This is a genomic window from Neolewinella persica DSM 23188, from assembly GCF_000373105.1.
Lineage (GTDB): Bacteria > Bacteroidota > Bacteroidia > Chitinophagales > Saprospiraceae > Neolewinella > Neolewinella persica.
In genome coordinates, this window is sequence record NZ_KB890428.1 from 1 (window position 1) to 112,727 (window position 112,727).

The 112,727-nt window shown below is 50.8% G+C and carries 65 protein-coding genes; 25 read left to right on the forward strand and 40 right to left on the reverse strand.

All coding sequences use genetic code 11. From position 1 onward, the window contains the following. Positions 1-261 precede the first annotated feature (261 nt). The 4 genes from B036_RS0111335 to B036_RS0111350 are packed head-to-tail and all read right to left on the reverse strand — an operon-like array spanning position 262 to position 3,186. Positions 262-588, reverse strand: a complete 327-nt coding sequence (locus B036_RS0111335; protein ID WP_020568837.1) for a hypothetical protein — start codon at positions 586-588, stop codon at positions 262-264. Further along, entirely contained in the window at positions 585-1,499 is a 915-nt protein-coding gene (locus B036_RS0111340; protein ID WP_020568838.1) for a mechanosensitive ion channel family protein, read from the reverse strand. The genes B036_RS0111335 and B036_RS0111340 overlap by 4 nt, the downstream gene beginning before the upstream one ends. 24 nt (positions 1,500-1,523) lie before the next feature. Beyond that, the gene (locus tag B036_RS0111345; RefSeq protein WP_020568839.1) at positions 1,524-2,294 is read right to left on the reverse strand and encodes an N-acetyltransferase; all 771 of its coding nucleotides are present in this window, start codon (positions 2,292-2,294) and stop codon (positions 1,524-1,526) included. 31 nt (positions 2,295-2,325) lie between these two features. Continuing rightward, complete coding sequence (locus B036_RS0111350) at positions 2,326-3,186, reverse strand: universal stress protein (RefSeq protein ID WP_020568840.1); 861 nt, start codon at positions 3,184-3,186, stop codon at positions 2,326-2,328. A gap of 293 nt (positions 3,187-3,479) precedes the next feature. Here B036_RS0111350 and B036_RS0111360 point away from each other — a divergent pair, with 293 nt between their 5' ends. Next, positions 3,480-4,373, forward strand: coding sequence for a universal stress protein (locus tag B036_RS0111360; protein WP_169435056.1), 894 nt, complete (start codon positions 3,480-3,482; stop codon positions 4,371-4,373). Positions 4,374-4,556: 183 nt separating this feature from the next. Next, positions 4,557-6,914: a phosphoketolase family protein gene (locus B036_RS0111365; protein ID WP_020568843.1), complete on the forward strand. Its 2,358-nt coding sequence runs from the start codon at positions 4,557-4,559 to the stop codon at positions 6,912-6,914. 42 nt (positions 6,915-6,956) lie between these two features. Here B036_RS0111365 and B036_RS0111370 read toward each other — a convergent pair whose 3' ends face one another. Further along, entirely contained in the window at positions 6,957-7,466 is a 510-nt protein-coding gene (locus B036_RS0111370) for an RNA polymerase sigma factor (protein ID WP_020568844.1), read from the reverse strand. A 520-nt stretch (positions 7,467-7,986) separates the two neighbouring features. On the opposite strand from B036_RS0111370, the gene B036_RS31990 reads away from it, so the two are divergent. From B036_RS31990 to B036_RS0111385, 3 genes are all read left to right on the forward strand, one after another. Next, positions 7,987-8,391, forward strand: a complete 405-nt coding sequence (locus B036_RS31990; RefSeq protein ID WP_157472128.1) for a CBS domain-containing protein — start codon at positions 7,987-7,989, stop codon at positions 8,389-8,391. A gap of 78 nt (positions 8,392-8,469) precedes the next feature. Further along, positions 8,470-9,384 (forward strand): OmpA/MotB family protein, encoded by a 915-nt coding sequence (locus B036_RS0111380; RefSeq protein WP_044102509.1) that lies wholly within the window; start codon positions 8,470-8,472, stop codon positions 9,382-9,384. Positions 9,385-9,606: 222 nt separating this feature from the next. Continuing rightward, the gene (locus B036_RS0111385; protein ID WP_020568847.1) at positions 9,607-10,809 is read left to right on the forward strand and encodes a PAS domain-containing sensor histidine kinase; all 1,203 of its coding nucleotides are present in this window, start codon (positions 9,607-9,609) and stop codon (positions 10,807-10,809) included. A 140-nt stretch (positions 10,810-10,949) separates the two neighbouring features. Here the strand turns inward: B036_RS0111385 and B036_RS0111390 are convergent, their stop codons facing one another. The 7 genes from B036_RS0111390 to B036_RS0111420 form a co-directional block, all read right to left on the reverse strand. Next, the gene (locus B036_RS0111390; protein WP_020568848.1) at positions 10,950-11,744 is read right to left on the reverse strand and encodes a universal stress protein; all 795 of its coding nucleotides are present in this window, start codon (positions 11,742-11,744) and stop codon (positions 10,950-10,952) included. Positions 11,745-11,801: 57 nt separating this feature from the next. Then, complete coding sequence (locus B036_RS0111395; RefSeq protein WP_020568849.1) at positions 11,802-12,671, reverse strand: universal stress protein; 870 nt, start codon at positions 12,669-12,671, stop codon at positions 11,802-11,804. A gap of 151 nt (positions 12,672-12,822) precedes the next feature. Next, positions 12,823-13,920, reverse strand: a complete 1,098-nt coding sequence (locus B036_RS0111400; RefSeq protein WP_026231895.1) for a DUF6920 family protein — start codon at positions 13,918-13,920, stop codon at positions 12,823-12,825. A gap of 208 nt (positions 13,921-14,128) precedes the next feature. Continuing rightward, complete coding sequence (locus B036_RS0111405; protein WP_020568851.1) at positions 14,129-14,812, reverse strand: ABC transporter ATP-binding protein; 684 nt, start codon at positions 14,810-14,812, stop codon at positions 14,129-14,131. A gap of 2 nt (positions 14,813-14,814) precedes the next feature. Further along, positions 14,815-16,074 (reverse strand): ABC transporter permease, encoded by a 1,260-nt coding sequence (locus B036_RS0111410; RefSeq protein ID WP_020568852.1) that lies wholly within the window; start codon positions 16,072-16,074, stop codon positions 14,815-14,817. 1 nt (position 16,075) lies between these two features. Next, positions 16,076-17,155 carry an efflux RND transporter periplasmic adaptor subunit gene (locus B036_RS0111415; protein WP_020568853.1) on the reverse strand — a complete coding sequence of 360 codons (1,080 nt, stop codon included), beginning with the start codon at positions 17,153-17,155 and terminating at the stop codon, positions 16,076-16,078. Positions 17,156-17,169: 14 nt separating this feature from the next. Next, positions 17,170-17,931 carry an SDR family NAD(P)-dependent oxidoreductase gene (locus B036_RS0111420; RefSeq protein WP_020568854.1) on the reverse strand — a complete coding sequence of 254 codons (762 nt, stop codon included), beginning with the start codon at positions 17,929-17,931 and terminating at the stop codon, positions 17,170-17,172. A 146-nt stretch (positions 17,932-18,077) separates the two neighbouring features. On the opposite strand from B036_RS0111420, the gene B036_RS33535 reads away from it, so the two are divergent. Then, the gene (locus tag B036_RS33535; protein ID WP_157472129.1) at positions 18,078-18,401 is read left to right on the forward strand and encodes a hypothetical protein; all 324 of its coding nucleotides are present in this window, start codon (positions 18,078-18,080) and stop codon (positions 18,399-18,401) included. Between the two features lie 22 nt (positions 18,402-18,423). Here the strand turns inward: B036_RS33535 and B036_RS31995 are convergent, their stop codons facing one another. The 3 genes from B036_RS31995 to B036_RS0111440 form a co-directional block, all read right to left on the reverse strand. Beyond that, complete coding sequence (locus tag B036_RS31995) at positions 18,424-19,110, reverse strand: KilA-N domain-containing protein (RefSeq protein ID WP_020568856.1); 687 nt, start codon at positions 19,108-19,110, stop codon at positions 18,424-18,426. Between the two features lie 141 nt (positions 19,111-19,251). Then, complete coding sequence (locus tag B036_RS29030) at positions 19,252-20,280, reverse strand: hypothetical protein (protein WP_020568857.1); 1,029 nt, start codon at positions 20,278-20,280, stop codon at positions 19,252-19,254. Then, positions 20,261-20,779 carry an AAA family ATPase gene (locus tag B036_RS0111440; protein ID WP_044102498.1) on the reverse strand — a complete coding sequence of 173 codons (519 nt, stop codon included), beginning with the start codon at positions 20,777-20,779 and terminating at the stop codon, positions 20,261-20,263. The genes B036_RS29030 and B036_RS0111440 overlap by 20 nt, the downstream gene beginning before the upstream one ends. Positions 20,780-21,008: 229 nt before the next feature. Between B036_RS0111440 and B036_RS0111445 the strand changes: the two genes are divergently transcribed. The 3 genes from B036_RS0111445 (at position 21,009) to B036_RS0111455 (ending at position 25,245) form a co-directional block, all read left to right on the forward strand. Beyond that, positions 21,009-21,878, forward strand: a complete 870-nt coding sequence (locus B036_RS0111445) for a universal stress protein (RefSeq protein WP_020568859.1) — start codon at positions 21,009-21,011, stop codon at positions 21,876-21,878. A gap of 51 nt (positions 21,879-21,929) precedes the next feature. Next, positions 21,930-22,328, forward strand: coding sequence for an OsmC family protein (locus B036_RS0111450; protein ID WP_020568860.1), 399 nt, complete (start codon positions 21,930-21,932; stop codon positions 22,326-22,328). Positions 22,329-22,518: 190 nt separating this feature from the next. Then, positions 22,519-25,245, forward strand: a complete 2,727-nt coding sequence (locus B036_RS0111455) for a hypothetical protein (protein ID WP_020568861.1) — start codon at positions 22,519-22,521, stop codon at positions 25,243-25,245. A gap of 167 nt (positions 25,246-25,412) precedes the next feature. Here the strand turns inward: B036_RS0111455 and B036_RS0111460 are convergent, their stop codons facing one another. Genes B036_RS0111460 through B036_RS0111470 form a run of 3 tightly spaced genes read right to left on the reverse strand, consistent with a single transcriptional unit; the run spans position 25,413 to position 27,816 of the window. Then, positions 25,413-26,018 carry a hypothetical protein gene (locus tag B036_RS0111460; RefSeq protein WP_020568862.1) on the reverse strand — a complete coding sequence of 202 codons (606 nt, stop codon included), beginning with the start codon at positions 26,016-26,018 and terminating at the stop codon, positions 25,413-25,415. 44 nt (positions 26,019-26,062) lie between these two features. Further along, positions 26,063-26,929, reverse strand: coding sequence for a universal stress protein (locus tag B036_RS0111465; protein ID WP_020568863.1), 867 nt, complete (start codon positions 26,927-26,929; stop codon positions 26,063-26,065). Positions 26,930-26,952: 23 nt separating this feature from the next. Continuing rightward, entirely contained in the window at positions 26,953-27,816 is an 864-nt protein-coding gene (locus tag B036_RS0111470; RefSeq protein WP_169435057.1) for a universal stress protein, read from the reverse strand. 152 nt (positions 27,817-27,968) lie between these two features. On the opposite strand from B036_RS0111470, the gene B036_RS0111475 reads away from it, so the two are divergent. Next, positions 27,969-30,164: a heavy metal translocating P-type ATPase gene (locus B036_RS0111475; RefSeq protein ID WP_020568865.1), complete on the forward strand. Its 2,196-nt coding sequence runs from the start codon at positions 27,969-27,971 to the stop codon at positions 30,162-30,164. 283 nt (positions 30,165-30,447) lie between these two features. On the opposite strand, the gene B036_RS0111480 is transcribed toward B036_RS0111475, so the two are convergent. After that, on the reverse strand, positions 30,448-34,371 hold the full coding sequence (locus B036_RS0111480; protein WP_020568866.1) for a P-loop NTPase family protein: 3,924 nt from the start codon (positions 34,369-34,371) through the stop codon (positions 30,448-30,450). A 337-nt stretch (positions 34,372-34,708) separates the two neighbouring features. Here B036_RS0111480 and B036_RS0111485 point away from each other — a divergent pair, with 337 nt between their 5' ends. From B036_RS0111485 to B036_RS0111500, 4 genes are all read left to right on the forward strand, one after another. Next, positions 34,709-35,335: a MarC family protein gene (locus B036_RS0111485; protein ID WP_026231897.1), complete on the forward strand. Its 627-nt coding sequence runs from the start codon at positions 34,709-34,711 to the stop codon at positions 35,333-35,335. Between the two features lie 298 nt (positions 35,336-35,633). Then, positions 35,634-36,779, forward strand: coding sequence for a lactonase family protein (locus tag B036_RS29035; protein WP_020568868.1), 1,146 nt, complete (start codon positions 35,634-35,636; stop codon positions 36,777-36,779). A gap of 125 nt (positions 36,780-36,904) precedes the next feature. Continuing rightward, entirely contained in the window at positions 36,905-38,305 is a 1,401-nt protein-coding gene (locus B036_RS0111495) for an RtcB family protein (RefSeq protein ID WP_020568869.1), read from the forward strand. 390 nt (positions 38,306-38,695) lie between these two features. Then, entirely contained in the window at positions 38,696-41,233 is a 2,538-nt protein-coding gene (locus B036_RS0111500) for a T9SS type A sorting domain-containing protein (RefSeq protein WP_026231898.1), read from the forward strand. A 158-nt stretch (positions 41,234-41,391) separates the two neighbouring features. On the opposite strand, the gene B036_RS0111505 is transcribed toward B036_RS0111500, so the two are convergent. Next, positions 41,392-42,663, reverse strand: a complete 1,272-nt coding sequence (locus B036_RS0111505; RefSeq protein ID WP_020568871.1) for an HlyD family secretion protein — start codon at positions 42,661-42,663, stop codon at positions 41,392-41,394. Between the two features lie 252 nt (positions 42,664-42,915). Beyond that, a complete protein-coding gene (locus B036_RS0111510) occupies positions 42,916-45,111 on the reverse strand; it encodes a peptidase domain-containing ABC transporter (RefSeq protein WP_020568872.1) in 2,196 nt (731 codons plus the stop codon). 412 nt (positions 45,112-45,523) lie between these two features. On the opposite strand from B036_RS0111510, the gene B036_RS0111515 reads away from it, so the two are divergent. Both B036_RS0111515 and B036_RS0111520 read left to right on the forward strand, forming a co-directional pair. Continuing rightward, positions 45,524-45,892: a TfoX/Sxy family protein gene (locus B036_RS0111515; protein WP_020568873.1), complete on the forward strand. Its 369-nt coding sequence runs from the start codon at positions 45,524-45,526 to the stop codon at positions 45,890-45,892. Positions 45,893-45,913: 21 nt separating this feature from the next. After that, the gene (locus B036_RS0111520; protein WP_020568874.1) at positions 45,914-48,607 is read left to right on the forward strand and encodes a lamin tail domain-containing protein; all 2,694 of its coding nucleotides are present in this window, start codon (positions 45,914-45,916) and stop codon (positions 48,605-48,607) included. An 82-nt stretch (positions 48,608-48,689) separates the two neighbouring features. On the opposite strand, the gene B036_RS0111525 is transcribed toward B036_RS0111520, so the two are convergent. From B036_RS0111525 to B036_RS0111540, 4 genes are all read right to left on the reverse strand, one after another. Beyond that, positions 48,690-49,922 (reverse strand): M14 family metallopeptidase, encoded by a 1,233-nt coding sequence (locus B036_RS0111525; protein ID WP_020568875.1) that lies wholly within the window; start codon positions 49,920-49,922, stop codon positions 48,690-48,692. Positions 49,923-49,978: 56 nt separating this feature from the next. Next, positions 49,979-50,719, reverse strand: coding sequence for a hypothetical protein (locus B036_RS29040; protein WP_020568876.1), 741 nt, complete (start codon positions 50,717-50,719; stop codon positions 49,979-49,981). A gap of 104 nt (positions 50,720-50,823) precedes the next feature. After that, a complete protein-coding gene (locus B036_RS0111535) occupies positions 50,824-52,152 on the reverse strand; it encodes a SusD/RagB family nutrient-binding outer membrane lipoprotein (protein ID WP_020568877.1) in 1,329 nt (442 codons plus the stop codon). A 123-nt stretch (positions 52,153-52,275) separates the two neighbouring features. Continuing rightward, positions 52,276-55,494, reverse strand: coding sequence for a SusC/RagA family TonB-linked outer membrane protein (locus B036_RS0111540; protein ID WP_026231900.1), 3,219 nt, complete (start codon positions 55,492-55,494; stop codon positions 52,276-52,278). Between the two features lie 556 nt (positions 55,495-56,050). Between B036_RS0111540 and B036_RS0111545 the strand changes: the two genes are divergently transcribed. Next, positions 56,051-56,821, forward strand: coding sequence for an exodeoxyribonuclease III (locus B036_RS0111545; protein ID WP_020568879.1), 771 nt, complete (start codon positions 56,051-56,053; stop codon positions 56,819-56,821). Positions 56,822-57,109: 288 nt separating this feature from the next. Then, positions 57,110-58,234, forward strand: a complete 1,125-nt coding sequence (locus tag B036_RS0111550) for a cysteine desulfurase family protein (protein ID WP_020568880.1) — start codon at positions 57,110-57,112, stop codon at positions 58,232-58,234. A 115-nt stretch (positions 58,235-58,349) separates the two neighbouring features. Here the strand turns inward: B036_RS0111550 and B036_RS0111555 are convergent, their stop codons facing one another. The 7 genes from B036_RS0111555 to B036_RS0111585 all read right to left on the reverse strand — a co-directional run bounded on the left by B036_RS0111555 (position 58,350) and on the right by B036_RS0111585 (position 64,245). Next, entirely contained in the window at positions 58,350-58,871 is a 522-nt protein-coding gene (locus B036_RS0111555; protein ID WP_026231901.1) for an acyl-CoA thioesterase, read from the reverse strand. A 223-nt stretch (positions 58,872-59,094) separates the two neighbouring features. After that, positions 59,095-59,499 carry a hypothetical protein gene (locus B036_RS0111560; RefSeq protein ID WP_020568882.1) on the reverse strand — a complete coding sequence of 135 codons (405 nt, stop codon included), beginning with the start codon at positions 59,497-59,499 and terminating at the stop codon, positions 59,095-59,097. A 296-nt stretch (positions 59,500-59,795) separates the two neighbouring features. Next, a complete protein-coding gene (locus tag B036_RS0111565) occupies positions 59,796-60,740 on the reverse strand; it encodes a sugar phosphate isomerase/epimerase family protein (protein WP_020568883.1) in 945 nt (314 codons plus the stop codon). Between the two features lie 156 nt (positions 60,741-60,896). Further along, positions 60,897-61,580 (reverse strand): futalosine hydrolase, encoded by a 684-nt coding sequence (gene mqnB / locus B036_RS0111570; protein ID WP_020568884.1) that lies wholly within the window; start codon positions 61,578-61,580, stop codon positions 60,897-60,899. A 9-nt stretch (positions 61,581-61,589) separates the two neighbouring features. Beyond that, the gene (locus tag B036_RS33255) at positions 61,590-61,940 is read right to left on the reverse strand and encodes a hypothetical protein (protein WP_020568885.1); all 351 of its coding nucleotides are present in this window, start codon (positions 61,938-61,940) and stop codon (positions 61,590-61,592) included. Between the two features lie 3 nt (positions 61,941-61,943). After that, positions 61,944-63,299, reverse strand: a complete 1,356-nt coding sequence (locus B036_RS0111580; protein ID WP_020568886.1) for a DUF2254 domain-containing protein — start codon at positions 63,297-63,299, stop codon at positions 61,944-61,946. Positions 63,300-63,390: 91 nt separating this feature from the next. After that, on the reverse strand, positions 63,391-64,245 hold the full coding sequence (locus tag B036_RS0111585) for a hypothetical protein (RefSeq protein WP_020568887.1): 855 nt from the start codon (positions 64,243-64,245) through the stop codon (positions 63,391-63,393). Positions 64,246-64,447: 202 nt separating this feature from the next. Between B036_RS0111585 and B036_RS0111590 the strand changes: the two genes are divergently transcribed. From B036_RS0111590 to B036_RS0111615, 6 genes are all read left to right on the forward strand, one after another. Continuing rightward, positions 64,448-65,365, forward strand: coding sequence for a hypothetical protein (locus B036_RS0111590; protein ID WP_020568888.1), 918 nt, complete (start codon positions 64,448-64,450; stop codon positions 65,363-65,365). 21 nt (positions 65,366-65,386) lie between these two features. Then, positions 65,387-66,067 carry an ABC transporter ATP-binding protein gene (locus B036_RS0111595; RefSeq protein WP_020568889.1) on the forward strand — a complete coding sequence of 227 codons (681 nt, stop codon included), beginning with the start codon at positions 65,387-65,389 and terminating at the stop codon, positions 66,065-66,067. Between the two features lie 321 nt (positions 66,068-66,388). After that, entirely contained in the window at positions 66,389-67,492 is a 1,104-nt protein-coding gene (gene mnmA / locus B036_RS0111600) for a tRNA 2-thiouridine(34) synthase MnmA (protein WP_020568890.1), read from the forward strand. A gap of 113 nt (positions 67,493-67,605) precedes the next feature. Continuing rightward, positions 67,606-68,304 (forward strand): Crp/Fnr family transcriptional regulator, encoded by a 699-nt coding sequence (locus B036_RS32000; RefSeq protein ID WP_245557463.1) that lies wholly within the window; start codon positions 67,606-67,608, stop codon positions 68,302-68,304. Further along, positions 68,297-68,920: a Pycsar system effector family protein gene (locus tag B036_RS29055; protein WP_020568892.1), complete on the forward strand. Its 624-nt coding sequence runs from the start codon at positions 68,297-68,299 to the stop codon at positions 68,918-68,920. The genes B036_RS32000 and B036_RS29055 overlap by 8 nt, the downstream gene beginning before the upstream one ends. Positions 68,921-68,959: 39 nt before the next feature. Beyond that, on the forward strand, positions 68,960-72,706 hold the full coding sequence (locus tag B036_RS0111615; RefSeq protein WP_020568893.1) for a metallophosphoesterase: 3,747 nt from the start codon (positions 68,960-68,962) through the stop codon (positions 72,704-72,706). Between the two features lie 93 nt (positions 72,707-72,799). Here the strand turns inward: B036_RS0111615 and B036_RS0111620 are convergent, their stop codons facing one another. From B036_RS0111620 to B036_RS0111650, 7 genes are all read right to left on the reverse strand, one after another. Beyond that, positions 72,800-73,564, reverse strand: a complete 765-nt coding sequence (locus tag B036_RS0111620) for an HpcH/HpaI aldolase family protein (protein WP_020568894.1) — start codon at positions 73,562-73,564, stop codon at positions 72,800-72,802. 132 nt (positions 73,565-73,696) lie between these two features. Continuing rightward, positions 73,697-74,857: a homogentisate 1,2-dioxygenase gene (locus tag B036_RS0111625; protein WP_020568895.1), complete on the reverse strand. Its 1,161-nt coding sequence runs from the start codon at positions 74,855-74,857 to the stop codon at positions 73,697-73,699. A 64-nt stretch (positions 74,858-74,921) separates the two neighbouring features. Next, positions 74,922-75,770 carry a patatin-like phospholipase family protein gene (locus tag B036_RS0111630; protein WP_020568896.1) on the reverse strand — a complete coding sequence of 283 codons (849 nt, stop codon included), beginning with the start codon at positions 75,768-75,770 and terminating at the stop codon, positions 74,922-74,924. 260 nt (positions 75,771-76,030) lie between these two features. Further along, the gene (locus B036_RS0111635) at positions 76,031-76,483 is read right to left on the reverse strand and encodes a hypothetical protein (RefSeq protein ID WP_020568897.1); all 453 of its coding nucleotides are present in this window, start codon (positions 76,481-76,483) and stop codon (positions 76,031-76,033) included. After that, positions 76,480-81,381, reverse strand: a complete 4,902-nt coding sequence (locus tag B036_RS0111640; protein WP_169435058.1) for an SdrD B-like domain-containing protein — start codon at positions 81,379-81,381, stop codon at positions 76,480-76,482. Before B036_RS0111640 ends, B036_RS0111635 begins: the two co-directional genes overlap by 4 nt. Before the next feature lie 78 nt (positions 81,382-81,459). Further along, positions 81,460-92,775, reverse strand: a complete 11,316-nt coding sequence (locus B036_RS0111645; protein ID WP_169435059.1) for a DUF11 domain-containing protein — start codon at positions 92,773-92,775, stop codon at positions 81,460-81,462. A gap of 729 nt (positions 92,776-93,504) precedes the next feature. Beyond that, positions 93,505-95,109 carry a tetratricopeptide repeat protein gene (locus B036_RS0111650; RefSeq protein WP_169435060.1) on the reverse strand — a complete coding sequence of 535 codons (1,605 nt, stop codon included), beginning with the start codon at positions 95,107-95,109 and terminating at the stop codon, positions 93,505-93,507. 729 nt (positions 95,110-95,838) lie between these two features. On the opposite strand from B036_RS0111650, the gene B036_RS0111655 reads away from it, so the two are divergent. Further along, positions 95,839-100,182 carry a LamG-like jellyroll fold domain-containing protein gene (locus B036_RS0111655; RefSeq protein WP_020568901.1) on the forward strand — a complete coding sequence of 1,448 codons (4,344 nt, stop codon included), beginning with the start codon at positions 95,839-95,841 and terminating at the stop codon, positions 100,180-100,182. A gap of 536 nt (positions 100,183-100,718) precedes the next feature. Here B036_RS0111655 and B036_RS0111660 read toward each other — a convergent pair. Next, positions 100,719-111,881, reverse strand: a complete 11,163-nt coding sequence (locus tag B036_RS0111660) for an SdrD B-like domain-containing protein (RefSeq protein WP_083926191.1) — start codon at positions 111,879-111,881, stop codon at positions 100,719-100,721. Positions 111,882-112,727: the final 846 nt, after the last annotated feature.

Sequence of the window (112,727 nt, forward strand, 5' to 3'; positions counted from 1 at the left end):
CTCATTGGTGGTGATCTCATTGATGTCCCGATCAATGTATGCCTGCAGGTCACGAATGGCACGACAGTAAGATTGGGTAGTACTTTCTGACCTTCCTTTCAGCCAAAGGTGCTGTCTTTGGCGATCAATCGAGGATTGACAACTGGGATGATGGGCCAGGAACGCCAGGCTGCGGCGGAGCTTTTTTTAGCCATTGTAAAAGGAGTTTGATTTACTCCTAAGTTAGGGGTATTTTGCGGTAGCGGTTGGCGCGATAGCGGCTTAGTTCAACATAATACCACCATCACCTGCTTTACAGGTGTTTAATGTCAACTCGATGGTGTCTTTAATAATTCGATTATCCTGGCTGATATTCAAATTCCGAAGGTCCAGCAAAGTGTAATGAGAAGACGTCCACTTAGGCTGATAGAAAGCTACGCCCCAATGCCCGTTTTCTTTTCGTTTAGATAGAAATTGTTGCCCCCAACCTTCACTTGATATCCTTTTTTGTAGTCCTGGGTTGTTGATGTTCAACAAGTCTCTGTTCGTTTGATATTGTATCGAGACATCCCCGTCTAATAGCCAGCCGATCAATTCTTGTTCGCTCATTTTTCTTCTTGTGATGCTAACTTAACGGTCGGAATCTGCACAATCTCCAGCGTAACCGAGGCCAAACTGACCTTCCCCTCCGTCTCCCTAATCGCCTTTCCAATGGCATCGTTCAGCAGGTGCTTGGTGTATCTTCTCTTTTTGTAGTCCACGATGTACCGAAGATTGAACTGGGCCCAATTGTCCGTCATGGTGATCGCAAGACTGGGCGCTACCTGCGCATCCTCGATGTAATATTTATTCACGACCTCCTTCCATTTCGAAATGGATTCTTCGACGTAGGCGGATAGGGTTTTAGAGGCAATGTCGACCACAATTGACTTGGCTAACTCCAGATCAGACCCGTACTTGATCGGCAGGTTGAATTCATCCCAAACGAAGGGAAAATCCTGGGAATAATTATAGATTGGTCCCTTGAATACAAAGGCGTTGCTGATCTTCACAATCCGGCCACTGTAGTTGTCACTCGACACCCATTCGCCGATTTCCATCAAGGTGGTGTATATGCTGTCTATGTCAATTACGTCTCCCTTGATTCCGTTCAGCTCAATCCGATCTCCAGGCTTATAGACCTTTATAAAAAAGATGTAGAAAGATCCGGCGACGCTCAGAATCAACTCCTGCAGCGTAATGGTTATTCCCGCCGTCAGCAAGCCAATAGCGAGGGTGAAATCCTTTATGTTGCCGGTGAAATAGGAGATGCTGAGCAGGATGATCAATAAGTAGCCCAGCACCTCAACACCTTTTTGTGTTTTATACCGGACGTTGGCGTCTGGTAGGCGCTTTTTGATTACCCTTCGCAGGAAAGAGATAACGATGATGACGGCAATTATCCATAGTGAATATTCCAGTATACTGGTGGCTACCGGGTGTTCGTTCAACCAGGACTGTATGTATTCAAGTATCTCCATTATTCTTTTAGCTAATCTCTTTTTTTAGAAAGCTTTTCCAAGGGCCTTGTCTAACCTGCTGTCCATACAAGCGCTAATGTCTGTTGTAACAAATTTTCCTTTGTAAAACAGGCTGAATATTGTTGCCGGGGTGGGAGCGGCCTGGGCCTCCTCCATGGTCTCCAACTTGATCAGTGTAACGGTTAGCCCCCTCTTTTCCGCTGCTTCGAGTAAGGAGTTTTTGGCGTGGAATTCAGCATAGGGACACCGATTGGAATAATAAACGACCAGCCCCTCTTTTATCGGGCATTCGCCACTGCGAACGCTTGGGTTGAATACGGGATCCTTTGCTTCCGGGTGCAGTTTTATGGCCAGCAGGCTGAACCCACTGGAAGTCCTGTCCACCTCTGAAAACCCTTGCCGCAACAGCCATTTGGTATCACTCATGAAGTGAAACTTCTTGGTCCCAACCACCGTAACCAGACCGTCTTTACCCTGTTTTCTGGCATCGTCGAGGGCAGATTGGAGCAACTTTTTCCCATACCCCTGTTTTTTGTATCTCCCGGAAACCCAAAAGCAGTTTAAATTCAGATAGTTATCGGCGGTGATGGGAATCCACGCCACCTCCGCCGGCCCGTATTCGAGAAAGACCTTTGCCCGGGCGTCAATTCTTTTGAATACGTAACCATTGTTGAATTCTCTGCGAAGCCAATCTTTTTTAGCCTGGTAACTATCCGCACACTTCTTGTCGGAGATGGCACAGCAAATGTGTTCCCCCGATAGATTTTCTTTGTTGAGGTTGAATAATGGTTCCATAGCCTCTTTCGCTTGCTGATGTTATATAAGGTTAATAATTACTGATTGGAACGACAAGTATTGGAATGGGAGAAATGTCCAGCACCGGAGCAACGCCGGACCTTAAGAAAAGGCGGCTAAATAATCCCCGTTTGCGGTGCCCCATAACCAACAGGTCCAGGTCGAATTCGGCAATGTAAGCTAATAATGATTCCGCGAGGTTAGCGGGTGGGAGTACGTCGAGATCAACGGAATAATCAGGAAAACCTGTTTTCAGGGAGGCTTTGAGAAGGTTCATTTTTTTAAGTGATTCTCTGTCGTCGTCGTGATGCTCAACGTGGACCAAACGCATCTTAGGCTTAAAAGCATCGATCAGGAAATCGGCCTTGTCACTTGTTTCCTGAAGTGGCTTAAAATCGTTGAAAGTTATGGATACTTTTTCAAGTGATGGCTGGTCGTGTCCTTGTGGGATGAGGAGGACTGGAACCTTTGCGTTGAGCGCAATAGATTTAGCAACACTGCCAAACATTGGCGTATTCGAACTCACCTTCCCGGATCCAACACCACCCATTACAATCAAGGCGGTATCGCCGTCATCACTCAGCTTGAGGATGGTGTCTACCGGCGAGCCGGTAACTTCCCTTGTTTTGATCTTTAGGAGCGGTTCGGTTTTCGTAGCCTTGTTTGCTGTAGCCTGGGTGGAGTTAAGGCGCAAGAACTCGTCCAGCTGGTGCTGAACGTTCATCTTAGTGGTCAGGTCTCCTTTTCTGACGGTGGGGTCTTCGCTGTGGCCATAGCCATCGTGTGCGTGAACGACTTCCAGTTCAAAGTCTAATCGCTTCGCCAGAAATTCGCCGTAGCGAAGCGCGCTGGCAGCAGTGTCTGAGAAGTCTGTAGGCAGGAGGATTTTCATCTTTGATTTTTTTATAAGGCATTTAAATACTTCTACTTCTTAACGCCCGCCGGAACTCATGCCAACGAAACCTGTCGGCCGGAACACTTCTGAACCAGTCCACCATCAGCGGAAACAAACTATGCTTTGACCGGAAGCGGAATGATCAATTGGCTTCACGTGCGTTATTACCTCAAATATCGGTACGGTAAACAGCGATTCAGCTGTTATAAATCAGTGGTTCTCCTGATTAACATCATGGAATCTTGTCAGCTGTTTTCGCAACTTTGGTGCATCACCAAATGATCGTTACCATGCATTCCATCAATTCCATTCTAGTCCCGGTAGACTTCTCTAAAGTTTCCGCAAATGCCTTTCGTTACGCCCTCCGGCTGGCCGATTCCTTAGACGCCAGTATCGACCTACTGCACGCCGTTCCGTCGGACGACGGCAGCCTGATTTCTATGTCGCTGGCCGTTCAGCAGGTCGATCTCGCCAAAGAAAAATTGGAGAAGTTCTTTACGGAAGGAGTAACGGCAGTATCCGGACACCTGAAACATGTGCCGGCCATCAGCCCATACGTTAAAATCGGCGGAATCCGTGCCGCTATTCGTAAGCACGTTGAAGCTGAAGACAATAACCTCATCGTAATGGGTACCCACAGTGAAACCAAGGACCTGGAGGGATTCTTCGGCACCAATACTTCGCAACTGGTCAATAAGGCCCCTTGCCCCGTCCTCGTCGTTCCGGAAGGTTTTGCCTTCCAGCCGCTACAATCGGTTTGCTATGCCACCGACCTGTCCCACCTCGATGCCTTCCAGGCCGGCCACCTGCTCAGGACCCTGCGGGTCTTCGAGCCACGTCTGGATTTCGTCCACGTCAAGACGGGGAAAGGACAAAAAACGAATTTCAATATGGACTTGCTGCGGGAGGTATTTGATCGCCCTAACACGGGGCTGGATACCCGCTTTCACGTCCTTGAAGACGACGATGTAGCGGAAGAAATATTTGAATTTGCCGAAGAAACCAAGGCCGATCTCGTAGTTATGCACCGCCCGCGCCACTCCTGGATGAGTCGCTTGTTTGGCAAAAGCAACACGCGTGATGCCGTGCTGGAAGCAACCGTGCCCCTCCTGATTCTGCCGCTGGAAAAGAAGGATGAGGAAAAAGCTTTGGCGGACGTGGTTGCTCAACAATACTCAAAGTAGTCCAGGTTTTCTGATCAGGTGCTTGTGTTGGATCTAGGTTCCTATGCAAGCGCCTGACGTTTTTAGGCGGGGTCGCAGGTGCAAAGGAGGGTGAAGAACGGTTAGTGCTCTTTTACCTTCTCCTTGCACCCGCGGCCCCGCCCACCTGATCAAGTTAATTGAACAAGAAACTATCGCCTGATTATGAACCTGACGAAAGCACAACTCAATAGAATTAACGCTTATTGGCGTGCCGCCAATTACCTGTCAGTTGGGCAGATGTATTTGCGGGATAATCCCCTTCTACGTAGTCCCTTGCAACGCAAACACCTCAAATCCGTACTGTTAGGGCACTGGGGAACTGCGCCGGGGCAGAATTTTATCTACGTTCACCTGAACCAGGTGATTAAACGACACGAACTGGAGATGATCTACCTCTCCGGCCCGGGTCACGCAGGGCAAGCCATGATCAGTTGCGCGTACCTGGAAGGGACGTACTCGGAAGTCTACCCGGATTGTTCGCAGGACGAGGCGGGCATGAAGCAACTCTGCGCCCAGTTTTCCTTTCCCGGAGGGGTGTCGAGCCACGTATCTCCGGAATGCCCTGGCTCCATCCACGAAGGTGGGGAACTCGGCTATTCCCTGAGCCATGCTTTTGGTGCTGCTTTTGACAATCCCAACCTGATTGTCGCCTGTGTGATTGGCGATGGGGAAGCCGAAACCGGACCATTAGCCACCGCCTGGCACGGAAATAAATTTCTTAATCCGCAGACCGACGGCGTGGTCCTGCCCATTTTGCACCTGAACGGTTATAAAATTGCTAATCCCACGATACTCGCACGCATGGAAAGCGAGGAACTGCACCAGTTGCTGGAAGGTTATGGCTGGAAACCCTATTTCGTGGAGGGCCACGAGCCTGAAGCGATGCACCGGCTCATGGCGGAAACACTCGAAACGGTCGTTGAGGAAATTAACGCCATCAAGGACCTGACTTATGATGAAGCCCCACCGAGAAGGCCCCATTGGCCAATGATCGTATTACGGTCACCTAAAGGCTGGACGGGCCCGGTCGAAGTCGAGGGCGTACCCCTCGAAGGTACTTTTCGTGCCCACCAGGTCCCCATCAAGGTAGAGGATGACAACGAAGAGGCCGCGCTGCACCAACTCGAAACCTGGATGAAGAGCTACCGCCCCGAAGAACTGTTCGACGAGCGGGGGACTCTGCTTCCAGAATTAGCCGCACTTGCACCTACCGGGAAATTCCGGATGTCGGCCAGCCCGCACGCCAACGGCGGGTTGCTCCTTAAGGAGTTGGTACTGCCCGACTTCCGGGATTACGGCATTGCTGTACCTGCTCCCGGCAGTATCCGGGCCGCAGACACGGAAGTTTTAGGCGGCTTTCTGCGGGACATCATTGTCCTGAATGAAGCGGAACGTAACTTCCGCATCTTTGGCCCGGACGAAACGCTCTCCAACCGCCTCAAGGCCGTTTTCGAAGTCACGAACCGGCAATGGATGCTGCCCATCGAGGCAAACGATGAGTTTCTGGCCCCGGAGGGCAGGGTAGTGGAGATGCTCAGCGAGCACCAGTGCCAGGGCTGGCTGGAAGGCTACCTGCTAACTGGGCGCCACGGACTATTCAACAGCTACGAAGCCTTTATCCACGTGGTGGATTCTATGTTCAACCAGCACGCCAAGTGGCTCAAGATCACGGCGGAGTTGCCCTGGCGTAAGCCGATTGCTTCGCTCAATTACCTATTGGTGTCCCACGTCTGGCAGCAGGCGCACAACGGCTTCACCCACCAGGACCCGGGTTTTATTGACCACGTCGTCAACAAAAAAGCTTCCGTCGTACGGGTGTACCTGCCGCCCGACGCTAATTGCCTGCTTTCCGTCTGGGATCATTGTCAGCGCAGCAAAGACTACGTCAACGTAGTCGTTGCCAGTAAGTACCAGGCGCTGCAGTGGCTTCCGATGGAAGCCGCGGCGGAGCATTGTACCCGCGGCATCGGTATTTGGGAATGGGCCAGCGGTTCACCGGACCGCGCACCGGACGTTGTTATGGCCTGCTGCGGTGACGCGCCTACGCTGGAAACCCTGGCGGCCGTCTCGATCTTGCGTCAACGGTTGCCCGAACTGAACGTCCGGGTAATCAACGTCGTAGATCTGATGAAGCTTCAATCCGCCTCGACCCACCCCCATGGCCTTCCCGCTGAGGAGTTTGACGCCCTCTTTACGTTAGACAAGCCCATTATTTTTGCTTTCCACGGTTACCCGTGGCTCATTCACCGACTGCTGTATCGGCGCAGTAATCATAATAACCTGCACGTCCATGGCTATCAGGAAGAAGGGACCATTACGACTTATTTTGACATGAAGGTGCTCAACGAACTAGATCGTTTTCACCTTGTGCTGGCGGTGCTGAAGCGGTTGCCCGCACTTGGAAAAGAGGGAACGGCCCTGGCTAAGGAGATGGAGGGTAAGCTGACCGAGCATCATCGGTACATTCGGGAGCATGGGGTGGATATGCCGGAGGTTTTGGGATGGAAGTGGTCTGACTAAATCTACTCCCTTTCGGTCAGGAACTTAATTCTCCAACAAGCTCTAAGCCCGAATGTCTCGTTGCCGAAGTTTCTTTTTCAGCAGGGTTCTGGCCGCAAATATCCGGCTCTTAACGGTGCCTGTCGGTACCTGAATCCTTAAGGCTATTTCCCGGTAGCTCATTCCCTGGAAGTGTAACAGAAATGCACGACGATGAATTTTGGGTAATTGGCTAATAAGCGCATAAGCGTCCTCCTGCTCAAGAATGCGCTCTGCCGTGTTTGGAACCGAAGCTTCGAGCAGCCAACCATCCGGCACCTGATTTTTGGCAATGATTCTTTCTCGCCGCTTCTTACGGCGGTAATCTGAGATAAAAGTGTTGCGGATGATCCGCTTCACCCATGCCTTGAAATTCGTACCATGTTGGAAACTATCTCGATTTTTAAACACCTGGTAACTGACTTCCTGAAGTAAGTCCTGTGCACGATCTACATCTCGGGTAAGCGAGAGGGCGAACGATTGAAAATCTGAATAGTAGATTCGATTAAGCGAGCTGATTTCTTCGATAGTCATGGCGTGTTGTTGAGATAATGCTACAGAAAATGTGGTTGGTTTTAATTGTTTATCAAAATTGAGGTACAATTTTATTATTGGTACTGACCAAATTCAATTTTAAGCATGATTTATATCAATTTTTCTGGTCAGGTACTCAAAAATATAGGAAGTACTAATCTTGACCAGAATCACCATTCTCACTGATCCATGTCACCAACGGGCAATGTCCTAAACGTCCATATTTGCCCATGACGATCCTTTACTTTTTTTGTCTAAAATTCTCATTTCTTCATGAATAAGAGGCAGGTTTTTCCGGAAATCCTGTCGTGATATCGAGGCGTATACCAATTATGAAGTGGTTTGGCAAATTGCACGGCGCTAAGCGCCTGCATAGCCTGCCGACCGAGAGCCAACCGTACCCCAAACCTTTACGGTGTGGGTGTAACCACCAGTATTTCTGCAATGAAAACAGTCTCTGGTGCTGGGTCATGTCAATCGTTATCCCTCCATCTTACTTTTCCAATTATAATTCAGTTCCATGAATTTACTAGCTAAAATATCAACCCTGATGAGTACGGAACTCGTCACCGTGACCATTGATACACCCGTAGCCGTCGCATTGGGCTTGTTAAACAAGCATAATATCCACCACTTGCCCGTCCTTGACCCGGAACGCAGATTAGTTGGCATGCTGAGTCACTCGGACTTTCTAAAATTGAATGACCGGGGGACGGGCCTGCACACGGTCAAAGAGATCATGACGCCTCACATTGCCAGCCTGGAACCGACAGACACGATCCGAACGGCTGCAAATCTATTCATGCTCAATAAATTTCACGCCCTACCGGTACAGGAGGGAGAAAAGTTAATCGGAATGCTGACAACACTGGATCTGATCCGGCTGATTGATGAAGAGGAGATCCGATTGGAGGACTATGTGTGATAAAGATCAATTGTTTTGATGACCAATGCTATTGACAAGAAGGCAGCTCCCGCCGTAGTTTGTAATACAAAACCACCTATGATTATGCATAAATTTATTATTATCAGTTTCACCATTTTGGTGAGTCTTACCTCGTGTGTCAGCAAAAAGCAATACGATGAGTTACAGGCCAGCACTACGGCACGTCTTGCTCAGCAAGAGGAAACCATAGTGAGGCACAACCAGGAAATTAATCGTTACGCTCAGCGCCTCGCCGATTGCGAGCGGCGTGAAGCCGTGGTACAAACCCAGGTGGAGAATGCCAATTCTCAGGTCCGGATTCGGGAGGAACAAATCGCCGATCTGAAAAAACAGCGCGATCAGCAGCTTACCCAGGTGGGTGACCTTACGGTATTAAGCCAAGGCGCTAACCAGAATATTAACAATACGCTTAAGCAGTTGGAGACTAAGGACAAGTATATCCGCCTGCTCCAAAATGCCAAGTCCAAGGCGGATTCCATTAACCTTGCCCTGGCCATTAACCTCAAGAGTGTCCTCCGTGAAGGCATAGAGGACCAGGATGTTGAGATCAAGGTAGATAAGACTGTGGTCTACATCAACTTGTCCGACAAGATGCTCTACAAAAGTGGGAGTTACGAAATCACCGAACGCGCCGGTGAAGTTCTGCAGAAAATTGCTACTATCGCTAAAAGCCGTCCTAGTCTGGACTTGATGGTGGAAGGTTACACGGATAACGTTAGAATTTCCAACAGCTGTATCAAGGACAATTGGGACCTCTCGGTTTTTCGTTCCACCTCTGTAGTCAAAGCCTTGCAAAATAACTACGGCATTGACCCCAACCGCCTTATTGCCTCCGGCCGTGGAGAGTATAACACCCTGGCCACCAATGATACGGCGGAGGGGCGTAGCATCAACCGCCGTACGCGCATCATTCTATTACCTAAGCTGAATCAGTTCTATGACCTGCTTGATCCGACAAAGTTGCCGGAATAGAGCGCTTAATAGCGCTGACGAAAGAGTTTATATAGAGAACGCAAATCAAGCGCTAAAAAAGTACTTATCTGTTGAAACAGCTACGAAGTTCACCGTTGCGAAGTGAGTGATACTTGAGGTAGCCGATTACTCATTCAATTATTCTTTGAATTCCAAGCTACATGTGAAGTAGACAGGCTCACTTTAGCGCTTGATTCGCGTAGATAATACTAAAAGTGTTCCATGCGTAGTACGCCAAAAAAAATGAGTGAGGAAGACAACCGCTGGCTAAAGGCTCTTTTTGAAATGGCCACGGATGGGATTGTGACGATTAGCCTGCAGGGTATCATTGAAAACGTTAACCTGGCCGTCTGTGAGCTATTCGGGTATAAAAGGGAAGAGTTGTGTGGTCAGAAGGTGAAAATGTTAATGGGGAACCATGACCGAATGTACCACGATGAATACCTCGAACGGTACCAGCGTACCCGGGAACCTCACATCATTGGCATTGGCCGGGAAGTTACTGGCCGTCGAAAGAATGGGGAAGAATTCCCCTTGCGCCTGGCGATAAGCGAGGTTAAACTCGACGACCAGATCATTTATCTTGGTATGTTGCACGACCTGACCGATTATAAACGAGCTCAGGAAAGGGTGGCGCAGCTCAACAGTGAACTGGAAACAAAGGTGCAAGACAGGACGGCCACGCTGCGCCGCAGAGAAAAGGAACTGCAACAAGCACTCGGTAAGGAGCGAGAACTAAATGAGCTCAAGAGCCGCTTTCTGAGTATGGCCAGCCATGAGTTTAAAACTCCGTTGAGTACCATCCTCAGCTCGGTTGAGCTTATTGAGCATTACCGGGAAGCGCAACAGGAACGGAAGCGTGAAAAGCATATTGGTCGGATTAAGGATGCGGTAAACCAACTCATCGATGTACTGAATGATTTTTTGTCTTTATCAAAGCTGGAACAAGGGAAGGTAGAAGTATCGCCCCGGGTGACCGACCTGCGGTCGATCATCTCAACCAGTGTGGAAAGCAGCGAGGGGCAGCTAAAGGAAGGCCAGCATGTGGTGCTTGATTTGGCCCCGGAACCTGGTCTTATTATGACGGACGCCAAGCTGTTGCGGCACGTGCTGGTCAACCTGATCTCGAACGCCGCTAAATATTCTTCGCCGGGAATGGGGATCACCATCGCCAGCGGGCGACGCGGGAAAGATTTTTTTATCAGTATTATTGATCAAGGTATCGGTATTCCCGCAGAAGATCAGGCTTATCTTTTTGATCGGTTTTTTCGCGCCCGTAACGTTGAAAACGTAAAAGGGACTGGACTGGGACTCAATATTGTTAGCCATTATGTCCAGTTACTAGGGGGGAAGATCGAGTTTACGAGTGAGGTCGATTCGGGGTCGACTTTCACCATCGTGCTACCGGCAATAATTGATAAATAAGGCTATTGGCAATACAACAATTCCCGTCATCTAAGATCAGGTGTAATGGATGGTCTTTCCCTGCTCCCTGATTCCTTTCCCTGCACCCGCGACCTCGCCACCTTATTTCACTAACTTCTGACACAGGTCGGCCCGGTAGGTTAATAACTATCCTGTAAAATAAGTATAGGGATCGTGGCTGACCCGGTAACTCTGCGGGCTACCGAACCCGTTGCCTTGTTGCCCAGTAAATGTTCTGCGCGGTGGGTGACGACGACGATATCTGCAGCTGTCAGGTCCGCAAATCCTACTACGGCATTCCCGACGGGGTGATGTTCATCGACCTGGTAATAGAAGCGATATTCGACCCCCGTCAATAACCTCGCATATGCCTTGTCGGGCATCGCCCGCTCGGTAGACTGCAAATAATGAAACAGCAGTAATTGGGTCCGCTCAGAATCCAGTAATTGGAGTAGAGGGGACAGTTGACGTAAATTTCTGGGACATTCCTTGTCGGCGGCCAGCATAAAACGGCGTGGATATTTTACCGGAGCATAACTGGGAACCGCCAATATCGGGATCCGGGTATCTTCCATCAGGGAAGTTGTGGTGCTTCCCCAGGGATCGTCGGGTTGGAAGTGTTCGCCCTGACACCCCATTACAACCAGGTCACAGTCTCCGTCGTCAATAACTCGTCTTAAGGTAGGAACAATGGCTCCTTCATAGAGGTACGCAGCAGTCGTGATCCCCCGTTGCCCGATGCTTTCGGCCAGTTCAGTTAGCTGCTTTTCCAATTCGGCAGCAGACGCTGTGTTATCCTTTGAACCTGACTTTGATGGGTCGAGAACGTACACCAGGCTGATTTTCGAATTCATTACTAACGCGATTTCTTCGGCATAGGCCAGGGCGCGGTCAGCTGGTTTACTGAAATCGATGCCTACTAATATATGTTTCATTTGTTGCTATTATTTTGTATGAAGTTGCCCGAAAATCAGATTACCACTTATTGGTTATCAATCATCGTTGGCAGAAAAAGGGATGACCATCATCGGCACCTTCCCAACCTGAATAATTGATTTTAGATTTTTTTTGTCTAATAGGCGACTCCAAAATCCCTGACGTTTGCCCCCGAGGACCAGCAGGTCAATCTGTTTGTCGTCCACGTATTGGGAAAGCTGATCGACAACATTCCCGGTGGGCAGCAGGTCGAATTCATAACTAAAAGACGGAGCCTCTTTACCCGAGGTCAGCTCCATAAAGTCGTCTTCATTCTCCATTTCCTGCCGCCAGTCGGCTTTTTTGACGTGTACGAAGCGGACCTCGGGCTTCAATCTTTCGATGATACTCTTGGAAAACTGTCCGATACGGATGATCTCCTCCGCATCGTCAAAAGCGATCGCTATACGTTTGACTACAATCTGGCTGTACCCTTTTGGAATCAGCATCACCGGACAGCCCCCTCGTAGGGCAACCGGTGTTGCCACGCTGCCGTATAAGCCTGGAGGATGTATGCCGGCTCCCGCACCAACTCCGCCCATGACAATAAAGGCGGTGGTGGCTTCCTTGCTTAATGACTTGATTTTGGTAGAGGCCATGCCTGAAAGGACGGACAGCCGTACTTCCGGAACAAAAGAGTTGGAGCCATGATTAGCTGAAAGTCCTGGATTTACGTTGGTCCTGGCAAACTGTGCAAGCCGATGGACAAGTTTCTCCTCGTCGCGCTTTTGTTCGGGGGTAGTTAAGCTATGCGCACCGCTTAAGACCAGGTCGGAAACGTGAACAATGCGGAGGTTGTAATTCATCATCTCCGCCAAATAGGTGCCGAATTTAGTGGCAATGGCAGCGGTTTCCGAAAAATCAACGGGTATAACGACATTTTTCATCAGGGACAAATTTATGTAGTGAAATATCTCCACTAGCTTCTCCAAAGATCAATACCAAAATGTAATGGACTTATGACTTAGATCAGTATCTTCCTTGATCTTAGTCATGCTCTTTTGTTTTCCCCCACTGCCAGGTAATAGTATGCGCTATTTATCCTTGCTCCTGACCGGATTGATAATTTAAGTCATTTACCCGAACCTCCAGCCATCTCCACGGACCTTCCGGTAAGATCCAGGAGACCCGTACAACGACGGGTACCTCAACTCCGTCTAACGTGCCATGTTCAATCGCCTCGATGACCCACGGTATCCGTTTGGCATCGCTGTCCGATTCATAGTAGCGTTGCGCCGTAAATTTTTGAAATACCCCCGCTTCCGTGAAATGAAAGGTGCCACTTCCCTGGAGTCCATTTACCAGGATGGTGGCTTTGGCCGAAAGGTGATCTATCGGTTCCCAGGTAACGGAGGGGCCACGGGCGGCCATGGGGTACCACGCCATTTCGGCAAGGAATCGTTGTAGGGCTGCTTCATCCGTCTTGGGGTTGTTTTCCGCACGGGCTACTGGGAACAGGGACCATAATTTCATCAGCGTTGAGCCGCTTCCCTCCGTAAACCTGTCTGTGCCGGAGATGTAAGTGAATGCATTCATCCGCATATTTACGGTCCATTGGAAAGCTGGCGGATTTAGCGTTACTACTTGCTCAGCCGTAGCTGAATACCAGTTCTCTTGCGCTGGAGTTAGCTTCATCATTAGTTCCTGGCTCATCGATACCCAGGTTGGATAGCCGCGATCGAGTGCTCCACTGTTATTCAACCATTTTTTGACCGGAGCCGGTAGCTTATTGGTTGAGTTGTGCTGAAGCGGCGCCGCTCTGACTGCTGCGAGCATATCGTTTCGCAGGTGTGTATTTTTAGCGGTGAAGTTATTATGGGCAAATCCCAGAATGATGGCTACCAGTAAAATCAAATTTGGCAGTGTTCCAAATTTAGCTTCCGCCCAGGAATCAATTATCAGGAATTGAGAAAATAGAACCGCTATACCGCCCACAATCCACCAAAAGGGAAATTGCGCCATCCATAGCACTACGGCAAGGAATAATAAAATGCTGGCGACTAGCCATAATGTTCCGGCGAGTGCTGACGGGGGTGTACTCAGAGGAGTTGATTTGGTTAGGGAGAATGCCTGCAGGAAACCCATGGAGTGGATGAGTGCATGGAGTAGAAGTATGATTGCTATGACGTTTTTCATGTCAAAGTACTTTAGACTGATTTTTTAGGTGTTAAAATTAATCTAACTGGTGGTGAGTGGCCCTGGTTTCTTTATGAGAGCTTATGCTGGCGCAAAGGAAAGTTTTAAGCAACTAAGCCTGCGTTGGCATCATTGCTCTTGAAAACTATCTCTTGCACCCGCGACCGCGCCCTGAAAACACTATCCTGACTAAATTCACTCATTCATCTCATGAGGGCAAAATCCGTCCATCCTCCATCGTAATCACCCGATCCGTCCGGTCAGCAAAGTCCTGATCGTGGGTAACAATAAGTAGCGTAAGTCCCCGGGAAGTAGACAGGTTCCTAAAGATGGAGAGCACATTCTCTGCATTCTTACTGTCCAGATTCCCCGTAGGCTCGTCGCCCATGATGATACTCGGGGAGTTGATCAGCGCACGGGCGATGGCTACCCGTTGCTTTTCACCACCCGAAATTCGGGACGCCCGTTTTTCTGCCAGTTGCCCGATATCCAGCAGCTTCAATAAATCCATGGCCTCTTCCCGAATTTCTTCCTGGCTTTTTCGTGCGAGCTTGCGGGCAGGCAGCATTACGTTATCGAGTACCGAGAACTCATCGAGCAGGTAGTGAAATTGAAAGACAAAGCCGATATGCTCGTTGCGGACGGCAGAGAGCTCAACCGCAGGCAGCCCCGTCACCTTTCTGTCGTTAATGAAAAGCTCGCCGGTGTAGTCGGTATCCATCGTCGAGAGAATGTAGAGTAGGGTAGACTTACCACTGCCAGATTTTCCCATAACGGAAACGAACTCCCCCCGCGTCACTTCGAAGGACACGTCCTTGATTACGTGAAATTCCGTTGGGTCATGAAAGTACTTGTTAATACCAGTAGCTCGAATAACGGATTGGTTTTCCATATTTATTTTCCTCTTAGGACGTCTACAGGATCCATTTTCATTGCTTTGTTTGCCGGTAAATAGCCAGCGAAGAAAGAGGCTACCAGCGCGAAAACGAACCCGATGATGAAGTAGGCCGGATCGAAGTTTACCGGGTAGGTAGTTATGGTTGGCAGCTGCTCGATCTCAAAGGGGGTATGGTCGATGAGGACGGATAAACCCCACCCCAGTAATACGCCCGATATTCCACCAAAAACCCCGATGGTCATGGCCTGTATCATAAATATCGTTTTTACTTCGCGGCCCGAAAACCCGGTGGCCTTAAGAATGGCAATGTCGTTCATCTTCTCCCGGATAAACATATTGAGGATATTGTAGATGCCAAATCCAGCTACCAGGAGGAGGGTCACAGAGACTACGTAGGTAATAAGATTGCGGATGCTCGTTCCGGTATCGAACGAGGCGTTGGCCGTACCAATGTCAACTGCTTTGATGTTGAAAAGCTCCGCAAAACGCTTTGCAAGCGGTAAGGCTTTTTCAATGTCGTACAGTTTGACGTTCATGGAGGTGACGTAACTACTGCTTTCTCCCAATAATCGCCGCGCCGTACCGATGTTTACGAAACTTTGGGTGTCGTCTATCTCCGAAAGGCCGCTCAGGTAAAGCCCTACGACTTTCAGCGAAAGCCTATTACCGGTGGGGCTGACCAGTTGTACCCGGCCATTGATGCCTGTACTTAGCTTTCGGGCAACGCCGTAGCCCAGGATGATGGCGTTGTCATCCCGCTCCAGCGCGTTAGTACTCCCTTCCACTATGTAGTCTTGCAGCGGGAAAAGCCTGGTTTCCTCCGCAACGTCAATACCAGCAACTACGCCGTTGAGGTCGAGAGCTCCCGCGCTGTAAAATACCTGGGAGCTCACCTGTGGGCTAACGCCCCGCACCTCGGGGTATGCACGAATACTCCTGATCATGGAAGGCGCGGCGGCAATGCGGATTTGCTGTTGTTTAGGCTTAATTGAGTGCACTACGAGTAGGTCGTTTTCGTACGCGGTGCTAAAACTCATTGGTTGTCTGGCCGAGGGGCCAACCTCTTTGTACAGGCGTATGTGGGGCGTTCGGTTAAGGGTTAAATCGTCGAGCAGCGTATTCAGCCCCGTCATGAAGGTACTCATGGTGATGAACATCCCAACGCCAAAGGTGACACCCAGGGCCGCAATGATGGACTGCTTAAGCCGGCTGAAGATGTGCTTACCCGCAATGTAAAATAATAGCTTTAAGTCCATCTTATTTCGTTTGGTAGACGACGGTGCTGGTGTCGAGCCCACTAATGATCTCCGTAAAGCGAAGGTCCGAGATGCCGGTCTCGACCCGACGGTTGCCATCCGGGGTGCTCACGAGCTTGTCTGGCCCGATAAGTTCCGTTGGCAGCGTCAGCACATTTTCCCGCCGCGAAATAATGATGTTGGCCTCGCCACTGAGCCCGTCGTAGAGGCGAGCGGGCGGAGAGGTGAAAACAGCTTCGGCGGTGAAGGTCTGCGACCGGCTGTCTTTGTGGGGAAGGATGCGGGTGACTTTGGCGTCGAAGGGCTGATCCCGGTAAGCATCGAGAATTACGACCACCTTTTGTCCTTCATGCACGCGCGCGATGTCTACTTCGTCGATAAGCAATTCGATAACGAATTCATTTGTGCTGCCAATTCGAGCGACGGCTGTTTGCGTGGTGACGGACTCTCCCACTTCTTTCAGCACCTCGTAAATGGTGCCGGCGATCTCCGCTCGGGTAACGTACTCGCCAGCCCGCTGTCCGCTGATTTCTAATGCCGTACTGGCCAGGTCAACCTGATTCGCCAGCTCCCGACGGGTCCGGGCGTAAGCCCGTTGTAGTTCTCTGACCGTATTTTTGGCGGTGCGGAACTTCAACTCCATTGTTTCGAAGGCCTGCTTCGAGCCGATGTTCTGACGCCAAAGGCGGGACTGCCGCTCATAATTAATGGAGTCATTCACCAGGCCCAGTTTAGCGGTCATCAGGCGTTCTTCCATCTCTTGCAAAATGGCAGCCTCCCCCTGGTAACTATCCAGGGCGCTGATGTACAGTTGCCGGGCCTTCTTCCTTTCCAATTCCGCCTGCTGACTGCCGATGCGGAAAAGCTCGTCGCCCATATCAACAACGGCACCCTCTTCAAGGTGGCTACGGTCAATAATACCGTTTACGGGGGAGTAAACCGTGTACGATTCCTTCGGCACAACCGTCGCGGTACCGTACACCGCTTCGGTGATGGTGGTGAGGCTGGGCCTGATGCCGGGCTCCGTTTTTGTGCAACTGCCAAGGGAAATAATTAGTAGCAGTAAAGGGAATAGCTTCATTGGTTGGTGGAGGTTTATCCTACGATCATCCCCCCGTCAATAACGTGGGTATTACCGGTAATGTACTTGCTTTCATCGCAACTCAGAAACAGGACCAAGTCAGCTACTTCTTCGGCGAGCGCATAGCGACCAAAGGGGATTTGTGCCAGGAAGCCATCCTTGGCCTGGTCCGGCGCTTCCGCGCTGAGTTGCCGTTCGATGTGTCGCATCATCTGGGTTTCCACCGGACCGGGATGGACGCTGTTCACCCGGATCTTTCGGTCGGAATTCTCCAGCGCGGCTACGCGCATGATACCTACTTCAGCGTGTTTGCTGGCGACGTAGGCGCCAAGACCAGCAAATCCCTGCAGGCCGGCGACCGAGGAGGTGATAACCATGCTTCCGCCGTCCCGCATTTTGGGCAGGACGTACTGGCAGCCCAGCCATACTCCTTTGATGTTGACGGCCATAATGCGGTCGAATTCGTCTTCCGGGTAGGTGGCTATCGGGCTCACCGTACCTTCGATTCCCGCATTGTTGAAGAAAACATCGATACCGCCAAAAGCGGACAGCGTGGCAGCGACGTACTTTTCTACTTCAGTCCTTTGAGAAACATCCGCCTGGCAATGTTGCAGGTTTGCCGTAGCCATTTCTGCCACTGCTTGTTTAAGCGCAGATGCGTCTTTATCGACGATCATGACTTTAGCCCCTTCTCGAAGAAACAACTTCGCAGTGGCAAGTCCAATACCATTTGCCCCTCCGGTTATGATGGCGACTTTATCCTTTAGTCGTTGCATGGCTATAAATTTTAAGGTTATTTAGCAAGACAAAATTATCCCTGGTCGCTACTTCCGGTATTGATAAAAGTCAGTGGGAGGATTGATTGCAATCAGTTGAAATCAGCCCTTGAAGCGCTAATTTCAAGCCAGAAAACAATCTTGAAATGGACAATCAATCAGCTTATCCCACGGGCACTATTAAAAGCGTATTGCGGAAAATGAAGCAATCTTCAGGCCCCGTAACCGAAGAATTGCATGCCGTCGACGGTCTTTCTGTCATGGTGATTGGCCTTAACAGAGGGGAGCTTCTTGCTGATCACACAACCGACGTAAAAACCAGATTGATTGTACTTGACGGCTGTGTGCTCTACAATGATCCCATAGATACGTTTCCGCTTTTTGATTATGATGAACATGAAATCCCCATCGGGGTAGTTCATTCTCTAACGGCTAATCGAAAAAGTATTTGTTTGCTGATCAAGGGATAGACGATGAGTTCGCCGGACTTCGTCATCCCTCTCCAAGAATAGTATGCCTAAGGATATCTTTATGGTAGCTATTTATTTTACCGTACCGGGCATCATGCACTGTCCCTACAGCCATCCCCCGTTGATTACTTTCCCGTTTAGCTGCAATACCCCATTTTTTTGCTGATTCCAGTGGACAATCTACCTGATGTAAATGGCAGAATCCGGCAACGGTAAAGTAATCTTCTCCTGCACTAACCTGCTTTGCCTCGAGCTTCCGTAACCGCTCGTTTATCTGCTCCTTCTCCATCTCCGTAGCCGCTAATCTATCCTCCAACTGGCGAAGATGGTAATGATAGTCATCTTGTTGCCCAGAAAGCTCCGTTTGCCCTTTGGTCAGAAGTTCATGTATTCGCTCATATATCCATACTTCAAAATCGGGAGCCAACCATGCGGCAAATTTCAGCGCAAGTGGTTCGTTTACCCAGGTTCCTCTAAGCGCGGTATCTCCATGCCGTACTATTCGTAACACCTCCTTGCTATTCCCTTTGGTTTCTTGACTATGGCGGAGAGCAAAGAGAAATTCCTGAGTTCCTTTGTTGCGTAAAAAGTCCGCTGGGCGTTTTCCGAAGGGCTTGGCCATCTCGGTTGCGTTAACCATCTTTTGCCCATCGATTAATTCGATTGTCACGATCTTTCCATCGTAATTGAATTTTCTAATGTCCTTCATGGCTGATTTTTGTTTAGCGTTAATAATTTTTATTATTCTATTCTCGCGCGGAGTGGCCGAGAAGCGGAGTGGCGCAGAAAAAACAGTGGCTTCATGAAAATGTCCAGTAGTATGGGATTGGGTATAGTTTTACCCCTTTTATTAATTTGATGTTTCTTGATCGTATTCTTTTAATATTTCAACGTATTTATGGTATAATTCATAGTGACGATTAAGCTGGTCTAGCAGAGTATCCGCGTGCGCTTCAATAGGTAAATTATCTATTTTGATCGCCGTTACTTTCAGACGGACGTTTGCACGATAGCACTTGTAAAAATTGAATAGCCGCTCGTCCTCTTTCGTTACCATCGTGCGGTTTCCAGCCTGATAGCTGGTCGCGAAGCGTTGCGCCAGATCAGGTCGTCCGAAGGCTTCCAGGTCAACGCACAGAAAAGCAACCTCATCCAATACGTCAACTTTTCGAAAATCATCGTTGAATTCGATACAATCAAAAATAATCGGTTTGTCGTTTTCCAGAAAAATATTGCCTGCGTGCAGGTCTCCGTGTCCATCTACAGTAAAACCTAATATTCGCCGATAGTGGAATCTTTGATGGTGCCGACGCAGGAAGGACCTGGCTACTTTCAGGCTGTCCATAATTTCATCCATTTTACTTGTCCCAATGTGCCGCGTTAGTTCCTCCGAATAGTTGGCGATGTCACTAAAATCGTCCAGTGCTTTTATCGGGTTGAACAACGCTTTATCTGGTATAGAATCTTGATGAAATGCGGACAGTTTGTCAGCAATTGAGTCCATATGTTCTGGTTGGACCCTTTCATCTTTTAGCATCCTGGTCATTTCCCAATTGTGGGCAACTCGCTTCATTTTGATGGCAAAATCGATGGAGTCGAACTGGTAGGCCCCAAATTCAAGCCCGCCTTCAGTTGCGTTTATAGCCACTACATCCTCGTATAGATCAGGGGCTAGCCGACGGTTAAGCATTAGCTCCCGTTCACAATAGAATTTTCGTTTAGCCAGCGTGGAAAAATCCAGAAAAGAGAAGAGTACGTCTTTCTTCATTTTATACACATTACCCGACGTCAAAAGCAGCCAGGAAATATGCGTTTCAATGAGCTCGGCGTCCTGCAGCAACGGATTATTCAGCAGTAATTCAATTTGTTGTTGGTTCATGATTGATGAATTTTGCAGCCGTATCCACCAACGTTTCGAGCGAAGCCGTGTCGGTTTTTAAGTTCAGGTGATCCCCGCTTAAAGGCTCATAAAGCTTTTTGATCTTATTATACACGGACATATCGGCTTCACTATATTGACGTTGTTTAGAAACTCGTTCTTTTATGGTTGCTTCCCCGGTTTGTAGTTCAATCCATTTGATGGGGCACTCCAGTCGTTGGGCTAAATCGGTATAAGCCTGGCGTAAATCTTTCAGATAGAGGGTTGCGTCTACGATTACGGTCGAACCGGCCTTCAGGAAGCCTTCGGTGCGTTCTTCCAGTTTTCTGTAGACCTTCGCTTTGTCTTCTGGTGAATACTTACCACGTAGCCCTATTTCCGCGCGGATAACGTCACTGTTCAAATGTTTTGCTCCCAGGTGAAGGGCCAATGCACGCGAAAAAGTAGATTTCCCCGTTCCCGGTAATCCGACTACCATAACTAATGCAGGAGCGACCATAATCAGGTGTTTTAAGGGTAAGGTAATGAGCTGTTTTTCCTTCTTAAAGATCGGAGGCTGTGGCTCATCAACGGCTGATGTAAATCAACTTTGGGGTTAATCTTTATCATTGATAAGTAGGGCGGGGCCGCAGGTGCAATACTGAGTTAACTCATCACTGGCATTGATAACAATCATGGGAATGGTCCTGTATTTTCCGCACCTTGTTCCCGGTTAAAATCCTTTGTCTATGAATGCCGTAAAAAAAATCCTCGTCCCCGTGGACTTCAGTGACTTGGCCGCAGCGTCCTACCACTACGCGCTCCATCTCGCTGATGAACTCTCCGCTGCCATTCATCTTCTATACAGCAAGCCTTCCGTAAGGGGAGCAACCACTCATCCTGAAATATTTCAAGAGATGAATGGGGAATTATTTCGGAGGGCAGAAGAAAGGCTGGAATTGTTTCGGGAGGAGGGGATAGCAGTTACAAGAGCTGATCTGAAGAATTTGCCCACCGTTACGCGGGCAGTTAGTATTTTAAACTTCAAGGACAGCATCAGGCAAGAAAGCGAGGAACACAAGGTTGATCTTATCCTGATCGGTACTCACGGTATACATGATAATTGGGACCGACTGTTCGGGACGAACGCGGCGTCTTTAGTTGGGAAAATTGAGACACCGATACTGATAATTCCAAATGGGGCGGAATTCCAGCCGTTCAAATCAATCTGCTTCGCCACCGATTTTGGCGACCACGACATTAAGAAAGCAACGTACCTGCATAAGGTGTTCTATCCTTTTTTGCCCCGGATGTATTTTCTACACGTGCAAAACCCGGGAGCGCCCGAACCACCGGAAGGCATCGATTTTTTTCGGCATGCGTATGAGCGACCCCGGCAAGTTATGGAAGCAACCTTCACTGTAGTCAATAACGAGGACGTTACTGACGGAATATTCGGGTATCTTCAAACCCAACCCCACGACTTACTGGTCATGGTAAAGCCCAATAGAGGATGGTGGAGCCGTCTTTTGTCCCACAGTGAAACCAGGGAGACTGCTGGCATAACTAATATCCCGTTGTTAATTCTGGGAGAGCGTGACTGGGAGATTCAGGATTAGCGGTCTGCCTCAGCTCAATTTTCATCCAAGTCCGAAGCAAAAAATAGATTTATGCAGTACCTCCTTTCGGGAAACATCAACCCAAACCGGGAAGCAACTTTTACCATTAAGAAGAGAGAAATAGTGTTTGGTGTCCGTAGTGACCAGGACGAGCTTCCAAATCCCGCTGAACTTTTACTAGGTGCTTTCGCGGCCTGTTGCCTGAAGAATGTCCAGCGTTTTTCTGAGCTTCTTGGCTTTGATTATACCGACGCAAGCATTGAAGTTATCGGTGAGCGACAGGAAAAGCCGACAAAAATAGTGGCCATTCGATACGTTATTAAGCTCAACAGTGTGGACGAAAAGCTGAACCTGAAGCTACTGCACAAAAACCTGCAAAAATTCGGAACGATCTATAATACGCTCAAAGATGTCTGTGATGTTTCCGGAGAACTTGTGTTATCGTCATGAGGACTGCTCTAAAATCGTTTTATTGCACCTGCGGCCCCGCCCATTTTCTCTTCCTTTGAGTTCCGAACAATAAACAGACATCAAAAAAGTACTTAAAATCATTGGCGAAGTTCTTCGTATTCGAAAAGGAGAATGGCTGGTCGTGGGGCTATTGCAGTTGCAGATATTTCTGACAATTACGGTGCTTCTCATGGCTAAACCGGCAGCGACGGGTATTTTTTTGGCCTATTTCAGTGCAGACCAACTCCCATGGATGTACCTGCTGACCGCCGGAACGGCAGGCATTGTTTCCTTTCTCTATTCCCGGGCAATGGGACGTTACACTTTCCTCCGGGTGAATTTATGGACACTGGTTATTTGTCTGCTGAGTTTACTCGGCTTCGCGGTCATCGAACCCCAGTCCGTTGGCCGCCAGGTAGTTGCCATTGGCTTATACACCTGGGTGGGCGTTTTTGGCGTTTTGGCCGCTTCTCAGTTCTGGATGATGGCCAACCTGGTCTTTGACGTACGGCAAGCAAAACGCCTGTTTGGATTGATCGGTGCGGGAGCAATTACCGGAGGCATCGCCGGTGGTTATTTAGCCTCCCTTTTGGCGGAAAACTACGGGATGAACGGATTGCTCTATGGGGCAACCCTCTTGCTCTTTCCCTGCTTGCCCATTAGCTGGTACCTGTGGAAACGCTTTGTGCCGGATATCGAGAAACGTCGCCCTCAGCGCATACATCAGAAGGAAGAGGTATCTCCCGCCCGGCTGATCATGGAGTCCCGGCACCTGCAACTACTGTCTGGCATCATCGCCCTGAGCGTCATAACGGCAAAATTGGTCGAGTTTCAATTCAGCTCCTTCGCTGCTATGCACCTGGAAGGTGCGGCGGAATTGACCTCATTTTTCGGTTTCTGGTTCTCTACTTTCAACGTTATTGGGCTTACCCTTCAACTATTTTTTACCCATCGGCTTTTTCAACGCTTTGGGGTTGGGAATTCTCTGTCTTTATTGCCCGCCGGGCTCACCCTCGGTGCCGTGTTAATGTTCTTCTTTCCAGGCTTAAATATGGCAACGTTGAGCCGGTTGGTCGACGGCGGATTGAAGCAAAGTCTGCAGCGCGTAGGCATCGAGATGCTGTTTGTTCCGGTGAGTGCGGAAGTGAAACGCCGGGTTAAAACCTATCTCGACGTTATGGTCGATACCGTAGCCGGTGGTTTAGGAGGCCTTTTGCTGTTACTACTGATCGACGGCTTTCAGCTGCCGTTAGCCAAAGTCAGCGTATTTATCTTCTTCTTTTCCCTGGCGTGGCTTGCCTGTGTACTTCTAATGCGGTCCGAATATCTCAATACCTTTCGCAAAGAACTGCACCAGTTCCTGCCAGAGGCCAAGCCGGTCAAGCCGGTTACCAGTCATCGGGAATTGCTGAATGGTCTGTTTAAGATTCTTAACTGGCCGGGAAGGGTAATTCGGGAAGATCAATTACTGTTTGCCCTGTCCAGAAAGGAAATTACCGATCTGAAGGAGTTTAAACGCCCGCTCTTACGATTACTGACGCATCCTTCCACGGTGGTACGAGCCGAAGCCCTACGCCAGTTGAGCAATTGGCAGTTGGTAAAGATTAAACTGAAGATGGATCGTTTTCTGAATGATCCCGATCCCGGGATTCGCACGGCAGCCTTAGAGTTTCTGATTAGTCATGACCTCGAAGGCTACGAAGCTCAGATCCGGGAGCAATTGAACACCGATGACCCTGCCATTTCGGGAAACCTGTTTCTTAAGCTGCTTGCCGAGTCCAGCGAAAACACAAACCTGAGGGAGCGCTGGGGACTGGACAATTATTTTGAACAACGAATAAGCAGTTTGGAAACCCTGCCTCCTGAGCATAAAATTGCCTGGAGACAAGTACTTCTTGAAGCTTCCGGTTTAATCCGCTCCCCGCTTGCAGATGATTTTATTCTTTCTTCTCTTTCCCATAAGGAGCCCACGTTGATCGCCTCGGCGATCCGGGTAGCGGGGAGTACCCAAAACCCCCTTTGGGTATTGCCACTAATTGGGTTTCTCTCAGAGGTACTATACCGTTCGCAGGCTAAAAAAGAATTGCTTGGTTATGGTGAAGACCTGATCGGTATACTCAATGGCCTGCTTGAAGAAAAGCTGCCAGATGTAAAGGACGCAAGACACTTGCCTGCTCTGCTCAAAGTAATGAATAGCCAAAATATCGCGCCATTACTTTTTGATTTGGTGGAGAAGTATTATCCCCGCGACCTGATTTTAAGGAAAGAAACTTTTCGGGCGTTCAATACGCTGAAGCGGAATTTCCCTAATTTGATTTTACCCAAAAAACGGATCAAGCGGTTACTTTTTCAGGAAATTTCTTTCATTCGTATGGCGGAGGAAATCAGTGTGTTTCAGACCAGATTATCCCTTATTCCGGAACGTGAAGAAATCAATTCCGCCAGGAAAGGGCTTATTACCCTTTTGGCGAGGCGACAGCACGGTAACGTTAGTCGGTTGTTCCGGCTACTCGGTTTGCAGCACCCCGTAGGTGACATTATTCCGATCTACCGGGCACTTACTGAAAAAGGGGGCACGCACCGGGCGAGCGCCCTTGAACTGCTTGATAATTTGCTTAAGCCATCGCTGAGAAAACGGATTATCCCTTTGCTGGATCGCGTCTTCAACGGTAAAGCTCAGGATAGCGAATCTCCACTTAATGCGCGCGATTGGCGGCAACTCAAAACAGAGCAGCTTGAAAGCCTTGAGCGTTTGCTTGCCGGGAATGATCCCCGGTTGAAACTGGCCGTTATTTACCTGATTAGTCAGTTGGGTGACCCCAGGTATGCTCCCATGTTAAGGGCTCAATTGGACGATGCTGACCCGCGGGTAGCCGACTTGGCGCTTAGGACCCTGACCAGCTTAGGTAAAGCTTAAACCCGCGCTACTGGGCCGCTTGCTCCTCAGTTTATTCCTGGTACCTGCGGCCGCGCCACACCCGTCACCGTAATCGTCAGCGCTCCCATTATTTAATTCAAGAGGCATATCATCAGGGCGCGGACGCAGGATGCAAAGCAGAGATGAAAGCGCAAAGTATTTACCCGTTAATTGCCCTCTGAAGCCCCGATGCGCTCTTCTGCCAGGGTACTGCCCAAATGAGTTTTACCCGGTAACTCTGGCTCGTCACTATAGTCTAATGGCGCGAAACCAAGGGCATAGTTCAACCAAATTACTGCACGCTTGATGTCGAGCTCAGTGTTGAATAGCTCCGAAGCGGAACTGATCCCATCAACCTCATCGTCCAGTATTGCGCTCCCGGAGCCTGATGTAGTAATGGCGAGTAGGGGGACCTTACCCCCAAGCGAATCCCTGAAGGCATGAACCATGCCGGGCGGACGCCCAATCTCCCAGGTGTGCAGCAGGATGCAGGCGTCCACCTCCCTTTCTGCCTGGTAGGTTGCGGCAGTCGTAAGGTCAATCACGTTAATGTACACTGGCTTATCTCGAAATGCCCTCACAATTCCAGCCGTGAGGCTGTCTTTATAGGCACTTTGCTGGGTTACGATCAGCAAATGCTTTTCCGACGAAGGTTCGTTTACTTCGTAAGGGGTTATCACTCCCATAGAGTAGGTGCCGAGGTACCAAAAACTGAATGCGGTAAACATAGCAATTAGGACGAGACCAAACTTGGTGCTTTTTCTAAGTTTCATGGCGGTTAAGGCTTTTCTATCAGCCCGGTTTTGGGCCGTTGGATTCAGCGATTTGGAGGTAGCGGTACAATTAGTAAGGGGACTTCGCAGGCTTTCATGATCGGCTTCACATTACTTCTTGTAAAGAGACCGTCCCACAGGTTCCTGACCTGGTGTCCGAGTACCAACATCCCGATTTCTTTTTTCTGTGCATAGTCGAGCAATCGACGGGGAACGGGCCCGGGAGGCAAAGCGTCGTAGCCAAAAGTATAACTTGGAAAACCGGGCCCCAACGCCAGGTCTAAAAACCTGTCGTCGTTATCCCATTCGGGTGATGCTTCGCCTCCTGCCACATGAACGAACCTCACCTCAGGCCGTAAGACCTTAATGATTCGCCGGACGATCGTGCTCATGTGCTCGATTTCCCCGGCGTCCCCAAAGGCTATGGCCATACTTAAAACTGATGGATAGCCGTAGCCCGGAGGAAGTAAAATTGTCGGACAACTACCCTGAAGGATAACGGCACTGGCAACTCCACCAAAAAGCCCCGGTGGGTTCTCCCGTTTACCTGAACCCACGCCACCCATTACTACTAATTCGGTATCCTCTTCTTCACTTAATTCGCGGATTACGGGAGCGGGAAAACCTTCAAATACCTGCCTATTTATGGACGGTAGCGTTTCCAGGTTGCCCTGGAACGTTGCCAGGACTGGATGGGTGTGACGTTGGACGAAAAGCGCCAACTCGTTCTCCAGCCTTTCTTTTTCTTTCCGCAATGCTCCGGTTGAAACTGTTTGGGCAAAACTGAATTTGGCGTCAAATACGTGGACGACCCGGAGGTCCAGGTCCATTACTTCAGCCAGGTAGGTCCCGAAGCGTAGTGCCGTGGCAGAAGTGTCGGAAAAGTCTACTGGTACTAGTATGTTTTTCATGCTTATGGTTGTTGTTCTAATTATTATTCAGTTAATGGTATGATTAGCATGGGGATACCACAGGACCCAATAATGTCGGGGATTTCGGACCGTACCAGCAGGTTCATCAGGAATCCTCGTTTATGCCGGCCCAGGATTAGTAAATCAACTTTTTGTTCCAGCGAATAGTCGATCAGCACGTTCGCAACGTCTCCCTCGGGTAACAGATCGAAGTCAACGGCATAATCAGGGAAGTTATTCTTGACCATTTTGCGGAAAAGCTCTAACTCCATCATCTCTTCACTCAGGTCGTCCCGATACGCGACGTGCGTGAAGTGCATTGCCGGAGCAAGTGCTTTTCGCAGGAATTTGGATTTATCACTTAATTCAACCAGTGTATTCACTTCATCAAAAGCAATGGCTGCATGCGTTATATTAGGGACGCCCGAATTCTGGGGAATCAGTAGCAGCGGACACTCCGCGCCCATAGCGACCCCTTTGGCAACGCTACCGAAAACCGGCGTTACCCGGCTTGGAATGCCTGAACCGACGCCTCCCATAACGACCAGCGCGGTATCCTCTCGTTTACTGAGCTTCAACACCTGACCAATGGCCGTGCCTACTACTTCTCTGCACTTGATGAAGGGCAGCGTTTCGTCGTCGGCGTGTATTCCCGTAAAGGTCATTTGATCCGCATGAAGGCTGACGAATTTTTCGAGGCGCTCCCTGACCCGTGCCCGGATCCTGGCACTTCCTTTCTTGACTACAAAGGCCTCGTCGCCGTCGTAACCGTCGTGTACGTGAACTACTTCAAGGTCATAACCGGTAACGTCGGCCAGGTAGCAACCATATCGCAAGGCATCAGCCGAAGTACTGGAAAAATCTGTTGGAACAATTATTTTATACATGGTACCCATGATTTGTTTCCTTAAAATTCAGTAAGAAAGCTTTAAAAAGCAGTGATGGAAATCATGGAGAATAGTGATTCTAGTCTACGGAGCTAAAGACTATTGACCGTTATCTTTGTGGGGAGGTAGGCGTTAAAAGCCATCGGTTAAGTATGAATGATCTACAGGTTGAGATAAAGAGAATTCGAACTCCCCGTGAAGCCAGGAGGGTCGAGCAAATTCTTAGTAGAAGGCCGGGAATCGTTTCCGTTTCCGCTTCAGCCGGCACCTTACAACTGAAGTGGGATGCCGAAAAAACCAATAAGTCGGCTGTTTTAAAGGACGTTGAAAAGTCTGGTGTTGAGATCCTTCATACGAAATCGAAAGACGAAGAAACTGAGTACCACGATCATGAGCATATTCCGGCTTATCTCAGGTTTCTCGGGGAGAACACCGAGCTCTATTTTGCCATCACCAGTGGTGTATTCTGGGTTGCTGGGGTGGTATCGGGTTTCATTTCCGGTATTCCGCCGAACATTCCGATGATCTTGTACATCATCGGTGGTTTCTTTGGCGGTTTTTTCACCTTCATTACTGCCGGACAAGACATCTTACGCGGGAAGTTTGAGATTGATTTCCTCATGCTTTTTGCCGCCGTAGGAGCAGGCGCCTTAGGGAAATGGGGAGAAGGTGCCCTTTTGCTGTTTTTATTCAGCCTGGGACACGCTTTGGAACATTATGCCATGAAGCGTGCCCGGAAATCTATCGCCGCACTATCAGACTTGACGCCTCCAGTGGCATTGGTCAAAAGAAATGGAGAGGTCGTCGAGGTTCCCGTCCAACAACTCGACTTGGGCGACATCATTGTGGTAAAACCAAATTCCATAATTGCTGCCGATGGGGTAGTGGTCATGGGGAATTCCGCCGTTAATCAGGCACCCATAACCGGTGAAAGTGTGCCGGTAGACAAACGCGCCCACAAAGAGTGGCGCCTGCAGGAAGAAGTCAGTAAACTATCTGCCGAACACCGGGTCTTCGCGGGCACCATCAATGGAAGCGGGGTCCTGGAAGTGAAAGTGCTGAAAAAATCAAAAGACAGTACCCTGGCACGTTTGATCACGTTGGTGAAGGAGGCTGAAACGCAGAAATCGCCTACTCAGCATCTGGCGGATAATTTTGAAAAATACTACGTCCCCATAGTTCTACTGGTCGTACTGTTGCTTCTGGGGGCTTTTCTGGTGATCGATGAGACCTTCAAGCAAAGCTTCTATCGGGCCATGTCCGTATTGATCGCAGCGTCCCCCTGTGCGCTGGCCATTTCGACGCCGAGTGCTGTATTGGCGGGCATCGCCCGCGCCGCCCGGCAGGGCGTGCTGATCAAAGGTGGGCGCCCGCTGGAAGATCTGGGAGGACTCCAGGCCATTGCTTTTGATAAAACGGGCACGCTGACCGAAGGCAAGCCAACGCTTACCAACGCCATTCCTTTCGGAGACACGACCAAAGCCCACCTGCTCGAGGTCGCCGTTGCGGTGGAGGGCTTGAGCGACCACCCTTTAGCTGCCGCGATCGTAGCGGGAGGAGAGAAGGAATTGGGACGGACGGACATCACCCCGGCGGGGAACCTTCAGGCATTAACTGCGCGGGGCATTCGCGCTGACTGGCGAGGAACCACCGTACACGTCGGTAACCGCAGACTATTCGAAGAGCTGACCGGGGAAAAAGTCCCCGCTGAGATCGACCGCGAAATGAGTCAACTCGAAACCGGAGGCCATACCGCCATGATCATCCACCAGGGAGATAAATACCTTGGCATAATTTCGGTCATGGACGTTGCCCGCCCGGAGGCTATAGCCACACTGGCAGCGCTGAAAAAGATGGGCATTAAGCGCATGATTATGCTTACGGGCGACAACCAGAAGGTCGCCAATGCCATCGCCGAAAGCATCGGTATTACAGACCCGTTGGGAAGCTTACTGCCCGAAGAAAAGGTAAAGGCCATCGAACGACTTAAGCTGGAGGTGGGAAACGTAGCCATGGTCGGAGATGGCGTCAATGATGCACCGGCAATGGCGCGAAGTACCGTTGGCATCGCCATGGGAGCGGCTGGCTCAGACGTAGCGCTGGAGACGGCCGACATCGCTCTGATGGCTGATAAATTGGATAATCTGCCTTTTGCCATTGGACTGAGCCGTAAGGCCAAACAGATCATCAAGCAAAACTTAATCATCAGCCTTGGGATGGTGGCGATTCTGGTGCCGTTGACCATCGTTGGCGCCGTTGCTATCGGTCCCGCCGTTGTCGGGCACGAAGGCTCCACGCTGGTGGTCGTACTTAATGCTTTGCGGTTGCTGCGGTATGAGCAAAAGTGAATAATCGAATAATGGAAGGAGAGAATAGGCTACCGCTGTTACCGTTCTCTGCGCTGCGCTTGCTCACTAAAGGCGAACGAGCAAAGCGAAGTGAGTGGAGCTTGCGGCAGCTACTCAATTATTCTCTCCTTCACTTTTAGGGCGCGGTCGCAGGTGCTAAGAAGGTTTTGGAGGAGCATAGCTTGCCATCAATCTTTCCCTTGCACCTGCGGCCCCGCCCCAGTCATGTCGGCACTCGAATTACCGCTTAGAACTCTTTCCCTCAATGCCTTTAATGGTGAGATCACCCCACCAGCCCCAACAAATAAACCGCCCCGATAAACTCCCGGTTAGTTCCCTCAATCTCCGTCTGCCCGGCGCTGGAGTAGAACTGCTCCCGCAGGTGCCGCAGGCACCCCTCCAAAGCATGCAGTGCCAGCACCATCACCCGGAGGTGCTCATACTGCTGGACGTCCGTCGTCTGCAGCTTGGCTAAGCGGGCGCCGCGCAGCGGCTGGTTATTGACGAAGTGGTCGTAAAGGTCAAAGAAGTTGGCGGGGGAGTATCCCTGGAAATCCCGCAGGCGACGCAGGGCAACTTTGGCGGCTTCCTCCGGGCCAAAGATGGTCTCCGGAGAAGCTTCGCCCCGAAAAAAGGCGTCGATCTGGTGACGGAGGTTGTCCCGCTTAACCTTCTCGTCTGCCTTGGGCAAGAGCAGGAAGTCCAGGAACTTCCTGGCCAGCTCTCTGGCCCTGGTTTTGGGGTCTTCGCTCAGTTCCCGGTAGCCAAAGTAGTTCCGCGCCAGATCCCGCATCGTCAGTAGGTTATTCTTGCGGGGGGCGTGCAGATCGTCGTAGTAAGTACGTTCGATGGCGTGGGGCGCATAGTCGTATTCCACCACTTCAATGCGTGACCAGAAATCTGCCGTAAAGGGCTCGTCATCCTGGCGGTAGATGGCCCCAAGGTTGGCGGCGGCGCAGAGCAGGATATTGTCGCCGATCTTGTAGGCCGTACCGTCGGGTGCCAGGAACACGTCACTCCCCGCAAAGAAGGGGTTCAGCGATTTCCGCAGGGCCTCTGGCCACTCCTTGATCTCTTCGATATTGATCAGGCTATTTGGTGTAGTGATGGCTTTGGTAAAGCCCGCAGGAGTGGTGTAGGGGCCGTTTTCTCCGAATTTTATGGCCGTTACCAGACTGTTCTTAGTCTGCCATTTATCCGAGGCGTGCTCGAAGTACTCCCGGTTCATGACGGCGGCGACAAACTTGAGAAAGGCACTCTTTCCCGTACTTGGCGGCCCGGACAGCAGAATGATTCCCGCACCCGTAGTTAGCTGTAGCTTAGCCTTAATGATAAACTCCCGGAGCTTCTCCTGAAAGTAGGGGGTCTCATCAATAAACTCTGGCGTAATAACCGGGACATTTCGCGACCGCTTCCGCTCCAGGTCCTCCCGGTATTTCTTTTCCAATACACAGCGCAGGCCTTTTTTACTGGCTTCGCCCTCCGGCAGCAGCTCCTTCAGCAGTTCAGGTTTGAACTGCGGAAAGTCGGCGGCTTGCTTCAGGCCATTGGCCATCTCCCACAGCGCGTTACAAAGCTCATAGCTGTTCTCTTGGGCAACGTAGTAATCATAAGCCGCAAAGAAGTCCTGCTGTTGGCTCCCGCTGATCTCGAAGGCTCGGCCGCTGCGAAGGTTGTCCGTAGTGGTGGGGAGGTAAACCTCTTTGTCCGTGTTGCGAATAAACGTAGCGGCGTAAATATCCGGCTGGCCCTTCTTTTCGATGACCTCCAGGTCCCACTTGGGAAAGGTTTGTAAGCTGGACTCCAGGTCAACAAACAGGTCCGGGTCATTCTGGATGAAGGCGTACTTTCCTTCAAAGGCGACCATCCGCTCCATGTCCTCCCGGTTGCGTTCCAGGATACGGCGTTCGAGTCGCTGGCGCAGTTCCCGCGCCAACCTGACGTCGTTGAACTGGGTTTCGATCCGCCCCGTGTCCTTCAGAATGTCCTGATAGGCAGCTGTCTTGGCAAGTTCCAAATCCGAAAAGCTCCCCGAATGGTTGCCTACGAAGAAATCGATACTCTCCTGCACCATCTGTGCCAGCTGTAGTTTGGCAGCGTTGACCTCGGCATTTTTACGATCCTGTTCCTGCTTGAGGATGGAACGTCGCAGGTTCACCGCCTTATGCAGTCTGTTCTGGATGCCGGCAGGTGACAGGCGCTGCTCACTGGCGATGCTCTGCAACACGAAGGGCTGCTTCAGCAAGCTCATCAACTCTACCGAGGCGGGGTGGGTGGCCAGCAGATTCTCCAGTTGGCGAAATTCGTGGGTGTTGGTAATGGCCAACTCTATTTGCTCAATTTCACGGGTGATGAACTCCTGCAGGCTGTTGCCATCTTTGGCGATCTGCTCGGAAAAAGCGGCGTTCATCTCCCGTTGGATGATCCGGAATTCGGTGATGACTTCCGCTACGCCCTCACCCGTCGTCATGCCGTCCAACTCGTCGGAGGCTGCCCTGATGCCATTGATGATGTCGCGGTAGGCCGCTGGATCTTCGATGCTGTCCATCGCGGCGCGGTAGCCGCGCGCTTTTTCGATGAGCTGCTGTGCTCTGGTGGTTTCTACCAGGCCGCGGACCCGCCGCTCTACGGGCCGGACGATGTTATTGATGGTGCTCTGCAGCCGTCGGCCAACTAAAAGTATTCCCTCCCGCTCCGCCACCTGTGTCAGCTCTTCTCCAATATTGGTGCGGGCAATCGCAATTTTTTCCCGAACGTCCAGCAACCTTTCATAATCCTGCCCGGCGTCCGCCAGCAGGTGTTCGATATTGGTTTCGAAATCGTACCGGGCCACTTCTACTGCGGAGGGAAGTTGGTCTGCTTTTTCCGGTAAAGCATCGGCTATCGGGCGTGCATAATTGGTTTTGGTAAAAAGGCTTTCCCCCTTAAAGAACTGAGATAAGTTTTTGAAGGCGGTGGCAAAATTGGCCTCGTCTTCCGGTAATTCCAGGTCGGGAGCGTTGGTTCGAACCTTCACCAGGGTTTTCTTCATTGACTCCCGGCCTACCACGCTACCCATAGCGTCAAGTTGGAAGCCCGGAGCGAACTTACCCAGTTCAGCGATCTCTGCAACTTCAGGCTGTGTGATGTCGTAAACGGTAATGATGCCGTCGCTTCCCTGGGCGAAGAGGGTAGCGAGGTTTTCATCGGCCCTGACCAGATTAGCAGACTTGGTCAGCTTGATGGTTTGTGACCATTTTCCCGGAACTACAGACCGATGGGTATTGATGATGGTTACTTCATTACTGGAAATTAGGGCAACGATCAGGTTTGGGTCACCGGCCAACAGGTGGTAGCAATTCTGGTAGAGGTCGACCTTCAGAAGGTTGTTCGTATTGTCGAGCAGACTGTCGATCTCAAGCAATCCGTCACTGTGCGTCAGCTGGTAACGATCGGTGTTGAAGGTGGTCTCGTAGCCATCTGCGGTAAAGAAATCCTGGATGTCCTTACTCCGGAAAACCAGTGCTTGCTCGAGCTGTTTGGGGTTGTTTGTCCTGGTAATGAGCCACCGCGATGTTGGTAGCAGTATTCCTTCAGTATCCCTCGTTTCGATCAGCACCGCCATACCACTGCGCTTATTCAGGGTCGTAATGATGATGTTCCCAATCGGGGTAAGGTGAACGTAGCCATTACTTCCCTGCAACTTGGTGCCAAGGTAGCCGTTCAGGAAGTCTTTAAAATGCTGGAATTCGCCAACGATGATACTTTTGAAATCCTCAGAATTGCCCCTGAAATTATACTGTGCTTTGAATCGTCGTTCATCCGCTTTGGTAGTTTCAAGCCCAAATTTCTTTCGTAATCCTGCTGAGAGGCTCTTTCCGCCCGCTTCGTAAACTTCGTCGATAATTTCCCGGAATTTATCCGGGTTATTCATTTCAAGCGTTGAGCTTCCGCGTAGATTTTTCATTACGCTGTCGGTACTCTCCCGGTCGAGTTCCGGATAATGATCCGGCAGGTAATGGTCGACGTCAATCAATCTGCCCCGGGTATTGTAGAAGCTCAGCGCCGGACTGTTTTCGTATTCAACGACCACAATATCATCGTCCGCCGCTTCGCCGTGCAACAAGTGAATTTCACGGATGGGCAGGTTCCTTACTTCAAGGTGCGGGTCGGCTTCAAAATGATCGGAAAGAAGCTGAAATTTAAACTGTTCTATTAAGGTGGACATAGGATGTTGGGTGTTGGACAAAGCTACTATTTTCAGGAGAATAATTGAATGGGTGAATAATTGAATAAGCTACCGCAGAACCGTTCGCTTCGCTGCGCTTACTCACCCTGGCGAAAGAGCGAAGCGAATTGAGTGGTTACAGCGGCAGCACTACGAGACTACTGAACTATCTACTACAAGACTAATCAGGGCGCGGCCGCAGGATGCAAAGAAAGGATAACCAAGCAATGCACTTACCTTCGCATTAAACTTTGCCCTCCAACGAAACGTTGGTGCCTTTTCGCCTACTGCTTAGTCTGTAAAAGCAAACAGATTTAATCAGCCAAATACGAATCTATTGCTAACCTTCTTTCTAGCCACCCTTGGCTCCCTTTTTTCAGTCGTTAACCCCCTCGGCGCAGTGCCCATTTATCTCACCCTTACGTCGGACATGACGGCAAAGGTCAGGGAGTTGATGGCGCGTAAAACTGCCATGTGGTTTCTGCTTATCCTGGTGGTATTCTTCTTCGCCGGCACCTTTATTCTGGAATTTTTCGGCATCAGCCTGAACGCCCTCCGCATTGCCGGAGGCCTCATCATCGTGAATAGTGGCTATGGACTACTGAACAGCAAGTTCGAAGAGCGGCGCATCAGCCATGAAATCGAAGAAGAGGCCCAGGAAGCTGATGACATCAGCTTCACGCCCATGGCGATGCCAATGCTTTCTGGTCCGGGTAGTATTTCTCTGCTCATCAGCCTGTTTGCACAGCAAAGTGAGTGGGTTAGCCGTGGACTCATCATTGGCGTTATTGCCGTGATGGCGGGGTTGATCTGGCTGGTCCTGCACTTCGCACCAAATTTGTTCCGCCTGCTTGGCCGGGGCGGCCTTGCCGCCCTCAGCCGGATCATGGGCTTCCTCGTCATGGCTATCGGTATCGAAATGTTGATTGCTGGTGTGGTGAGCTTGGTCAGAAGTATGATCTAGCAGGCTTGTTTCCGGGGCTTCTGGCCTTGAAATGAGATGAGTTGAAGGCCGGGTAAACCATGCCTTGATCCTTTCTTTGCACCTGCGGCCCCGCCCTAGTAGTGAATGAGAGAATAATGGAACAATGGAATGAGGGAATAATGGAATGGCTTCCGCACATGCCACTCACTTCGCTGTGCTTGTTCGCTATGGTGAGCAAGCACAGCGTCGCGAACGGTAACAGCGGCAGCCATTCACTCATTCGTTCATTCACTATTCGCCCATTCACTTATTGCAATACATCCCGTAGCTTACGGCCATGAAAACGCCCTGCCTGATATTTGCGCTGCTGTTCGTCCTTGGTAGCTTTCCCACTTGTTCCGTAAATCTCCCCACTGATAAAGATGGAGATCAGGACACTGTTTCCGCCTACGTTGGCAGCTATACGCGCGACGAAGGTTGGGTAAACGGTAAAGGCAGTGGTGTAACTGAAATCGATGTCCGCGTCAGTACCGGCCGTATTCTGGAACAACGCGAAATTTCCGATATCACGAATGCCTCCTTTGTCGTTGAATCTGCCGATGAGCGCTACCTCTATGTCGTCAGCGAACTGTCGCGGGAAGATGAACCGACGGGCTTTATCCACGTGCTTGACGTTGAAAATAACTATAAGGAAATTTCCAAAATTCCTACCGACGGAAAAGCGCCTTGTCACATCGAACTTGACAATACCGGTAATTACGTCATCACGACCAATTACGTTGGTGGCGTTTCGAAAATGTATCGCCGGCAGACAGACGGGACTCTGCTGCCCATTGATCGCTTTGATGCATCAAGTACTGGTCGGTCTTCTCACCTTCACTCGGCCCAATTCTCTCCCGATAACCGGATTGTCGCGATCGCCGACCTCGGCCTCGATCAAATCAATTTATTTTACCTCGATACCGCCAACGGCCAACTGATACCACACAAACAGGGCTCCGTCAAGCTGGCCGATAAGGCAGGCCCCAGGCACATGGTCTGGTCCGGTAACGGGAAATTTCTTTACGTCATCAATGAGCTGAACAGTACCATAAACGTCCTGGGTTACGATGAAAAGCCGGACCGGTTCACTATCCTTCAAACCATTCCCACTCTTCCCGCGGGTTGGACGGGGAATAACTCGACGGCAGATATCCACCTGCACCCCAACGGAAAATTTCTCTACGGTTCTAACCGTGGCCATAATAGCATCGCCGGCTTCCTCGTCGACCAAAAAACCGGCCTGCTGACGGCCAAGGGCCATGAGTCCACCCGCGGCGATGCACCCCGAAATTTCAGCCTGAGCCCTGATGGCCGCTTCCTCTATGCTGCCAACCAAAACAGCAGCACAATTACGGTCTTTAGCCTGAACGAGAAGAGCGGGCAGCTTACCTATATGGAACAGGGCTTTGTAACTGGGACACCGGTTTGTATTGAGTTTTAGGGCTAGAGAAGGAATAACCATTAAGGATTTCTCTTCTGCTGCTAAGCAGCTCTTAATACCTAATTGTCCTTAATGGTTCCAATCTCCGCAACTTCCGCCAGTTGCCACAACGTTCTCTCCCCGTCATGTCAAAAAAACTCCGCACCAAAGACCTCGTGAAGCTCGGGTGGCCCAAACGGGCCGCGGGCCTGGCCATTACGGTTCTTTCCGCCAGCTTCAAGCGAGAAGCTGAAGAATGGCGGATGGCAACGCTAAGCAACCTTCTGGCACATCCGGACAGCTTCGTTGATGATGAGAAATGGGGTGGGGTGGCACTGGCTTTGGGTGGTACCCCTGCCGTCGCTACGGCTAGCTACCACAAACCTGAAGTAAGGAAGTCACCGGGTGACTTCACGATTTTTGATAGCGATGCAGGCATTGCCCCCAATGCGGTCCAGCAATTATACGACGCTATGCGGCTGCCGGTGGCCGCAGCCGGTGCGCTGATGCCAGATGCTCACCAGGGCTACGGGCTGCCAATTGGTGGTGTGCTGGCAACAGTGGGCTCCGTTATTCCGTACGGTGTAGGGGTAGACATTGGTTGCCGAATGTGCCTGTCTGTCTTTGACCTTCCAGGAGAACTGGCCGACAACGATCAGTCTCGTTTAGCCAGCATCCTGACCACCCAGACCGCCTTTGGGCTACAGTCGCAGGATCGGCCTAATGACCATCCGGTATTAGCGGATGAAACCTTTACGTATTTGCCAAAAGCGAAGGAATTGCTGGGCAAAGCAGCAAAGCAACTTGGGTCCAGCGGAGGCGGAAATCACTTCGTTGAATTCGGTAAGGTGACCCTGCCGGAACATAACGCTTTCAACCGCCCGGCAGGTAACTACCTGGCGCTGCTTTCCCATTCCGGTTCCCGGGGTATGGGCGCGAAACTCGCACTTCATTATACGGACCTGGCCATGAAGGAATGTCGTTTGCCCAAAGCCCTGAAGAGCCTGGCCTGGCTTGATCTGCGCCACGATGCCGGCCGGGAATACTGGGCAGCGATGACGCTGGCCGGAGATTACGCTTCTGCCTGCCACGATGACATCCATGCCCGAATTAGTAAGTCGTTGGGAGAACGCGCCATCGTCCGCGTAGAGAACCACCATAATTTTGCCTGGAAAGACACGTTACCTGATGGCCGGCAGGTCATCGTACACCGCAAAGGGGCCACCCCCGCAGCAAAAGGAGAATTAGGCATCATTCCCGGTTCCATGGCGGACCCCGGTTACATCGTTCGTGGACTGGGTAACCCCGCGTCGCTCAATTCCGCCAGCCATGGTGCCGGGAGGCATATGTCCCGCTCCGATGCGAAGAACGGAATTACTCCATCTTCACTAAAAACTTTGCTGCAGGAACGAAATGTTCACCTGATTGGGGGTGGGGTAGATGAGGCACCTACGGCTTATAAAGATATTCGCAAGGTCATTGCCGGACAGGCGGAGTTGGTGGAAGTCCTGGGGGAGTTTATTCCTCGGGTGGTTCGGATGGCTTAGAATCGGGCAGTACCGGTCCGCTAGGAAATGACCTGATAGTTAAGGGGGACCGGACTCACTCACCAATGATTTATTACAAGGGACAAGATTCGGACAGAAAGGCGCGGGCGCAGGTGCAAAGAAAGATTTGAAAAGCAAGGGTTGTCGGCAACGAAAATAAAGGGTATCAATTAATCCAGCGGTTACTTCCCTGACCTCCATGCTTTGTTGCAGAAGGAGTGAAACAACCAGTTTGTATTTCGAATAGCTTTTCAACCACTTAAAAAATCTTCACCCAAAATTGATTTTTAGCGATGAGTTTATCTACTTTTGGATAAACACCTCCAGATGATTTGGGCCGTACTTAGTCCGAAGTGATAATATTTTAGCCTTCTTAAACACCCTTTTAACATGCCTTATTACTTCTTACTCCTAGCAGTGATGCTTGGTTCCTTTAGCCTTACTGCCCAAGAAGAAACTTTTCGTAAATACTACGGACAGGACGAATCCTATTCCCGCGAAATACCTACAAACGTTGCCTCAATCGGTGACGAGCTGGCAGTGATTGGTGTCCGGGAAAACCTGGAAAGCAGATCCTTTGATATTGCCTTCTGGTTTTTTGAACCGGAAAACCTTACTTTGCTGGACAGTCTGACCTGGACGCAGCCAGGAGAACAGCAAATCGCGGATATTTACCCAGGCCCCGATGGTGGTGTCCTGATCCATTATTACGAATCGTATCGGGGATCCTCAAGCCAGGTTTTTGCCTACTTCGGCCCGGATAGACAGCTGAGTTGGAAAAAAGAATTGACGGGTACCAACCCGCTGCTGCGAATTTCTTCTCTTTCTTTCAAAAGCCCTTCTGAACTGGTGTTCAGTGTGTGGGGAAACAATAATATAACGCCCGCACTTTTCTTCTTTTCCGCTACGGATGGAGTGACAAATCAGGTTCAATTTCCAGCGAACGGGTTGACCGTTACGAGTGTAGAACGACAGTCAGATGGCCGTCTGCTGGTCGGAGGGCAAGAGCTTGGAGTCAACTACCTGATGCTCCTGAATACTGAAGGAGAAGAAGTATGGCGGACAAATATTCCACGTACCACCGCTGCTCCACTGTTTTATGCCGATGGTTACTTGAACCTCAAAGGCGCGCACTGGCTGCGAGATGATGATAGGATCGTCGTAACGGGAAGGCATACTGACGGATTATACGTTACCGTGTTAGACACTACCGGGAGTCTGTTGCACGACGAGCTAATCATCACTGAGCCTAGTAGGTCGTTTTTTGAACAAACCACCTGGATAAGTAAGGATAGTTTGTTTATTTCTTCATCGATAGAAGGGGAATATGCCTTCGTTACGTTTGATGAATTTAGAATGGAATCCTTCCGGATAAGTGTAAATGATCCTGAAGACCTGATAAGAAGAGGGACTTATTTCAGCCCCGTAACAAAGCGCTTGTATTCAACCTATCACAACCGGAGTCCATTTGCTGTTCGGGACATTTTTCTGCAGCGCATAGTACCAACAACGGGTACCTCTAAACAAGTGGTTTATGGTACGCCCTGGTATCAGGCCTCTGAATTTTCAATCGGGCTCACGTTGTTGCCGGAAGGTGGGTATATGATGTTGGCGGATTGGGCAAGGGGGTATGGCCAGTCGGTACCAACAATGGTAGAAGTAGACCGTGAGGGCAATTTGGTCCGACTTACTCCCCTGGCAGATGACGACGACTGGTTTGGTGTGTACAGTGAGCCGACGGCTGACAATAACGTGCGCATTAGCTTTCGCCAGGATGACAGTCTGGTAGTTAATCATTACACTACTTCAGGGGAGTTACTACAGCATTATTCTTTTCCTGTCTTTAATAACGAGATATTTTCCATTGACCCGGTAGCCACACAGAAAACGGAACAGGGGGAATTATGGATCGTGGATGCGCTTGACGGAAGCTTTTTCCAAGGCCTCTCCAGCGTAATCCAACGTACTGACGGAGAAGGAGGAGTAGTCGATACCTTATTCTTTCCCGAAGTCTATACGGATTCTGAAACAACTGGCTTATTCAAAGGTCATGGAGCCGAAGAATTGATCTATTCCGGGCAAGATTCCGACGGAACTTCGATACTTATTACCAGCCTACACACAATTTCTGGCGAAAAGAACTGGCAAACCAGGCTTGGTCTAGATGATACGGACAGAATTTACGCTAGTGACGTCGTTGCCCTTCCCAATGGAAGGTATGGGGTCGCCGTGTTGAGTGATCCGGTATTCAATGGTGAATCGATAGAGAGTTATATCTTCTTTTCTCTTTTGAATGCCTCGGGGCAAGAAATTCTAAGGGATACCATTGATAGCTCCACTAACTATAAATATGATCCTTTACTTCACCTCACTGAAAACGGTCGGTTACTGCTGGCCTGGGGCGATAGGCGTGACGTTGCTATAAACGAAGAGCAAGTCTATACCACAGAAATAAGAGCCCTCGACCCAGTATCCGGTAGTGTTCTTGACACTATTTTTCACTACAGCCCGGAAGGACTATCTCTAAGTCCGAACAAATTAACCTCCTTGCCGGATGGCCGTATCGTAATGTATGGTCACGGTTTTGAACCGGGTGGTAATACGTCGAGGCAGCTTTTTTTACTCGTTATTGGGGAAGAGGGGACAATTGTTACGGCCCCCGGAATTCCTCCGCTATCGATGAAGGTTGATGTTTTTCCTAATCCGGCTACCACGGTTATGCAGGTGAAAGTGGATGACGGGGATTGGGAACAGCTTTCCTTGCGGCTGATAGACGGGCAAGGAAGGATTTTATATTACTCAGCAGCAAGGCGTGGCACTCAATTTAACGAAGAAATAAACGTAAGGCACCTTACTTCAGGTCTTTACTACTTACACCTGCAGGATGAAAAAGGACGTCAGGTTTTTCGTAAAGTAGTTAAGCAATGATTTTGGCGAGGGGGAGGTATCAGATTGCCTCCCTCAAGAACTTTTGTGTAATTTCTAACGGCTATAAGCCGGTGCTCTGGCACAAGAGGAATAGTATATAATCGGTTAAGTTGGCATTCGTAAGGTTCTTTCCCGATGTAACGCGTTGAGTCTTTGGTTTATCGCCGGTTAAAAAACCGCTGCAACAATGACCGGGATTCCGTAATAATACTAGCCTCTCCCTCCATCAAAGGACCAGCTTTAAGCTTGTTCCCGTTCGTGGTCTGTAGCTCATTGGGGAAGGTTACTTCCACGGCCGTTATGCCGCCGCTGGATAGTTGTCCGATGCTGGCGACCAGGCCCTCAACGGAGCCATACTCAAGGTGTGGGTAACTATCGAAGCGTACGAGTACCCTTTGTCCTTCCTTCACTGCCCCGGAACCTCTGTTCGGCAAGTCGATCCGGCCAATGATGCCACCGGCGTTTGCGGGAATGATGGTGCCAATATTGTCGCCACGTAGCAATGGTTGACCCTGCCGTACTTGGCGGTCAAAGAGCACCATGCCATCTACCGGACTGACGATGGTGTAATTGTCCTCCCAGCCAGAAACCGCAGCTTCCAGCCCATCAAAAGCATTACGCAAGGCTTCACCAGCCTGCAGCAAAGTACTGGGTAATCCTCCACGGTAGCTTTCAATCTGGTTGCGCATCAATTCGATATCGAAGCTGGCGGCACGGACCTCGCTGCGACTTGCATTGAGGTTATCTTCGGTGTTTTCTACCTGGCGACGAACCGTATTTAGTTTCTCCCGATTGTCTACGCCGTCACTGTTCAATTGTTCTTCCCGAATGAGCAGCGCCCGGTTTCGGGTGAGTTCATCCTCGATGCGTGATTGCTGTTGCCGCTGTCCCCGGATGAATCGTTCCTGGCTGATAATTCTGGTTTCAAGTTCCCGGGTCGTCAGGCCATCCAGCCGGCGATCCTTCAGGTTCTTGTAAATCTCCTGTTTCTCCTGCAGCTCGTATACAGCTTCCTGTATCTCTCCCAGGTTCCAGGCAGGAGGGATGTTGAAGGCGGCTAACCCCATGTCGGAATGATCCTGATTGCCGTCGAGCTTTTCGGCCAATTCAAAAATATCCCCAAAGTCGGCAAGGCTTTTGTTCACCATCAAAACTTCTTTAGCCTTTACGGAGTCCTCGTGATGTACCAACATCCGGTCGATGGTGAAATCTCTTGGGGCCCTCAAAGGACGAGGTGGGTCTATGGTCGTCAGGGTAAGGTCTCCGGTAACGGTATCGGGGTAGGTGTATACTGAACTAAGCAACACCAGCACTAATATGCATACGATTAGAAAAATCGTACCGTAGAGGGTAAGCCAGGAAGGTGGTCTGTTGATGATCTCTTCCATGTCCTGACTGCGAGGAGCATATTGCCAATCTTGTTTGGTCATAACAGGTTGCAGGTTACAGGTTGCAGGTTGCAAGTTGCAAGTTGCGGGTTGCAAGTTGCGGGTTGCAAGTTACAGGTTCCTCATTAATTCCCCAATGTGGAATGATATGGGCGTCCGCGAGGGGCGCCCGTACAATGATTATTGGTTAAAACCGTCGGGGCGAAGCCTCGACGGCCTGATAGGACCCATTTTGTAAGCTCGCGCCTCGCGGTCGCAATCACATAAGTTAATGTAAGGAATTGCTGGTATTTCCTAATTTCCCAGTAAAGTTTGATTACGCACCAACCGGAAGTAATTAGACCTGGTTTTCATCAGCTCCTTGTGGCTGCCCTGCTCAACGACGACTCCGTCGTTAAGTACAACAATATGGTCTGCCCGCTCAAAAGTGGAGTGGCGGTGGGCGACGATTACAATGGTAGCATCCTTCAAATACTCAAACAGCTCATCCATGATGGTTACCTCCGTAAAGGCATTGAGCCCGGTGGTTGCTTCATCAAGGAATAGGTATTTCGGCTGGTGGTAAATGGCGCGAGCGATCAGTAATCGTTGCTGCTGCCCCCGGCTCAAACCTACCCCGGATTCACCGATCATGGTCCCGTAGCCGTTAGGTAAACGGTCGATGAATCGCTCGATCTGGGAAATCTTTACGGCCTTAATGAGCCTTTCCTGGTCTATGTATTCTTCACCAAGGGCAATGTTCCTGGCAATGGTGTCACTGAAAATGTACCCGTCCTGTGAAACAACCCCGGAAAGTGATCGCCAAAAGGTTTTATTGAGGGTAGCTAGGTTGGTCCCCCCCACCAGGATCTCCCCGGAAGTGGGTTGATAAAAGCCCTGTAGTAGTTTGAGTAAAGTTGATTTTCCACTGCCCGAAGTCCCGACGATCGCGGTAATTTTTCCCGCAGGAATTTCCGTATCGATACCGCTCAACACCTGTGGTGCATTCGGGAGATTATAGTGGAAATCTACGTTGTGAAGTTTCAGGCTGCCGTCTCCGGGTATAATGCTGAGTCGGTGCGTGGCATCTTGTTCGTCGGCTTTGTTGTGGATTTCGTTCATCCGCTCCAGGCTGATCATACTCTCCCGGTAACCTCTGATAAATTCGGTGAAGTCCTCAATTGGGCTATCAAGTTGAGCAAGAATATAATGGATGGCTACCAAGGTACCGATGGTAAGGTCTCCCTTAAGTACTGCAGTAGCGGCCACCAGTGTAATGAGCAGGTTCTTGATTTGGTTAATGGCCGTACCGCCGGTCCGTTGCCATTGGTCAATGGTGCTAAGTCGGACGCGGGTCCGGTACTGTCCGGAGCGTTTGCGCTCCCAGGCCCAACGCTTCTGTCGGGACGCATTGCCCTGCTTGATCTCCTGGATACCGTCGATGATCTCCATAAGCTGCTCTTTACCGGCAGCACTCTGCTCAAACAGCTTGAAATCGAGGTCGCGCTTACGACTCTCTTGCCACGACACCCAGAGAATGTTGACAATAGTTCCCAACAGGAATATGGCGAAAAGTGCGGTGCTCCAGAGGGCAAGGACGATGGCGAAAGCAACAAAGTTGATCAGGCTGAAAACCCGTACCAAGGTAGGGCCCGTCAGAAAGTTTTGGAGCCGTTCGTGGTCGTTGATGCGCTGCAGAAGATCGCCCCGGCTGCGGCTGTCAAAGAACTCCAGCGGTAATTTGGTAAGCTTTTGAATGTAATCACTCACCAGGCCCACATTAACCCGGCCACCGATGTGCAACATGATGTATCGGCGCAATGCGCCGAGTAGGGTAGTAGAGAGCATCAACACGCCCTGAGCTATGACAACAAGGACAATGAAGTTGTAATCGACGTGGACAATGCCGAAGTCGACCATATTCTTCAACAGGTAAGGCATCAGAACCTGGAGCATGCTGGCCAAAAGAAGGCCGGCGGCAAACTGCCACAAGAGATTGCTGTAGTTGCTGAAGTATTCCAGTACGTATTTCAGGCTGCTCTTATCGATGCCCTCACGATCTTTAGCGAAGAAGTCCGGCGTAGTCTCCAGCACCAGGACGTTGCCGGTCTGCACGCCGTTTTCACCCTGAGTAGTCGCCCAGTGCCGCTGGATCTGTTCCCGGCTAAAGGCTTGTTTGCCGAAGACAGGGTCTGGGTCGGCGATAAGAAAACGCCCCTTTCTGGCCTTATGCAGCACCACAAAATGCTCCTCGTTCCAGGGCAGGATACAGGGGAGTGGGATTTCATGTTCGAGTTGGTCGACAGTAACGGGCAGGGCCAGTGTTTGCAGGCCAATACTTTCCGCACCTTCACTGATGCCCAAAAGGCTTACGCCTTCGCGGCTGATCCGGGTCTTCTCCCGCAAGTGCTCAAGGCTGTAGTACCGGCCATAGTGACGGGCTACCATACGCAGACACGCTGCGCCACAGTCCATTTCTTCCAGCTGTTGATAATAGGTAAAGCCGAGCATAAGTATACAAATATAAGGTGTTTGTTGTCAATTAGTTGAGTGGGGTGGGCGGGGTCGCAGGTGCAAGGAGAATTAATGGCGGGGAATGGTTCAAAACACCTGCTTTCCGGTTGATGGCAGAGAGTATTCGGTATCGGTAAAGTATGTCCCGCACCAGTAATAAACCCGTCTCTCCGCCTTAAAGCGAAGACGTTGCGGAAGCATATACCCCATACTAAGCTGAGCTCAGGACGACAATGCACCCTTCCTTTGCTCCAAATCCGGTCCCTGAACCTGCGACCCCGCCCTAATGTTGTTTTACTCATCCATAATTTTCCTTTTATGTATTTGTAGTGTCCCAATTACCTCGCTGTATATTTCCCCGCAAATTATACGACGACTTCCTTTCCCCGATAACACAATCAATTATCCCATGCCCTACGATCACCTCGTTGCCGATCGCATCCGAAACCTCCTTACTGCACGGGGTGTAGCGTTTACCGACAAGTCGATGATGGGCGGACGGCTCTTTCAGGTTGACGAGAAAATGCTCTGCGGCATCCACACCGATAAAAAGCATGGAGATGACCTCCTGATGGCCCGAATAGGGGAGCAAGCCTACCCGGCTGAAATTGAAAAGGATGTGACGTTGCCAATGGATTTCACCGGCCGGCCAATGCGCGGTTATATTTTCGTTGTCCGTGAAGGCTTTACCGACGATGATTCGCTGGGTTATTGGCTGGATCTTTGCCTGGCGTTTAATCCGCTGGCGAAAGCTAGTAAGAAAAGGAAAAAAAAGTGATGGGCCGCGTACCTTAGCCCCATGAAGCCAAGGCAGTCGCAAAACCTGAAGATCTCAACCAATTCAACTAAAAACGCGCAGCGTTTTCAAAAAATCTCTCCCGTAGGCCGCCGAACGGTTGCCAGGGGGGGCCTTGCCGCAGTCCTTTCTATTTTTATAATTGCCATCCTTCCGGCCCAAACGACCTCCGATAACTTCGAAGACGGCGATCTCCTCAATCCCGGGTGGTTTGGCGATACCGGCGATTTTATGGTCTCTGATGGCCGCCTTCGCCTGATGGCAGACGGGGCAGGGGAGTCGGTACTCAACCTACGCCTTCCCCCCAGCAGAAATACACAGGCGGATTCTTTCCGGCTTGAATTTTTGGTCGACATGGATTTCGCCCCTTCAGCAAGTAATTTTAGTAAAATCGACCTCTACAGGGAAAGTTCCATTGGCGGAATCTCCCAGACCGGCGCCTTCCTCCAACTCGGCGGAATTACGGGAGACCAGGACGCGTTAACCGGAAGCATTTTCGAAGGGGATGTAGGATCAGGCAGCTTTGATGGAACGCCTGGCGCGCTCGGTCAGAGCCCGGCGATCGCACGGCTGATGATCACTTTCAACCCAGAGAACGGCTACCAATTTTTTGCCGATTACACGGGTGGTAGAGATTTTCAATTGGAAGGGACGATTCCGGTGCTGAGCGACTTGAGGTTCGACCTCCTGCGCATCACCTGCGTTTACACGGCTTCCCGCTCCGACAAATTCAGTTTCGACGACCTCAACTACCAGGTTTTCTTGCCCGCTGATGAGACGGCTCCCACACTTGCCAATGCTTTCGTAATTGATGAAGACGAAGTGGTGCTCAGGTTTTCAGAAAGACTGGCAGATGTGCCAACTGACGACCCCAATAATTATGCTACCTCACTTACGGGAAATTCTATCGCTTCTGCTACTCCGTCGGGCACGACTGTACGGTTACGATTTACGCAACCTTTTCCATTGCGTGAGGACTTTACCGTTACCGTTAGCCGTTCGGTTGATGAAGCAGGGAATGAAGCCAACAACCTCGTTGCCAACTTGCGCTACGATCCTACGGTTGCCCCCCGGCCTGGAAATCTTGTCATCACCGAGTTCATGGCGGATCCATCTCCTCAGGTTGGGCTGCCCAACGCCGAATATATCGAGATTCATAATCCGACGGATACCTCGGTTAACCTGGAAGGCATCATGATTGCCAGTGGCGGAACGCCAGTAGAATTTAGTGGCGTTGCAAGTTTAGAACCTGGAGCATACATTGTTTTGGTGGATATGGATGACGTGGCAGATTTTCAGGCGCTCAGCATTCCTATTCTTGCCATTAATGGCCTTCCTTCCCTGACCAACGGCGGTGATGAAATTGCCTTAAGCTACCGGAGTACGACCCTGCAGACACTCACTTATACCGACGGTTGGTACAATGACCCTGAGCGTGACGAAGGGGGCTATAGCCTGGAGTTTGTTGGTGGCGAGGACGCAGGATGCAATGCAAGTTGGCGGGCAAGCATTGACGCGTCCGGCGGCACGCCGGGCCGGGCCAACTCCGTTGCCGGAATGCCGGCTGATGACCAGGCGCCGATGATCACCGAGGTAGACATTAGTGTCTTTGGCATTACACTCACTTTCGATGAGGCACTCGTCCAGGATCAAATTACGCCAGCCCTTTTTAGTGCAGATAATGGCCTGACGATATTCAACGTTGTCTTCTTCGATGACCGGCAGATTTTCCTCTCTGCTGACGTTCAGGAAGGTATTATCTACACCCTCACGATGTTGTCAGACTTTAGTGACTGTGGTGGAAACTTCCCCAACGACAACCTTGTGCTTCAACTCGCCATTCCCGGCGAACCGGCTGCGGGAGACGTCGTCATCAACGAAGTCTTGTTTAATCCCGCTTCTGGTGGCGCCGACTTTCTTGAGTTGTTCAACTGCTCCGACAAAGTTTTTCAAATCCGGGATTGGACCCTGACAAATGACCAATCCACCACCTCTTCGGGGCAAAGGACTGTTTCCGTAAGCCGGCTCTTCCTGCCCGGGGAGTACCTTACCTTTTCTCCTGATCCTGAATCCATCATCTCCACATTTCTGGAGGTGGACGCAACCTTGCTGATCGACCAGACCTTGCCGACGATGCCAGATGACGAAGGAAACATCACCGTCGCTTCTGCGGCGGGCATTGTCCTCGATGCCTTTAATTATACGGAAGATTTTCACTCTACGCTACTGAGCCCCAACGATGGCGTCAGCCTGGAGCGCTTGCGCAAGCAGGGTAATACACAGGATGGAGCAAATTGGTACAGCGCTGCCTCTTCCGAAAATTTTGGTACGCCGACGCGCCCGAACTCTCAAAAGCGTGATGCTTTACCGGTAGCCGGGGAGACCATTTTCAGCCTGGTAAACACCACCTTCAGCCCCAACGGTGATAGCTTCGAAGATTTCCTCGAATTGCAGTACCAGACTGATCGTAGCGGCTTTGTTGCCCGCATTCGGATCATGGATGCACAGGGGAGGTTGATTCGTACGCTGCGTCAAACGGAGTTGTTGGGTGCCTCCGGCACCCTGCTTTGGGACGGTGCCAACGACGATGGCCGTAAGGCTAAGGCTGGTCTCTACGTCTTGCTGGCTGAGTTGGTCAACCCGGATGGAGAGGTAAAGGAGGAAAAACTTGTAGGTGTGCTCGCAGGAGAGCGGTAGTGTTGGTTCCCCGGTAGGTATGCCGGATGATGGATCCACCGGCATAACTTCCGGAGAACCGGGACTACTCCGAGCTGATGTGTTAACGCGCTAACAACAGATCGATCATTGCTTCTGCTGAGACCTGCCCCTTGCGTTGCACAAAATCCCGTTCCGTTTTGTCACCGATTTCATAAGTGATACCAACTGCTCCGAACTGGGTGTTGAACCAACCGGATGTTGTGGGTGGGCCAATTGGCCGGGGAGCGTCGTTGACCCTGAAGTCGCCACCTATTCGCCGTTCGACTTCCGCCAGCCAGGCATCCTTATAACCAGGCATTTTAGTCTTTACGGTTTCGTCGGGCGTATAATAAACGTCATAGTAAGTAGAATGAAAGTCCATCCCCAGGATCACGTCACCTTTTTCACTATTGACAGCCCGCACTACGTGTCGGCTCACTGCACGGGTTTCCGGCTGTCGATACTGTGCCCAATCCCGGTTAAGGTCCACACCACCGGTATTGTGTCGCCAGTGGCCCAGGTCCACTCCGTCAGGGTTGATGAGCGGATAGATCAAAACGCGATAACGGTTCAAAAATTCATTCGTCTTTTCATAATTAAGCATCCCGTCCAAGAATCCCTTTAAGGCCAAATAACCAGTTACCTCCGGAGGGTGCTGTCGGCTGAAGAGAACGATGGTTTCCCGTCCTTTCGGATCGCCCCGATGAACGTCCAGGTAGGGTATTGTCCGGCCAAGACGTGATTTTCCCGCCTCAGCGTACGCTACGCCAGGGGTCTGTGCCAGGCCCTTCATCCAAACGTCTACGTGGCCGCTATTGATGACTTCCTGCCCCGCCAGATAAACCTGGTCCCCTGCTTTCAGGGACATATTCAAGTAGACACCAGTAGAGTCTCCCTGGTAAGTCAGGTTTTCGGTGGGGAGTAGTTGCCAATTCTCCAGATCGGTACTTATTTTAGGATCATACCGATGGCGAGCGGTGCCATAATTGAGCAAAATCGTGAAGCTCACGTCTTTCTCCGCCTTGATCCGAAAAGCATACCAGGGGCTGGGGTTAATCGGAGCATTCTCCGAAAGGATCATTGCTTCGAATTCATTTCCCTCGACACCATTGAGTTCTACCAGTCGGGCCCCGTCGAAAAGGTTATCAAACGTAAGGCCAACTGCCGGAAACTCGTAGGCCTTTTTTTCCTGCATATTGATGGGCCGCGTCGTGGTATCGACTGGAACAGGAAAGTCGTAGGTGGAGGGCTTGATGGTACAACCCGTCAGCCCCAATAGGACAAACAGTAGTATGGGAAAGTAGGGAAAATGCATAACTACAACTTAATTATGTGCGAAATGATGAATGTCTGAAGAGATATACAGTACGCTTAATTTGCGCTACTTTGGTCTACGAATTGGAGTAGCCGAACCACATCGGCCGGGTTGTCGCTATCAATTTTTTCTTGCTTGACAAACTTTCCGGCGGGACTTTTCTTATTGATACCCAGTAAATCCATCAGTTGCCCCCGATTACGGATGGCCTCTTTAGTACCTCCTTCAAAAGCGATAAATAGTTGTTGCTTTTTCTTTAGCGTGCGTTTAGCCTCCCGTGTGTCGAACATGTTCTTATTAGGCGGGTCCTGCCATTCAGAACTGTGATGCCCAATTAGTGAATGATTGGTAGAGCGGTAATAAACCTGGAAAATTTTCATTCCTAACTTGTCTCTAAAAACAGCAAAGTAGTCGTCGCCAAGTTGAGCTTCCGCTACCATCGTATTATAGATTTCGTAAATCCCATCGTCGGTTTTAATCTCGAATTTCTGATCTAACAGGCGGTAACGCCCCTCCAATTCAACGGTTCCTCCTGTGACGAGGCGGAGTACTAAGCTATCCCACTCGGTCCGGTAGTAAGCTTTTTTAGGATCTAATTCCATTAAGGGTGGCGGGGTGCTGACATAGAAAGCTCCGCCCTTAATGAGCCTGTTGACCGGGGCATTATCGTTGATGAAGCTGCGTTTACTCTCGTCCGTAGCTGAGGTTTGTTCGGAGATGTCTTCCAGTTTTTCTTCCTGGCAATAAGCGGCGGAGAGAAAAAGTAAACAGCAGGTAAGTAGGAGGTAGCGGATCATAATCTTGTAATATTGAAAATATAAGATAGAAAATAAAAACGGACCCGAATGCGAGAGCAGACGGGTCCGTGAGTAAGCCTTCACTTTAAACGTGATTGGTGGACCTACATATTAATCGGCGTAGGGTCATCAAGCGTCTTTAAGCCCGGGTAGCTGCTGTTGGAAGAACGTTCTACAGAGGGGTAAATGAAGCGCTGAACCGGCTCGTCCCGGCCGTCAAGGTCGGTACCAATCAGGTTATCGGTGCGGATAATGTCATAGAAAGTCGGCAATCCAAAGACACTGACGAATTTCTCAAGCATGATGGCCTTGAGCAGGGCAGCGTCGTCTGCAAAGTCACTAGCTTCGAAGTCGATATAGTCATCAGTTCCCATGAGACCATCCCAGTAGTTACGGGCATTGTTCAGGGCAGTAATCGCTTTGCCGTTGGCTCCGGTACGCTGAGCTGCCTCGGCGATGATGAGTTGCACCTCTGGGTAGCTGATAACTGGGTAGTCCCGATCAGCAGCGAAGAGACCGCCAGGGTTGGTGTTCAAGCGATCGAATCCACCAGCGGTGTACTGGTAAAATAAGCGGCGGTTAGTGTCATTGGTCTTGGGGCCAGTCCTGGATACGTCGGTAGTATCAGACAGTACGCGTGAGAGGAAGCTACCATCAAAAGTCAGGTAATCAGAACGCTGCTCGGCCTCGAACTGGAAGAAGAGGTTCTCAGCAAAGTTTACGGTTGAATGGATGATACTGGGCTCATCGTCAGGTTCATCGAAAGAAGCTTCTGCAGCGGTAAGGGCACCGGGGTAATCTTTCATGCTTAGCTTATAGCGAGCTTCCAGTGCCTTGGCCATCTCGGCCCAGGTACAACCACCAGTAAGTACGGAGTTACCCCCGCTAATGGACAAAGCTCCTGCTTTACCGCCACCCGTGTTTAGTAGAGCAATGGCACCAGTAATTACGGATGCCTGGCTATCATAAGCCGGGTCTGGAAAATCCGTAGCGTTGTCTGCTTCTGAAAAAGGTACGTCACCAAAGAGCAAGGCTGCTTCTGCTGCGTAAAAGCCCTCCATGATAGTGGCAATCCCCTCAAAACCAGTAGCGCCTTCAGCGGCTGCTTTAGCCTTGGCACCGCGGGCGGGAGCAAGACCATCACGGTACAGTTCATTCCAGGTGGCATCAAAGTCAGAATCATCTACACCGTAGTTGTCCTGGGTGATGTACTGGCGATCTGAACCAGTGAACTGATCGGTCCACATGCCGGCAATACGCGCAGGCTCAGCCTCCTGAACGGAGGCTACGTTGAGGACAGCATGGTTTACCAGCAGCGCAGTGCTGATGTCGGTAAACTCGTTGGGGTCGATGTTGAGGTCTTCGACAAAGCTTTCACAGCCGAAGGCACCGGCGACTAGGCCAGCTAACGCAATTGTGCGAAATAGTTTCATTTATTTATATTTTAGCTTGTTCGGTATTCAATTACCATCCCGCAGGCGGGACCGGAGATCGGGCGGGAAATCACTTGCTTTAAAGAGCAAGCCGGCTTTCCCGCCCGGTCGGTAAGTGTTGATTTAGAAACCGAATTTGAGGTTAAAGAGAACAGAACGGGTACCGGGGTTGGTAAAGTAGTGGAGACCACGACCTTTAGAAGCACCGGTAAGGTTGGTGTCGGGATCAGCACCTTCGAAGGCGGTCCACAGAATCAGGTTACGACCGGTGATGCCAACGGAGACGTTGCTAAGACCAATTCCACTAAGTGCTTTAGCAGGTAGTGCGTAGCTGATGGTTGCTTCACGCAGACGAGTCCAGGAGCCATCTTCGATGAATTGCTCACCTACTGCACCAAAACCGCCACCGTTGTCGAGGTACCACTCAGCATCTGCCGCTACGGGGCCGGCACCAAAGTCAACGATGTTGCCGCGGAAAGGCGTACCCGCCGGGATGATCTCACCGGTGAAGGTGGTCAGGTCCTGGGTAGGAGTTGAAATGTTTGCAGTTTCCGGGTCGATACCGAAGTAAGTTAATACACCTTTAGTACCGTTCCACATGTCCTGGCCCTGAGCGGTCTCAAAAAGAACACTGGCAGAAAAACTTTTGTAGGAAAACTCGGTACCGAGGCCACCACGCCAATCCGGGTTTGGATCACCAATTACACCCTGAGTGGACGCGTTGAAGGGGAAACCTTCTTCGTTGGTCGCCAGGCTACCGTCGGCGTTACGTTCCCAACGACCACCGTAGAGGGCGCCGAATGGAGAACCTTCCACTACTGCAGAAGAGGTAGAAGTGAAACCATTAAGGATGTAGCGGCTTACACCTGGTAGTGCTTCAACCTGGTTCTTATTGGTCGTGAAATTGGTGAAAACGCGCAAGTTAACGTCCTTCTTTTGGATGACATTGAAGTAAGCGTCAACTTCCAAACCGCGGTTGCTGATCTCGGCTGCATTGGCGTAGATCGTAGAGAAGCCAGAGCTGGGTGGAGCTTCGAGTGGCAGGATACCATCGGTCGTATTACGGTCGTAAACGGTCAGGTTCAGTCCGGCACGGTTCTGAAGGAAGCGCAGGTCAACACCGAATTCAATTTCGGTTACACGTTCGATCGTCAGATCAGGGTTACCCTGAGTACCACTACGGTTGAAGGTACCTCCATAGTTCGCACCGTCCAGCACATCACCCCAACCTGGGGAGCCAGCGGAAGAGGCAGAGAAGGTGTTACGGTTCTGATAAAGACCGGGCTCAATACCTACCTGGCCGTAGCTAGCGCGGACCTTGGCGAAACTAACGCCTTTGGTACGGTCATCTAATACCTTGTAGCCAATGGACGCAGATGGAAAGAAGAAAATTTCGTCCTGAATGGCAGCGGTACGTTCAGCACGACCACTCAGCTCAACGAGCAGGTTGTCAGCGATAGTAGCGTTCAATACACCGAACACACCATTCTTACGGTTCCGGCTCTGGTACTGATCAGCATCCTGGTTAGGACCGGTAGCGTTTTCCAGAATGAACTCCTGGTTAGGTGAGTTGAAAAGCAGGTTTACTGCAGAACCACTCAGGCGTTGATATTCGTTGTCGAATAGGTTATAACCAAAGGTATAGTCGAGGTTAAAGCCGTCAGAAATGTTACTGTTACCATTCAGGATCAGGAATAGGTTTTGAGTCTTCTCGGTGATCTCATCACGGAAAAGGCCACCTTGCCCCCAGTCACCTGCAGAATTCACAGGGTAAATAGTACGACGCTCATCGGTGTAGTAATCAAGACCGTAGCGAGCGGTAGCCGTCAGGTTAGGACGGATCTTCCAGTTTACTTCAGGAGAGACCAGGAAGCGCTCTACGATGTTAGGATTCTGCTGTACGTTGGTTGTCCAGCCCGGGTTGTTGTAAGTTGGGCGAGCATCACCAAGGTAACGGCGGTAGCCACGATGGCCGGGGCGGGAGATGCCGTTGGCTCCGGTGTAAACGCCAGAGTAATCGGTATTGTCAAAATCGGGAGAGCCACGCAAGTAGCCGAGGTAAAGACCATTCAGGTTAGACCCTGTCTGGATACGCTCCGACTGGATGCCAGAGTAACTGGTGTTGACGCGGATGTTGAGGTTATCGATCATGTCGAAGTCCTGGTTGATCCGAACGGTGGTCCGCTTGTAGTCCGAGTTACCGCGCATGATACCTTCCTGGTCAAGACGGCTCAAGCTGAAGTAGGTGTTGCTGTGGTCTCCACGGTAGTTTACGCTCAAGTTGGCGTCCGAGGTCCAACCGTTCTGGAATACCTGGTCGCGGTTTACGTCGTTGTAAATGGTACGGTCACCCTTGGTGGTGATGGGACGGTAAACTGTGCCAGTTTGGTCGCCAGTAAAGAAGGCACCGCCCTCAGTTACAACATCTGTTCCACTACGATCTGAAATACGGTCACCCCAACTGAGGCTGGTATTGTTTACGTAACTACCGAAAGCAGCGCCCGTAATGGGGTTACCCTGGCCGAAGACATCCTGCTTCTCGTATTCCTTGTTGATGACATCAGAGGCATAAGAGTAGCCACCGCTCACGCTGAAGCGCTTACCTGCTGTTTTACCACGCTTGGTTTTAATGACGAGTACACCGTTGGCTGCACCGGTACCGTAAACGGCAGCGGCGGAAGCGCCTTTAAGTACGGTGATGCTCTCGATGTCATCAGGGTTGATGTCATTGAGGCGGCTCTGCTGAACAACGCCTGCAGTGCTGTTACCAACGGATGAGTTAGAGATCGGCACACCGTCAAGAATGATCAGTGGAGAAGCGTCACCCAAAACCGTGTTCTGACCACGAATCTGGATGTAGGCACCGGCACCGGGGTCACCGGAGTTACGGGTGATGGTTACACCAGAAGTCTTACCAGCAAGACCCTGAACAACGCCCGTTTCACCGGAGCGATTCAATACGTCGGTTTCGATCAGCGTGGCAGACGAGAGGTCGTCGTCACGCCTGCGCTCAATACCAAGGGCGGTAACTACGATCTCTCCCAGTTGCTGGGCATTTTCTTCCAGCACAATATCATACGTCGTTTTACCAGCTACGATTGGTACATCTTGAGTAGTGTAACCAGTATAGCTGACAACGAGTTGCTCGGAGTTTGCTGGAATGTTGATGCTGAATTTACCATCAATGTCAGTGACGGTTCCGGAAGTCGTACCCTTTACGAGTATTGAGGCACCGATCAGCATTTCACCGGAGCCGTCCTTGACGACGCCGGAAATGGACTGGGCAACAGCAACGCTGAAGCCAAGACAGACCATGACAATTATAAATAAGAATCTTCTCATTGTTAGTATGATTAGTTGATTAACTAGGTTCAAATAGTAGCGTAAATAATTGGTCGGAGCCACGCCCGCCAAATTCTCGGTTGGTTTAAAAAAAATGCCTTTTCTTAGGGAGAGGGCCATAAACAGAGCAGCTCCCTATGGCGTGCAAATGCACGATAGCGGCTGAAGAATTGATGGAAGAGTGAAGTATTTAGTCTCAAATCTAAAGGCCTGAAGTCAATGAAATCCCTAAGTTTTATCGTAATAGTTTTACAACTGTTAGTAAAACGTTAAGGCTAAGTTAATCAATTCCACTGTTTGAACAAACTTAATTTTATGCAGCGGCCTAAATCCCCGTTCTTTTTTACGACGCCTTAGGTTAGTAAAGTTCAATTCCCCGGCTATCCGCGTTCCCCTAAGGCTTGTGGTTGCGACACAGCTATATAACCTTTCCTTATACCTGCGTCAGCGCCCGATCTTGCTTTGAGAATTCAGGATAGTCAAGTTCTTACTTAGCTGGAACCCTTGCCTCAAATACTCCTTTGCAACGTACCCCCCTGTCCACTATCTTCGCCCCATGCGCATAGTAACCTATAATGTAAACGGCATCCGTGCCGCTCTGAAAAAAGATCTGGCCGGTTGGGCCGCTGATACGAATATTGATGTCCTCTGCCTTCAGGAAACGAAAGCTCACCCAGAACAGGTGGACATGACTGAGCTGGAAGCCGCCGGCTTCGCCCATGCACAGTGGCACAGCGCCACGAGCAAAAAAGGCTACAGTGGGGTACTGACCCTAAGTAAAACCATTCCTGATCTGGTGCAGGCTGGCATCGGTATGGAAGATTATGATCGTGAGGGTAGGGTAGTACGAACCGACTTTGGCGACCTGACTATCTTTAACTGCTACTTTCCGAACGGGGGACAAGGCGAAGAACGGCAAAGCTTCAAGTATCGATTCCTGGATGACTTTCTTAGCTATATCATCGAGTTAAGAAAATCGCGGCCTAATATTCTGGTCGTTGGTGATTACAATATTGCACACGAAGAAATCGACATCCATAACCCAAAAAGCAATATGAATACCTCCGGCTTTCTCCGTCCGGAACGAGATTGGATGACAAAGTGGTTCGCGGAATCCGGCCTCGTAGATACCTTCCGGCATCTCCACCCCGAAACTGAGGCTTACAGCTGGTGGAGCTACCGCGCCAACGCCCGAAACAACAATAAAGGCTGGCGGATCGATTACCTGAGCCTAAATGAGGAAATCATCGATCGGGTAAAATCAGTAGACCATTTCAAAGACGCCGTACACTCTGACCATTGCGCGATTTTGCTGGAGCTTGAGTAGTGAGCAGTGTACAGCTTTGCTCGGCTGCTACGCAGTTCGGTGTACTTACAGAGGATAGAAAGGAGGACGCAAAGAGGTCCTTCGGAACGCTATGGAAGACGGATCTTCCTTCAAAGAACGCATGCGAGCAATCAGGTGCGGCAGCACTGCCCACTACCCACTACTCCCTTACCCACTAAAAATGGCCTATCCGTTTCCATAAAGTGGCCCCCCTCATTTTCCTTAAACGGGTTGCTTTACTAGTCCAATTCGATCTATGTTTGTTGTCACAACAGAAACCAACGCAGCATGGATCGCATTTTTTTGGATAATTCCGCCACTACTCCCATTGATCCTGAGGTATTAGTAGCGATGACAGAGGTCATGGCGAAGAACTATGGTAACCCCTCCAGCATCCACGCTGAAGGCCGGCAGGCCAGAGCACTCATTGAGCAGGCGCGTAAAACAGTGGCCAATACGCTGAATTGCAGTATTGGTGAAATCTTCTTTACCTCCGGTGGTACCGAAGCCAATAATATGGCGCTGAAAAACAGTGTTCGTGATCTGGGCATAACTCGAATCATTTCTTCTCCGCTGGAACATCACTGCGTGCTCCACAGTCTGGACGCCATCTGTGAAAGTGGTAATACTGCCGTTGAAATGGTACGCATAGATGCGCGTGGAAACGTAGACTTAATCGACCTGGAACAGCGGCTGGCGGCTTCTTCCGAGAAGACCCTGGTTAGCCTTATGCACGCTAACAACGAGATCGGGAATATGCTGCCTTTAGAAAAAGTAGCCGCCTTGTGTGAATCCGCCGGCGCACTGTTCCACTGTGATACCGTTCAAACGATGGGCTACTTTCCCATTGACCTGGATACCACCCGGGTTAACTTCCTATCCGGTTCGGCCCATAAGTTCTATGGCCCTAAAGGTGTGGGCTTTGTTTACATAAACAACGATAACATCATCAAGCCCTACCTGAATGGTGGTGCGCAGGAACGCAATATGCGCGGTGGCACGGAGAACATCTACGGCATTGTTGGGCTGGCAGCCGCGCTGAAAATGGCCGTTGCTGAACAGGAAGAACGTGCCGCCAAGATCAGGACATTAAAAGAACACTTCCGTTCCTCTTTGCTGGAGAAATATCCCTCGGTAACCTTTAATGGTGATACTGAGAATGGCCATTACAAAGTACTGAGCGTGAGCTTTCCAGAATCCCCAAAAGGCGATCTCCTCCTGATGAACCTCGATCTGAACGGTATTTCCGCCAGTGGTGGTTCGGCCTGTTCCAGCGGAATTGACGTAGGTAGCCACGTAATCGCCCACCTGCATCCGGACAGTAAAAGACATACGGTACGTTTCTCTTTCAGCCATCATAATACCATAGCGGAAGTCGATTATGTGGTAGAGAAGCTGGAGGGGATGCTGTAGTTAGTTTTTAGGTATCAGGATATAGTGATCAGTATTCAGGGTTCAGTTGTAACTGGCTCTGAATGCTACATACTGAGCACTGAGTACTAAACCCTTAATCCTGAAAACTCCCCTGCTACCCAAAAAGCTCTTTCAGGTTAGCAGCATTCGCAGGTTTCATTCTCCCGGCCAGGACCAGTCGCAACTCCCGTCGGCGAAGGGCCGCTTCAAAACGTTGTTCTTCAATTTCAGAGAGCGGAACTACTTCTGGAACCGGAACCGGGGATCCATTGTCTTTGTCCAGGGCGACGAAGGTGAAATAAGCGTGGTGTGTGCGTCTGGGATTCATGCCCTGCATGGTTGCCGCAGTGGCCTGTACGTATACTTCCAGGCTGGTGTTGAATGCCCGGGTCACGGTAGCTTCCAACGTCACAACTTCCCCGTTACGGATGGGGGACCCGAAGGCAACATTGTCGACCGAAGCAGTCACTACCGGTTTGGCACAGTGTTTTCCTGCACAAATAGCACAGGCGATGTCCATCCAACGCAGCATATTCCCACCCATCAGGTTATTTTGTGGGTTGGTGTCGTTGGGCATTACCAACTCGGACATGATTGTACGGCTTTCTTCGATTTTCTTTGGGGCGGGTCGGGACATCTGGTTTGATTGCTTCTGTGAAGGGTTTACTAATGCGAATGCGGCTGCAAAGAAAGGACTATTTGGCGGGTTCTCCCTCATTTCTATTGAACGGATACAAGCGCTGTTGGCAAACAGAATCTTAACCTGCGAATTTCAATTTCAGGTACCAGGAAATGGGCCAACGCTAAAAGCTGCGCCGACAAGTTTTAGTTTAGATAATGTAGAGCTAAGATTGAAGCCGTTACCGAAGCATAACCCCCGGACGGTCGAGAACGGGTACTACCTTTAAAGCCTGCGGACTGATCTCACCAGCTTGAAAGACATAACGCTTATCCAGCATTACCTCTCCCTCATTAAAACTGATCCAGTACTCATTTTTGAGGTCAAAAAGCTCGCGTTGAATCGGTTCTACCTTTAAAAAGGAATTTGGCATAATGATCTGATGGAAGTGGCGGAGTACGGTCGTGGTCTTATCGCTTCCGTTAATTTCTCCATAACCCTGGCTGGTAATCAGAACACTCTCCATGGGCTCGGTGCGGAGGTTTACGATATAGGTGTCCCACAATTCCTCTTCAGTACCATTATCGCGAGGTACTACTGCTACAATAATGTCCTGGACTTCGGGTGTGGTGATATCTTTGTTCATAAGGCAATATGTTCAGTAGGCATGTGAGATTGCCCGCGAAGATAAGGACTTCCTTGTTAAGAAACTCAGTATTAGTGGTTAAGAAAAGGTTACCGGATAACCGTTTTTCGGGCGCGAACGCAGGTGCACAGTAAGACTAAAAAGCAAAGTAAGTAGCGTAAACCCCGCTTTTCTATTGGTGCATTTTGCGGAAGGAAAAGATTAGGCTTTATTGACAATAATGTAGAGGCAAATACCAGCCTTGGCGTCTTTATCAGGGTTTAGCTGGGGTCGCCCCCTCAGGGGGCATTCTTTCATTAACCTTGTAAGAAGATCAGGCTCTTCTCTGCACTGGCCAGGCTTCCTGTGTCGTAGTTGCCATCCTGCTCCACCATACAGTATGCTACGCCGAGTTCTTTGCCGTACCGCATCAGTTCTTTGATGGGCATTTCGCCGTCGGGCAGTTCCTCGTAGGCGTTGCCGGGTACGTCGTCCAACCGGGTGACGACGGGTGTGCCCGGATGAAGTTGCTTAAGGTGAAGAAGCTCGAGGCGGTTGGAGATTCTTTCCATGGTCTTGCGCGCATCCTGCCCGGCGATCTGTGCCCAGAAAAGATCTAGCTCGAAGGGGACAAGGTCGCCATCCATCCGATCCAACAGCAAGTCAAAACCTGTGGTACCCTCAATTGGGTCCCATTCAAAATTGTGGTTGTGGTAGGCCATCTGGAGGCCACTCTGCTTGGCTCTCAGGCCAGCTTCGTTGAGGTCATCGGCCAGTTTTCGCCAATCATCGCCACTGGTCCGTTCTTCCGGGCGGAGGTAGCCGAATACCAGGTGGCTCAGCCCGGCTTCGCCAGCCTGGTCCAGTACCTCGTTGAACTCGAAGGGCGTATCATCCGGGGTGTACTGCCAGCCGCCAGTTACGGTGTTCCAATTAATAAAGGAACTGTGGACCTTAAGGCCGAGGTCGTCGCAGACGGGCTTTAGTTCACCCAGTAGACGGGTATCTCCAAATTCAACCTGGTAGTAGCCAAGTTCCTTCAGGGTCTTCAGTGTCCCGTGAGGATCTTTTTCCATTTGATCGCGGACGGTCCAGAGTTGAATGCCGATGGTGTCTAGGTAGGGCAGGGTAGATTCGGGCATTTCTTCGGGAGTTTTTTTCGTTGTTGTCTTATTTGTTGTGTTCCCACAACCAAGTAGTGGCAGGCCGGCGGCAGCGATGATGGAATTGCGGAGGAATATCCGGCGGGAGTTGGTTAGCATGGTGACTTTGTCTCGTGTTCGTCAGCCGAAAGTAGGAATTTATTAATTGAGTTCCAGACCTCCGAATCCGGCAAATGATCGCAGGACCCGGAGATCCGGAACCATTTCCCTTTGCTCCTTTAATCTCTTCCCCGGCACCTGCGGCCCCGCCTGATTCTAGACCTGAATAAACGCCTTCAGTAGTTGTTGTAACGCTTCATTTAATGCGGTGATCGCTTCCTTCATTTTCCAGGCTTCCCGATTCCGCACCTCAACATAGTTACTGATTGCCCGTAGTTGCAATGGCGCTACTCCGGACTGCAAACAAGCGTAGAAAAATGCGGCTCCTTCCATGCTCTCGACCCGGGCTTCCGGAAACCGACTCCGAAGCCGGGATATGCCGGCAGCTGAACCACTTACTCGATTCACCGAAATGCCTGCGACATCGTCGAAAGGTAAGGAGGCCAATCCTTCTGGAATTTCAAGTTCCTCCCTGCGGTTAAATGGTCTGCCGGGAGGCAAACCGATCTCCCCAAGACTAAGATGCGTCCCATCCGGAGCTTCCGCCCCTAAATCACCAAAACGCTCAGAGGTGACGCGGACGACCTGGCCCAACGCAAGCCCCGGGTCAATCGCGCCGCCAACACCCGCCTGAATGGCCAATTGAGGTAACGGGCCATTCCCGAATCGGTGGCCAAGGGTATAGGCCGTAGCGGTGAGTCCGACTCCGGTAAATAAAACCTCCAATGAAACCGTACCGAAATGCAGGATATTACCTTCCTCTCTCTCGGCCCTGGCCCTCAGCCAGTTTATGGTAGGTTCCGTTTCGAAGAGGGTGGCGGAAATTAACAGGATTTTCATGGGGGTAAGTTACGGAGTTCGCTTCGCTCCCGTTGCAGGGCGCCTTTGGCGCGTTGCAGGGGTCGCTTCGCTCCCGTTGCAGTACGCCTTCGGCGCGTTGCAGGTTGCAGCTACCGCACTAGGAAGCTCACTTCGCTCGTGCGATATTTTTGAAAAAAATCCTGGAATAATTTGGCTGAATTGCCTGTGGCAATTTTTTTTGTGCAACTCCTGCAACTCCTGCAACTCCTGCAACTCCTGCAACTCCTGCAACTCCTGCAACTCCTGCAACTCCTGCAACTCCTGCAACTCCTGCAACTCCTGCAACTCCTGCAACTCCTGCAACTCCTGCAACTCCTGCAACTCCTGCAACTCCTGCAACTCCTACTTCACCCCAGTTTCCGATAAGTGAGCGTCCAGTAAAAATTCAGTGTCTTTGAGCATGTGTCTCAGTTCCTGACGGGCGGCAAAAGCTTCACGGGCCAATACCCGGCGGTCGGCAGAATTGATGATGTTGTTGCCGGCATCTTCCAATAGTGCTTGTATCTCTATAATAATGGTTTGTTGGAAAGTCTCGTTTTTCCCTACTCCACCAAGTAGATGAAACAGCATTTGTAAAAGCCTTCGCATGACCAGCACGTCCTGTTTACAATATTGCCGAAGCTCTTGCATGACTGCTACCAGTACCTCTTCAAACGTATTTACTTTCAGCCAGACTTCTCCTCCACCTTCCTCCCCGCAAAATTTATTGTACTTCGGTAGGTTCATCAGCCGGCCCATTAGCCCGGTTAGCCGGTCCATCACGTCAATGGCGGTGCCGGGGTCATTGATTCCCGGAGACATGGCCCTTACGGCAATTTCGGTCAGGAGTCTGATGGGCGGCAAATACCAATTGTTGAATTTCTGGCTGATTGGAGAAACTGCCTCCATTACCTTGTTTATTTGTTCCTCATCCAGCTCTTGCTCACTTAGTAATAAAGGGTTATTCATTGGGACAAACTGCCCCTTTGCCGTTCCGATGTAAAAGCGGGAACCGTAATCTTTGGCAAGCCTGGACAACTGATGATGATTTACCGTACCGACAAAACCTCCAATGGGAGAAGGGATCGCGTACCAATCTTGCAGGTTTTCGGGCAGCTCGGCGGTCGTAAAGTCATCGTTATGTATCGCTTTTTCTATCGCTGTTAATCCTTCTCCGTAAACCTCCTCTATGATGTGAGATACCTGGATTTTGTTAGAGATGGTAGTGACGAAGTAGAGAAAAAAGACAAGGCAAAGCACTCCTAAAACGATACATAAGAGTACGGATAAATTAGGCACGAATCCGTTGTCGTCTTCCCGGATACTGAGCAACACAATGATGCTTAAAATGATGGTGGCGAGGTAGAACCCCATCACAAATTGCAAGGCCCTGCTGCCGGTGAACATTGGTAACAAACGCGGACTGTAGCTGTTGGCTACCTGACTGAACAAGGTCATCATCTGGGTGAAAGTGAAAACCATCAGGGTAATTACTCCGCCAATTAATATACCGAGAATAGCCCTTGCCGTATCCTGGCTGCTAATGACTACCGCTGGCAGGTTTTCAGAGATCTCTGCGCTGATCTCGGTGTTCAATTCCAGGGAAAACAAACCGAAGCCCAATAACATCGCGATGATCATCATCGGCAAAGGAAGAAAGGCGAGGCTGTCGAAGGCATTTCTAACCCACCCGAGGAAAAAGCGATAAATGCGTTGCATAATGTAAGGTTAGCGGTTCTTTCCTTTAAGGCAGGTTGTTGTCATCGTGTTCGATCACCGGATATTTAGGCTTTGGGTATCGTCAAATGACCTACTTAGAAGTATCCAAAAATACACCAATACTAAATGATGGTGCCGCAGCGATAATACGACCACTCAAAGCCGTAGCCGCGCCAGCGCTAATTCCTATCTTGGAGGTTACGTAAATGTTGATCTCCCCGCCCAGACTAAGGTATTCAGCATTATTGCTGAAGATGCTGGTGGAGGAGACAGTTTCGGCGGTTTCACCGTTCATAAACGATTTGCTGCCTGCCAGGCGGCCGATGAGCCAGACGCGCTGGTCGGCCAGCCCGTAGCCGGCTTCGAGTCCGTATCGGAATTCGTCGCTGAACCCGTTGCTACGGTTATTTATGCCGAGGGATGCCGTAGCGTACAGGTCTTTGGTCAAACTTTTACCCGCACTTAAGGTAAGCATTTGGTTGAATTCTCCGTCTCCGGTTTGCAGGTTCATCTGCTCCCCTCCGGCGGATTCTCCCAGCGGAAGTCCGAGGGTCAGCGTTGCTGAAACAGGCAGTGTTGATCCTGGCTTGTTGAGGGCATAACGCAGGGCAATATCCGTATCCCCCAGGCCACCGATGGCTTCTCCGGGAATAATCACGTTACCCCGTGTGCCAGATAGTTGATTGTTAATCACGTTGCGACTGTAGATGGGCAGATTGATCACCCCGGTCAGTCGGTCAGTCAGGCCATACTCGGCATAAACCGAGGTGTTGTAGAGCCCTAAAGTTGCGTTCGGATCGAGTGCGCCCGTGCTGGTAAAGTGCTGGTCGAATTGGAGCCACCATTCATACAGCTTGAAGTAGCCTTTACCCTTGGGCTGGGGCCAGGGGCTGGCCGACAGCGACGCAGCGACGAACAGGCAAATGAAAAAAGGGAATAAACGCATCGGGAATATTTGAGGGAGGCGTAAAGGTAAACCGTTGGAATGGTGACCGGTGAGGAAACGTGTTTAGGGTTTGTTTGCGACAGTTTCGACGAGTTGGTAAGGATACGATTTCTTAACTGAGGCGTCGAGTAGTGGGCTAAGCCTTGCGTTACTAGCTCCATTCAGCACGGAGTAACTACCTTACACCTCCCCCAAAGTCCCTATGAAAGACTATTTCCAGCTACAAAAAGTGATCATCGAACGCTTCCTTAGGGGGTGGGGGCTGGCACCGTGGTTGGTCTACCTGCTGGTCCCGATCTTGTTCGTGGCTGGCAGCCTGCTGTTATTGGAGCGAACGGATTACGCTGCTTACCTGATCGCCGTACTGAGTCTCTCTGCCTACAACTGGTTCAGTGGCCGGAAGCGGAATGATTTCCTTCAACTGAATTTTGGCAAGCCCGTATTCCGTAAGATCCGTCTGCTGGAAAATGGCCTGGTGAGTTTGCCCTTTCTTCTGCTTTTTCTCTTCAAGGGTTTTTGGGCGCTGGCGCTGGTGCAATTATTGGTTGGAGGAGCAATGACCCTGCGCTCGGGGGGAGGATTTACCGCCGCTACCTTGCCCACGCCATTCTCAAAGCAACCCTGGGAGTTTGCCCATGGTTTTCGGCAATACTGGTGGTTGTGGTTGATTGCTTTGTTTTTACTGGTTATGGGGGTTCGGGCGGATAACTTTGAGCTGTCTGCCTTCTCCTGGTTCGTCACCGTTTTTGGAGCAACGGCCTTTTACCAAAAACCCGAACCAGGCTTTTACGTATGGGTACACGCCATGACGGGCAGGCAACTGTTGAATCGAAAACTACTTTTTGGCGGGCTTCACCTGGTTATCCTGGGTTTTCCGTTTTTCGTTGCGCTGTTGGTCTTCTTTCCTGAACAATGGTTACTGATCGTTGCCGGGCAGCTCCTGGCAATCCTGTACCTGACCATGACGATTACGGTAAAATACACGGCTTACCCCAACGAAGTGGACATTGTCAAAGCCTTCATCATGGGGGCCGGGTTCATACTTCCACCACTTTTGCTTTTTATAATTCCTTATTTCTACCAAAAGGCAGTCCGCCAGCTTGGCCTTGTCTTGAATTGAATTGATGATAATCCAACCAAGATGATCGAATTAAAAGCGCTGAAAAAAAGCTACGGTAACAACGAAGTCCTTAAGGGCATCACCGCTGATTTTGCTCCCGGTAAGGTCTATGGCATCATTGGTGAAAACGGTGCGGGCAAGACGACCTTATTTCGTTGTCTTGCGGGCCTGATCGTTCATGAGGGGACAGTAAAAGGAGCTACGCCTGATTTTCGCCACACCCTCGGATTCCTGCAAACCAACAACTATTTCTTTCCCAGAATGACCGGCCGGGAGTACCTCCGGTTGCTCTGCCAGGCCCGGCACATTTCCCCGGAGAAGCTGGACGAACGTAACGTATTTGAACTACCACTGGACGATTATGCTGAATCCTATTCGACCGGCATGCAGAAGAAGCTGGCCCTGCTCGGCGTACTTCTGCAACATAACGACGTAATTATCCTCGATGAGCCCTTCAATGGTGTCGATATTCAAAGCAATATTGTAATCACGGAGATCATCCACGAGCTAAAGCGATTAGGTAAAACCATGCTGATTTCCTCCCACATTTTTTCTACCCTGAGTGCTACTTGCGACGAGATTCATCTGCTGCGGGAGGGGCTCTTTATTCGAAGCGTTACGCCTGCGGATTACCCGGAACTGGAACGGGAGATGATTGATGTTACGGTGGGGGATCGGGTGGGGCGTTTGGGACTTGGGTAGCCGCTATTTGTAATAGCGTTCGGATGAAGTGCTCTATGAGCACAAGGGATATGGTATTCAAATGCCCTTTCGCTTACAAAGCGCTGCGTCCAGTCTTCCCCGGAGATGAAGGAGACCGGACTGGTACTCACCTTGCTCCTTAAAAGCTTCCCTGCACCTGCGGCCGCGCAAAAAAAACATGCCCCTCAACAAAACGCAACCTCCAGTCTTCAACAAGTGTTACCTTTGCACCCCTTTTGGCAATGCTGGCACTAATTGACCAACAATACCAAAAGACCAATTTTGGCCAGGCCCTTGAACCTGCGCGAAAAACAATAAGTTATGAGTAAGCACGGACGTGTTCTCGTCGCCATGAGTGGCGGCATCGATAGTACCGTTACGGCCATGATCCTGCATGAACAGGGTTACGAGGTCGTTGGTATCACCATGAAAACCTGGGATTATGCCAACAGTGGAGGCTCCAAAAAGGAGACCGGCTGTTGTAGCCTCGACTCCATCAACGACGCTCGGAAAGTGGCCGTTGACATGGGTTTTCCCCACTTCATCATAGATATTCGGGACGAATTCGGAGATCATGTGATCGACAATTTTGTTGATGAATACATGGCTGGCCGGACACCAAACCCCTGTGTACTGTGCAACACCCATATTAAGTGGAGTGCACTGCTGAAGCGGGCCGATGCGATGGATTGTGAATTTATCGCTACCGGTCATTACGCTCAGTTGAACCAAACCGACGCTGGCCGTTGGCACGTCCGCAAAAGCGCCGATGACAATAAAGACCAAAGCTACGTGCTCTGGGGGCTGAGCCAGGAATGTATGGCCCGCAGCCGCTTTCCTTTAGGGCACATGACGAAGCCGGAAGTACGGCAACTCGCCTACGATTGGGGCCACGAAGAGCTGAGCAAAAAGGCAGAAAGTTTTGAAATATGCTTCGTGCCTGACAATGATTACCGTGGCTTCCTGAAGCGGCGTTTACCCGACCTGGAGGCTAAGGTAGCGGGTGGTGATTTCGTCTCCGTTGACGGAAAGAAGTTGGGCAAGCACGCCGGATATCCTTTTTACACGATCGGACAGCGTAAAGGCCTGGGCATTGCCTTCGGCGAGCCGATGTACGTTACCAAGATCGACGCAGCTACCAACCAGGTCACTCTGGGTAGGGTAGAGGACCTTGTCCGTAACGGAATGATGGTAGGTGGCGCGACGTTGCAGAAATATGCAGAATTGCCAGCAGAAGGCATGGAGTTCACTACGAAAGTCCGGTATAAAGATTCCGGAACGCTGAGCCTCGTTGAGCAAATCTCCCCCGACCGCTTTGCCGTCGACTTTTTCGCCGATGTCCGCGGGGTAGCACCAGGCCAAAGTGCGGTCTTCTACGAAGGAGACGATGTTGTGGGTGGTGGGTTAATTCATGCCAGCCGGTAGTGCGGTAAAGCAGTGCTTTTACCTTCCTTTCTTATCGTGCTGAAGTGTCGGCATAGGTAACTCTTGGTATTTCCCGTTCTTGTTGGTCAATTTATTACCCTACTTTGGGGAAATTGAAAAGAACTGCATTGGGAACACTTACCAAATATTGGTTTCTGGAAGGCTTCAACCTGTTCAGTAAACTGGGGATGAATGCGATGATGGAACTTTGCGAAGAGCTCGTGATGCACCGCTATTCTAAAGGAGCAAGGATTAATCTGGATTCTGGCGATGAGCAGTCCGTTTACTTCCTTAAAAAGGGGAGTGTGAAGATCGTCAGTTCAGATACGGAGGTCGCTAAGTTTATCGCCCATCCGGGTAACATATTCGGAGAGCTCGGCTTATATCAGCTGCCTGGTGAGGGAGAGGAGACGGCCTATGCGCTGGAGGAAAGCGTTGTTTGCACCTTTTCTGCTAATCAAATGAATGAACTGATGGCAAAGCATCCATCTCTAAAAAACGGGGTGCTGAAAATCTATGGTTTTAGGATAAAACGCCTTGAACGGAGGTTGCAGGATCTGTTGCACAAGGACAGCGGAACCAGGATTGAGGAATTTATCCGATACTATGTCACTGCCTTTGGTGTACCCGTCAACGGCCGCCAAGAGGCCCGGAAATTACTGTCTCATAAGGATATTGCTCACCTGACCAATACTTCCCGACAAACGGTTAATAACGTTTTAACCGGACTTCGTCGGGAAGGAACCATTGACTATAACGCTAAGGTTATCTCTATCTTAAGTCCTGAAGAAAAAATCAATAGACATGAGTAGTAAGCAAGCCGATGCCGACTTGATGGCAGAACTGGGGATAGATAAAACTGCACTTAAGAAACTGAAAAAGCGGTTAAGGAAAGCGGATACTATTCCGGAAAAGGGCATTGAAACCTGGTTTCGACTGGCCTCCAAAAACCTCTATACCCGTCGGCAGATAGTGGATACGAAATCTAATATTCTGGTTACGGTAAATTCCATCATCATGTCTATTGTTCTTGGCAGTCTTTATCCTCGGTTAGCTCAGGACCCACATCTGCTTTGGGCGGTAGGGCCAATGGTACTGACGAACATTTCTTCCATGACTTTTGCCATTTTTGCTACCCGGCCCAAAATTCAACGAGGGTTGTTCTCCTCCGAAGAAATCACCTCTGGGACCGCTGGCCTGATGACTTTTGATGACTTCTATAAAATGCCACTGTCAGATTACGAAGCCGCCATCAGCCAGGTAATGGAAGACCGCGAGTTTTTGTACGGGACCATCAAAAGAGATATTCACCGCTTGGGGGTTGACCTGAGTCGGCGATACAGTATGATCAGGATATCTTATGATGTTTTCCTGTTTGGGACCATCCTTAGTGTTTTTATGTTTGGTGCCTGCCATGTTTTTTTCTAATGAGACTTCGCTTTCCCTTCTTAATGATAACCAGTTGCTATGATTTCTCACTTCCTGAAAACTTCCCTTGCACTCCTCATACTAATGTGCTTACAGGTAAGTTGCGCCAGCTACATGCCTCAGGTTGCGAAGGTGGATGCTGACTGGTCAGCTCAAGGCATCCCGGAAGGGAAAATACTGGCTTATCGTACTTATTTGGTTGGTGATGCCGGAAATGCGGCTAAAGGAGAGAACCTCCCGGTCATCACTTATTTGAAGAAAAAACTGGTGGCTGCTCCCAAAAACAGTACCGTTGTTTTCCTGGGAGATAATATCTATCCTGCAGGAATGCCGAAGGAAAAGGACGATGAGCGCGAGCTGGCGGAACATAAAATCCTATTGCAGACAAATGCGGTGAAGGAATACCCGGGCAAGGTTTTATTCATTCCGGGTAATCACGATTGGTATAAATACGGACTTGATGGCCTGCGGCGACAGCAGGAATTCATAGAGTCAGAACTAGGGAGTAAAAAAGTATGGTATCCGGAAGTAGGGTGTGGCGGTCCGAAGGTCATTGAAGCGAGCGACAATTTAGTATACATTGTCATAGATTCCCAATGGTGGTTGACCAACTGGAAAAAGTATCCGGGCATCAACCAAGGCTGCGATGCTTCAAACCGAACAGATTTTATGCGGCTTTTTAAGGATGCTGTGAAGGGTAACAAAGAGAAGAACATCGTAGTGGTCATGCACCATCCGATGGAGACTTACGGCCGGCACGGTGGTCATTTTACGGCAAAGGATTATTTGCTGCCAGTTCCTGGCCTGAGTACCTTGCTTCCTTTCCTGCGCACTAATGTTGGGAGTCTGCAGGACAATGTAAACGCCTCTTTTCAAGAACTACGTAAAGGATTGTTGGCGCACGTACGTTTGAATGGAAATGCCACCTTTGTATCCGGCCACGAACACAACCTGCAGTATATTGAAAAGGATAACCAGCGATACATCGTCAGTGGTGCTGGCTCTAAAGTCGCCCCGGCTGGCATGGGAGAGGGTAGTCGCTTTGCCTACGGCGGCCGTGGTTGGTCTGAGCTAGACCTTTATGAAGATGGCTCCATGTGGGTGTCGTTCTATACGGTGGATGAAAATGGAAAGAACGAACGACTGCTCTATCAGAAGGAGGTGCAGACTCTTTCGGCTACGGACAATTACGTAGCTCCAACTTCCTTTGATAAGTATCCGCTCACCTCCGAAACAGTAGAGTGTCAACTGGTACACGAAGACTATAACCGCAGTAAACTCGGCCTGCTGATACTGGGAGATCATTATCGTAAAAGCTTCAACGATACGATTGACCTAAACCTCCTGGATTTAGCCAGATATAAAGGTGGATTACAAACCATAAAGAAAGGAGGTGGTAATCAAACTAAATCAATTCGTTTGGAAGCAAATGATGGGAAACAATACGCCATGCGATCACTGGCTAAAGACCCCACGGCCACCTTGGGCTATGAGCTGAGCCAATCTCAGGCGATACAAAAGCTGGTCGCCGATGCCTTTACTGCAGCTCATCCCTTGTCGGCCTTGCCCGTGGCACCGCTGGCGGATGCGGCGGGAGTTAACCATACTAATCCGGAACTGTACTATGTGCCTGCCCAACCCGCACTTGGTAAATATAATGCTCAGTTCGGAGACAAAGTATATTTGGTGGAAGAACGCCCCGACGATGACCTTTGGGGAGAGCAGGAATCTTTTGACAACGCCGAAGACATCATCAGTACGTCTAAAATGTTGGCGCGCATCCGCAAATCCCACAAACATGTGCTGGACCATAAAGCCATGGCAAGGGCACGTGCTTTCGATGTCTTACTTGGCGATTGGGATCGCCACGATGATCAATGGCGATGGATTGTAGAAAAAAAGGGTGGATGGACCTATTACAGCCCCATCCCCAGAGATCGTGATCAAGCATTTTCTCACTACGACGGATTAATGCTCGGTCTGGCAAGAATGCTGGTGCCTGATACCCGCCCGTTAGCCCCATTTAAGGGCAACCCTAAGTCAGTTCATTGGAGTACGCACGGTAACCGTTTCTTCGACGCTACCTTTCTGGCGGGTATTGACCGGGATACATGGCTGCGCGAAGCGCAGCACCTGCAAGAAAACGTAACCGACGAGGTGATTGAGGCAGCCTTTAAGGAAACCTGGCCAGAGACCATTTACCGGGCTGACGCCTTACAGATAATTACCACCTTGAAGGAAAGACGGGATAATCTTGTAGAATTGATCACCGACCTGTATGAATTCAACGCCAAGGTGGTGGAAATCATTGGAACGGATAAAAAGGACCAATTCGCCATCGAGACTCGCCAAAACGGTAACGTGATGGTTCGCGTATTTGATGCGGATGGCGACGGAGACCGGGAAGGGAAAGCCCGTTATCAGCGCCTCTTCCTGGCTTCGGAGACTAAAGAAATCATACTGTATGGACTCGACAATGAGGACACTTTCGAATTTTCCGGAAACGGAAAATCGGGCATGCGTATTCGGTTGATTGGGGGGACCGGAAAAGACCAGGTAAGAAACAAAAACGACGTAGAGGGCCGTAGAAAGAAGGTCTATTATTACGACTACACAGAGGGAACCAAGAAGACAAAATTCAACGGAATAAGTGGCATAAAAGACCGGCGTTCTCCAATAGCCCGCTACAATACCTACAGCCGCCTCTCCCTCGATAAAAACTATGACTTCCTCTCCCTGGTTCCAGTGATTGGACTTAACCCGGATAATGGATTCTTACTTGGAGTAGCAGGTACACTGACGAAGTACGGATTTAAAAGGGAACCCTTTGCTTCTCAGCACACTCTGGGAGGTGTCATTGCTTTGGAAACGAATGGATTAAAGTTCGATTACAACGGTGAGTTTACTGACTTCTTCGGAGAGAGTGAATTGCTGCTGGACGGTGGCGTTTCAACTTCTCTTTATGGCGTCAACTTCTATGGATTCGGTAATGAAACCGTCAATGAAGAGGTAACGCGTGGGCTGGATTATAACCGGGTCCGGCAGCAACATATCCATTTCGCACCTATGCTGTTACGACGGCCTGACCCGGCTACCGAGTATTCTTTTGGCCCCAGGTACTCCATTATTCAAACGGCAAGAACCGAAGGACGTTTCTTAGCAGACAACTTTGAGGGGCCCGTGGAGAATGGTGTTTTCAGCAACTACACTTACCTCGGCCTGGAAGCTGGTTTTTCTTTTGATAATCGGGATTCAAAGGCGATGCCTACCCGCGGCGTTCATCTGGAATTAGCGGGAAGTTATCAGCTGTCTATAGCTGGTCCTGGCGCAAGCTTTCCCAAGTTGAGCGGAGCACTCACCATCAACCAACGGCTTGACAGGAGGGGGAATCTGGTCCTGGCCAATAGGGTAGGCTATTCAGAAACTTTTACCGTTAACCTGGCTTACTTCCAGGCCGCTACCCTGGGTGGAGTGGGTACAGACAGTAACTTCAGAGGCTTTCGCCGGGAGCGTTTTTCCGGGCAAAAGGCCTTCTTCTTGAATAATGACTTACGCTTACGCCTCTTGAGTTCTAACCGTAGGGCAGTACCGTTCTCCCTTGGCGTTTTGGCCGGTTACGATTTGGGCCGTGTCTGGATCGAAGAAGAAGACTCCAATATCTGGCATTATAGCTATGGCGGCGGTATCTTCATCAGCCCCTTTGATTTAGCCACCATCAAGATCAGTTATTTTGTTGGAGATGGGGAGATCGGTCGGATGATTATTGGGGGTGGTTTTTTCTTTTAGGACCACTTCGCTGAGCGTTAGTACACAACAATCCAGTTCTCACAGAGCACACGCTGAGGGAGGCACAAAGGGAGCCCAGAGTTAAGAGATAGGCTACTTTATGTAGTTTCTTGCCATCGCCATCACCCCTTCTTTCAGGACCAGGAGGTCAACGCCAACGGCCAATAAGGTCGCACCTGCCGCAGTGTATCGCTCCGTCATTTCAGGGGAGAAGCAGAGGATGCCGGCGGCTTTACCGGTGGATTTAATCCGGGTAAGAGCAGCCTCAATGGTCGCCACCACTTCAGGATGCCCGCCGTCTCCGTGGTACCCCATGGAGGCCGCAAGGTCTGCCGGACCGATGAACAACCCATCAACGCCGTCTACTGAGGCGATGGCTTCAATGTTCTCCAGGGCCATTACCGTTTCAATTTGCACGATTAGGCAAATCTCTCGGTTAGCGTTGCGGGTGTAGTCTTCAATATTGCCGAAGGCGGAAGCACGCGCCAGCGCCGAGGCAACGCCCCGGATGCCCTCTGGTGGATACCGCGTGGCGCTGACCAGGGCTTCCGCCTCTTTTACCGTATTCACCATCGGGACAATGAGGTTTTGCGCACCTGCGTCAAGTAGCCGTTTGATGTAAGCCGCATCATGATCAGGCGGTCGGACTACGGCGGAGACCTTTGGGTAGCCACTCAGGACGTGTAAATGATGCAGGACATCCGTTAACTCAAACGGGGCGTGTTCCGGGTCGATGACGACCCAGTCAAATCCTGCGCCAGCGCAGATCTCGACGGCGTAGGTATTTACCATGGCGTTCCAGATGCCGTGGGTAGAAGAGTGGAGGTTGGCTTTGAAGTGGTTCTTTGGTAGCTGCATCGCGCAAAGGTATATGGGCGGGGCCGCAGGTGCAAAGAAGAGCTTGAGGAGCAGAGAACATCACTACGGTCTTTGCTCCTTTTACCGATTCTTGCACCTGCGGCCCCGCCTAATAGTACCAATAGACCAATATTACTTCTCTAGCCAGGACTGATAGTACTTCCCATCATCGATCTTCACCGCTTCCTCCGTAACCTGCAGAGGAGAAAAGGTATCGACCATCACCGCTAATTCTTCGGTTTTCGTGTGGCCAATACTCCCTTCGTAAGTGCCCGGGTGCGGCCCGTGCGGAATCCCGCCCGGATGCAACGAAATGTACCCCGGACCGATGCCGGTACGACTCATAAAATCGCCATCAACGTAGTAAAGCACCTCATCAGAATCGATGTTGGAATGGTTGTAAGGCGCCGGAATGGATAGCGGGTGGTAATCGTACAAACGAGGTACGAAAGAGCAAACGACGAAGCTCTTCGTCTCAAAAGTCTGGTGTACGGGCGGCGGTTGATGTACCCGTCCGGTAATCGGCTCGAAATTGTGGATGGAAAAACCGTAGGGAAAGTTGTAGCCGTCCCAGCCAACCACGTCGAACGGATGGCTGGCGTAAACAAGGGTATGAAGCATCCCCTGTTTCTTGATCTTCATCGTGAATTCCCCGACTTCGTCGTGGGTTTCCAGGTCAGTGGGCAGTTTGTAGTCACGCTCACAGTAAGGAGAGTGTTCCAGCAGCTGACCAAAGTGATTGCGATAACGTTTCGGTGTATAAATCGGATCAGTAGATTCGGTGTAGAAAATCCGATTGTCTTCGGTATCGAATTCAATCTGGTAGATCATGCCCCGGGGAATGATCAGATAGTCGCCGTATTCAAAAGAAATGTTACCAAGAAAGGTCTTCAGCGTACCGGTGCCCCGATGGATAAAGAGCATCTCATCAGCATCAGCATTCTTGTAGAAGTAATCGGTGAGGGACTTACGTGGCGCAGCCACGCCAATCTGTACCGTAGCATTTACCAGCAGCGCCTTTCTTGCCTCCAGGAAATCATCTTCAGGCGGTGCATTAAAACCGATGAGCTTTCGGGACTTGATCGTCTTTGCTTCAGCAATCTTGGGAGAAACGTCAATAGAGGACAGAATTTCCTTTACCTGTGTGGGACGACGCAGGTGGTAAGTCAATGATGACATCCCGTCAAAGCCGATGGTACCGAACAACTGTTCGTAGTAAAGCTCTCCGTTGGGTTGGCGAAACTGGGTGTGGCGTTTTGGTGGAATTTTTCCAAGGCGATGGTAAATCGGCATGACGGTGGAGGTTAGATAGTTGTCAGAGCAACAAAGATAGGGAGGGCATTGTTTTTGGAACGGATTATATCAAACCAGCAACATACTGTAACCCGGTATCCAGCCCCAGCCCATAATCTTTCATGATCGAATCAACGGAGTTGAGGTAAGTCCCGGTGGCCAGCTGCGTCACGGGTGCCAACTGAATTATGTTCAGGTCATCGGGCGGGTTTTCGAGAAAATCGGCGCATTCGTTATAGATGGCGTGCCCCCGGTCGACAATATTACTGAGAATGGGATCAGCCCGGTAGTAGTAACTGCCGGCCAGGTCGGTCCAGGTCCTTTCAAACCGCATACTACGTGGCCAGGTGCGAAGAACCAGGATGTTCCGGGCGCCTTGTTGGTACGCCCAACGTGCGGGCAGCGGGTCGCTGCAACCACCATCCACATAGGTATTGCCCTCGAAATTATGACGCCCTTTAGTGAAAAAAGGAATGGCGGAAGAGGCGATAATGGCATCCATCCAGTTGGTACGATTGGGTTTCAGGTAGGCTGCCCGGCCCGTTAGCTCATCAGTGGCCACAAAATTTACGGGGTGCCGAAGCGAAACTTTCATGGCTTTCAGCAGATCGAAAACGATTTGTTCCCGGGCAACAGCACCGATGATGTCGATGTCCATGTATCCCTGCTCGGAAAAAATGCGGCTGAAGGCAGTGAAATTGGAATCCTGGGCCAGGTGTAGCAGGGATGCAAGGCCAAAACGATACTGCTCGCTCAGGAAATAGGATAAGGCAATTGACCCGCCTGATATGCCAAGGTAACGGTTGAATGGCCGGAAACCTGTCATCTGAAAAGCATCCAGAATACCGGTAGTGAAGGCAGATTTGAAGCCACCTCCTTCGACAATGAGTGTGGTGTTTGGTTGGTCAGGCACTAGGAAAATAGGCGAGTGAGAGAATGCTTTAATAGTTGAACGTTGTTAACGTCAACCTCATTTTATTTTTGCGGCTTATCTGCTAATTAGGGCGCGGCCGCGGGTGCAAAGATTAAGATTTAAGCGCCAGGATCGGGGCATCGGATATTATCTTAGCATTAAGGATAATTCAGGGAATAGACGCGTGGCGTATACTTTGGGCGCGGCCGCAGGTGCGATGGGAAAGTTGAAGCGCAAAGAACACACTTGCGGTCCTTGCCTTAAAACCCGTTTTCGTACCTGCGGCCGCGCCCACTTATTAAGAACATCTGAAATGTTAAGCGAATATTCTCGTAAGGCCGCCTTGGCCACTTGTACCTCTCCCTCCACTGGCAGGCTGTCGTAGAGGTCCTGCCGGATAACAGCCGTAAAAGAACAGATATTTTGAATCCTTGCTTAAATACAGGTGGGATTGCCAGAATATTGAGAAAGACTAATATCCTTGTTCTCTGCTTTCTTCTAACGCTCTTCATACCAGGGCTCCTAAGAAGCTCAGTAGAAACGTCAACATCCGGCCTGGAAATTACAAAAAAAGCCGCTGGCACAATACCAGCGGCAAAAACAATGTACTCGTGAAAGAAAGTAAAAACGACAAATGAATTAGTGGTTATCCAGGATTCCAGGACGGCAGGTTTGAAACCTGCCCTCCATGAATTCCTGATGGTTTTTCTCATTCTTTTCCGTCCCAGAAAAATGATCCACAATCAACTTGTAAAATTTCTATAGTGATCGTATTGCTCACCGGCAGACATGGACCTGCCGGATCCTCAGTAGTTAGAACCAGCGTTACGGAACCTCTGGCGGCATCTTCCGGGCTGGGGGTATAGGTCGTAGCCGTTGAGAAGAGGTTGCCATTATCAAAGTCTCCCGTACCATCACTGGTACTCCAGGTGCCGTCAAGGCTGACGGGACTGATGCTTGCTCTTTCGTTTAATGTGATTTTCTGCGTTGCACATACCGTAAACGGATTAGCCAGGTTAACTGAAACCGCACAGATTACGCCTGCATCCAGGGTCAGATCAGACTGACCGGAAGTTAACGGACCCGTTGGAGCGCTGTTGGCAACATTAGCGGTAGGGGTTGCCGGAACAGCGTCACTATCCTGCAAATCATTCCCCGAATTCGGCGTGGTGAAGTCATAGAATTCAGCATTGTCGGCAGTACTGATGTCGAAAGTGACGTAGTAATCTCCCGGAGGAAGATTATCGAAAAGGTACGCTCCCATGCCATCGGTCATTTGGGTGAAGGCATAGGCATTTCCCTCCGCATCCAGGGCAACTGGCAGGCCGGTAGAATTATCGATAATGGTAACGGTAGCGTTAACTAGTGCAACATCCCCCGGGCTTTGCAGGCCATTTCCGTCTAAGTCAACGAAAGTGGTGTCTCCTACGGATACCGGAGCGAAAAAGCCGAAGTCAATGGTCATATTACCATTTGAATCAGACGCATCGTCCTGATCTGCACCTGGGTTTCCAGAGGTTTCTGTAGGCTCCATTCCCGGGGCCAGATTAAAGATTGGGCTTAGTGTCGCTGTACCGGAGCCGGTTTGTGCTCCGTCATCTGAAAGGTCAAGATCATTAGTTGTGTTCTGTCCAGTGGAGGAGATGGGGTTCGCCACGTCCGGCATCGGGATGCCAACCTGGTAGTTGCCGGGAGGGAGGTTGTCAAAGAAATAGTTGCCGTTGCCATCAGTTGTCATCATGGCGTACGGCGTAGTCTCCAATCCGTCAATGACTCCGTCATTGTTCGCATCAAAGTAGAGCTCTACCAGGACGCTCGGAATACCCGTTTCCAGGGGGTTGATCAGGTCCTGAACGCCGTTATTGTCCGAGTCGACGAAGACGGTGGAGCCTACCGACATGCAATTACCCATTTCAAAAACTACCGGGCAGCAGGAGCCGGTGCTACACCCGCCTCCGCTGTCGGCGGTATAAGTATAACTTCCGGGCAAAAGAACGTCATAGGTAGGACCGTTGCCAACGATAAGGCCATCGCGGTACCAGATCACGTTCATGGCCGCAGCGGGGGCGGTGAGCGTAACGGATTCCCCAGGGCACAGCGGTTGCGCCGTTGGGAACTCCTGGACGGTGACGGTGAACATCACCATGCTATCACACCCGGATAAAGCGTTGGTGGCCGTCACGGTAATGAGGTGTTCACCGGCGGCGAGGTCGGCGGCCATCGGCGTGGTAATCGCGTTGGCACCTTCGGCAAAGGCGAGCGTAGCCCCATCGGGGTTTTGCACCAGTGCTACCAGGTCTGCGGTTGCTCCGCTGCCCGGCATGGATTCACAGACGGTTAGCGCATTGGCGCTGATGTCGGGCCGGTCAACGATCGTAATTTCTATTTCCTGGATCGGTCGACAAGTCGGACCCGGGTCTGGAGCCAGCGTGGCGTAGACGTAATACGTTCCTGGTGCCCAGCTGCCGCTGTTTGCCGCAAGTGTTGCGGTAAACGGATCGTCAACGCCGATTGGGGTAACGGTGTCCAGGTTCATGCCACCGGCATAGATTGTCGCCAGCTCCATCGCAGTTTCACTGCCATTGGTAGCCGTTTGGTCTGTCGAAAACCGGACGAAGCGGATGCTATTCGGTGCGTTTTGGTTGGTCACCACGGTCATGTCATCACCTGCATCCCCTTCACAAATGGTCTGTGCCGCAGAAGGGCTGGTAATTGTCGGGCAGGCCCAGAATCCGGCATCGGTACGGGGATTGGATACACCCGCAATTCCGGTGGTGATGCTAACTGATGGATAATTGACCCCAGCTACCGGCATTAGCGTGGCGTCACTGTCGTTTTGGTCCGGACTGGTTCCGTTACCCGTGTTAGCCTGGGTTAGGAAGTAGTTTTGTCCGCCTACGACTAATTCATTGTTAGCGAATTGGGGGGTAGTTCCGTCATAACCGAAAACGACCACATAATCGGTCAGGGGCATAATACTGTCGGTGCCGCTGGTGGATTCCCAGTTTTCTCCCGGGGTGCCGATTCCCGTGAAATAATACTCGCCTGCGGCATCAGTGGTCGTGTTGGCCAGGTAGGTCAGGGTACCATTTACGTTCGCGTAAAGTGCCACGGTAACGCCCTCGATCGGATCTTCCAGTGGGTCGGCTACGCCGTCGCGGTCAATGTCGTTCCAGACATAGTTGCCAATTTGTTGGGGAGCAGGATTACACAGTAGCTCTACATCGCCCAGGCCTACGGCCTTCGCAAAACTGCCGGTGGTATTCTCGTCGTAGAGGTCGATACCAAAAGAAAAAGAACCATCGGTGTTATTCAGCCACTGCAGGCCACCGGCATTCGCAGTAGTTCTGCTGGCGTCCAGTGCGGTATGAATTATTTCGTTCGCGCTACGATAAATACTGATTCCACCAAAGGAGGATTCCAGGTGTCCGGCACCGCTGTAATTTTCACCGAAGTAAAACTCCCGGCCTCCGGGCCCGGCCGGCGAGGCGGTGCTACCACTGTTGGTTACACCGGTGACGGAGTTGGTCACCTGACCATCATTTTCAATGGTCCAGGAATTAGCACCGGTTTTGCCGGCCCTCATCAGGTCTCCGGCGGAGACCAGCGTTACCAGCTCCGTACCTCCCGGTCCGTAGGGAGCTTCGGGGCGATAGTTTGCGAATCCAATCTGCAAGCCACCCCGATCAAGCATCCCGAGAATCATATCCCCATTATCCTCAAATTCAATATCCGAGATGATCGGCTGTGGCATCGGGGTTCCACCGTCACCTTCAGAAAGAGACTGCAGATTCCGTAGATTGTTTTGGTAGGAATCCGACCAGGGAATCCAGTTCGCGGGATCATTCAGAGTGGCTTCTTCCCGGGAAAAATTCAAAGAAAAGGATAATACAGGGCCGGACCAGGAGGTTGTGGCCGGATCGTAAACCATTACGTTAGCCTGCAGATCCTGGTCTCTTCCGCTTTCTTCGGCGGAGCAGACCACACCCACGTAGATTTTATCGCCCGTACCGTCATTGTGTACCTTCAGTCCCCAGGGGCGCTGGGTGGCGGTGGGTGGGTCGTTGGCATCCGTCACCTGGGTGACCCGAATGGCGTTGATAATAGCGGCAGTGCCTAGGTTGCTTGTAAATGTAATATTCAGTATCCCATCCGCTACGGTGGTCGTAAAGTTTTGCTCTTCGGCAACTAAGGCCATCGCGGGCTTGTAGGCATCAAGTACCTTCACATCTTCCAGGGTAACATCCATTTCGGTGATGGCAAGGTTGCCGGCGGCCAAATGAAAGCCCAGATCTACCTCGTAAAAGCCATTGGGTACGGGTATCCGGTAGTGCAACAGCCTTTGGCTGGTGTTACTGAAAACAAAATTTCCGTTGCGAAGGGCTTCATTTGAGAAGGTGGTGGAATTAATCATTACCGGGGCTTCACTCACGTCTCCCGAAAAGCCGAAGCGATGAAAAGGATATTCACTTCCCGTAGGCGTAAACGGGGCTCCATAAGACAGGGCCAAAATCGGGTCAGTACCGAAGCGGCCTACATCCGGCAAATAGCCCGTCGCGGCATTTGTGGCGGTAGATGATCCACAGTCGATCAACTGATCGGTGATCGTTGGTACGGTAACGGGGCAGGCCAGTGAAGGAATCGGTGGAGCGGCCACCGCACTATTGGAGGCCGGTGCGGTGGAACTCAGAGAGTAGAGCCCGCCGTCGTTTAGGTTGACCACCCATAGCGTGCTTTCGTCGGTAGAGATGTCTAAGTCGCCAAGCCCTGCTTTTCCGGCAAGGTAGAAGGCTTCCGTGTCGTAGCTTGGAGCATCAGGTGTCGTTAATCCGCGGTCGGCATTACTTCCGATTGCACCTGCGGCCGCGCCAAAATCATACAGAAGATTGCTAGTACCCGCCTGAATATCCGTCCGGTAAATGGCACCGATACCACCAGGCCCCAGCCCGGTATGGCGCTTGATTACTGCCGCGGAGAACAGTTCCCGGGAAGCTCTTTTGTAGGCCAGGCCCCAGGTAGAGCCAATTTCGTTTTCTACGGCATACTCCCGAATGTCTCCGATCTGGTTGTAAGGAGCTCCTACGAGTACATCTCCAGTACCGGAATTATCGCCGCCTACGTAACAAGCGGTGACCACGTAAGGGTTGTCTTCACAATAGTCCGTCGGGTCGTTAACGCCGAAGTTAACATCACAAGCCGCCGCTTCCACAAATTGAACTTCCTGACTCTGGAAAGTCTGCGCGTAAGGCGCCGGTAAACTTGAAAATTCAACACGATAGCTGTTTGGGAAATTCAGGGTCGTGAAAACATAGTAACCGAAATTGTCGCTTGTCGTGGACTCTACGGCTCCGTCATCGTCATAGGCCGTTACCACCACACCGGCTACGCCGGAGGTTTCTTCAGCATCAAGGAGTCCATCATTATTGAAGTCGCGCCAGACACGACCGCCCGTTTCTCCAGCGGAGCAAAGTGGTGCCTGGGCACTCATCGATAATCCACATGATAGTAAGAGTAAGGTAATTACGGCTCGTAATTCTTTTTGAAAACCCTCCGCTATGTACTGCTTTACTAAAGCCTGTATGGATGAAATGATAAAATAACGCTTATTCATCGGTCTTTTTTTCACTGTATTCTTCATGATTGATTTTTATTGGTCAAAAAGCGCAAATGCTTTTTCCATTTTGATCTACTAGTTTCTCGTTACGGTTGGGGCGACACAATCCGCAGCCGCGATTACGACCGTAATCTCGGCGACCCCGTAGCAGCTTACGCTTCCAGAAGTTACCGTACTCCGCACGTAATAATTGGTTGCAGTAGTCGGAGATACCGTGGCCGAGATGGGGGCGGTGGCGGCTTCCGCATCAGCGCGCTTAGCGTAAAATGTTAGTACTCCGCCATCCGCATTCAGCACCAAGTCTGCTAGATTGACGGCTACCCCGGAACAAGTGGCGTTTGCTCCCGCCGTTCCAGCAATCACCGGCACCGGAGACGGTAGCACGTTTACGGCAACCGGTTCCGTACTAAAGCAATCAGAAGCCGAGGCACTACGCACGTAATAAGTCGTAGTGTCACCAGGTGCGACGTAATTATTCACTAAGGGGTTAGTCCCGGCTATTGCATCCGCCTGCGTACGGTAATAACTTACGTTTTCCGGAGGTGAGTCGGTCGTCACGAGCGACGATAGATCGAGTACGGTTCCAGCGCAGGTCGTACTGTCATTGACCGTCAACTCAGGTGGGGCAGTACAACAGCCGCTGAGGGGAATGTTATTTAAGACTATTTCAGGATCTCCCGCCTCGTAGATAAATGACAGGTAGAACAGATTCGCACCCGGGCTAAAGTCATCCATGAAGGCACCGTCGGTGGTTCCAGAACCAACTTCAAACGGATCGGGCTGGCCCGTTGGATCCAAAGGACCCGCCGATGCCAAATGAGTAGTGCTAAACGCATATCCAGGAGGCGCTGTGAAGCTCATGGTATAAACACCTGGCGTGCCGTCGGTTTCAAACTGATACCTACCCGTTGAACCATCCTCAATGATCAGGATTACCCCTGGACCCGATGCGGAGAAACTACCGCCGGGAATGATCTTTCCGGTTTCTTCACAGTAGAAGTAACCGATGGGGTCATAAATACAGGGGGTGGCGGGTACGACAATGGTAGTGTCCCAGAAACAAGTGTTTGAATTATTGAATATCCGAACCGTATAGGTAGCACCGGCATTGGGTACATCTGACTTGAGGTCAAAAGGAGCAGTACCTAGCGCAGTACCTGGATAAGCCGGCCCGCTATAGCTCGTTCCTTCACTGATGCCGTAGGCATCCGCGTTGGTGGAGCCCATCAAGACAATACGGGCATCGTCATTAGGCACAAGTGCATTCGTACATGTACCTCTGACCGTTATCGCATTAGCGGTCGGCGTTTCGCAACAAGAGGAACTGGCCAAGGTTACCGGTACGTCAGTAAAGCAATCATCTGAACCATTGAACACACGCACGATGTAGGTTCCGCCGGTAATAGGAATATTCTCCTTCACTACCGGTAAGCCCGTAATCGGCATCACGCCCCCGATCGACATCGGTCCGTCATAGCTTACCGCGTCCAGCGTACTTACGCCAAAGTGAGTAGCCTCCGTTTGGGTGGCCAGGGTAATCATCCCATCATCGTTGGACTCACTGTCGGCACAAGTCGAAGGGGTCGTGGTAAATGTAGCCGTGGGTAGATCCTTGATGGTCACGCTCATCACATCGGGCGTACAACCGGCGACCGTGTAGATGAAGTTGAAGACCCCACTGGCCGTAAGCTCAAAATCCACCATGCTGACCCCATCCGTCGTGGCTCCGAGCCTAGCTCCCGGAGGATTAGCACCGTCCGCCGTCCAGGTACCGCTCAGATCGATACTTGCCGTCAGGGCCGTACTCGAACCTCGGCAGACCACTTGATTCGGGCCGGCATCGGGCACGAAGGTCGTTGTAATGGCCACCGTATCCGTACAGCCAGTCACCTCATCGGTCCAGATAAAGTTGTAGGTTCCTGGTAAAGTGAAAGCCGTGATGGTCGTGGTTGGCACGCGGTTGAACGTAATCACGGCCATGCCCGGGTTACCGGCCTGTGCCCTCCAGGCTCCCATACCGGTAGCCGCCATCGTGACGCTGCCGCCCGGTTGGGTGGGGATACAGCTCAACATTTGATCTGGCCCCGAAGAAGGCTTGGCTGTTACGGTTACAAAAGTGGTATCCGCACACCCCGCAGCATTCGTCCAAATGTAATTGTACACACCTGCCGCACTGAAAGTAGTAATCGTAGTAGTATTGCTATTCGGGGTGGTAATGACCGAACTGCCGGGGTTACCCGCTTGCTCCGTCCACATACCAGTGCCTACCGCAGCCATCGTAACTGATCCGCCGGGGAACACCACACAGTCTGCCAATTGATTGGCACCAGCATTGGGTTGCGCGGTCACCACGATCGAAGCGGTGTCCGTACACATATCCTCGTTCGTCCACACAAATTCATAGGTGCCCGCAGCACTGAAGGTCGTAATGTCCGTGGTCGGGCTGTTTACGGTTGCAATTACCGCCGTGCCCGGATTACCGGCTGCCGGAGACCAGGTACCCGTGCCCGTTGCCGTCATGGTCGCCGTTCCGCCCGGCAATGCAGCGCAATCAACCATTTGATCCGCGCCAGCGTCCGGTTTAGCGAATACGAAAACAAAGGCCGTATCCGTACAGGGACCGTCACTCCAGACATACTTGTAGGTACCAGGAGCACTGAAAGTATTAATGACCGTTGTGTTGCTTGTGGTACTAACGATAGTAGACGTGCCTGGATTTCCGGGCTCTTCCACCCAGGTTCCGATACCCGCGGCGGCGGCCATCGTAGCCGTTCCGCCGGGGAACGATTCCAGACATTCGGTCGTTTGGTCGGGACCGGCATCAGGTTTGTCTTGTACCTCTACCATCGCCGTATCGGCGCAACCTTCGTAAGTCAGATAAAACGTGTAGGTGCCGTAGGCCGAAAAGCCGGTGATGGACGTCGTCTGGCTCGTCGGGAAGTCGATCGTCGCCGTCCCGGGGTTAGCGGGGTCGGCCGTCCAGGTACCCAAACCGACACCTTGCATCGTCGTCGTGCTGGTTGGCAGCGTAGTGACACAAGCGATTTGGTCGGGTCCGGCATTGGGCTTTAAGGTTACCGCTACCGATGCGGTATCGGAACAAGCACCGTTTGAATAGACAAAATCGTACGTTCCGAAATACTGGAAGGTCGTGATCGTAGTCGTCGGACTGTTGGGGGTCGTGATCGTAGCAGTACCCGGATTTCGAGCACTTGGCGTCCAGGTGCCCGTACCAGTAGCGGCCATCGTTACCGTTCCGCCCGGCAACGCCACACAATCAGCCATTTGATCGGGTCCGGCTTCTGGTTTTTCGGTGACGATTACCGACATGGTATCGGTACAGACTCCCTGGGCCCAGATAAAGTTATAGGTGCCCACCGCCGTGAAATCAGTAATGGTCGTCGTGGGGCTACTCGTACTGGTAATGGTCGCCGCGCCGGGGTTACCCGTCTGCGCCGTCCACAAGCCAGTTCCGGTTGCCTCGGCGGCAACCGATCCACCCGGTAATGTGATGCACTCCAAGGCTAGGTCAGGTCCGGCATCCACTTTATCGGATACCACCACCTGGGCCGTATCGGTACACATCCCGTCGGTGAAAATAAACTGGTAGGTACCCGCAACTTCAAAGTCGGTGATGGTCGTACCGGGGCTGGCATCGTTGGTAATGATCGCCGTACCCGGGTTACCGGCTTCCGCCGTCCAGGTACCCGTACCGCTGGCTGCCATAGTAGCCGAACCGCCCGGGAAGGACGGGACACAAGAAACCACCTGGTCCGGGCCCGCTTCGGGTTTAGCCGTCACGGTAATCTTCGCGGTATCCTGACAAGAACCATCGGACCAAATAAAGAAGTAGTCGCCCACCGCACTGAACATGGTCACGTTTGTTTGTGAACTGCTATCATTGGCGATAGTCGCCGTACCGGGGTTACCCGCCTGGGCCGTCCAACTACCCTCGCCGAAGGCAAGTAAAGTAGACACACCACCGGGTAATACCGCACAGTCTGCCGTTTGGTCATCACCAGCATTGGGTTTTTCAGTGACGATCAACTCCGGAATGACCGAAATAACCGTTAAGCTATCGCAAAGACACTGGCTGGCCCCCACTGGTGAATCCGGATCTTTGCTGATCCGCACCAATACGTTCTTGCCCGCGCAATCCACGCAATTCTCGATCGGAATAGCATCCGCGTAAGTATAGGTGTAGCTGCTGTCTACCATAAGGCCCTGATCGTAAACGAGGGGATCAAAGGAAATATCGCCAGCCGTTACGGTACCGGAAGCATCCATATCGAGGAATACCTCCATGATCACGTCGGTTCCCGCCAGAAGCTCAGCACTTCCGCTGTTGGTCAGCAGCCCCGTAATGTCCAGATTGGATTCACTACCCACATTGTCGCAACCCTGAGTGAAGGTAGCTACGGCGGTGGGGGTGATGTTCGGTTTAAAACTTTGCAGCTGCACTGTATCGACCCCGTTTTCAATGCCCACCGGACAAATCGCATTGATGGTGACACAGTAAACACCGGTAGAAATAATGGTACTCAACCGGCTTACCTGTTCCGGTATAGGTGCACACTTATTGCTCCCTACCGACTCCTCGTACTGGAAAGTAAACTTGATGCTGTCGCCCGGCATCACGCCTGGTGGCACTTGCCAACTCAACTGCTTGGTCCCGTCGGGAAGGTTGAGCACTATCGGCTGCACGGGCGGTGCATTGTTCGCACCGGCTGCGGCGGCATTGTAAGATTGAAAACCATAATTCTCCGGCAGGGTGACCCGTACCGAATCCGTGGCACCGGTTTCGTCACCGCTCACCAGCAGGTATACGCTGTAGTCGTAGCCCGCACCCGGCGTACAGTCGTCGATTTGCTCGATGGTGATCGTTGGATTGGTGAAATAACTTAAAGTGGGCGCCCCGATGATGGATAGGGGAGGGGGATTGGTGTTAAACAGGCTGGTGATGTCACCACAGCCTACTTTGCCCGCAATCATACTCTGTATTTGAGAACCGGAAGTATAGCCACATCCCGTATTATACCCCACTTGCAGCAGCATGATGTTTTCCGGATTTAAACTGACGTTACGCAACGTATCCGACAACGGCAGGGTCCAGCTATAAACACCGGCTTCCAGAATAGGATCTGCTACCGATACCCAGGCACCGGTACCCAATCTTAACCGCGTGTGTCCGGGTTCAATGAACGAATTCTGCGGCATCTTAAAGGAAACCTTCACCGAATTGGCATCCTGGGTCTGACTGTTGATGACCCGGAACTGAATCGTGTCTTCGACACAAAGATCTTTCAGCGGCGTAAACAGGCTGTCCACCATCTGCAATTCGCCCTCGAAGGTGACGTAATTGAAGGTGGCCCGGCGCGCATTAGCCTTGCAGGTGTACGCTTCCCACGATTCGGGGTAACCACTACAGGGCGTGCGGTCCGCATAGATATCCAGCCGGTTGGCGTTACACGTAGTAAGGGTCGTGTGAATATTGAAACGCCGGTTACCACCGTTGGGAATATAACCAACCTGCCAGATATTACTACCGGGTTCAGTAAATACCGTGGCACCCGTTACCTGGTCCACGATACTATCTATCACCACATCATCGCTGGGCGGTATGGCAATAAAGTCGTTTCCGTAAACGCCGGAGCTGCCTTTGTTGTACTGCACCGGCCAGATCACTTTGGGGCTATTCACCGAGATACTGCTACCGGCGTACTGGGTAAAGGAGTTGTTGTTACCTCCGGGCCAGTTCAGGTTGGCGGTGACACCTCCGCCTACGCCTACCAGTGTAGTCGAATCTAACCGTAGCCCTTCGGTTACCTCGTAGTCCGTAAAGAAAGCAAAGCCCGTCGCAATATCGGCGTGATCCTTCACGCAACCGACCAAATTGGGCGGCGGGGTGTAGGTCATGCTCAGATCAAACTGCGAAATGGAATACAGATTACTCTCTTCGGTGTCGTAGCCGTAAAAGGCGTGGATCGCCCGTAGGTCGAGCATGAGCGTATCGCCGGAATAGAAATACAACTCGGGCGGTAACACGTTATTTACCGGAGCAATACAGGACTCGATATTGGTACTCAAATAGGCCCTGACTGCCGTGATGGTCCAACGGCTGGACGCGGGATTGACAAACTTCATGTACACCGGAGCAAGAATATTCCTCACTTCTCCGGGGAAGGGCGAGTTGTTACATCCGGAAGCATTTACTTGTGCACGGGAACCGATCCGAACGACGTTCGTTGTTCCGCAGCTGGGGCCACCACTTACCAGCGAAGAAGTTTGATCCCTGGTCATGTCCACCGTCTCGAACCTACAGATAACCGAGTCGCATTTGAACTGCTCCGGGGGCTCCGGGGCCTGGACCAGGGAGGTATAGGGTACGTGCAGTAAATTCCATTCGATGACGTTCCAGCCGTAATGCGGCGTAGCGTAGGTCAGGTTTTGGACAAAATCGATGGTATCCCCATCCTGATAGGACGTTATCCCCGGAATGGTCAGCCCATCTCCGCCCTGCAGCGAGAGGTCCACCAAATAGGTATTGTCGGTATTGACGCCCCGGGAGTTACCTACGGCATCAAAAACACCCACGCCGGGCCTGGTCAGTGTTACCCTCGGGAAGTCCTTTTCCAGAAATTCATTACAGATTATTGCGGCGGGTAAAGAAACATAATCGATCGTACTTTTCATGTACAGATAAGGCACGCCCCCGGGTTTGGTGGTACGCACCACCATCCGGTAGTTCACTTGCAGGGTGTCCGTCCAGGTGATTCTTCTATCCTCTACTATATCGAAATTCAGCGATCCCGAGGCATCGGCCACCCCGTCACTGTTGTTGTCGGGGGCCCCGAAAGTCGACCGCATTTGATCAAATTCCAGGATTTGCAACCCATCGGCACAGGGGCCCGGACAGATGCTGTTCCATTCCATTCCGGCCTGGAAGTCGAAAGCACCCGATTCGATGCCCGGCTCGGTATTCGTACTGTCGATGTCGAAAAAGCGGGTCATGTACACCCGCCGCACCGCCGGGCCGGGGCATAGATTGACCACGTGGATGGCCAGCTCGAAATCGCCGCCACGGTAAGAATTGTCATAGCTGGCTTCGAAGGTACTCAGTGCCGTAGGCGGCAGGTCGCTGCGTTTGAAATAAACCAGGATGGTACTGTCGATCGCGGTCATGTCTTCTACCCGGTCGGCCTGCCATGCCTCGTTCGACCAGCTGCTCAGCCGGCCGAAGGTCGCGTCGAGATCACCGTCCCAGGCAATCCCGCCGTTCGTTTTAATTTTGATGTAAAATTGACTGCGCTCCGTAAAGAACGGCAGGTCCAATTCACCAGCTCTAAATAATAACCTCAGGGTGTCTTCTCCGTAGGCGCAGCGTTCCCGGTCCAGGTCGGTACTGTCAATCAGGGAGAAGCCGGAAAACCGGGCCAGGGGGTGCAAAGCACCAAAACCCGCCGTGTACGAAGGGATCGGTTCGGGATCACGACCATTATAAATCGTACTGGGGAAATTAGCCCGGCAGATTTGGTAAAGGCCGCCGGGACAACCCAGCCCCCGCCAGTACGTGCGCGCATCCACTACCCCCCCGACGGCGGGGCCAAAACGATACGCATAACAGGTATTACAAAAAACTCGGGAGCCTCCTCCACAAAAGTTTTGAGTGAAAGAATTATACTTTGTCACGGGGCCGGCCGTGCCGACCACGAAAGTGACCACCACGCTGTCTCCCGGGGCTATTTCTTCCAGATCGATCAGGGTGTTACTCGGCTGATCAAAATTATCGAACGGATAAGGTTCCAGTACCCCAGCGGTGTTGCTCGCAACGTTGGTAAAGAAAAAATTACTTGCAAACACACTCCAATTCGGGTGGTAGCGCTCATCCCCGTCCCGGTAGACCCAGATGGAGTCCCGGTCAATGTAGTTCAAGCCCGTGACCACCGGATGTACGTGTACGTCGATGGCGGGCGCGGTGGAATTATTTTTAATTATGTACTGGTAGGTTATGGGGCGGTTGTAAAGCTGTCCGGAGCTATCGCTCTTGATGTCGCTGATGATGGAGAGGGTCCGGGTGAGGTTGGGGATGTCCCCCATCGTTCCTCCGCCGGAGACGATAGCGGTGTTCACCAGTACCGTGTTGTTGGTGGTACCGTTCATACAGGTCTCCCCGTTACAACCCCAGTCGGCGCGAATGTTGCCGGAAACGGGCGTGGCGGAGCCAACCACCAGCAGGGTATCGTTGACGACTATACATTCGTTCTGGTCAAACTTGCCGTCGCCGTTACCCACGGTCATGAAGTCTGCGGCTTTTAGCACCGTCTGCCCCCTGGTGGTACCCGCACCGCTGACCGTACCCAGGTCGAAGCTTTGGACCACGATACTGGGGTTGTTTTGCGTGTCGGTGACCGTCACCGAATCGACCGAACCGAAACCACCATTACAGATGGTAACCGTCCGCACAAATGGGCTGTAACAACCTACCGAAGCGTTGGCATTCTCCAAGGTAATCGACAAAGACGGGAAGAGTATGGGGTAAGAGGGCGTTGTAGAGACCGCGGAAAAGGAGCAATCCCAAAAAACCTGGTAGCTGTTGGTGATGCTCGCCGCTTCGGTGGAAACATCACACGCTGCGGCGACGTCGAAACTGACGTCCACGGAACCACTACTTGGGATGTTCGCGATGTTGAAGGTCACCACGCGGTCATCCATGATGTTGCCACCGAAGGTAACACCGGTACCACTTACCGAGCTGGGGACGTAGCTGATGCCCGGAGGCAGGCTGTCGCGGAAGATCATGTTATCGATGGTGGCCGGACTCAGGTTTTTGACCCGTACCGTAAAGGTTCCCGTCCCGCTACAGGTGGTCACGGTAGGCGTAACGAGGTACTCCATGGTGACCACGTTGTTCAGGGCGGGTGCACACTCGTAGCCCAATTTCATCTTAGCCGAGTTGTTCAGGCTTACGGCGGGGAAGGTATTGACAAAGCCATCGCCTTCGGAAATTTGGCTCGTCGCCGGGATGGCGGTTTCGAAGATGCCGTCGTTGTTGTTGTCAATCAGCAAGATGGCTCCCTGAACTTCGGAGACGATCCTCAGGTCAACCGTACCCACCAAACCCGTTTTACTGACGTTCCAGGCCAGCGGCGTAGCTAAAGTAGCACCTCCCGGCAGGCCGGCTTCGGCTACCGGCGTGGTGGACAGGTCATTGTCGCTCAACAATAAATAGTTGTTGTTCACCAGGCTCGAAGGGTTGCTGATGCTGATCCGGTCGGTATTGACACTGACGGAGGTCTGCTGGTCCAGACAGCCGACTTTGTCCAGTCCGATCCCAAAGATGTTGTTGCTGTAAACGCTGTTCGCGGCGGCATCCCACACCACGGTTCCGTTGGAACTGGTGTAGTTGGTGGCGACCGTCTGATCGAGCGAAATGCCGTATTTTACGGCCAGGTAAGTTTGGATTTTGTTGTGTTGGGCCGCATCGATGGGCCCTGGGTAAGCGATGAATTCGGCAATATCACTGTTCGGAATATTATTGCCCAGATTGGACGTTCCCGCACGCCCGTTCAAGCCATTAAAGGTCCCACTTGATGCAAAAACCCGGTTATTCGAAGCCAGCACATTTTTAACACCGGGATAGGTTTGACCGGAAGTGGTACTGGCGTGAAAGCTGTATAACCTCGGTAAGGTATTATCCGGAATATTACCAAAAGGAGTGGTGACATCGGGGCCTCCCGGTCTCCAGAAAAGTGTGTTACTGAAAGGCATGTAAATGGCCAATTCGTTGCAGCAGCCACCACTTGCGGGACTCCTGAAAAAGTTAGCAGTTCCCAATGAGTTATTTACCCGCGTAACGGTATAAATATTAATATCATTGAGCGTATTATCTCCAGTAATACCTAAGGGGTTAGTCATCACATCACCCGTGAAATTTACGACCGGGTTGTTATTGATTGCCTCGTCGATTAACTCGGGTTGATTGGCCGCAAAAGCCTGACGATAGTCGACGTTGTTACCGCTAAAGTCGGGCCAGGTGTGTACCTTGCCGCCCTCAGACAGAACATCCTTAGCTTTAAGCCATAGTGCCATGTCGGCGGTAATGCCACCGGGAAAACAAGACTCCAGGTAACCGATTTTGAGTTTGGCAAAATTATCCAGCGACAAACCCTCGTAGGTGTTCGTATTACCCATGCTGGAAGTTGGGCTAAGCGCGGTTTCAAAAATGCCGTCGTTATTATTGTCCAGGAGGAGCACGGTATTGGCCGCCGGTGCCTCGATGGTGATGCCCACCGTACCCACGGTACCGGTTTTGCTGACGTTCCAAACCAGGGTGGAAGCCGCCACCGCCCCGCCGGGCAGGCCTGGCTGAACCTGGGCGCCGCTCGAAAGGCCGTTATCACTCAGGAACAAAAAGTCTCCCTCGCCCAGGGCGGAAGGATTGTCCAAACGAATCAGGCTGGAGTTGACGCTTTGCGAGCCGAGTTGTTGCAGGCCACTGCCGCTGTCCTTACCGACTCCGAAGATATTTTGATTAAAATCACCGTTGAAAGTATTATCCCAGATGATGGTACCATCCGAGCGGACATAGTTGGTGAAGATCGTTTGGTCGAGGCTGATGCCGTATTTGACGGCGAGGTAACTTTCGACCTTGTTCCGCTCGGTGGGGGTAACTTCCCGGGTAAAAGCGATGATTTCTCCGAAGCTACCTCCGAAGGATTCTGCCCTCGGCGCTCGGCCCAGGTAAACCCTGCCGGGGACACCTGGAGCCGTTACTCCCGCCGGAGTCCGGTTTTCCCCGTTGTAATAAAAGAAGGCATTATTGGCGACATCGTCATTGCTGGTGGCCGTACTGATGGTCGGGATGATGTTGGAAGGAATCTGAGCATTTTCGACCCATCCATCTGCAAAAAAACCTACTGTATTACCATGTGGCCCAATTAACCAGTTGTTATCACCCTGGATCGCTCTTCGGCCGGCGGTAGACGTACTGGTACTGTTGTACACCGCAAAGAAAGTATAAGGGCGGTTGTACATCAGTACGTCGGTGTTCATGGCATCGAGTCCCAAGTCGAAATCCACCGAGGGATTGCAGTTGAAAAGGGCGGACGAAGCGGTGTATTGCGGCCGCCGGTCGCTGAATCCTTGCGTGGTAGTGTATGCACCGGGGCCCTGATCGGCCCATTCGGAAATGCCGCCTCCAGCTACCGTCACCCCGGCATCACCTTTCAGCCAGAGCTTAAGGTTGGCGCTTACCCCGCCCGGCGCTTGGCCGTATGCCGTGTAAGATGCAAATAGAATGCAAAACGTAGCCAGAAGGAGCATTATTAACCCACGGCGTGCCACGCTTACCCGGTTAGGCTTGCTGGGATTAAATTTAAAGGACAGTTTCATAGAATAGGTCGTTTTCATGAGTAGTCAAAAAGGATTGGATCAAAGCCTTTTCGCTCGCGACGAAAGGCAGATCCACTAAGAATAAAAATCTCGTACATTACAGGTTACCAGCTCATTACGCTTATCAATATTCAGATAATTGACTGGCAGTCTCTAAGTGACTTTAGCACTTACTAGACATTATTCCGAATTAGATAATTGCTATCGCAAACCAAATTACCGAGCCGCCGGTAGACAGTCCTGGCCTACCGGGGCAAGGTCCAAAAGGCAATTACTCGAAATGGGTGAGCAGGGGAAAAAACGGTTTGAATTCCATGAGAGGGTGTTATGTAATGAGAGACAATTAAAACAATGCGTAAATTGGAAAGTCGGACAGTTACTTTCCACTGGCCAAAGTTGAGTCTACGGTGAATGTTATGACGAATAAAGAGGGGGGACAAAAGAGGGGACAAGCTAATTTTAGGAGATGAAAGCCAATGAATATGGGGGTAAAAAGAATTTCCACTGCGCTTATGGGGTGCCATTTTTCTAAAAAATAAAGCCTTCCATTCGCAATCACCCCGTTTTTTAACCCGACAGGAACCATTATCCTTTGATCTCGGGTACGTTAACAGGAATTTCTTGATTCCAGGATCCGGACTGAATCGCAGGGCCTATCAAAGACTACATATAAAGGCTTTCTGACGGGAACAAGTACGGCACTCCAGTATACCTGCTAATAAATTAATATCAGACGCGTGGTTTTCCTGGCAGGGTCCCTTTCTTGGGCTTGAATTGGTGGATAAAATCCTCTAATCCATCCTCGGCATTCAAGGGTAATTTTTTCCGCAGCCGGTTCCGCGTCTTCTTGACGCTATTCACGGAAATGCCTAACAGGTTGGAAATCTCCTTTGACTTGAGGTTTAACTTTATTAGTGTAAAAAGGCGCTCTTCTGACTCCGTTATCGTGGGGAATGCCTCTCTGATCTCCTGCAAATATCCAGGATTACTTTTATCAAAAAGCACCTTGAAATCAGTCCAATCGGTATTGGTGAGAATAGAGTGGTCAAATAAGTTTAGACGTTCTTCTTCTTTTGCCAGATTGGACTTTGGATCGTCAGCAGTGTTTTCAGTCGGACTGGAAGGAGTCTCAATTTTAGCCACCTTTATTGCTGCCAACGCTTCGTTTTTTTCGGCTAGCAACCTGGCTACAACCTGTAGATTTTGTCGATTGTTTTTAATTTCAGAATGTAATTGTTTCTTTTGCAATCTCCAACGCCATAGCGCAATCAATACAAGTAACAGCATTATTGCGAAAACTAAAATCATTCGCTCTAACTTCTTCTTAGCAATAAGTGCTTTTTGTTCACTCTCCTTCAATTCAAGTGCAAACTGGCTTTCTTTATACTTAGCCTCCAGGGCCGCAATTTTTAGCTTTGTTTCGTCACCAATCAGACTATCCCTGAGCGAATGGAACTTTTCCTGGTACTCCATTGCAGTCCGATAGTTGCCTGCTGCTTCATAACTTTCCCGTAAACCGGCATAATTACGGAAGAGGATATGTTGAAAATTATGTTTTTTGTTGAACTGGGCGGCTTCTTTGAATTTTTTGATGGCCAGGTCAGTTTGCCCTGCAAGCAAATATGCGTTTGCTAAGTTGTTCATCACCGATCCTTGTGACATTAGTTCGCCCAATTCTTCGCTGATCGCTTTGGCTTCCTCAAGAAACGGTATCGCTTCATCAGGTTTGCCTTCCTGTGTTAATAGGGTGCCAAAATTTGCGTTGGCCGTTTTCAATTGTTTCTTCGTTCCAAATTTTCGCAACATGGGAAGCGCGCGATCAAAGTATTGTCGAGCAATGTTAAAGCTGTCCTTCAATCCATACATGGCACTGATTTGCTCAAGGCTCTCCGCAACACAGAGACTATCACCCGCTTCGGAGCACCAACTCACAGCATTCTGATAAGCAGCAATTGCTGCGTCATTCTCCCTCAGTTTCACATTGAGGTGTCCACGGCGGTAGGCTACTCCGCCTCGCCAACCAATTTCCCCGGAAGCTTCCGCAAGATTTTCAGCAATAAGCAGGTGAGTCGTGGCTGTGGGAATATCCAATAGACGAAAATAATCGTAATAAAGATATATTTCCCCAATAATTTGGCGTAACGTGTCCTTATCAACTTCAGCTTTCTTAAGCCATTCTTTGTGAACCAATAACCGCTCTTCTGTCGGCAATCCCGAATCAGGTGGGGCGGGGTTGTTTCGTTCATAATGCGCTCGAAAATCTGCTTGTCCTGCGAGTAAAGAAGACACAAAAAAAAGGAAAGCAATGAAAATGTTTTTGGGATAAATTAACATCAAATCTTTTGTTGTTGTAGGAGCCTCCTGTGATTTCTGATCACAGAAGCATAAGCCATTCTCAAATAGAACTAGTAAGCAAAAAGTAAAAGAAGGGAGTTTGGACCTGACTTTTACCACTCTGGAGTGGTTGTCCCCCCTTTTGTCACCCAAAATGAGTGATTTCAAATATTCTTCCACCGACATTTTGACCCTACGGTGTCTCCTTACGGCTGTTGAATGGTTGCCCCCTTATTGATGATGCTTAGGTGCTGTCCTGGTGGACTCTTCTTTAGTCTGTTTGAATTTCTTGCCAAACCAGGAGCATTGGAGTAGGGTGGACTACTGCTTCTTAACCTTTTATGGCACCTGCGCGCCGCCGCCCTGATGATTTAGCAGAAAAATGATGGAACCCAATCACTTTGATCCCCCGGAAACTCCGTGGTTTTCATTCAATTGGGGGCAAAAGGGCTTAATAAGAAAATGTCGGAACCTATACCCAAACCGTGAAGGTTTGGGATGCAATTGACCTGAGATCAATAGTTTTTGCTGGCGCTCAGCGCCACTTAATTTCCCAGACCACTTCGTGATGAGCATATAATGCGGGAAAATAAGACAAACAGTGATCTGTACCCCTTTTTGCCCCCCCAACTTATACCCGGAATCCGCTGCTTGTTGTTGAAATTTGTAATTCCTGGTTAATGACCAATTAACTTCCGGATTCACCCTCTCAATGAAAAAACGACTCTTATGAAAAAGATTATTTTATTCCTGTGTTTTGCCATGACTTCAGGTCTGATTATTTATCAAATCAGCAACAGGATGCCTGTTCTGCATGACGTGGCGAGTCAGTATGAAGAAGAAGATAGTAAGTATGAAGAAATCCACAAAAATTCAGATTGGTATCGGGCGATGAGCGAACCGAATGCTGATTATTTTAAAGTTAAGTCGGCGTATGAGAAATTCTTCGGTGATCACAAGTGGGAAAAGAGCAAAACCCGACAATTGGGAGAGGGTTGGCTTAAGACTAAGTTGGCTTACTTAGATAAAGACGGTAGAGTACAGGACGAACCACCGTTTGAGGCATCAAGGCATACGGCAACACACTCCGTTATGACGGGGACCACGATGAGCGTTGGTTCCTGGGATATGTTGGGGCCCGTCAATAGTTTCGGAGCACCCTATGGAAGTATTTATAATCATGGAGGATACGTTTATCTGACCAGATTTGACCCCACTAACACTTCGAAGGTGTTTGCCTCCTTTATAACTGGTGGTCTTTGGATGACTTCTAATGATGGAGCCGATTGGACGCTTACTGATGCCAATATGCCAGATGATTTTTATCACGACATAGACGTATGTATAAACTCTCCTTCTATCGTTTATGCTGTCACAAAGACACGCGTCATCAAATCTAAAGATGGTGGACTGACCTATTCCAATACCGGTTTAACCTCAGCTACTCACCCGGGTATTGGCTACGATATCGCAGTTTCGCCCACCGATCCTAACGTAGTTGTAGCAAGGTGGAACGATAAAATTTACAGAACTATAGATGGTGGAGATACCTGGGCAATAATTACCTCAGGATTGCCGAATCACGTAGTTTTTGATAGTGGTGTCATAAGTGAAATGGTTGATTGGAGCACGACAGACAACAAAGTTGTGTATTTCTTAAGTACTTCGCATGATGATAAAGTAACCGTATATAGGTCTGGAGACGCAGGGGCTACCTTCTCAGCAATACAGACTATTACACTCGCAGCGCCAGCAAATGGCTTAGTAGTTGGCTGGACTAAATTGTTGTTGCCAACCAATAATACTTCGCATATCTACGTAGCTGTTGGGTCGGGTAGCAACCAGAATGGTCACCATGCAGTACATCTGTATAAGCTGGATAAGACTACCGGAACTATTGCAACGAGCAGAATCAACATGATTAATGGTACTGCCCCCAATGAACTACACCACGGAGATCTGGTAATGGATAGGAATGATGAGAATAAGATGATTTATGGTACTTATTCTCAGGGAAAGATCCATTTTTCATCAGATAATGGAGTAACATTCACCACCCCTGCATCTGATAATACTCATTCCGACATCCGTTCCTTGGATATGATCGGTGGTAAAATAGCTACTGGGTCTGATGGTGAACTTACAATTTCTACAAACGGAGGTGTTACCATGAGTTCGATCTCTAATCCAATTAGCAACCATGAACTTTGGGGATTTGGTGCCGCTTTTAAATCTGATCTGATCGCTGTTGGTACGAATCATGGCCCCGTGATGATCAAAGAATCACATAACGGTTTTGATTGGTATAATGGCTATGGGGCAGATCAGCAAAATACGGATGTCAATCCACTTGATGATCGCTACATACACACCAGAGGATATGCTCAAAGACGATTAGTCAGGACAGGGCCTCATACGTTAATTTCTGAAGACAACTTGTTAGACATAGGCGGTTTAGAGTATTTTAATAATGTGGCCTTTCACCCAAATTTGTACAACACGATGATTACCCACCATGCAGGTGGGTTTCCTTCGGGTAATCCTAATCTCGCTACGTGGAAAAATTCATTGATACGAACGGATGATCAGGGAAATACCATAAGTATCGTTAAAACATTCGCTGGCCAGGTGTACCGGGAGAAGATATGCATGACAAATCCAAACGTGATGTACGTAGTCGTGGGATTGTCCAACAACAAATTATGGAAAACCACCAATGGAGGAACGACCTGGATTGAAGTTACCCCTTCTCTTGCAGAAAGTTCTTCCCTGACAAACATCTCCGATATTGCAGTGAGTGACGTAGATCCCAATGAAGTTTGGATTGTATACAGTGGTGTGCAGACAGCTGCCAAAGTCATCAAATCAACCAATGGAGGAAGTTCATGGCCCATAAACCTGACAACACCTACACTAAGTTCGCAACCTACAACCCGGATAGTACATCAACGAGGCTCAAATGGTGGCATTTATACCGCGAACAAGGATGGTGTTTACTACAGAAATAATACGATGTCAGATTGGACTGTTTTAGGTAATGGCTTACCTAAAATGGACATCAGGTGGTTATTTATCAACTATAATTTAGGTAAACTTAGAATCGGAACCTCAAGAGGAGCATGGGAGCACGACTTGTTTGAAACTTCTCCTCCTAAAGCACAGATTTCTGCTGACAAACAATCTATTCCCTGCCCACAAATTGCAACAGTTCAATTTAGAGATTACTCGACCGTAAGAAATGCCTCGGCAACCTGGTCCTGGAGTTTTCCTGGAGGTACACCCTCAACTTCTAGTTTAGAGAACCCAATCGTTTCTTATGCAGGTGCCGCTGATGGTAACTATAATGTTACACTTTCAGTTACAGATGCCCATGGATCGGATGTGCAAACGCTAACTAATTTCATCCAGGTTTCAGGAGGCAGCAGTGGATGTAGCATAGATACAATGCCTGGTACAGCACTAAGTATTGGATCCAGTACCGATGATGCTCAGACAACGAACGCTTTAGGGATAAGCACTGATAAGATTACCATGAGTTGTTGGATTAAACCTAATGGTGCGCAATCTGGAAACCCAGGCTTGATTACGACTTTAAGTGGTAATGCCACAGGATTAGTAATAAGAGGAGGAGCAGTCGGGTACGTATGGGGCAACAATTCTTACTCATGGGGTTATCATTCAGGTTTAACTGTACCCGCAGATCAGTGGTCTCATGTAGCCATGGTGATACAACCGGGTCAAGCTATTATGTATTTGAACGGTGTACCTGCTTTTAATAATTCGCATGGTTCACATGCCATTGATTTTAGCAGTAAATTCTATTTTGGGTCTGACAGAGGTAATTCATCTGATCACTTTATAGGGGATATGGATGAGATATGTATCTATAATAGAGCTTTAACAACAGATGAAATTAGAGAATTAATGCACCTGACACGCAATAATCCAAATGCGGGAAGCCTACCTACAACAGATGCTTCTTTAGTTGCTTATTACCAGTTGAATGAAGTCGGAACTTCACCTATTTACGATAAGACTGGTGGCAATCACGCCAATCTTTCTGGAAGTGCATTAAGAACTACTTCTACCGCACCAGTAGGAGGAGGAACTTTCCAGCGCATGAATGTCAACAGCGGAGGCCTGAAAAACTTCCTAAGGCCAGAAGTTGAAATTACCTTTCCTGCTTCGGGTACCTACCCGAATGGAGATATAGTCGTGACTCGTATTAACCTGGCGCCAGACCACCCAGCAGGGGTGAATCCTGTTTCACCTCCTGCTTATTGGGTAGTCAATAATTTTGGTATTAATCCCACCTTCTCCGAACTGGAAAGCATCACCTTCAAGGGCTTGTCCGGGGTGATTTCGGGGTCTTTCGCTACCTATGGCCTGCATAAACGGGCCTCGAACGCCATGGGTGACACCTGGGGAACTCCCATCGATGGTGCGGATGCCGCAACCAGCAATTCCCTGACCTTCAGCACAGCGAATGGCATCAACAGTTTCAGCCAGTTTATGCTGAACAGAGGCGTTATCTTACCCGTTGAACTCATTGATTTTCAGGTGCAATCTCTCAATGGGAAAGAAGTAGAAGTAAGCTGGGAAACAGCAACGGAGGTAGCGAATGATTACTTTGACGTGGAATGGAGTACGGATGGCCGGGTTTTTACTACTATCGGCCAGGTTGCCAGCCAGGCAGAAAACTCGACACAAACGCTGCGGTACGAATTTATCCACACTTCTCCTAACCGAGGTGTAAACCACTATCGATTGAAGCAAGTCGACCTCGACGGTACCTTCACCCGGACTGAAATCAAACGCATCACCTTAAATGCTTTGACTACTGAATTTGTGGTTTATCCCAACCCCGCGGTAGTTGGAAAACCTCTGTTTATTAATACGAATACGGAGGAAGCCTACTCTTTTACCGTTTATGATTCAAAAGGCCGCAGGGTGTTTAATGGTAAGTTCCAGGGAGACACTGAAGTAGATATTCCCGCACTGAAAAGTGGATTTTACGCCTACCAGATTGAACTTGGCGACCGGGTCGTCAATGGTAAATTGATTGTGGATTAATGTAATGATTCAGGATCAACCCGGATCCGGTAACAGGCTTAGTTTTTTTTACACCTAAGAAGGTGGTGATGGTTCGCTGTCACCACCTTCTTATCGTTAGTCTATGACTTTCAGAAGGTGGGTTCGTAAGGTGGCGCGGCCGCAGGTGCAAAAGGAGGATTCGGAGCAAAGACCGAAGCTGCGTTCTCTGCCTTTTTTAACTGCTTTTGTACCTGCGGCCGCGCCCTGATAATCAGGAGCACGCACCTCGTTTCAAGGTTCCATCGGATGTTGGGTGATAAGCATGCGTTAACTCTTGGAATGATGAGAGTGAATTAAATTGTAACATAAAGTGTTATAAACCGAATACCCTACGGCAGACGAACGGTCTCACCCATAAATCTTAAATAGTGCTCACAAAAAAGCCGCTGGCCTATTGACCAGCGGCTAAATCAGTACTCAGAAATAAGTAAGACGACAAAATGAATTAATCGTAATCAATATGTATAACCATTAAAATTCTTGGTCATAATTAATATTTCCTAAAATGGAAAGTATTAATCATTACCATCCCAGAACATCGATCCGCAGTCCACTTTAAGGATTTGAATGGTTACTGCTCTGCTTTCCGGAGGGCAGGAGCCTATCGGACCTGATGATGTAAGGACTAAAGTCACGGATCCTCTTTGCGCATCTTCACTACTTGGTGAGTAGGTGGTTGCCGTCGAAAAGGTGGTGCCTCCATCAAAGGTACCAGTGCCATCTGTCGTACTCCAGGTAGCAGTGGGATCTTCAGGGATAATACTTGCCCCTGCGTTAAGCGTGATCGTACCCGTTGAACAAATAGTGAAAGGGTCAGCCAACGTTATCTGAGGAGGACAATTAATGGAGTTGACGAAGACGAATGCAGGGTCCTGACTGTCGATGTCTTCGCCAGGACGGTTGTCCAGCGTTTGGTCATCATCATCAGTGCCTACACCTCCTCCCGTGTCGTTACCCACGCCTAAACCATAAGGGGAATCTCCATCTGAGGTAACCCTTAGGGCTGTCATCGTTGTAGGATCGATGTACGTGCCGGAACTGATTTCTCCGTAGTTGGTGTAATCGCCGTCACCAGAAGGATTGGAGACCTCATCTATCCGCATCCAGATACTGACTAGTGCAGTATCGCCCTGCGCCAGGGATTGCCCCGGGTTAGTAATGTTGATTCCTGCCAAAGTCGGGTTTATTACCAGACTTACGGCCGAAGCACCAGCACCTCCAACCCATCCAGTCGCCGCATTCATTCCGAAAGTCGGATCATAATGCAGGCCCGGCGGAATAATGTCGGTAATTTCTACAGCGGTTGCTGCTAACTCTCCCTGGCTTACAATACCCATATTGAATTTCACCACCTGACCAAAGACATAGGGAGGGGGAGTAGCATCTCCGTCTACGACCTTGAAAATAGCCAGGTCAAACTCCAGGTTAGGCTTGAAGCCAACATCGAAGTTATGGTTTGTAGTATCTACCTCTCCGGCCACTGTGCAGTAGGCGGGGAACGTGCCCAAACTGCCAAGTGGCTGCAGGGTCGCATCTGAATCATTCTGGTCGGGGTTGTTACCTTCCCCTACATTGTCCAGCGTCAGACAGTAATTCTCGCCACCAACCTGAATGGTATTATTGCTGGGGTTAAGCGGCTCGTCTCCACAAAAGGCGACGAAGAAACGCTCGCCGGCTTCGATGGTATCAGATACGATCCAGGTAGCGTCGTCTAATCCGTTACCGATAAAGAAGTAGTTGCCATTGGCGTCTGTTGTGGTACTTGCTACCTGCACCGGCTCACCGGAGGCAGGTTTTGTGTACAGCTTGACCATAAGACCAACCAAGGGTGGTTCACAAGGACTCTGTATGCCGTCACCGTTGGTGTCAACCCAGGCGTAGTTGCCAATCTGAATTGGGGGAGGAGAGCAAAGCAACTCCAGGTCGCCGAGGCCACCACCTTTTCCAAAGGACGGGCTTTCCCCAATCTCATACCGACGAACAGCCGTGCCGTTCGTATTACTCAGGAAGTTGACACCAATGCCACCGTTAGGGCGGAAAGGATCCCAAACCGTAGCGGCCAGTTCTCCCAATCCGGGCAACAGGGCTACCCCTCCAACCGCAGTTTCAGAAGCGCCGGCACAGCAGGCAATGAATTCTCCGTTGTAGAACTCTCCACCTCCGGGGCCCTGATTGTTAGCTGAGCCGGAAACGTTACCTGCGGTACCACCAGACTCCAATAGGTAGGTTCCGTCATCAAGGTAGGCCCGTAGGAGGTCGCCACCGGCAAGTATTTCCATATCGTACCGATCCGAACCGTCCGGTTCAAGATTAACTGCAGCATTCTGATGGCCGTAGCGATCGACGAAGGCCATAATCAAGGAACCATCAGTATCGAATTCTAGATCGGTAAGCAGCGGCTGCGGTAAGGCAAAGTTAGCCGTACAATTCGGGTTGACCCCAGCCGGGAGAGGCCAGTCGTACCAGGCAAACCACCGATTTTTTCCACCACATCCGGTATTTGGGAAACCTTTCGTGTAATTCAGTGGAATGTCCAGAATGGAGACAAAGCCGTTCGCAGGCATGGCGGGGTCAAACTGATATACGGTCGCGCTAAGGTTGTTATAATCTTGAGAAACGCTGGCATCACAGGTGACCCCTACGTAGACCTTATTTTCATAATACTTGAGGGCGAAGGGGCGGGGCGAACCACCAACGCATCCTGGGTCGGGGATCGGATAGCGGTTCGTGACCAGTTTGGTGGCAATATCAATGACCATTAACTCCTTGGTGAATAAATTCACTGAGAAAAGGGTTTTGAAATCGCTGGAGATTTCCAGGTCGCCAAGGCCTTCCTCTCCGATCTTACCGTAGGCAAGCGAATCTGAGGTAGGAGCTTCCGGCAGGCTGAGTCCGCGGCCGGCATCGTCAGGGATGGTGCCCGCATCGATACCTTGTGTACCGAGGTCCAGCCACAGTGTCGTTCCGCCGTTAGCGATGTCCGTAACGTAAATATTCTCCAGGTCGCCTTCGTTGTCGCCGTTAAAATCCGGGAGACCGGCGTGGCGCTTCAGGAAGGTGGAGCTAAACAACGTTTGAGTATTCCTTGCGTAAGCGAGGCCCCAAACGGTACCCATTTGGTCTTTGGTCCCTTCAATGGTCTGGCTCGCGGTAGCTAAACCACTACTGAGGTAAGGCCACTTAATGAGTACACTGTTATCTCCCGTAGCGGTGGTAGCTCCGGAGACAAAGCAGCTGGTCATCAATGATGGATTTGCTTCACAGTTTTCGTTCGGATCGATCACCCCGTAATCAACATCACAGTTTCCTCCCACGACGAATTGAGTGTTGGTCCCATTGTCCGCTCCTGCAACACTCGGCTGAAGGTAGGGCTGAAGTGGAGTGGAGAATTCAACGCGATATTGCTCGGTCGTATTCGTCAGCATCGGGCAACTCCAGTCGCCGTTCGCGTCCGTGTAGGTTTCACACACCAGCATGCCGTTGCAGTCGTACACTTCCACGAGTACATTCTCCTGCCCTTCGTCGTTAGTGTCGGTATCGGGACCGACACCATCGTTATCGAAGTCGTTGAAGGCAGTGCCGCCCAAACCGGTCGTACAGGGATCGGAGCAGGCGATGAGGTCGGCGGCTATTCTAGTTAAACAAAGCGGATTGTTGACGAAAGCTGCTTCGATCAATACATCGTAAGCGGGGCCTGGAACGGATACCGGACCAACCGGGATGGAGCCCGATGAGCCAGTAGTAGCGATGGGGGCTTGAGCTACGCCGCCAATAGTTACCTGGATCATATCCGTGGCTGCGTTTCCAAAGTCATAGTCCACGCTGAACGAGACCATGAAAGTGGAATTGTCGCTGCAATCAACCATCAGCGAAGATATAGCGATGGTACAGGGTGGAACCTGAATCAGGTAATCTTCGATCTCTCCGTTAGTCGCTGACCCGGTTGCGCCCAGCCCGGTATCGGTGCTGAGTCGAATCCGGACACCGAGGTCAATTCCGGGAACGGCTGTAGTTGGCACCTCGAAGGGCAGAATCACGTCTCCATTAGTGCCTGCTGGCACAGTAATAGAAACTGTTTCGTTCTCATCGTCAAAGTCGCCGTCGCCGTTCCAGTCGATGAAGCCATATAGGATGGCATCAGCGGGGATCTCCTGATTATTCCTCACGTTTACGGTGATCGGTGCTGGTTGTCCAGGATTGAAGGCCGGGAAGTTGGTAATACCATCTTCATCAGCACCATCACCGTCGGCCAGGGCGCTGGGTACGCCATCAGTATCCTCGTCAACTGTAGCTCCGATTCCAAGACCGGAAACAAGCACGTGAGACGGGCCGTTATCAGCCAGGGAGGTTGGGTAGTTGGGGGGTAAATCACCTAAATCTAGGCAAGTCTCAGTGATCACCCGGAAAGGACATGCAGAAGGATAAGGCGCTCCATCCGCATCCATAGCGGTGTAGCGGAAATTCTCCTGGCCGTCTTCCAGGCCCGCCGTCGTGCCGGACACCAATAGGGAGGCACCCGTACCGACCTCTTCGTCAGCTTCGTTGAACCAGACGACGTCCGTCAGGTTCGCCGCCGCATTGAAGGTGACCGAATTGGTGCCGCCGTTACAGAGCGTCGTCGTGGTCATAGTATCCAGTTCTACGCGCAGGCAGTTACTGAATTGTTCGCACTCCAGGCCGTCGGGCGAGGTGGCCTTGACGCGGTAGAAGGTGCGCTGGGCCGGGCTGGTGGGCGTGTAGGTCAGGCCCACCGCTCCGGGGATGTCCAGGAAGCCGAGACAGCCGATGGTGCTGCGTTGCCACTGGTAAGTAATGTTGCTTACCCCGGTGGAAAGGACGGAAACGGATAACTCCTCCCCGGCCGGATCGCTGCAAACCGGGCCAAAAATCTCCGGCGGGGTCATTTCCACGATATTGAAGCAGATGTCGATCACGTAGGGGAAACAGGCACCTCCGATGGAACCGCCGCTGAACTTGAAGCAGGAAGAGGTCGTCAACTCATCTACCGTGAAGGATAAATCACAATCGTTGAAGGTACCGCCGGTGCCTTCCGATCTGGTCCAGCCCCCCCCAGGCGTGGGCTGGGCACAGAGGCCGGAGCAGGGTAGCAGTTCGTTCAACTCGAAGGAAACACCCGCCGTGGCACAGACGGTGGTATCGATGCGTATGGAATCGAGCGTGGGGCAACATTCCTGAAGGATGCCGATGCCCTTGCCTCTGAGCGGAGGAGTTGCTGGTACTCTCAAATCACCGCGATAGGCCAGGGGCTCAGTATCAAATACCGCGATACAATCTTCGTTGGGGTTATTCTGAGAAGTGTAAAGTTGTTTGGTCTCTCGGTTATACACTATACCAAAGGCATTCCGAAAACCTGTTCCGTTTCCGGATACAGGGTCCGTAACTTGCGCGAGAATGGTCCCGTCAGGAGCAATTTTATACACCGTCCCCTGGTTCATATCTGCCAGGTAGACGTTGCCAAATTCATCTACGTCAACACCCGTTTGAGTACCCGTAATCATCGGATTATTCGTAAAGTAGGGCGTATTATAAACGGTAATACCGCTTAGTTTAAACAAAGCGGGGTCCGCAGGGAATTGATAAACAATTATTGGTTGTGCCGGTATACCCGTTCCCCCCGCTACGTACAGGTTTCCATCCTCTCCTTCGGATAATCCCCAGGAAGGGCCAATGCCGGCAAAATCCAGATAACCGACTCTTTGATTAGTACAGAGATCAAAGCATTGTACGAAATTGGCGTTGTTGACCGTAGTGTACAAATAATTGCCTTTAATGACCGTATTCGTTTGTAATACCGTAAAGGGTAATGTTTCCACGTAGGTACCGTCGCAGGTGTACTTAAAGATTTGTCGAGTTGTCGCCGACCCAATGTATAGAAAGCCGTTGGCATCGATTCCCAAACCGTGCGGACTACCAATACCTGAGGCAAATGGATCTCCGACCAGTGTCAATGAGCTATCCGCTTCTACGCGGAATTTCAGTACTGTACCTGCTCCAGGTTCATTCAGGTAGATGAAGTTATTACACGTACAGCTCAAGCACTGCTCCGGCGCCAGATACGTCACCGTATCCGCGCACATACCGCCGTTATCGCTGAAGGTAGCGATCACGCTGCGTTCCAGGCCGTTGGAGGCCACGCCGTCAATGGAGTAATCGATCGGACTGGTGAAGGGCGCGTCGAAGGTCTGCATCCCGCCGCCGAAGCCGGGGATCATGATCGTGAGGGTACCGGTGGTGGGCGGGTTCGTAACGGTGATAGTGCCGGCAACGTTGTGGCCGTTGTTATCGTTGTCGCAGTTGCCTGCACTGGCAGTAAGGGAGACAACTGAAGTCACTACCCGGAAAGGACAGGCGGAAGGATACGGTTCGCCCTCCGCGTCCAGGGCGGTGTAGCGGAAGTTCTCCTGGCCGTCTTCTAGGCCCGGGGTAAGCCCGGAGACCAGTAGGGAGGCACCGGTACCTACTTCTACGTCGGCTTCGTTGAACCAGACGACGTCGGTAAGGTCATCCGCCGCGTTGAAGGTAACGGAGTTGGTGCCGCCGTCACAAAACATCGTGGTCGTCATCGTATCCAGCTCCACCCGCAGGCAGTTACTGAACTGTTCGCACTCCAGTCCGTCGGGAGAGGTGGCCTTGACGCGGTAGAAGGTGCGTTGGGCCGGGCTGGTGGGCGTGTAGGTCAGGCCCACCGCGCCGGGGATGTCCAGGAAACCGACACAGCCGATGGTGCTGCGCTGCCACTGGTAAGTAATATTACTTACGCCGGTAGAAAGGACGGAAACGGATAACTCCTCTCCGGCCGGATCACTACAAGCATTACCGGCTATTTCTGGTGGCGTCATGTCCACGATGTTGAAGCAGATGTCGATCACGTAGGGGAAACATGCCCCTCCGATGGAACCACCGCTGAACTTGAAGCAGGAGGAGGTAGTCAATTCATCTACCGTAAAGGACAGGTCACATTCATTGAAGGTACCGCCGGTACCTTCCGATCTGGTCCAGCCACCGCTGGGGGTAGGCTGAGCACAAAGGCCTGAGCAAGGCAGTAATTTGTTCAATTCGAAGGAGACGCCGGCCCTGGCGCAGATGGTGGTATCCACCCGAACGGAATCCAGGGTAGGGCAGCATTCCTGGAGGATGCCGATACCTTTACCCGTCAGGGGAGGATTTGCGGGCACGATCAGGTCCGCTCGGTAAGTAAGATCGGCGGCGTCAAAAACGGCGATACAATCTTCATTGGCATTGTTCTGGCTGGTGTACAATTGTTGGGTCTCCCGGTTATAGACAATGCCGAAGGCATTGGCCCATCCGCTGCCGTTACCAACGCCTGGGTCAGTAACTTGAAATAGGATGGTTCCGTCGGGAGCCACTTTGTAAACCGTTCCCTGGTTAATAATCGCTAAATAAACGTTTCCGAATTCATCGACGTCGATGCCGGTCAGATTACCCACCAAGCCTGGGTTAGTGTCCCAGTAGGGCGTATCGTACACCGTGATGTCCGTCAGCTTGAAAAGCGCGGGGTCCGGCGGAAATTGATAGACAATAACGGGCTGCCCCCCTGAACCACCGGCTACGTATAGGTTGCCATCTTCTCCTTCCGATAAGCCCCAGGAACCTCCGGTACCCGCAAAATCGAGGTAACCGACCCGTTGATAGGTACAAAGATCAAAACATTGGACAAACTGAGAGTTACTGAAAGTAGTGTAAAGATAATTCCCCTTAACGACCGTATTTTGCTGCTGAACGGTAATACTCGCTGGGAGTATTTCGATAAAATCACCGTCACAGGAGTACTTATGAATCCGACCGGTAGTAAAGGAGCCGACGTAGATAAATCCGTTATTGTCTATTCCAAGGCCATGTGGGCTGCCAATGCCCGCAGCAAAAGGATCGCTAACCAGGGTTAATGTACTGTCCGCTTCCACCCGGAATTTCAGGACCGTACCGGCACCCGGCTCATTCAGATAGATGAAGTTATTGCAAACGCAACTCAAACACTGCTCCGGCGCCAGATACATCACTGTATTAGCGCACATGCCGCCGTTTTCGCTAAAGGTTGCGATCACGCTTCGTTCCAGGCCGTTGGAGGCAACGCCGTCAATGGAGTAATCAATCGGGCTGGTGAAGGGCGCGTCAAAGGTCTGCATCCCACCGCCGAAACCGGGGATCATGACGGTGAGGGTGCCGGAAGTCGGGGCACCCGTCACGCTGATGGTACCGGCCACATTGTGGCCGTTGTTGTCTGAATTACAGCCGCTGGCGCTGGCGGTGAGGGACACGAGGTTACAAATCGGGTTAAAGCCAACGTCAAAGCTATGGTCCACGCCGCCAGCGCTGGGCGTAGTGGCACTGATGGACGGGAAGCCCGCGAAGGAACCCAGGGTGCTCGGCGGGGTACCCGCCAGGGGCACGCCATCGGAATCATTGAGCGTATTGTCTGGCCCCTGGCCGACGGCAGGGGTGCCGAGCATATAGACATTATCGCCAACGGTCAGTTCGCCGGTGGTGGTATCATACTGTCCGCTACCAAACACGATTTCATAAGAGGTATTGGGGTCGAGCACCAGGGGCTGTCCCCCGGGGGTATTGGTGTCCCCTTCGGTGAAGTAGTATTCGCCGTTGGCGTCCGTCGTCGTAGTGGCGAGCAGGTCGCCGGTGACGGGGTCGAAGAGTTGGACGGTGACGCCTTCGATGGGCGTTTCCACGGAGGCCTGGATGCCGTCGGGGTTGGTGTCGGTCCAGAGATAACCACCGATTTGGACGTCTTCGGTCAATAGGGCACAGGCGAGCTCTAGGTCGCCGAGGCTGTTGCCTTTGCGGTTAGTACCGGATACGCTGTTGACGATCTCGAAGGCAGCGGTGGTTTGCCCCGTGGTGTTGCTTAATCGTCGAACTCCATTGGTGTTGGTGGTTAGCGTCGGGTCAAGTGCGGTAGCCATTACTTCGCCGCTTCCGGGCCGGAGGGCCAAGCCACCAAGAAAAGACTCGGCGTGTGCTGGGTTATTAGGGGCGTAGTCATCATTGTAAAATTCGCCCAATCCGGGGCCCTGGTTGTTGCCCGGCCCGTAACCCGTGGCAGGACCGGCTTTAGCATTGTTTTCTAAAATAAAATTACCGTTGGAAAAATAGGCACGTAGGACATCACCTCCGGCTACAATATTGTAGGGAGTCGGTCCTCCGGAAGGGTCAAGATCAAGGTAACCAATCTGTTGGGAAGTACGGTCCATAAAGCCAAGTACCATGGCACCGTCGATATCGAACTCAATGTCGGAAAGGATGGGGACGGGATAAAGAATAATCCAATTATTAGCAATTGGCCACCCTTGCCGAATGTCGGAAAAGTCATCCGTCCAGGGGTGCCAGCCCGTTCGGTCTTCGAAGGTGCTGGTTAAGTTTCCAGCAGGAAAACCTTTAGGGTAGGTGAGGGGGAAATCGAATGCCGGAGTGGCGTCGAATGCTTCAGAGGTGACGTCAAAAGAAAACACGAAGGCTTGCAGGTCCCCTTTGGAACCACCCATTGCGTCACAGACTGCTCCGACGTAAACCTTACCTTGATAGACTTTTAATGCCCAGGGGCGGAGCGTACCGGAACCGGCGCAGGCGACCGCGGGCAGGTCGAACTCCACGAGGTCGCCGCTTACCGGCGTATACGGGGTGGAGGGGTTATCGTCGTCGTCCATCCGCACGCGGCCCAGCTTACGCTCGAATAGGTTGGTGTAAAACAGGAAATTACCGTCAGGGGTCACGTCAATGTCTCCGATGCCTGCCTTTCCTACTTTGGCAAAAGCGGTAGCATCCGTGTCTGGCCCAAAATTGAGCGTAAGCCCGCGCGCTACGTCATTCCCAATAAATCCCAGTTCGGCTCCGATCGCTTCCAGGTCGACCAGGAAACTGGTGGAAGAGGCCGGGGGAGCGGTCATGTCCGTTACGAAGATGCCCCCCAGCATCCCCTCGGCTGGTGCCGTAGGGCGGTCCAACAGTCCGTTGTGCCTTTTCATGGTAGACGCTGAGTACATCACGTCCCGGTGTTTATCGTGCGCCATTCCCCACAGTGCACCGACCGCACCGATGGTCGCATAATTGGTGATCGGGCCACTTGCGGGTGCGCCATTAGACAGATAGGGAAAGCCAACTAAAGCGGAGCGGTTAGCACCACTACCCAAGTGATTACCCTTAACGTAACAGGGCACCAGTACTTGAGGATTATCCTGACAGAAAACCTCCGAGTCCGTAATGCCGATCAGGGCACCGCAGGTTGGGGCGGTAACGAACTGTACGGAGGTGCGGTTAGAGGTCCCGTTAACCGTTTGGTCAAGGCCAGCACCACCCGGGAAGTCAAATTCTACCCGGTAGCGCTCCCCGTCGGTGAGGCCACTGAAGGAATAGTTGCCAAACGCATCCGTGGTAGTGGAGGCAACCAGAGTACTGTTCGCGGCAGCATCACTGCCGTATATCCTCACAGCAACGCCAGTCTCCCGCAATAACTCTCCTGGCTGATTGATTCCATCGCGGTTATTATCGATAAAGGCGTAACCACCGACTACTCCTGAACCGCCGGCACAAGTGGTGGGTTCGCAAGCCGCCGGGGCGGTAAAGGGGACCGTTGTTTCGCACGTTACGTCACCATTAAAGTTTGCGGTGATCATTCCGGCAGCCCCGTCGGCGGGCACTTCGAAGGATACGTCCTGGGGAGATACGATGACCTGTCTACCCAAATATCCACCCGCGTAAGCTACGGTAATCATACCGGGCCGGATCGTACGGGTGACGCCACCCAGGCTGATGTTGACCACGTCGCCGGGAACGGCGTTGTTCCAGTTGACCCGGGCCTGGACCGTCGCGCTGGATTCACCATTCGCAAAATAACAACCCGTCACGTCTACGTCCAGGTCGACGGACTTGGTCAGGACGGCGCTGCTTTTCGGGATGATCTCAATGCCATGAATGATGGCGTTGACCGTTTCGGAAACCAACAAGACGCTCAGGTCATTGCCGTCCACCGTTACGTCGTAAGCCCGTGCCAGGGCCACGTATTGGCCGCCCGCCTGCGTAAAGATGTCAAAGTCGTCCTCTACTTTGGTATTCTCCAGGGTGATGTCGAATACGCGTTGGCCCGTAAAACTCGCGTTATCGGAAAAGTGCAGCACCACGGTATAGTCCCCGTTGGGCACGGGGAAGTGCATGTCCAGCGTTTGATCGAACTGTCCCCGTGCGTATAATTCCACGCTGGAAGTGGGGGGGCTATCGGAGTTGTCGGCATTACTGGCGGCAGCACCATTAGCGTAGGTACTTCCGGGCAGGTTAAAGGCCGTATAGGACGTCCATTCGCGCCCCTCGGCATCCGGGCCTAAATCCCCGCCGCCCATATTCACCCGAATCGTGTCGGGCGTCTGGTCGCAGGGGGCAAAGGGCTGGGGCAGCATTAATGCGACACCCTCCTCACATTCAGGTAGGGTAGGGGCGGCATAATACTCCTCATGATTGAGTGGTATTAGTGTCTGTACAAAAGGATTATCTCCTATATGCCAATCCTGAATAGGCCCTGAAAGTAGGGGGAGTGAAGTCGTGGATAAGAATAGTAATAGCCCTACTGCTCGTAGCATTACTATCAGCTTATCAGGTCCTGGTTTGATCAACCAGGTCTTAATAGAATAATTCATTTTTAGGTCGTTTCATGAGTAAGCAAAAAAATTGGCTAAATGCATTTCCATCAATCGGAAAAGACAGCGCCAATAGTATAAAGTCTTGGTATTGTAGATTTAAATATCAGTATCCAAACTTCCGCAGGAGTAATTGGCCCGCTACCAGAAGTATTGTTGCGTGAGCATTTAAGGGCCATTTTCGAATACACTATCGCTGGTGTAAACCAGTTTACCTAGCCGCCGATAGACGCCTTAGCCTATCGGGGCTAAGTCAAAAGGTAATTACTCGAAAAAGATGGAATAGGGGAAAGACAGGTTTGAATTCCATGAGAAGGCTTTATGTAATGAGAGACAATTAAAACAATAGACATAAATTTGAAAAGCAACAGGACAGTGCTCTTTTCAATAGACAAAACTGATAATTTAAACCTGATTTTTACAAAAAGGAGGGGGGACAGAAGAGGGTACAATTGAATAAATAGTACCCAGGACTAATAAAATTGATGGTTAACCAGCATTTTTTATTCAAAGGGTGTTTTGATGTTCCTCAGCCTTTATGCCATACAGCTTGTATTTCTTATTGGCTATCGGGCACACCATTTCCAGCCAATGCAGGAGCTGGTAGTAACAGAGAACGTTCAGTGTTTAAAATAAAACAGTCTGACAGTGTAGCAAGTAAAAAACGTCCCAACGTATGTACAACTCCTGAAGAACCGGATACAGCTAAATAAAAAAGCCCCGCCACTCCATCAAGGAGCAGCGGGGCTTCGGTACAAGGACCTCAAAGCGGCCCTAGGGGACCTTTGAGCGTCCGGTATGTGCAGTTTACTTAACCACCACCATCTTCTTAGAAGCGGTGAACTC

Coding starts and splice junctions, on each gene's coding strand:
- B036_RS0111335 (WP_020568837.1), bottom strand. CDS start 588: ATGAGCGAACAAGAATTGATCGGCTGGCTATTAGACGGGGATGTCTCG.
- B036_RS0111340 (WP_020568838.1), bottom strand. CDS start 1,499: ATGGAGATACTTGAATACATACAGTCCTGGTTGAACGAACACCCGGTA.
- B036_RS0111345 (WP_020568839.1), bottom strand. CDS start 2,294: ATGGAACCATTATTCAACCTCAACAAAGAAAATCTATCGGGGGAACAC.
- B036_RS0111350 (WP_020568840.1), bottom strand. CDS start 3,186: ATGAAAATCCTCCTGCCTACAGACTTCTCAGACACTGCTGCCAGCGCG.
- B036_RS0111360 (WP_169435056.1), top strand. CDS start 3,480: ATGCATTCCATCAATTCCATTCTAGTCCCGGTAGACTTCTCTAAAGTT.
- B036_RS0111365 (WP_020568843.1), top strand. CDS start 4,557: ATGAACCTGACGAAAGCACAACTCAATAGAATTAACGCTTATTGGCGT.
- B036_RS0111370 (WP_020568844.1), bottom strand. CDS start 7,466: ATGACTATCGAAGAAATCAGCTCGCTTAATCGAATCTACTATTCAGAT.
- B036_RS31990 (WP_157472128.1), top strand. CDS start 7,987: ATGAATTTACTAGCTAAAATATCAACCCTGATGAGTACGGAACTCGTC.
- B036_RS0111380 (WP_044102509.1), top strand. CDS start 8,470: ATGATTATGCATAAATTTATTATTATCAGTTTCACCATTTTGGTGAGT.
- B036_RS0111385 (WP_020568847.1), top strand. CDS start 9,607: ATGCGTAGTACGCCAAAAAAAATGAGTGAGGAAGACAACCGCTGGCTA.
- B036_RS0111390 (WP_020568848.1), bottom strand. CDS start 11,744: ATGAAACATATATTAGTAGGCATCGATTTCAGTAAACCAGCTGACCGC.
- B036_RS0111395 (WP_020568849.1), bottom strand. CDS start 12,671: ATGAAAAATGTCGTTATACCCGTTGATTTTTCGGAAACCGCTGCCATT.
- B036_RS0111400 (WP_026231895.1), bottom strand. CDS start 13,920: ATGAAAAACGTCATAGCAATCATACTTCTACTCCATGCACTCATCCAC.
- B036_RS0111405 (WP_020568851.1), bottom strand. CDS start 14,812: ATGGAAAACCAATCCGTTATTCGAGCTACTGGTATTAACAAGTACTTT.
- B036_RS0111410 (WP_020568852.1), bottom strand. CDS start 16,074: ATGGACTTAAAGCTATTATTTTACATTGCGGGTAAGCACATCTTCAGC.
- B036_RS0111415 (WP_020568853.1), bottom strand. CDS start 17,155: ATGAAGCTATTCCCTTTACTGCTACTAATTATTTCCCTTGGCAGTTGC.
- B036_RS0111420 (WP_020568854.1), bottom strand. CDS start 17,931: ATGCAACGACTAAAGGATAAAGTCGCCATCATAACCGGAGGGGCAAAT.
- B036_RS33535 (WP_157472129.1), top strand. CDS start 18,078: ATGGACAATCAATCAGCTTATCCCACGGGCACTATTAAAAGCGTATTG.
- B036_RS31995 (WP_020568856.1), bottom strand. CDS start 19,110: ATGAAGGACATTAGAAAATTCAATTACGATGGAAAGATCGTGACAATC.
- B036_RS29030 (WP_020568857.1), bottom strand. CDS start 20,280: ATGAACCAACAACAAATTGAATTACTGCTGAATAATCCGTTGCTGCAG.
- B036_RS0111440 (WP_044102498.1), bottom strand. CDS start 20,779: ATGGTCGCTCCTGCATTAGTTATGGTAGTCGGATTACCGGGAACGGGG.
- B036_RS0111445 (WP_020568859.1), top strand. CDS start 21,009: ATGAATGCCGTAAAAAAAATCCTCGTCCCCGTGGACTTCAGTGACTTG.
- B036_RS0111450 (WP_020568860.1), top strand. CDS start 21,930: ATGCAGTACCTCCTTTCGGGAAACATCAACCCAAACCGGGAAGCAACT.
- B036_RS0111455 (WP_020568861.1), top strand. CDS start 22,519: ATGGCTAAACCGGCAGCGACGGGTATTTTTTTGGCCTATTTCAGTGCA.
- B036_RS0111460 (WP_020568862.1), bottom strand. CDS start 26,018: ATGAAACTTAGAAAAAGCACCAAGTTTGGTCTCGTCCTAATTGCTATG.
- B036_RS0111465 (WP_020568863.1), bottom strand. CDS start 26,929: ATGAAAAACATACTAGTACCAGTAGACTTTTCCGACACTTCTGCCACG.
- B036_RS0111470 (WP_169435057.1), bottom strand. CDS start 27,816: ATGTATAAAATAATTGTTCCAACAGATTTTTCCAGTACTTCGGCTGAT.
- B036_RS0111475 (WP_020568865.1), top strand. CDS start 27,969: ATGAATGATCTACAGGTTGAGATAAAGAGAATTCGAACTCCCCGTGAA.
- B036_RS0111480 (WP_020568866.1), bottom strand. CDS start 34,371: ATGTCCACCTTAATAGAACAGTTTAAATTTCAGCTTCTTTCCGATCAT.
- B036_RS29035 (WP_020568868.1), top strand. CDS start 35,634: ATGAAAACGCCCTGCCTGATATTTGCGCTGCTGTTCGTCCTTGGTAGC.
- B036_RS0111495 (WP_020568869.1), top strand. CDS start 36,905: ATGTCAAAAAAACTCCGCACCAAAGACCTCGTGAAGCTCGGGTGGCCC.
- B036_RS0111500 (WP_026231898.1), top strand. CDS start 38,696: ATGCCTTATTACTTCTTACTCCTAGCAGTGATGCTTGGTTCCTTTAGC.
- B036_RS0111505 (WP_020568871.1), bottom strand. CDS start 42,663: ATGACCAAACAAGATTGGCAATATGCTCCTCGCAGTCAGGACATGGAA.
- B036_RS0111510 (WP_020568872.1), bottom strand. CDS start 45,111: ATGCTCGGCTTTACCTATTATCAACAGCTGGAAGAAATGGACTGTGGC.
- B036_RS0111515 (WP_020568873.1), top strand. CDS start 45,524: ATGCCCTACGATCACCTCGTTGCCGATCGCATCCGAAACCTCCTTACT.
- B036_RS0111520 (WP_020568874.1), top strand. CDS start 45,914: ATGAAGCCAAGGCAGTCGCAAAACCTGAAGATCTCAACCAATTCAACT.
- B036_RS0111525 (WP_020568875.1), bottom strand. CDS start 49,922: ATGCATTTTCCCTACTTTCCCATACTACTGTTTGTCCTATTGGGGCTG.
- B036_RS29040 (WP_020568876.1), bottom strand. CDS start 50,719: ATGATCCGCTACCTCCTACTTACCTGCTGTTTACTTTTTCTCTCCGCC.
- B036_RS0111535 (WP_020568877.1), bottom strand. CDS start 52,152: ATGAAACTATTTCGCACAATTGCGTTAGCTGGCCTAGTCGCCGGTGCC.
- B036_RS0111540 (WP_026231900.1), bottom strand. CDS start 55,494: ATGAGAAGATTCTTATTTATAATTGTCATGGTCTGTCTTGGCTTCAGC.
- B036_RS0111545 (WP_020568879.1), top strand. CDS start 56,051: ATGCGCATAGTAACCTATAATGTAAACGGCATCCGTGCCGCTCTGAAA.
- B036_RS0111550 (WP_020568880.1), top strand. CDS start 57,110: ATGGATCGCATTTTTTTGGATAATTCCGCCACTACTCCCATTGATCCT.
- B036_RS0111555 (WP_026231901.1), bottom strand. CDS start 58,871: ATGTCCCGACCCGCCCCAAAGAAAATCGAAGAAAGCCGTACAATCATG.
- B036_RS0111560 (WP_020568882.1), bottom strand. CDS start 59,499: ATGAACAAAGATATCACCACACCCGAAGTCCAGGACATTATTGTAGCA.
- B036_RS0111565 (WP_020568883.1), bottom strand. CDS start 60,740: ATGCTAACCAACTCCCGCCGGATATTCCTCCGCAATTCCATCATCGCT.
- mqnB (WP_020568884.1), bottom strand. CDS start 61,580: ATGAAAATCCTGTTAATTTCCGCCACCCTCTTCGAAACGGAACCTACC.
- B036_RS0111580 (WP_020568886.1), bottom strand. CDS start 63,299: ATGCAACGCATTTATCGCTTTTTCCTCGGGTGGGTTAGAAATGCCTTC.
- B036_RS0111585 (WP_020568887.1), bottom strand. CDS start 64,245: ATGCGTTTATTCCCTTTTTTCATTTGCCTGTTCGTCGCTGCGTCGCTG.
- B036_RS0111590 (WP_020568888.1), top strand. CDS start 64,448: ATGAAAGACTATTTCCAGCTACAAAAAGTGATCATCGAACGCTTCCTT.
- B036_RS0111595 (WP_020568889.1), top strand. CDS start 65,387: ATGATCGAATTAAAAGCGCTGAAAAAAAGCTACGGTAACAACGAAGTC.
- mnmA (WP_020568890.1), top strand. CDS start 66,389: ATGAGTAAGCACGGACGTGTTCTCGTCGCCATGAGTGGCGGCATCGAT.
- B036_RS29055 (WP_020568892.1), top strand. CDS start 68,297: ATGAGTAGTAAGCAAGCCGATGCCGACTTGATGGCAGAACTGGGGATA.
- B036_RS0111615 (WP_020568893.1), top strand. CDS start 68,960: ATGATTTCTCACTTCCTGAAAACTTCCCTTGCACTCCTCATACTAATG.
- B036_RS0111620 (WP_020568894.1), bottom strand. CDS start 73,564: ATGCAGCTACCAAAGAACCACTTCAAAGCCAACCTCCACTCTTCTACC.
- B036_RS0111625 (WP_020568895.1), bottom strand. CDS start 74,857: ATGCCGATTTACCATCGCCTTGGAAAAATTCCACCAAAACGCCACACC.
- B036_RS0111635 (WP_020568897.1), bottom strand. CDS start 76,483: ATGAGAAAAACCATCAGGAATTCATGGAGGGCAGGTTTCAAACCTGCC.
- B036_RS0111640 (WP_169435058.1), bottom strand. CDS start 81,381: ATGAATAAGCGTTATTTTATCATTTCATCCATACAGGCTTTAGTAAAG.
- B036_RS0111645 (WP_169435059.1), bottom strand. CDS start 92,775: ATGAAACTGTCCTTTAAATTTAATCCCAGCAAGCCTAACCGGGTAAGC.
- B036_RS0111650 (WP_169435060.1), bottom strand. CDS start 95,109: ATGTTAATTTATCCCAAAAACATTTTCATTGCTTTCCTTTTTTTTGTG.
- B036_RS0111655 (WP_020568901.1), top strand. CDS start 95,839: ATGAAAAAGATTATTTTATTCCTGTGTTTTGCCATGACTTCAGGTCTG.
- B036_RS0111660 (WP_083926191.1), bottom strand. CDS start 111,881: ATGAATTATTCTATTAAGACCTGGTTGATCAAACCAGGACCTGATAAG.